Here is a 115,343-nt window from a genome sequence, read left to right as displayed (position 1 = left end):
TCTTCACCGCGTACGGTCCTCCGGACGTCCTCCAGCTCGCGGAGGTGGACAAGCCCGCTCCCGGGAACCGTGACGTGCTCGTCCGCATCCACGCGACCACGGTGAGCGCCGAGGATCCGAAGATGAGGGGGTTCAAGCATCCGCCCCTGCTCTGGCTCCCGATCGGGTTGCTCTTCGGGTTTCGACGACCGAGAAAGACGATCCTGGGCATGGAGTTCGCGGGAGAGGTCGAGGCGGTGGGCAGGGACGTCACCCGCTATCGCAAGGGGGATCCTGTCTTTGGCTACACCGGAACGAGCCTCGGGGCCCACGCCGAGTACAAATGCGTCCCGGAGCATGCGGTCATGGCCGCCAAGCCGAGAAATATGAGCCACGAACAGGCGGCCTCCATCCCCAATGGGGCGCTGACCGCCCTTGTGTACCTGAGGAACATGGCGAAGCTCCAGCCCCGAGAGAGCGTCCTCATCTATGGCGCTTCCGGGGCGGTAGGTACGGCGGCGGTACAGCTCGCCAAGGCCCTCGGCGCTCGGGTCACGGGGGTCTGCAGCGGACGCAACCTGGCCCTCGTCGCGTCCCTTGGCGCCGACGAGGTCATCGACTACACGAAGCAAGACTTCACCAGGAGCGGCCAGGCCTACGACATCCTCTTCGATACGATCGGCAAGACGTCGATGGCCCAGATCGAGGGCTCCCTTCGTCCCAAGGGCCGCTATCTTGTGACCGTGTTCGGCGTCCGGGAGCTCCTGCAGATGCTCTGGACATCCCTCGTGGGAGGGAAGCGCATCATCGGCGGAGCCTCCAACTTCCACTGGACGCCCGACGACCTCGTCTACCTCCGAGAGCTGATCGAGGCCGGAAAGCTCACCGCGGTGATCGACCGCTCCTATCCATTGGCCGACGCCGCCGAAGCGCATCGGTATGTCGAGAGCGGGCGCAAGCGGGGAAGCGTCGTGCTGACCGTGGACGGGCCGACACGAGAGGAGGCTGCTGTCGAGGCGCCCCGAGCATGAGGTCCATCGGGCGCCGACGCGGTGGGTGGCCGACGCGGTGTCGAGCCTCCGCGCGGCCGGTCAGGCCGCTCGAGACCTCGGGCGGGCCGGGGGAGAACACCCGGCATGCCCGGCTCGACGCCTCACGTCGCGTCGTACCTGTCGTGGTGGCGGACCCACGACATCGTGAAAGGGAGCCCGGCCTCGTCCCGGCCCAGCGGCGTGAGATCGAGGTAGTTGTAGGTGCCGATCAGGACATCGAGCCCGCGCGCATAGGTCGAGTAGGTGTGGAACACCTCGTCGCCTTCGCGGGCGAACACGCTCACCCCCGGAGCCTCGGGCTGGGGGAAGCTCGACTTCTGGAAGTTGTAGTCGATGTCGCCTCGAGCGCGCTCCTCCTCCCGGAACGACACGCGATAGTCGAAGTTGAAATCCGTCTCGTTCGAGGAGACCCACGGGAACGTCCAGCCCATGCGCGCCTTGAACGCCTCGATCTTAGCGAGCGGCGCGCGGGAGACGACGCAGTACGCCGTGTCGCGGGCCGCGAGGTGGACATGGCCACCCTGGATGTTGTCCACCACGTACGAGCAGCTCTTGCAGCCCTCGTCCCAGCTCGGGTGGAACATGAAATGGTAGACGATGAGCTGCCGGCGCGCGCCGAAGAGCTCGCGCAGCGTCGCCTTGCCCGAAGGGCCGTCGAACACATACGCCTTCTCGACCTTCACCCACGGCAGCTCGCGGCGCGCGGCGCTCAGCGCGTCACGCCGCCGGTCGTGCTCCTTCTCTCTCTCCAGCAGCGCGAGGCGCGCCGCCAGCCACTCCTCCCTCGAAACCACCCTGGCGCGGCTCATCGGCTCGCTCCCTTCGAGGCGGGCGCGCCGGTGACCTTCATGCTCCGGAGCTTCTTGACGACGATCGCGGTCACGGCGCCGGCCGATGCCGCCTTGGCGAGGACCAACCCGAGAGACGCGAGGCACGCAGGACACATGGGACTCTTCTCCTCCTGCCGGCGGTGCGCGCGGCGCTCCGCCGCCGACGCTTCGAAATGACCACATCGCCCGCGGGCGCGACAGCAACATCGATGTCGCGATCGGTTGGCGCGCGCCGCTTCACGTGAGATGCTGCGGCGATGGACGCGGTCGTCGAAGCTCCCGTCGAGCTCCGCGCGCGGGCGGCCCGAGCGCTCGCGGCAGGGGACGCGCTCGACGCGCTGAAGCTGGTCGGCCCGTTCGGAGGTCCCCACGCGCTCGCGCTCCGCGGGATCGCGCTCGCGCAGATCGGGGCCTATCCGGAGGCCAGGGTCGCCCTCGAGCGCGCCGCGCGGGCGTTCGCGGCGGCGGGCGCGGAGCGCGAGCGGGCGCGGGCGAGCGCGGCCCTCGGGGAGATCGCGCTCGCGCAGCGGGAGCTCGGCGAGGCAGCGCGAGAGCTCGTCGAGGCCGGCGACGCCCTCGAGCGCGTCGGTGATCTCACGAACGCGGCCTGGGCCCGCCTGGGCGCCGCGCGGGCCGCGCTCCTCGATGGCCGCGTCGCCGAGGCGGAGCGGGCGCTCGCGGCCGCCGAGGCCACGGTCACGGGCGACGCGCCGGTGCTCACCCGGGCCGCGCTGGCGCTGGCGCGCGCCGAGCTGTACGCGCGGCTCGTGCGCGCGTCCTCGGCGCGGCGCGCCGCAGCTCAGGCGGCGGCGTGGGCGCGGACGAGCGGGCACCCGCAGCTCATCGCCGAGACGGAGCGCTTCCTCCGCGCGCACGACGAGCCCGTGGCGCGCATCCTCCGCGACGGCCGCGAGGAGCTCGCGCGCCTCGCCGACGTCGAGGCCCTGGTCGCCGCGGCCGCGGGGCGCGTCGTCGTGGACTCGCTCCGCCGCCGCGTCCTCGACGGCGGCGCCGCGCGCGCCGACCTCTCGCGCCGGCCGGTCCTGTTCGCCATGATCGAGGCGCTCGCGCGCGCCCACCCGGCCGCGGTGGCGAGCGCCGATCTCGCGCGCGCGGCGTTCGGCGTGCGCACGCCCAACGAATCTCACCGGCGGCGGCTGCGCGTCGAGGTGGGGCGCCTGCGCGCCGCGCTCGGCGACGTCGGGGTCGTGAAGGCGCTCGGCAACGCGTACCGGTGGGAGCTCGGCAGAGGGGTCGAGCTGCTCCTGCTCGCGCCGCTCGATCCGGGCAACGCTTCCGTGATCTGCGCGCTCCTCTCCGACGGCGCCGCGTGGAGCGCCGCGGCGATCGGCGCCGCCCTCCGCAAGAGCACGCGCACGGTGCAGCGCGCGCTCTCGGATCTGGCGCTCGCGCGCGCGGTCGAGGTCACCGGCAGCGGCCCCTCGCGGCGCTACGCGAGGCCCCGAGCGGCGCTGTCGATCGCGTCACAGATGTTGCTGCTCGGGCTCGCGCTCCCCGGATAAGAGCGCGCGGCGAAGGAGGTTCTGGACCATGGCGGCACGGCAGGCCGAGATCATCGCGGAGCGCACGTTCGACGGGGTAGACTCGATTCATGGGGTCACGTTCGACGGACAGGACGTGTGGTTCGCGCATGGAGATCGCGGAGATCTCATGTCCGCGGAGCCGGAGACGGGACGGGTGACGTGTCGTCTGAAGGCCCCCGCCGATGCCGGGGTGGCGTTCGACGGGCGGCATCTGTGGGTCGTCGGGGGCGGCAAGATCCGCAAGATCGATCCCGGGACGGGGGCCGCGGTGGGGGAGGTCCCGGGCTTCGACGCAAGGCCCGTGACCGGGCTCGCGTGGGCCGACGGCGCGCTCTACGCGGGCATTTACCGGCAGAAGCAGATCCTCAAGATCGATCCCGAGCGCGGGACCGTCCTCCGCACGCTCGTCTCCGACAGGTTCGTCACCGGGGTCACGTGGACGGACGGCGATCTCTGGCACGGCGTGATGCGCGACGAGGACGGCGCCCCATCGGAGCTCCGCCGCGTCGACGCCCAGCGCGGCGAGGTGCTGGACCGGCTCGCGCTGCCGGAGGGCGTGCGCCTCTCCGGCGTCGGGGCGGACGCGAGCGGCCGCCTCTGGTGCGGCGATCCGGCGACCGGCAAGCTCCGCGCGGTGCGGAAGCCGAGGAAGGCCGTCTGATTCACGTTGCTCGGCGACCTCGATCGGCAACGTCGAGGTAACCTGGAGCAGGGTCCAGCCGGAGCGGCTCTCCGAACAGAGCGTGCGCGCCCGTGCGTGCGTGCACGTGCGCTCGGTGCGTTCGCACCCCCTGTATTCCCCACCGAACGCCGCAATTTTCGCCGCCAGATACGGTGGCCCACCCCGTGCTTGGGGCAATGCAGACCCACAGCGTGGCGCCCCCCGCTGCCCACGCCCCCTGCTGACCGAGGCGTATCGCCCGGCGCAGTCCCGCAGGGGACTGACGCCGCGCTCGCCCCGCGCCCGCCAAGGAGAGCACCGCGATGCCCACCGACGACGATCGCAGCATTCCGAGCAGCATGTCTCCGATGACCCTCCGGCAATTCGAACAGGTGTCCCGCACCCTGATCGACAGCTCGCCCCCGCAGCCTGGAGAGATCGAGGTCGCGCCCCGGGGCGCCGGCGAGAGCGGCGCCCGGATCCGGCAGCTCGTCATGGGCGCCGCAGGCTGGCTCAGCACGAGCCGCGCCGCCTTCTGCATCCCCGCCGTGACCTTTGTCGTGCTGTTCACCGTCCTTGTCTTCCGGCCAGGGCAGCTCGCAAAGACCGTCGCTGTCGATCTCCACCTCCCTTCGGAAGGAGCCATTCCCAAGGAGCTGCCAGCGCCCGGCGTGGAGATCGACCCCCAGGACATCGTGTGGCGCTTCCGGTACGGCGCCACGGGCACCGAGTTCGGCGGCGGCGTCCCCTACTGGATTTACCGCGTCATGCCGAGGATCTTCGACGACGAGTTCAAGGGGCGCGGCTACGATCGCTTCGGCTTCGGCGCCGACGACACCACCTATTACACGTCGCGCCCGGTGGGCCGCGGGCTCTTCCTCGCCGACTCCACCCTCAACATCCCGCTGCTGCGCGCCCGCTTCGCGCTGAAGCGCGTCGCCATCAACTGCTCGGGGTGCCACCGCGGCGAGTACCTGAACATGAACGGCGAGCCTGTCTATGTCGACGGGATGCCGAACCACACCGCCGACCTGCAGGGATTCAAGCGCTTCTTCGCGCGCGCCTTCCAGGACGAGCGCGTGACCGGCGATCGGCTCATCCAGGAGATCGACGCCGCGCTCGAGGAGGAAGGGGCCGCCCCGCTCACCGCCCGCGAGCAGGCGCTCTACCGGATCCTCCTCGTCGAGCTGAAGAACCGGGGCAGCTCAGGGACGACCGACTGGATGGACGGCCGGGCCGACAACGGCCCGGGGCGCATCGACCCCTTCAACGCGGTCAAGTTCGAGGTCCTCAAGGCGCCCGACGACAAGACAGCAGCCCAGATCGACTTCCCCTCGCTGTGGAACCAGCGCGCCGAGGTCCGCGAATGGCACCACGTCGACGGCAACACGGCGAGCTCCAAGGCCCGCAATCGCGGGTCGGCCATCGGCGTCGGCGCCGTCGCGATGTCGCTCAACAAGGACACCATCGACGCGATCGGGCGCTGGCTCGATCGCGATCTCCCGGTGCCGGGCTACCCCTTCACCGCGCCCGCGCCCGAGCGGGCCGCGCGCGGCCTCGCGGTCTTCGCCGAGCACTGCGCCTCGTGCCACGGGATGTACGACCCGGTGAAGCGGACGGTCCACGAGGTCGAGGGCAGCCATTACATGGATCGCATCAATACGGGGACCGACGCGGAGCGCTCCAGGGCGTTCATGAAGCCGGCCGCCGACGCGCTCAACGCGTACGGCGAGCGGCGCCAGCTCTGGGAAAAGGACGCGTTCCGCCCGGTCAGGAGGGCGGGCGAGTACCTCGCCGGTCCGCTCGACGGCATCTGGGCGCGCGCCCCCTACCTCCACAACGGCTCCGTGCCCACGCTGGCCGACCTGCTCAAGCCGCCCGCGCCGCCCGGCAAGCTCGCCCCGGAGAAGGCGCGAGCGTTCCGGCCGAAGCAGTTCTACCGCGGCAGCCGCCGCTTCGACGAGCGGAACGTCGGCTGGGTGTCGACCGAGCCCATGGAGGGAGATCGCGCGCTCTTCCTCTACCGCACCGTCGACGACAGCGGCGCGCCGATCCCGGGCAACGGCAACGAGGGGCACACGCACGGCGCCCACCTCCCGCCGGAAGACCGCGAGGCCCTCCTCGATCACCTCAAGACCCTTTGACCGAACCGGAACAGAAGGAGCAGCGCGATGATCCCCCTCCTGGAAACCGCACTGGCATTCGCCATGATCATGCTCACCGCGAGCCTGTTCGTGAGCGCGGTCGTGCAGGTGATTGTCAATGTCGGACGTTACCGCTCCTGGGTCCTCACTCACATGCTGCGGTCGCTCATGCACGGGTTCCGCGCGTTCCACAAGGATCCTGACGTCGTCGACCCGGCGACCGGGCGCCCGGCGCGCGACGCGCTCGCCAGGAACGAGGCCTGCGAGATGCGCTTCGTGCACGAGGTGCTCGCCGATCCGGTCCTGCACGCGCGCAGCGCGGAGCTCGCGTACGGCTCGGACCCCGAGCAGCTCACGCTCCTCGTCGAGTACATCGACGCCGACGACGTGATCACGATCGCCGCCGGCGCCTCGGTGCCGGCCGAAGGGGACGGCCGCGAGCTCCTGCTGCCCAGCCGCTGGGTGAGCTGCGGCCAGGGCGGCTCCAGCGCGACGAAGCGCTACGCGACGCTCGATCATTTCTCCGCGTACGTGCGCCGCTGGTTCCCCACCCTCGAGGGCACGGCGTCTCAGACGTTCAAGCAGCGCGTCCGGCGGCTGACCCTCCTCGTCGCGATGATGCTGGTCGTCCTCTTCAACTTCGACGGCTTCCAGGTGCTCGCCCGGCTCCACCAGAACGGCGCCGCGCGCGCGCAGGTGGCCGCCCAGACGGACACCGTGATGACCACCGCGACGCGCCTGGGCGAGCGCCCGTCCACGCAGCGCGCGCCGGACGAGCTCCCCGACACAACGCTCGGAGAGCTCGGGCTCGAGATGCAGAAGACGGCGACCCTCCTCGACGAGGCGAACCTCGGCATCGGCTGGCAGGAGAGCTGGATCGTCAAGCGGTTCTGCGCGTACCGCGGCGATCTCCTCGCGCCCGCGCCGACCTCGCTCCAGCTCCTCCGCGACACGCTGTTCTGGCTGGCCGGGCTCGCCTTCTCGTGCGGGATGCTCTCCCTGGGCGCCCCCTTCTGGGTCACCACGTTCTCTCGGCTCATCCAGATGCGCAACGAGGTGCAGCACCGGAAGCGCCAGGAGGTCGCGCCCGGCGTGAGAGCCGCGAGCAGCGCCCTGCCGCTCCCCGCGCGTGAGCGCGCGGTCGCCAAGCCTTCCTGAAACACCCAACGACGTCGAGGATCCTGGTCATGAACACGACACTCGAGCTCCACGAGGAATACCCGCCGCCCGGCGAGGAAGACAGCATCCGACAGATCATCGAGATCATGAGGCGCAGTTACGAGCGCGCGTACCCCGCGGGCGTCTCGCCGGCGCTCCGCGGCGTGCACCCGAAGTCGCACGGCTGCGTGAAGGCCCACTTCATCGTCGACGACGGCTTGCCCGGCGAGCTCCGGCACGGCGTCTTCCGGGAGCCGCGCGTCTACCCGGCGTGGGTCCGCTTCTCGTCGACCTCCTCGCGCGTCCAGTCGGACATGAAGCGGGACTCCCGCTGCATGGCGATCAAGCTGCTCGGCGTCGAGGGGGAGAAGCTCCTCGACGGCGAGAAGGACGCGACGACGCAGGATTTCCTGATGGGGAACACGGACGTGTTCTTCTCGCGCAACGTCGCCGACTACGTCGAGCTCATGTCCGCCACGAGCGCGGGAAAGCCCCTCTCGTACTTCTGCTCGCTCAGCCCGCCCCGCCTCCGCCTGCGCGAGCTCATGAACTTCCTCTCCGTCCTGCTCAAGCCGGTGAAGAACCCCCTGGACACCCGCTACTTCAGCCAGACGCCGTTCCGGCTCGGCGAGCGGGCGATGAAGTTCTCCGTGGCCCCCCGGCCCTGCGGCTCACCCCGGGTCGAGGTCGAGCCGGGCGACGACGCGCTCAAGCAGGCCGTGGCGCGGCAGCTCGATCGGGGGGACTGGATGTTCGACTTCCTCGTGCAGCTCCAGGCCCACCCGAAGAGGACGCCCATCGAGGACCCGACGATCCGCTGGAGCGAGGAGCTGTCGCCGTTCTACAAGGTCGCGACGATGATCATCCCGGCGCAGCGCCTCGATCCGCCGGGACAGGCCGAGCTCGAGGAGAACCTCTCGTTCACGCCCTGGCATGCGCTGCCGGCGCACCGTCCGCTCGGCGGGCTGAACCGCGCCCGGCGGGCGGTCTACGAGACGATATCGACGCTCCGCCACGAGAGGAACGGAGCCCGCCGCGAGGAGCCGGCGGTCCCCCGCGCCGGGCGCGCGCGCGCGCCGTCGAGAGCAGAGCCGGCGCGGCTCAGGTGCGGGTGAGGCCCTCCAGGGCAAGCGCGATCCGTAGCCGCTGCCCGCGAGCCCCGGCGCGGCCCCGGAAGGTTACCGATGTCGGTGTCCGCACGCCGTGTTAAAATGACGTTCCGGAATCTGCTCCGTGACGTCCTCCACGACATTGACCGATCGAAGCCTCCTGTGGGGCCGGAACGACCTGGAGCCGCCCCCGGAGTTCTTCCACCTGGTCATCGCCTGGTCGCGCGAGGAGCCGACCCGCGTGGGGGAGGCGGCGCTCGTCGACGAGCGCTGCGTGCTCGGCCGCGGCGGGCCGCAGTCGCAGGACGGCGCGCCGCGCCTCGCCTTCCACCGGCAGCGCCCGATGGGCTGGGCCATGATGCCGCCGCTGGAGGGGCCGCGGATCTCGCGCCTCCAGCTCGAGCTCACGCCCACCGAGGAAGGGCAGCTCGCGGTCCGATCGATCGGGCGCTGCCCCCTCCTCATCAACGGCATGCCCGCGGCTCAGGGCCTCGTGAAGGCCGGCGACACGCTCACGCTGCACAACGCCCTGGTGCTGTTCGTTGTGCGGCGGCGGTGGAGCCTCGAGGTGATCCAGTCGCTCAGGGAAGCGCCGCGGTTCTCGTTCGGCGACGCCGACGCCCACGGGATCGTCGGGGAGAGCCCGCCCGTGTGGGCGCTGCGCGGCGCCCTCGCGTTCGCGGCGCAGTCCGGGAACCACGTGCTCGTGCGCGGCGAGAGCGGCGCGGGAAAAGAGCTCGCCGCGCGCGCCATTCACGCGCTCTCCCGCCGCCGCGCGGGCGTGTTCGTCGCGCGCAACGCGGCGACGTTCCCCGAGGGGCTCGTCGACGCCGAGCTGTTCGGGACGGCCAGGGGTTACCCCAACGTCGGCAGCCCGGAGCGCTCCGGGCTCATCGGCGAGGCGGACGGCGGCACCCTCTTCCTCGACGAGATCGGCGAGCTCCCGCCGCACCTGCAGGCCCACCTGCTGCGGGTGCTCGACCGCGACGGCGAGTACCAGCGGCTCGGCGAGCCGCGCGTGCGCCGCTCGGATCTGCGCGTCATCGCGGCGACGAACCGCCCCGTCGAGTCGCTGAAGCACGACTTCGTGGCGCGCTTCCTGATCAGCGTGAGCGTCCCCGGGCTCCCGGAGCGCCGCGAGGATATCCCGCTGCTCCTGCGGCACCTGCTCGCCTCCGCCGCGCGGGAGAGCCCGGACCTGACCGAGCGCTTCTTCGAGCGCCGCGACGACAGGCTCGCCGAGCCGCGGATCGCGCCGGCGCTCATCGAGGCGCTCCTCCGCCACCCCTACACGCACCACCTCCGCGAGCTGGAGCGGCACATGTGGATCGCCCTCGGGTCGAGCCCCGACAACTTCCTCACCCTCACGCCCGATCTCTGCGCCGTGCTCCGCCCGGAGCCGGGCGACGCCAGGACGGAGCCCCGGACCGGCCCCAAGACGGATCCAGGCAGGTCGAACTCGCCCAATCCGTCCGACTCCGGCTCGCTCGGGCGCCCCGAGATCGAGGCCGCGCTCGTGGAGGCGCAGGGCAGCGTGACGACCGCGGCGCGCATCCTGGGGCTGAAGAACCGCTTCGCTCTCTACCGGCTCATGAAGCGCCACGGCATCGCCGGGCCCGACGAGGAGGCGAGCGAGAGCTGAGCCGCGCGAGCCGCGGCGCTCGCCCCGCGCACGCACGCCTTCAGGCGCGTGCGCGCACGCCTTCACCAGCACACCTGTACTTGAGTCTGCCCACCCATGCGCCGATCGCCGCGGTGCAACGCGGTTTCAGCCGGCAAAGCAAAGACCGAACCGCCCAGCGGTCCAGTTGGGTATCCTCGCCTGCGCACCGGGCGGTCACGCTGCGCGCCCGGCGCGGCCGTCGTGGTGGAGGGCTCGATCCGTGTCGTTCCTCGAAGGTTCTCTGGTTGCGGGTCGGTTCCTGATCGAGACGCTGGCCAGAAGGGGCGGCATGGGCGAGGTATTTCGCGCCCGGGACGTGACCACCGGCGCGCCGGTGGCGCTCAAGGTCCTGCACGCGGACGCCGCGCACGCGGATGAAACCGAGCGTTTCCTGCGGGAGGCGCGGTTCCTGTCCGATCTCGAGCACCCCGCCATCGTCGCGTACCTGGCGCACGGAAGAGCCCAGGACGGCCGGCCCTTTCTCGCGATGGAGTGGCTGTCGGGGAAGGACCTCGGCGAGCGCCTCGATCGCGGGCCGCTGCGCATCTCGGAGTGCGTGACGCTGCTGACGCGGGTCGCCGACGCGCTCGCCGTCGCCCACGGCCGGGGCGTGGTGCACCGCGACATCAAGCCGAGCAACCTGTTCTTGCGCGATGAGCGCGTCGACGGCGTCACCGTGCTCGATTTCGGCATCGCGCGCTGGGCGGTGGCCGGCATGACGCTCACACGGACCGGGCGCTTCGTCGGTACGCCCGGCTACATGGCGCCGGAGCAGGCGCGGGGCGAGCGCGACATCGGGCCGAGCACCGACATCTTCGCCCTGGGGTGCGTCCTGTTCGAGTGCCTGACCGGGAAGCACCTGTTCGCCGGCCGGGATCTGGTGGGCGTGCTCGCGAAGATCCTGTTCGATGACGTCCCCACGGTCGCCTCGGTCCGCCCCGACACGCCGCCCGCGCTGGCGGATCTGCTGGCGCGGATGCTGGACAAGGACCCGCACCGGCGCCCCCAGGACGCCGCGGCGCTCCGCGAGCAGCTCGCCGCCCTGGCGCTGCCGGACGGGGACGACGAGGCGCCGGCGCCGTCGCTCGTGGCGGTGCCCACGCCCCGGGTGCTCACCGGCGAGGCGATGCAGCTGCTCAGCGTCGTCCTCGCCATGCGGGCCGCCGGCGGCCCCAGCGAGACGCTGCCGCCCACCACGGTGCAGACCTGGTCCCGTCCGACGCGCGACGCCCTGCAGTTCCGGCTCGCGCGCCTCGGGGGCCGCGCCGAGTGGCTGGCGGACGGCTCGCTGGTCGTGATCGTGTCGCCGTCCAACAGCGCGCTGGATCAGGTCTCGACGGCCGCCCGCTGCGCCCTCGAGGTGCAGCAGCACTGGCCCGATGCCCGCATCGCGCTGACCACCGGCCGCGGGCTGCTCCAGGGCGGGGTCCCCGCCGGAGAGGCCATCGACCGGGCGGTGGCGTTGCTGCGCGTCGGGGCGGAGCCGACGGTGGCGGTCGACCCCGACCCCCAGAGCGCGGCGCTCGAGCCGGGGATCTGGCTGGACGAGCTGAGCTCGAGGCTGATCGAGTCGCGCTTCCTTGTCACGACGCTGGGCGGGCAGCTGATGCTGACCGGCGAGCGCGCGAGCGTCGACGAGTCGCGCCCGCTGCTCGGCCGCCCGACGCCCTGCGTCGGCCGCGAGCAGGAGCTCTCGATGCTGCTCGGCGCGATCGAGGGGTGCATCGAGGAGGCGACGCCGTCCGGCGCGCTCGTGATCGCGGCGCCCGGCATGGGCAAATCGCGCCTGCGGCACGAGCTGCTCCGGCGCCTCCGCGCCCGATCGTCCGGCGTCGAGGTGCTGTTCGCGAGCGGCGCGCCGATGAGCGCCGGCTCGCCTTACGGCCTGCTCGGCGAGGCGCTCCGCCGCCTCTGCGACGTGCAGGTCGGGGATCCTCCCGCGGAGCAGGAGGCCAAGCTCCGGAAGCGCGTCGGCCAGCACGTTCCGCCGGCCGACGCCGAGCGGGTGAGCGAGTTCATCGCGGCCCTGTGCGGCATCGCCGTCGAGCGGCCGAGCGTCTCGCTGAGCGCCGCGCGCAGCGACCCGAAGATCATGAGCGAGCAGATCCGCCGCGCCTTCCTGGATCTGCTGCGCGCCGAGGCCGCGGCGCGGCCTTGCCTCCTGGTGCTGGAGGATCTGCACTGGGGCGACGCGGCCACGGTCAAGCTCGTGGACGCCGCCCTGCTCGATCTGCGAGAGCGGGCGTTCTTCGTGCTGGCCTTCGCGCGCCGCGAGGTGCACGACGTCTTTCCGAAGCTGTGGCAGGGGCGGGTCGTGCACCGGGTCCCTCTCGCCGGTCTGACCAGGAAGGCGGCCGAGCGGCTCGTGACCACGGTGCTCGGCGTCGAGGTCTCGGCCGGCCTCATGGCGCGCATCGTCGAGCAGGCCGCGGGCAATGCGCTGTTCCTGGAGGAGCTGATCCGCGCGGTGGTCGAGGGCAAGACCGAGGGGCAGCCCGCCACGGTGCTGGCGATGCTCCAGGCCAGGCTATCGTGCCTCGAGCCGCAGGCGCGCAAGGTGCTTTGCAGCGCGAGCGTGTTCGGACAGACGTTCTGGCGCGGCGGCGTGCTCGCCATGCTCGGGCAGGAGCGCGCGTCGGACGGCGGCGACGGGGCGGACCGCTGGCTGGAGAGCCTTGTCCGCTCCGAGATGGTGGAGGTGCAGTGGAGCAGCCGGTTCCCCGGAGATACGGAGTACCGGTTTCGCCACGTCCTTGTGCGCGACGCCGCGTACGGCCTCCTGGCGGCGCAGGACCGGATCCTCGGCCACCGGCTCGCCGGGGCGCACCTGGAGCAGGCGGGGGAGGCGGACCCCATCGTGCTGGCCGAGCACGCGCACCTCGGCGGGGATCTCGAGCGCGCCGCCCTGAATTACCTGCGTGCGGCCGAGCAATCGTACCGGAGCAACGATTACGACGGGATGCTCTCGCGCGTCGAGCGCGGCATGGCCTGCAGGCCGCGCGGCGACATCCTGGGCCGGCTCCTCGGGATGAAGCTCGACGTGTGCTTCCTGCGCGAGGACTGGCAGGTGGGTCTGGAGATCGGAAAAGAGGCCCTGTCGGTGCTGCCGCGGGGCAGCGTCGCGTGGAACAGGGCGGTGGGCCGGCTGGTCGTGATGACAGGCCACCTCGGCCTGGCGGACGACATGGAGGCGCTCGTGAACGCGATCATGAGCAGCGAGCCCGAGCCCGAGCCCGGGGCCGAGGCGGCGTGCTGCATGCCTGTCGCGACGGCGATCACGGCCCTCAGCCACTGGGGCATGCGCGATCTCTCGCTGCGCCTCCTGGCGCGCCTGGAGCAGCTCGCGACGCGCGTCCCCGAGCGCGAGCAGCTCGCGCACGCGCAGCTGCGCTACAGCCGTTCCACGTTCCTGCGGCTCCTCGGGGACGACCCCTGGCAGGCGTACGAGGACGCGCGGCGCGCGGAGGAGGCGTTCGCCCAGGCGAGCCCGTGGCGCTGGCGCGAGTTCGCGGCGAGCTTGACCGCGCTCTCGATGGCGGAGCTCGGGGAGCGCGCCGAGGCCGAGCGCAAGCTGCGCGAATGTCTGGCGCGCACGCTGCGCATCAACGATGCTTTCACGCTCTCCAGCGTCCGTGTCTGGCTGATGATCCTCCTCTCGGAGTGCTGCGCGCCGGAGCACCTGGAGGAGATCACGGAGCTCGCGAACCAGCTTATCAAGATCGGCGCCATGGAGGCGACCGTGGGGCCGGCCCATGGCGCGCTGGCGCGGGTCCTGCTGGCGCGGGGCCGCCTCCCGGAGGCGCGCGAGGAGGCCGAGAAGGCGCTCGCGGTCCTGCAGCGAGACCGGTTTTACCGGCCGCTGGTCCACCGGACGATCCTCCAGGTGCTGCTCCGGGAAGGGCGCGTGGAGGCCGCCCGGCAGGCCTCGGAGGAGGGGCTGCGCTGCCTCGAATCGCTCGGCGGCTCGCTGGGGTACAGCGAGATCCCGCTGCGCCTCGCGATCGCCGAGGCGCACCTCGCCGGCGGGGACGAGGCGCTCGCGCGGGCCGCGATCGAGCAGGCGCGGCGCGCGGTCGAGGAGCGCGCCCGGAAGATCCCCGACGCGGCGGCGCGGCTCCGCTACATCGAGCAGGTGCCGGCGAACGCGCGGGTGGCCGAGCTCGCGCGCGCGTGGCTCGGGCGCGACGTCGAGCCGCGCCTCCTGAACGAGCCAGCGCCCTCGGGCTAGGGCGCCTCGGAGCGTCTGCCGGACTCACGTACATCGACAACCCAACCGCCAGCTCACGGCGCTGTCGCCTGGTAGGGCAGGTGCGCTGTGTCCGCCCGGCGCACCGCGTCGATGAAGCGCGCGCACTTGGCCATGTTCTTCACGAGTGGGCCGTTCGGGATCCGGTCGCTCACGCCGGTCTCGACGTCGACCCCGAAGGGCCGGACACGCCGGATCGCCTCTGCCACATTGGCCATGGTGAGTCCCCCTGCGAGGAACAAGGGCAGCGGCGTCGCTCGCACGACCGCGGCGCATCGATCCCAGTCCGCCGTCTTGCCAGTGCCCCCCACCCGGTAGCTATCGAGCAAGAACCCCTCGACCACGGCTCCGTACATACGCACGAGCTCGCCATGATCGGGGATGACGTTCTCCTCCGGCTGAGCCGACAGGACCTTGAGGATGCGCAGCCCGGGGCGCACCCGCGCCCGAAGCGCGACGATCTGCGCCGGCGACCAGTCCGGGTACAGCTGCACGGTGTCGACCGGCAACGACCCCAGGATCCCGACCAAGAGCTCGGCGTCGAGATCCGTCAGCAGGACCTTGTCCACACCCGCGGGTAGGTACCTGAAGATCTGGCGGAACCTCGCGACCTTCTCGTCTACGTCCTGGTGACGGAACAGGTGGAAGCCGAGCGCGTCGGCCCCCAGATGGCTGGCCTCAACCGCGGGGTCCAGGGCCTCGAACTCGCACAGCTTGATTCTCGTGTAGGGAACGGCAGCGTCCCACATCGGTGACATGATCGACATTTCTCCTGTGATGGTCCCCCGCGCGCTGCGAGGAGACAGATCGGAGCTCCCCCGGGCAGCAGGGGAACGACGACGAGACTCGCGGAACGAACGCCTCCGTGGACGGATCACGCTGGCCTCCTGTCCTCCGGGCCCGCGCCGTCCTCCGTCACCTCCAGATCCGAGCATTCTGGACCGCCCAGGCGACGCCCCGAGGGCAGAGCGAACGTCGCGCCGTGCAAAGGGCACGTGATCGCCTTCCCGTCGCGGCGAACGACGCCCTTGCTCAGGTCGCCCCCGCGGTGCGGACAAGCCTTGACGACGCAGTATCTCTTTCCCCGCGCCTCGATCCGGAACACGTCCTTCGCGCCCATCGCCCTGCGGACGATGCGCTCGAACGCCTCGTCTCCGACGCAGCGCGCCAGCTCGGCGCCGAGCCAGGCGGCGTGGAAGTCCACCCCATGCGCGCGATGCCGGCGAGACAGGGCGAGCAACGCGTCCCGAGCGTGGTAGGCGTCAATGTGGACATGCTCGGAGAAGTACGCGTGATTCTGGATTCCCAGGCGCTCGCAGGCAGCCACGAAGCACCGGAAGCTCCAGGGAATCGCGCCCTCGGTGTAGGCGAGGGCGCCCAGGTACGCGTCCACCGTGGGCGCGCGCTTGGTCAGCCAGTGGTAGAGATTGACGAGCGAGAAGGCCGCCTCGACCCGGTCTTCCTGGAGGTAGCCCTCGAGCGCCGTGGGCAGCTCGAGCTCCGCAAGGAGATTCCGGTACAGGGTGGAGTGAACCCGGGCAGGATTGCCGCAACCAAACTCGTCGATGAGGATCCGCATCACGGGCGGCAGGCTCTCGGGATCGAGGCGCGGCATCACCGCGAACATCGCCTGCGCCTCGGTCAGGCCATCGAGGGCGTACTCGCGGACGATGGCCCGAAACTGCTCGCGCGAGGCGTCCTCGGCGACGAACCGCGCCCCCTCGGACGGGGTGGCGCGCGCCTCCGAAAGCCGGCGGTCGAGGGCCGCCCGGAACCCTTCGAGCGTCCCAGCACGCACGTCGCCTTGCTCCTGCTCGATGCCCGCGATGCACCGTGCCATCCAGGCCTCCTCGAAGCGCAGGGCAGCTGCCGCGCGGTGCGGGGCCGCGTCGCCCGGCGTCAGCGGGTGATTGAATCGGTAGAGCCGCTCCTGTTCGGTCATCGCCAGAGGGCTCCTTCGATCCCGTCGAGATACGCTGAGGCCGCCGCCGGCCCACACCGCGCCGCCTCGAGGAACGCGGTCCCGATGATGACGGCGTCGAGCCCCTCCACCCGGGCGAGCTCGCGGACATCGGCGGCGGTGCGGACGCCGAAGCCCGCGGCTACTTTGATGTCCGCCCGGAGCCGCCTCGCGATCGCGATGGTCTCCTCCAGCTCCTCGCGGCGGAAGAGCGGCGCGCCCGTCTTCGGCGCGGACATCAGGTACAGCAGGGCGCTCCGCGAGCAGAAGCCGAGGAGGTGCTCGAGCTCGGCGGCGGGCATCCATGGCCCGATGCACTGGACGAGCTCGACCCCGGCGCGCGTCGCGGCCTCGTGGTAGCGCTCGATCTCGGGCTCATTCCACTCGAGCAGCACGCCATCGATCCTGCCGCTCATGTCGCGCGCGACGCGCTCGAACGTGTGCTCGTGCCCCGTCCTCTGGTAGAGAACGCAAAGCGAGGGCTTCTCGATCGGGAACATCGAGAGGATGCCCCGGTAATCGGACTCGTGGCGGGACGCGATCCGGTGCGCGTCGCGGATGGTCTCGTTCGCATGGTCGGAGAACGAGTCGTCCACCGCGAATGTCGTCTCCACGATGGAGACGGCGGGCCGGCGGCACAGGTCGTCGAGAATCGCGCGCGATGAGCCCGGGTCGGGGAAGTTGGGGATGGTATAGAGGACCAAGCCCATTCGCCTGGCTCGGTTGGCTTCGTCGATCGCTCGTGAAAGTCGCATCATCATTCCTCGTCTTTGCGCTCCCGCGGGCTCAGAGATCGAATCCGCAGAACATGTTCATGGGTTTAATGGGCCCGAAGCGCCAGCCCCGTAAGAAGCTGTCGGCCGCTTCCCAGCGAGGGACCGCCCGGTCGACGAGCCAGTGCCCCCTGCCCTGACTCGCCTTCCGGAGCTCGTTCTGGCATCCACTGAAGGTGGGTGGGTCCGTGGGAGCGAGCGAGTACCAGTGGAACGCCCACATGAACGCCATCGAGCAGATGAACGAGATCGCGTCCGCGCGCTCGAAGCGGGCGCTCTCCGTCGCCCGGAAGGGCTTGAGCAGCGACTCGATCGTGTCCACGAGCCGTATGACATCCTTGAGGTCTACAGGGCTCCCGTCCAGCATCGCCGCGCTCTGGGCCATGTTGAACCAGCCCGCCACGAAGGGGTTCCTGCTGCCGAAGAACATGACGGAGACGTCGGTCGTACAGCGGCCGGACTGGAGCATCTCATGGATCAGCGAGCCGTAGAGGCCGGAGTCGATGAGCAGCCCTCGGTCGATCCGGGCCACATACTCCTCAACGAGGCCGCCGCACGGCCGCTGGCTGACCAGCAGGGGCTCGCGGCCATGGCGCGCGTCGCTCCTGGAGTAGAAGAGGAGCTTGAGCTGCCCCGCAGGAAGGGCGTCGTGGGCGCGAAGGCAGGGCCATAGCGCGAGGCTGTCGCGCATGAAGAGGTAGATCGGCACGTGCGCGCTCCGCCCGTCGACCAGCGTGGGGAGGGAGCAACAGAACGCGCGGAGGATCGGGAAGAGATACTCCGTGGCGCTGATGTAGCTCCGCGCGAGCTCGAGCGGCGCACCGAACACGGAGCTGCCGAGCACGTGGAGCGGGATGTGCTGCGACTCCTCCTCTCGAGACAGGCCGCGCAGCGCGTCTTCGATGCAGACCGCGGGGTCGTCGCCGTCCTCCTCGATGTAGCTCACTGCGCGCGCAACGACCTGCTCCAGGCTCTGGCTCGCCATGCATTGGAGGGCGCATTCGACGAGCGAGCCCACCGTGGTACCACGCCTGGATACCGCGCACTCCGCGTGGTTCGGCGAGGTGACCTCATTCATCGACATATCCACTCCTCCGGCGCTCGACCGTGAGCACGGCGACGAGGCCCCAAACGACGTGATTGCGATTGACTACAGCTGATTGCAATCCGCATACCGCGAGCGCAGAGGCGTCACGGAGCGCCAGGGGTCGGCTGCCGGCCGGCTTCGAGCTCGCGCAGATTGCCGCCTCCGCGCCCCTCGCCGCGCGGTCTGGCGGGCGCGGCGCGAGGGGCGAGCGCGTGGAGAGCAGAGGCCGACAGGCAAGGGGTTGCGTGGTCGGATTACGCGTTCACGCAATCGCGCGGACACGGCGCTGTAGCTTCTCGCCGGCCACCTGGCCGCCTGCCACGCAACATGACCAGAGCGGAGGCATCGTCACGAGAAATTCAGGAGAATCAACAGGAGAAAAGAGGCTCGCCGCAGGGCGCGCCGGCGCACCACAGCGGCATGGCGCATGCAGGACGTGAGTGGTGCCGAGGGAGCAAAGCGCCCTCCGCCCCGATCGCTCGCCCCCTGACCTCTCCCTCTCTGCGATCGGTACGTCGAAAGGTGAAAAATCATGAGTCTCACAGCCACGGGCATTCTGCTGATCCTTGTCTACAACCTGCTATCGGCGACCAAGGGGGTATACCTCGCCTCGCTGCTCCAGGCTTACCACCCGGTGCTGATCCTCGTGGCGTGCTTCTCCCTCGTGGCCCTGTTTTTCGTCGCACTCCAGGCGATGTCCCTCCGGAGGCTCGTCGGCCGCGTCCGGAGCGCTGTCCCGGATGTCATCGCGGTCAATCTCACGACCGCGGGGAGCTGGTTCTCGTTTTACTATGCCCTCAAGTTCCTCGAGCCGGCCGTAGTTACGTCGATCTCGGCCTCCGTCGGCCCTCTCTCGACCATCCTGCTCGCGAAGCGCCTGCGGCCCGGAAAACCTGCGACTCGGGCCGAGATCGTCTCCTCGGTGGGTATCCTCGGCGCGATGTTCGTCCTGATCTCCGGTACCTGGCTCGGCTACTCGGCGGTCGGCGCCATCGACGCCCCCCGCGCCGCCGTCGGGATCGCAGCGACGCTGCTCTGCGGGATCTGCGTCGTTGGAAACACGATCTTTTCCAAGCGACTCAATGACAGGGCGATGGACTCCCGCGCGGTCATGGCCGTGCGGTTCTTCATCCTGATCGCGCTGGGGACGCTCTTGCTCCCGACGGGCAGCGTCGCGGCGCTCACCTCGCCCGGGACGCTGCCCCCGATCTTCCTCATCGCGATCTTTGGCGTGATCATCCCGCTCTACGCGCTGCAGGTCGGGATCGCGCGATGCGAGCCGATCGTCGTCGCGCTGACGCTCGCCACGGCGCCGCTCTTCGTCTATGCTGTGCAGTTCTTCGACGCGAGGCTGCACGCGTCCCCCATCACGCTCGTGGGCGTCGCGCTGCTCACGATGTTCACGGCGGTCGGCGCCATCGGGGGCCTGCGGCGCAGCCGGGGCGCCGCCGTGTCCGCGCAAGGAGCGACGTTGCCCTGTGCCGGGCGGGCGGGCGCTCGCCGCATCTGAGCGAGGACAGACGACGATCGACGCCGGGGGCCAGCGCGGCGCGCCGCCCAGCGCCCCCACCGCGTGGTCATGTTGCACAGGAGTTGAATACAGGAGATAGATATGGATACCAGGCCCGTTGTCATTGTTGATCCCTACACCTCGGGGGCGTACCTCGCGCCCGAGTTCGCGTCGCAGGGAGTGCGCTCCGTGATGCTGCAGGCGAGCGCCGAGGTCCCGGACGTCTATGCCCCTTCGCTGCGGCGGGAGCACTTCGACCTCGCGCTCGTCCATCGCGGCGATATCGAGGAGACGGTGGCGCAGGTCCGGGCGATCGCGCCGCGTGCCGTCATCGCCGGGTGCGAGACCGGGGTCGAGCTCGCGGATCAGCTGAGCGAAGCGCTAGGCCTGCGCACGAACGGATCGAGGCTCTCCGCGGCGAGGCGAAACAAGTACCTCATGATCGAGGCTATCCGGGCGAACGGCCTGAAGGCCGCGCGGCAGATCGCCACGGACGATCTCGACGCCGCCCTCTCGTGGACGCGGGAAATCTGCCCCTTGCCGGTGATCGTCAAGCCTCTCAGCAGCGCGGGCACGGACAGCGTGTCCCTGTGCCGTGTCGAAGAGGATGTCCGCGCGGCCTTCGGCGGCATCATCGGAACGAAGAACAAGCTCGATCTCATCAATGCGCAGGTGCTCGTCCAGGAGTACCTCGTGGGGGACGAGTATGTCGTCGATACGGTGAGCCGCGACGGCCAGCATCATGTGACGGACATCTGGCGGTACGAGAAGCACTCGGGCAATGGAGCGAGCTTCGTCTACCACTCGGTCGAGCTTCTGCCCTCCGACGCGGCGCCCGCGGCCGCGCTCGTCGCCTATACGCGCAGGGCCCTCGACGCGCTCGGCATCCAGAACGGCCCGGGACACAGCGAGGTCATCCTGACCGAGGAGGGCCCGGCGCTCGTCGAGATGGGCGCGAGGATCCATGGTGGCAATACCGCGCTCATTTGCCGCGACTGCATCGGCCATGGCCAGATCGATCTGACGGCGGACGTCTACCTCGAGGGCGGCGCATTCTCCGCCGTCGCCGGCGCGACCTACCCGCTCCACAAGCACGCCAAGGCGGTCTTCTTCATCGCGCAGCGCGAGGGCCGCCTCGTCGATGTGCCGGGGCTCGCGGCGATCGAGGCGTTGCCGTCGTATCACGGCGCCACCCTCAAGGTGCGGCCGGGCGGGAGGGTGCAAAGGACGGTGGACCTCTTCTCCGCGCCGGGGTGGGTGACGCTCCTTCACCGAGACAAGGCGGTGATAGACGCCGACGAGCGGCGCATCCGTGAGATCGAGCGCGAGGAGCTGTTCCGGCTCGAGTGAAGGCCTCGCGCTCGGTGAGGTGGGCCCTCGTGGGTCCGCCACTCCGAATCAAGAGGTTGACTGGTCTTGTGGGCTGTCCTCTGGCCTCTACTACAGGTTGACCTTGTAGTTCAGCTTGACCTCGTCGCCGTGCATGCCGCGGAACCCCCAGTCGTGGGGCGGCGACTCCGAGATGCAGATCTCGATGTCCTGGTGATCGATGCCGACCTCGTCCCGGATCCTGTCGAACAGGAGCCGCACGAGCTTCTTCTTCGTCTCCACGCTGCGCCCGGTCATCATCGAGATCTCGATGATCGTGTAGGCGTCGGTGCGCCCGCCCGGCGCCAGCATGTCCTCGCGCTCCATCGGGAAAAAGCGGTGCGCCCGCTTGTCCTGCGGGAGCTGAAGCGCCTCCATGACGCAGGCGTGGATCACCCGCGAGAGGGTCTCCTTCACCGGGTTGAGCCTGTCCTTGATACCGTAGACCTTCACCTGAGACATCCGGGTTCTCCTGGAGCAGCGCTGGAGCCGTCGCCCGCTACGGCTCGTTCTGCGTCGATGCCCCGAACAGGACGACGGCGATCGACAGGTTCGCGTGCTGGTTCTTGCCGCGGACGAAGCACCCCTGTTCCCCGAACGTGAACGTGCCGAGGAACGGCGTCGTCCCCAGCGCGGCGGTCATCCCCTGGACCACGCGGCCGAGGTCGTCGCGCACCGCGAGCATGCACCCGGCGCAGAAGATCACCAGCGCGCCCTGCGGCTGGAACGAGGGCCGCGCGGACGCAAGCGCGGCGCCCGCCACGGACTGGATTCGATCGAGCAGGCCCCCTCTCGACCCCTTCATGAGCACGAGCTCATCCCCCTCGCTGATGTGCACGCCGAAGGTCAGCGCGTTGTCCTTGTCCACCGCGTTCGGATGGATGAGCAGGAACTGGGGGACCTTGCCGGCCCAGCCGGAAGGCCGGCCGAGCGGGCAGAGGGCGCTCTCCGCACCGATCGATCCGCCGCCGAGCTGCGCGGCGAACATGCCGCCTGTCCAGCGGTTGTAGACCTCCGCCGCCGGCTGCCCGTCGATCTCGGGCACCCGCCGCCCCTCCGAGCGCGTGACCCAGCCCCGGTGCTCGGTCGGCGCGTAGCCGGAGCCGAACGCATGGGCGACCTCGCCGGAAGGGTACAACGCCGACAGCAGCACCGCGTCGCGGTGCGCCTGCCCGCGCCCGAGCTGCGACAGCGCCCCGTCGAGCGAGTCCGCCGCGGACGTGCCGCCGAACACCGGCACATCGGCCCCGACCGCGTCCTCGATCCCGCAGAGGACCTGCTCCTCCACCCCGAGCGGCGCGGTCAGCCAGAACAGCGTCGGCGGCTTGCCCGCCCGGCCGGCGTCCTCCATCGCGCGGCGCGCCGCGCGGGTGGCGGCGGCGCGCGGCGACTCGCCGATCGGCTCGGCCGCGGCGCCGTAGGCCCCTTGCGCGTCCGCGATGCCGAACAGCGCCAGGCCGGGGCCCGGCGCGCCGTGGACCCCGGCAGCGGTCATCACCGAGAGACAGGAGCTCGATCCGTGGACCCGCACCGAGGACGGAAGCGCCGCCGTGGCGCGCGCGAGCTCGCCGAGATCGTGGCCCTCGGTGTAGCTCAGGAAAAGGTGGTCGGGCTCGCTGCCGAGGCTCGCGCGAAGCGCGGACAGGGTCTCGGCGAACGCGACCTCCGTCGAGCTCGCCGTGGAGGACGCGGTGGCCATCTTCATGCGCCCCGCCGCCCCTTCAGCGCCCGCGCGGCCCACCCGCGGAGCCTCGTTCGCGCCGGCCTCGTTCGCGCCGGCCTCGTTCGCGCCGGCCTCGTTCGCGCCGGCCTCGTTCGCGCCGAGAAGAGCGCTGGTCCCACTGTCCACGTCGCTGTTGCTCATCGGCATCTTGACCTCCTGCCGTGCCCCCGGTCGGGTCGATCACGCCGGATCTCTATACACCACCCCCGCGCCGGCTCTGTCCGGTTTCGACCACAGGAATGGTGCACTCCGCGAGCTCATCCATGGGGCCTCCAGCGCTCGGCCCGGAGAGGCACGCGGGGTCGCGGTCGCGTGGTCCAGAGCCCCACGCGCCCTGCCGGCGCGCGCGTTCGTCAGTCGTCCGGCGCCTCGTCCTTCGGCCCGGACTGACCTGCTGCGCCCTCGTCGCGCTCCTCGCCGTCCTCCTCACCGGGGCCGGCGTCCGCGGCGCCCGCGCTCGCCGACTCCGCCGCGAGCGCCATCCGCTCGGCGAGGGGCCGCTCGGGGAGCGTGAGCAGCGGGCCGCCGCCGAGCTCGCCGATCATGTTGAGGTAGGCGTTCATCGCGTGGCACACCGAGTCGGTGCGCACGTAGCGATCTCTGACGCTCCAGAACACCCCGCCTGCGGCCGCCTGCGGGTTCTTCACCATGAAGGAGTTCTCGGGGCCGTAGGTGTATTGCAAGATCTGCCGGATCGCCGCGACCACCGCGTCCTTGAACCGGTCGCAGCCCGCCATGCCCTTCTGCCGGCAGTGGTGATAGACCTCCGACATCACCTCGGCGAGCCACCCGCTCCCGCTGCTCGACAGCGACCTCTGCCAGCGGCCGTAGCGGTAGGCGTCCTCGGGCCTGCGCCACTGCCGCTTCACGAGGTCGTCGGCGCAGCGGAGGACGGTCTGCTCGATGCGCTGGTCGCCGCTCGCCCTGACGAAGTCGAGCAAAGACATGACCGCCCACGAGCTCGAGATCGGGTTCGGCTTCCTGTAATCGTCGCCGAGGAAGCAGCCCTGCTTGGCGATCCTGGCGAGCAGGAGGTCCGCTGTCTGGGCCGCGGCGTCGAGGTATTTCTTGTTGTTCGTGGCCCGGTAGGTGCGCGACAGCGCCGAGAGGACCTGTCCCGTGTAGAGCGTCGACTCCTTGCCCTGGACCGTCCATGTGCCGCCCTCTTGCCCGGCCAGGGCCGAGCGCACGCTGCCGTCGGGCCGCTGCATCGAGATCAGCCAGTCGGCCGCGATCACGGCGGACTCGAGGTACTTCTTGTCCTTCGTGACGCCGTGGAGCTCGAGCAGCGTGAAGATCGACTTCGACGCCGTGCCGACGACCAGCCGGCGCTCGGGCCGCTTGCGCTCCAGATCGAACGCGTAGAAGAAGGCGCCGGCCGTCCGATCGCGCACCTCGCGGCTCTGCATACCCATCATGAAGCCGGCGGCCTCGGTCGCCTGGCGGAGCAGGCGCTCGTCGGGCTTGTACGCGTGCAGCTTCAGCAAGGTCAGCGCCGTGGAGGCGGTGTAGATCGTGTGGAGCTCGTTCTCGAACCGGTCCTGAGGGGCGTGGTAGTACTTGTGAACCCCCTTGTGCAGCGGATCGATGACGCGTAGCAGATAGCCTTTGCCGTCCTCGATGCGCTTCGCGAGGAGGGCCTTGTCGAGGGCGCGGACCGGCACGATCCCCTGGGTGAGCTCGACGCCCTTCCCCTTCCGCTCGACGCCCTCGACCATCGATTCATGATGATCCGGCAGCTCCACGACGAGCCGCGCGCCGGCGAGCGCCTCGCGCGCGCCGCCCGCCGCGGCCACGGCCCGGCGCGTCGCCTCCTTCAGCGCGACGCAGAGCCCCGCGTCCGACGCCTCCGCGCGGGCGATCTGCTTCCCTTCCTGGAACCCCATCACGACGGCGCGGAAGGGGCGTTTGGACGACAGGGACAGATCGCACGTCGCCTTGTCGCCGCCCGCGGCCACCTGGCGGACAAAGGCGATGGTGCGATCGCGGAAGGTGGCATTGTCGAGCTCGGCGCCCGCGCCGCCGCCCTCCGGGACCTGGATGGCCGGGTCGGGCACCCGGGCCAGATTCGCCGCGATCTGGGCCGCGAAGCGATCGTCGCTCGCGGGCGCGGCGGCCTTGTGGACCTCCGGGGTACCGGTCGCCGCGGCCGGCGCGGCGGCGTCGGGCTTGCCGGCCGGGGCCTCATCGGCGGGCTTGCGGCTGTCGCAACCGAGCGTGAGCGCGGAGGACACGGCGGCCACGGCCGCCAGGGTAGCGAGGGTGAGAGCGCGTGCAGACGGCATGGCCGAGTACCCCGGAAGCAGCGATATCGACGCGTATCAGCAACCCCGGGGCCCTGCAAGGCCGAACGCTGAGCCTCTTACCTACGAGACCACGATCAGCGTGTTCAATCTCTCGGATGCTTTGCCCCCGCAGACGGCGGGGCAGCGCGTCACGACGGACCTGCCCCCCGCGCTGAACGGCCCCCTGCTGCGGGCGCCGCGCCGCGCGCTATCTTGCCGGCATGGGACCCGCGCAGATCAAGGGCAAGAACGTGGACATCAAGCTGTGGACCCGGCCGGAGGAGGTCGAGCGGGTCGCGCTCGACCAGCTGCGCAACATCAGCGCCCTGCCCTGGGTGTTCCACCACGTCGCCGCGATGCCCGACGTCCATTTCGGCAAGGGCGCGACCGTCGGCTCGGTCATCGCGATGCGGGACGCGGTCGCGCCGGCCGCCGTCGGCGTCGACATCGGCTGCGGGATGGGCGCGCTCCGCACGAACCTCACCGCGGTCGACCTGCCGGACGACCTCAAGCGCATCCGGAGCGATCTCGAGCGGGCGATCCCCGTGGGCTTCGCCGCCCACGACGCGCCGCTCGCGGGGTTCGCGGGCCTGCCGCTCTGGGAGGAGTTCGCGAGCCTGACCCCGAAGGTCCAGGGGCTGTTCACGAGGGCGCGCTGTCAGCTCGGCACCCTCGGCGGCGGCAACCACTTCATCGAGCTCTGCCTCGACACGGACGGCGGCGTGTGGCTGATGCTCCACTCCGGCTCTCGCAACATCGGCAAGGAGCTCGCCGAGATCCACATCGCCAGGGCGAAGAAGCTCGCCCACAACCGCGACCTGCCCGATCGCGAGCTCGCTGTGTTCCTCGCCGGCACCCCGGAGATGAAGGCTTACCGGCACGACCTCTTCTGGGCGCAGCGGTACGCCCGCGCGAACCGCGAGGCCATGTTCCACCTCGCCGAGGGCGTCCTCCGGCGGCACTTTCCGCAGCTCGAGCTCCAGCAAGCCATCTACTGCCATCACAACTACGTGGCCGAGGAGGTCCATTTCGGCGAGGAGGTGCTTGTGACGCGCAAGGGCGCGATCCGCGCCGGCAAGGGCGAGCTCGGCATCATCCCCGGCTCGATGGGCACGCGCTCGTACATCGTCCGGGGCCTCGGCAACCCCGAGGCGTTCGAGAGCGCGTCGCACGGCGCGGGCCGCAAGATGAGCCGCGGCGAGGCGAAGCGGCGCTTCACCACGAAGGACCTGGCCGCGCAGACAGCCGGCGTCGAGTGCCGCAAGGACGGCGGCGTCCTCGACGAGATCCCCGCCGCCTACAAGCCGATCGAGCGCGTCATGGAGGACCAGCGCGATCTCGTGGAGATCGTCGCGGAGCTCCGGCAGGTCCTGTGCGTGAAGGGGTGATCGAGCGGCGCGGGTCGGGCGGGGCCTTTTCCGCGCGCGCCCGGGATTCGCGGTCCCTCCCCGCCCTGCTCTCGGCTACCCTGGGCGTCGCTGGCGCGACGCACGCAGTGATCGGATGTGCCGTGCGCCGCCGCGCGGGAAAGCCATGAAGTCGGACTGGATCGATCTGGGCCCTCTCTCCGAGTTTCCGGCGGACGAGCCGGTGCTGCGCAAGGACGACGCCGGGCGGCGCTTCGCCTGCGTCCTCCGGGGCGGCGAGGTCCACGCGCTCGACGATCGGTGCCCCCACCAGGGTTATCCGCTCTCGGAGGGCGCGCTGCGCGGCGGCGTGCTGACGTGCGCGTGGCACAACTGGAAGTTCGACATCGCCTCGGGCGCCTGCGCGTTCGGCGGCGAGCCGGTGCGGCGCTACGCGACGCGCATCGACGGCGATCGCGTGCTGCTCAACCGGGCCGTCGACACCGCGGCCGAGGTGCGGCGCCTCGTCGCCGGCCTGCGCGAGGCGGTCCTGCGCGACGATCCGGCGCGCGCCCTGCGCGAGGGCCTCCGGCTGGGCGCGCTCGGGCTCCACCGGATGGAGACCGGCCTCGGCAGCCTGCACCTCGCGTTCGAGGTGCTCGCCAAGGACGGGGCCGAGCGCGCCGAGCACGGCTTCGATCACGGCCTCGCGCTGCTCTCGGATCTCTGCGCCTGGGTCGAGCGCGGCTGGGTCCCCGCCGAGGAGGCGTTCGTGGTCGCCGCCCACGCGATCGGCGAGGCGTCGGCCCGGCTCGGCCCGCGCGGCAAGGGCGCCGGCAAGGCGACGGGCCGCTCGCCGCTCGTGCGCATCGCCGACTTCGAGCTCGACGAGCCGGCGAAGGTGAGCGAGGCGCTCGCGGCGGAGCGGCGCGACGAGGCCGAGGCGCGGATGCGCGAGCTCGTCGAGGTCCGCGGCACCGCCGGCGCGCGCCGGGCGCTCCTGCCCTTTGTCGCGCAGCACCTCTACGACTACGGGCACGGCGCGATCTTCCTCGCGAAGGCGATCGAGCTGGCCGAGCGGTTCTCGTCCGCGGCCGACGAGCTCCTCGCCGCCTCGACGGTGCAGCTCGCCTGGGCCACCGCCGACACGAGCCTGCCCCCCTTCACCGCCACGCGCGCCGCGCTCGCGCGCCTCGCCGAGCTGCCCCTGCCCGGCTCCGAGGCCTGCGCCGGGTCCGCAGGCGCGGGCGCCGCAGGCTCGGGCGCCGCGGGCGCCGCAGGCGCGGTGCCGCTCGACCCCGCGGAGCGCGCCGCCTTCGAGGCGGAGGTGCTCGCCGGGGAGCGGCCGGCCGTGGAGGCGACCGTGCGCTGGCTCGCGCGCGGCGCCGGCCCGCTCGCGCTGCTCGGCGCGATCGGCCACGCCGCGGCCGTCCGCCTCGCGCGCTTCGATTCGGCCTGGGAACAGCGCCTCGACGCCGAGGTCGGGGTGCTCGACGTCACCCACGCCGTCACCTTCGCGGAGGCGGCGGCCGCGCTCGGCCGCGAGGCCCTCCCGCGCGAGGCCGCGCAGCTCGCCGTGCTCGCCGCCGGCTTCGTCGGCAAGCTCCGCCACGGCGACGCCGCCGCACCGCCCGCGGCGCGAGCGTCCGGCGGCACGCTGCGCCAGGCGGTGGAGGCGCGCGACGTCGGCGGGGCGCTCGCGATCGCGCGGGAGCTCGACGCCGGCGGCCGCCGGCGCGCCTTCGCCGAGCTCGCCCCGTTCGCCGCGTTCGACGCCGCGGTGAGGCCGATCTTCACGGCGCACGCCGTCAAGACGCTCGAGGCGCTGCAGCGGCTCGAGGCGTCCGATCCGCAGCCCGACGGCGCCTATCTCGAGGCGCTGCTCACCTACCTCGTGCCCGTCCGGCGGGAGCTCGGCGTCCGGCGGATCGCGGCCGTCGCGAAGAAGTTCATGTCCGATGGTCGGCCCCCCGAGGGGCTGTACTGAGCCGCACGACAGGTGGCCAGGCAAGGACCCATCATGCATACTGACGTCGATGCGGCTTGAGCCTGGGTCCCACGTCGCGCCGCACCTTACGCTCGTCAGCCTCCTCAGGATGGGGGGTGTCGGCAGTATCTGGGCGGCGCATCACCTCGGGCTCGGCAAGGACGTCGCCGTCAAGTTCATCTCAGCGTCGCTCGCGACCAACTCGACCGCGGTTGCCCGGTTCCACCGCGAGGGCGCGCTCATGGCGAGGATCAAGAGCCCTCACGTGGCCGCGGTCTACGAGCACGGCGTCTCCGGGGACGGCCTCCAGTACATCGTGATGGAGCTGCTGTGTGGTGAGAAGCTCTCCGACCGGCTCGCGCGCGCCGCGCGCCTCTCCCTGCAGGAGACGGTCTCCATCGTCTCGCAGCTCTGCGAGGGGCTCACCGCGGCGCACAGGCTCGGGATCATTCACCGCGACATCACGCCGGAGCACGTCTTCCTCGCCGACGCCGGCGGGAGCACCTGCGTCAAGCTGCTCGATTTCGGGGTGGCCAGGGGAGATGTCGACCCCGACGGGACGACGCTGACGGCCACGGGCGCGGTCGTCGGCAACCTCGTTTACATGAGCCCGGAGCAGTTCTTCGACCCGAAGCGGGTCGATGGCCGCTCGGACCTCTGGTCGGTGGCCGTCATGGCGTACCAGGCGCTCACCGGCGCTCCGCCGTTCGAGCAGAGGGGGCTCGAGGCCCTGCTGGACGCCATCCGTATCGGCATCTTCCCGCTCCCGAGCGAGCGCTCTGCCGACATCACGCCTGCCCTCGACGCGTGGTTCGTCAAGGCGCTCTCCCGCGAGCCGGCCGGCCGCTTCGGCGCGGCCGAGGAGATGGCGGACGCGCTGCACCAGGCGGCCGGCGCCGGACCGCCGAGCCCTGTAGGCGCGCCTTCCAAGGCGGGCTAGCCTGGCCGTCATGGCGCGCGCCCGCACCCCGAGCCGTTCCAACCACGAGCTCGTGTTTCGCAGCGCCCGCAAGGGCGAGGAGGGCACGCTCGCCACGGCCGCCTACCGCGCGTTCCAGGCGGGCGATCCGGAGGCGTGGCTGCGGTATTTCACCGAGCACGCGCACCTCGCCCTCGACAACGTGATCGTCGCGGAGACCGACGGCCAGCTCGTCGGGCACGTCTCCTCGCTCGACCTGACGATGAGCTTCGCGGGCGCGGACGTGCCGTTCCAGGGCCTCGCGTCCGTCGCGGTGCTCCCGGAGTTCCGCCGCCGGGGCATCGCGGATCGGCTCGTCCGCGAGAGCCTCCGCCGCATGCGCCGCCGGGGCGAGGCCCTCGCGCTGCTCCACCCCTTCCGCCTCTCGTTCTACCGCAGGTTCGGCTTCGGCGTCTGCGAGCTCCGGGACGTCGTGCGCACCTCGCCCGACCGGCTCCCGGACTCGGTGCTGCGCCGCCACGTGCGGGCCTTCTCCCGCCCGCGGGACGAGCCGCTCATCAAGCAGGCCTACGATCTCGCGCGGACCGAGACGACGGGCCAGCTGAAGCGGAGCGAGTACTGGTGGGACGTGCGCGTGTTCAAGCGCTCCCAGAGCGGCGCGGTCTACGTCGATCCGGGCTCCAAGGCGATCGCCGGCTACCTGCTCTTCGACGTCCCGGAGGGCGGCGCCTACGGCGTCCAGCAGCTGCTCGTCCGCGAGCTCCGCGCGCCGACGCCGGGCGCTTACCGCGGGCTCATCGGCTTCCTCGGCGCGCTCGGCGACCAGTATGAGGTCGTGGAGCTGGTGCTCCCGCGCGGCTACGGCGCGCCGCTGCTCGACGAGCCGGGCATCCGCGACGAGCCGATCGCGTACGAGACGGCGGCCCGGCACCCCGGCCTGTGCCCGCCCGTGCACGTCGCGCACCGCCGCAACGTCCTCGGCCTGACGGCGGCCGGCGCGATGGGGCGCATCATCGACGTCGCCGCCGCGCTCGCGCTGCACCCGTCGCCGAGGAAGCACGGCGTCCGCGGCGCCATCGGCCTCGACGTCGAGGACCCCGTGTTCACGGACGCGCCGCGCGCCTTCGACGTCACCTTCGCGGCGCGCGGCGTCCAGACGGCGCCCGGCAGCACGGCGGGCGATCGCCTCTCGCTATCGATCGAGCGGCTCACGCAGATCTATTTCGGCGCCACGTCGGCGCGCGATCTCCTGAGCCAGGGCTTCGTGGTGGGCAGCGCCAAGGCGGCCGCGCTCCTCGACGCGGCGTTCGCCGGGCCCCCCCTGTTCCTCGGCGCCTTCAACGGCTTCTGAGGCAACGGCTTCTGAGGCGCGCCGCGCGCGGCCGCTCAGGCGCCGCGCCGGCTCCGCTGGAAGAGCTTGAGGGAGCGCGAGAGCATCGCCGTCTCTTCCCCGCCCTTCCGCGCCTCGGTCGCGGCGTCGTCCTGGGTGTCCACGACGAGCTGCCACGGCCTGGGATCATCGGCGAAGGGGAGGAGGAAGGGCAGATCGCAGGCGGACGCGTTGAGCAGCAGGAAGAAGTCGTCGTCGACAAGCCGATCGCCGGACTCGTCCACATCGTCCAGGCCCTCTCCGGACAGGAACACCCCCAGGGATTGCGTGCAGGGGTTCGACCAGTCCTCGTCGGTCATCAGCTCCCCGTCCGGGCGATACCACTGGATATCGTAGGTCTTGCCGCCGCGGATCGGGCGCCCCTTGAAGAAGGTCGAGCGCCTGAGCGCCGGGTGCTCGTGCCGGATGCGGATGCACTTGCGGGTGAACTCCAGGAGCGCGCGCGACGGCTCGTCCCAGGTCCACGGCTGCCACGTGAGCGGGCTGTCCTGGCAGTACCCGTTGTTGTTCCCCGCCTGCGTGCGCCCCCGCTCGTCGCCGTGGAGGAGCATCGGCGTGCCCTGCGAGAAGAGGAGCGACGCCATGATGTTCCGCATCTGGCGCGCTCGCAGCCGGAGGATCTCGGGGTCCTCGGTCGGCCCCTCGGCGCCGCAGTTCCACGAGCGGTTGTCGTCCGCGCCGTCGCAGTTGCCCTCCCCGTTCGCCTCGTTGTGCTTGCCTTCGTACGAGACGAGGTCGGCCAGGGTGAAGCCGTCGTGGGCCGTGACGAAGTTGATGCTCGTGTACGGCCTGCGCCCGCTGTTCTCGTAGAGGTCGCTGCTCCCCGTGATCCGGAACCCGAGATCGGAGGCGACGCCGCCGGAGCCGCGCCAGAAGTCGCGCAGCGTGTCCCGGTACCGGCCGTTCCACTCCGCCCAGCGCACCGGGAAATTGCCCACCTGGTAGCCGCCGGGCCCCACGTCCCAGGGCTCGGCGATGAGCTTCACCTGGCTGAGCACCGGGTCCTGGTGGATGATCGTGAAGAAGCTCGAGAGCTGGTCGACGTCGTGGAGGCCGCGCGCCAGCGCCGCCGCCAGGTCGAACCGGAACCCGTCCACGTGCATGTCGAGGACCCAGTACCGCAGCGAGTCCATGATCAGCTGGAGCGTCTGCGGGTGACGCACGTTGAGGGTGTTGCCGGTGCCGGTGTAATCGAAGTAGTAGCGCTCGTTGCCGGGGACGAGCCGGTAGTAGGTCGGGTTGTCGATGCCGCGCAGGCTCAGCGTCGGTCCGAGGTGGTTGCCCTCGGCCGTGTGGTTGTAGACGACGTCGAGGATGACCTCGATCCCGGCGGCGTGGAGCGCCTTCACCATCTCCTTGAACTGCCGGACCTCGGACGCCACCTCGGCGCCCGCGCGGTAGCCCACGTCCGGCGCGAAGAAGCCTATCGAGTGATAGCCCCAGTAGTTCCGTAGCCCCTTGTCGAGCAGGAACTTCTCGTGCACGAAGGCGTGCACGGGCAGCACCTCGATGGCCGTGATGCCGAGATACTGCAGGTACCCGAGGATGGCCGGGTGGGCGATGCCCAGGTAGGTCCCGCGGAGCTCTTCCGGGACCTCCGGGTGCAGCATCGTCAGGCCGCGGACATGCGCCTCGTAGATGACGCTGCGGTGGAACGGGATGCACGGGCGCTGCTCTCCGGTCCAGTCGAAGGAGGGGTCGATGACGACGCCGAGCGGGGGGCCGAGCGCCTCGTCCTCGGCCATCACGAGGTCTCCGTCGGGCTCGCCGCTGCGGTGGGCGAACCCGTTGGCCTCCCATCGGACCCGCGACGCGAGCGCCTTCGCGTAGGGATCGAGCAGGCGCGCCCGCGGGTTGAAGCGCAAGCCGCGCTCCGGCGCCCAGGGGCCGTGCACGCGATAACCGTACTTCTGACCGGGTCCGACGTCCGGCACGTAGACGTGCCAGACCATCGAGGTGCGATGACGCACCGGCAGGCGTTGCTCGTTCCCCTCGTCGTCGACGAGGCACAGCTCGACCGCTTCAGCGTTCTCCGAGAACAGCGCGAACTGCGTTCCAGCGCCGTCCCACGTTGCGCCGAGCGGGTACGGATCCCCGGGTCGCAATCGCTTGCGCTTCTGATTCATGCAGGTCTCCAGGCCGGGAGTGGGCCCCCCCGTCTTCGGCCTTGTCGAGATGGTCTGTGTGAGCGATGGGCTAGGCCACGTGCGTGCGGCGGCTGCGCATGACGTCGCTCACGGCGTCCGCCACGCTGCGCGCCATGCCCTCGGCGATGCGGAGGGTCTGGGCCTGGTCCCCTTCCGGGGTGCAGAACCTGAGGCTTTCGATCATGTCGGCGAGCCGCCGGGCTAGCTCGCACGCCTCAGCCATGGAAGCTGATGATTCGAGGGAGGCCCTCCGCTGGGGGAGGGAAACCAGATCTTCGGTCGGCGTCATCGGGGTTGAAATCATGCCTGGCTCCTTCGATATCAGTGATGCCTACAATCGGCTACCACGAAAAGCAGACATCATGCCAGCGCGATTCCGGTAGGGGCGCTCACCGCGGACACAACAGCCACGGGTCACGCGGTGAAGCTGGATCGAACAAAATCGCCACAGGTGGGGCAAATTGTCGCCCACAAGAGCTGTCGAGCGGCACATTGGGCAGCCAGATAGCAAAATTGCAAGTACATTGCGCATCGCCAGGGCGAGCGTGCGCCAGTGGCTGCCCTGGACGGCCTTGTCACCTCTGCTGGGACACGCTTGGGCTTCAGACCGCCTGCGCACACCTCGGCGTGAGGCCGCGTCGAACGGGCGAGCGGGCGTGTTGTAAGCGCTCGTTACCAGCTCCTGGCCGAGCTCCTGGCGACACGCCGGCCGGGCGCAGCCATCCTTGGGGGACGGCGGGGCGCTCGGACCCGGCGCGCGCCCTCCGGCCGGGCCCCGCGACGAGCATGGCGACCACGACGACCGCCGCCGGCGCCGGCGGTGCGCCGGCATCGCCGTCGAGGGGCCGCTGCGCGCCTCGTCCAGATCCCTTCCGGGCACCTCGGTCGCCGTTTCAGTGCTCTTTAGTCTTGACTCGGGCGCCCGGAGCGCCTCGCGCGGCCCTCTGCGCCGCTCGCGCCCTGCAGACCGGGGCGGGCAGCCGCTCGCGCACCTCTGTGGAGGGCTGGCCGCGTGAAGCCGCGTGCAACCGGAGAGGCCGTCTCGATCGCGGCGTCGACCCCGAAGCCGCTATAGCAGTGCCCGGGGGGCCCGGGTTAGTATCCGGTCCGCCGCGGCGGTCGCCGGTCCAACGCGCCGCGGTCGAGAAAGCTCATGATCGGAACACTCCAGGCGAAGCTCCAGTATCTCAGGAACAAGAACCTCCACAACTGGCTCGGCGGCTACGCCCGACAGAGGATCGAGAACGCCCGCAGTCCGCGTCCGAGCGGCCCGCGGCACCTCCTCTTTGCGGTCTGCGATCACTGGGAGCCAGGGTGGGAGAACGCCACACCGGAGGTCGGCGACGCGCGGGTGAGGGCCTGGTCAGAGCGATATCCCGAGATGGCCGGCGCCTACCGCGACGCGGACGGCCGGCACCCGCGCCACAGCTTCTTCTTCCCGGGGGAGCAGTACACGCCCGGGTGGCTCGACGCGCTGGCGGATCTCACGCGCGGCGGCTTCGGCGAGGTGGAGCTGCACCTGCACCACCACAACGACACGGAGGAGAACCTGCGCGCGGACATCCTCAGATACCTGGAGATCCTCGGGAAGCACGGGCACTTCTCGCGCGACGCGGACGGGCGCATGCGATACGGGTTCATCCACGGCAACTGGTGTCTGGCGAACTCCGGGCGGGACTCGCGGAACTGCGGAGTCGACGCGGAGCTCCCGCTCCTCTTCGAGACGGGCTGCTATGCCGACTACACGTTCCCGTCGGCCCCTGACGAGTCGCAGCACGGCATCGTGAACCAGATCTACTGGCCGACCGGCAACCTGGCGCGCCGGAAGGCCCACACCGTGGGCGCCCGGGCCAAGGTCGGCGAGATGCTGGAGGACCGGCTCCTCATGATCGAGGGTCCGCTCGCGCTCGCGCTGACGCGCCGGGGGAGCCGGGTGCGGGTGAGGATGGAGTACGGCGCGCTCCAGGCGATCGATCCGCCGACGCCCGACCGGGTGAAGACATGGGTGGATCAGAACATTCACATCGAGGGGAGGCCCGAGTGGGTGTTCGTCAAGGTCTACACGCACGGCGCGCCCGAGGATCAGGCGGAGTCGCTGCTCGGCGCGGGGAGCCACACGCTGCACCGGGAGCTCACCACCCGGTACAACGATGGTAAGGAGTGGGCGCTCCACTACGTGACCGCGCGCGAGATGTACAACATCGCGATCGCGGCGCTCGATGGCAAGACGGGCAATCCCGGAGACTACCGAGATTACCGGCTGAAGCCGCCCCCCTGCGCGAGCTGACGCGCCGGGCTCTCCGCCAGACAGCGCCGCAAGCCCAGGGGCCGGGCAGCCTGGCAGCGGCTCAACCTGCCCCGCGCCGCTCGCCGAGGACCTCGCCCAGGAGCGCGTGATAGCGATCCCCCACGACGTCCCACGAGAGCGCCCCCACGCTCCCCCGCAGCGCCTCCGGATCCCACGCCGTGTCCAGCGCCCGGATCAGCGCGCTCCCGAGCGCTCCGGGGTCGCCGGCAGGGACGAGGAGGCCGTTCCCGCCTTGCCCCTCGCGCACGAGCTCCGGCACGCCGCCCACCCGGGTCGCGACGACCGGGCGGCCCGAGGCGAGCGCCTCCAGGACGACGTTCGGGCAGCCCTCGCGGCGGCTCGGCAGACAGAACACGTCGCACGCCGCCATGTACTCCGGGATCTCCGCGGGCAGCGCCCAGCCGAACAGCCGCGCGCGATCCCCGAGGCCGAGCGCGCGCACCCGAGCGCGCAGCGGCTCGAGCAGCTCGCCGCCGCCCACCATCATCAGGTGAACGTCGCGGCGGCCCGCCGCGGCGAGGCGCCCCATCGCCTCCACGAGGACGTCCACGCCCTTCTCGGGCACATGGTAGCCGGCGTAGAGCACCACCTTCGCGTCGGCCGGCAGGCCGAGGCGCTGCCGCGGGGCGGCCCGGTCCCGGATCGAGAACCGCGCGCCGTCGACCGCGTTGAGCTGCACCACGACGCGCTCGCGCGGCACCCCGAGCTCCACCACGCGCTCGCCGAGCGCCCCGCTCACCGCCACCACCCGGGCGCAGCGCTGGAGCGCCGGCGCGATCTGCGCCCGCAGCACGGCGTTCCTCGGCTGCTCGTTGATGTCGCTGCCGAGCACCGTGGTGACGAGCGGCACCCCCGCCTCGCGCGCGAACGCCGCCGCGGCGACCGTGTCGGGGTAGGCCCACGCGGCCAGGATCACGTCATAGGGGAACTCGCGCCGCAGCCCGGCCATCGTGCCCCGGAGCGACGCGTGGATCGCCCGCGCGTGCAGGCGCGGCAGCCCCGGGATCGACCAGTAGGTGGGAAACAGCGCGTCGATGCCGGTGTGCGACTCGCGCGCGCCGCCGAGGAGCTCCCGGGACGCCCCGCGCGCGCGTGTCCACCAGGGCGTCGGGCCCACGAGCCTGAGCTCGCAGCGGCGCGAGAGCGCCCGGTACGTGTGATAGCTGTACGGCGCCATCGTCGGCAGCCGCATGGAAGGGTAATGGTGGGTGAAGACGAGGACCTTCATCGCGCGCTCGCCTGTCACCTGAGGCCGAGATAGAGCTGCTCGTATTTGCGCGTCATCTTCTCGAAGGAGAAGTCGTCGCGGACCCGCGCGTGCCCTGCCTCGCCGAGCCGCCGCGCGAGCGCCGGATCCCGCGCGAGCCGCTCGATCGCGCCCGCGAGCGCGCCCTGGTCGTCCACCGGAACGAGCAGGCCGTGCTCCTCGTTCCGCACCACCTCCGGGACGCCGCCGACCGGCGTCACCACGACAGGCAGGCTGCGCGCCATGGCCTCGAGCACCGCGAGCGGCAGCCCCTCATCGCGCGAGGGCAGCACGAAGAAGTCGGCGGCGAGGAGCAGATCGGGCACGTCCTTTCGGAACCCGAGGAAGCGCGCCTCCTTGCCGTGGATCCCGAGCTCCCTCGCGAGCCCGTGGATGCGGTCGCGCTCGTCCCCGTCGCCCACGATGAGCACCGTGACCGCGACGCCGCGATCCCGCAGCCGCGAAAGCGCCCGGAGCAGCACGTCGTGGGCCTTCACCGGATGGAACGCGGCCGGCATGATCCCGAGGAACGCGCCGCCGGACAGGCTCGCAGGCTCGGACTGGGCCGCTGGCCCGGCGCCGAAGCCGAGCTCGGCGCGCACCTCCTCGCGTGTGCGCCGCGCCGGGGTGATGTCGATCCCGTTGTGAATGACAGAGATGTTGCCGGCCACGCCCACGGCGCCGCTCTTGTCGGCGGTGTCCTGCGAGCAGCCGACGACGGCGTCCGTCGCGCGCCACTCGAAGCGCGAAGGAACGCGGATGATCCCGCGCGTCTGGGCGTGATCGGTGAAGACGAGCCGCGCCCGCGTGAGGACCTTGCCGACGGTGGCGTAGTGGAGCGCAGTGGGGTTATGCGCATGGATGACCTGCGGCCGCGAGCGCGCGAAGGCCAGCGCCGCGTGCGCTACCCGCGCGGGCAGGCGCCCGCCCAGCACGGTGACCGGCAGCGCCCGCTGGCGCGCCAGCTCCGCGAGCGGCCCGCCGCGCAGCGCGAGGATGGAAGCCTCGTGGCCGTGGCGCCGCTGCGCCTCGGCGAGGCGCAGCACGAAATGCTCCATGCCTCCGCCGTTGAGGCTGCTCACGACATGGACGATCCGCAGCGTCGAAGTCCCCATGGAGGGTTGCTACCCGAATCGGGTCTCCTGTTGAAGCGCAAACCGCGCCGTGTACCGTCACCTACGCTGACAACACGCCTCACCTGAACGCCGGCGATCGTGACGTTTGGCGCTCCGTCGCGCCGACTCGTGCTCGTGGCATCTCGTTGCTGCTCGTGCTGCTCGTTGCGGCTCGTCGTTGCTCGTCGCTGATTGATGGAGCCGCAGGTCGCTCGATACATCCTACCACCTCGCCTCGCCGTCACCGCGCCTTTTGATTTGGCGAGCGGAAGCGGCTACTAGACGGGCATGAACCCTGAACTTCGGCGCGCCCTGGACCAGGGCCTGCGCCGCGTGCCAGGCATGAGCACCGCGACGAGGTTGCTCGCCGTGCGGATCGAGACCGTCAAGGCGCTCCTCGCGCGCCGGCTCGACGAGAACCCGCTCCCCGTGTCCGACGCCGTGACCCCGAGCGACATCCCGTCGGTCGCCGAGCTCGGCCCGGGGGACAGGGTGCTCGCCGAGCTCGATCAGGACGGCTTCGCCTTCGCGATCCACCCGGCCGACGTGCCCTTCTTCAACCGGCGGAGCGAGAAGATGCCGCGCCTGCGCTACCGGCTGCACGTCGTCTTGCGCCGCGGGTACGTGTGCGTGCGCAAGCGCTTTATCGGCCAGCCGCGGAACGCGCCCGTCGGCGCGCACCTCTCCGCCCTGCTCGGGCTCTTCTTCTACAACGAAGCGGCCGCGCTCCTCCGCCTGCGCGACCTCCCCAGCGTCCCGAGGATTCGCGATCTCCACCTCACCACGCGCACCCTGTTCGTCGACTACGTGCGCGGCCAGACGCTGCAGCATCAGGTCGCCGAGCGCGGGCAGAAGGTCCTCGACATCGACCTCGCGCCGCTCGGGCAGCTCTTCGATCCGGAGCGCGATCGGCGCGAGATCGAGGCGTTCACGAGCGGCGGCGGCGAGGCACACCGCGGCCGTATCGAGGAGATCGTCCGGGCGATGAACGCGCGCGGCGTCGCGCCGCTCGACGTCAAGCTCGGCAACGTGCTCATCGGCGAGAAGACGGGCGCCCTGTACTGGATCGATTTCGAGCGGGCCGCGCTCGACGGCACCCCCCGCTACCGAGAGCAGCTCGCCGAGCACCATGATCTCGTGAATCGGTGGTTCGGGCTCTCGCTCCCGGGCGACAGCGGGGCGTGAGGCGCGGCGGGCGCGTTCGAGGGTGCGATCGATGACACGAGACAAAGGCGGGGCGCCGCGGAGCGCCATCGAGCGGATCGGGGAGAAGGCGGGGCGGTCATGGCCGAGCATCGAGGCGGCCGCGCGGCTCTCGGCGGAGACCCGGGCGCGGCTCGCGGCGCTGCTCCGCGAGCAGATCCCGTGCGACACGAGCGCGGTCGTCTTCGGCTCGCTGGCGCGGGGCGAGTACACGACCGGCAGCGACCTCGACTGGACGCTGCTCATCGACGGTCAGGCCGACGAGGGGCACTTCAGCCAGGTCCAGGCCATCACGAAGATCCTGAGGGGGGCGAAGTTCCATGAGCCGGGCCCGACGGGCGTGTTCGGCAACGTGGCCTTCAGCCACCCGATCCTCCACCAGATCGGCGGGCAGGAGGACACGAACAAGAACACGACCCAGCGCATCCTGCTGCTCCTGGAGTCGCTCGCGATCGGCGCGCCGGACGCCCACGAGCGCGTGCTCAGGCTCGTGCTCTCGCGCTACGTGGAGGACGACCGCGGGCTGCTCTACGGCAGCAAGCGCGAGATCATCCCGATGTTCCTCCTGAACGACATCGTCCGGTACTGGCGCACCGTCGCCGTCGATTTCGTCTACAAGCAGCGGGAGCGCAGCTCGGGCTGGGCGCTCCGCAACGCGAAGCTCAGGATGTCGCGCAAGCTCATCTTCGTGAGCGGGCTCATCACCTGCTTCAGCTTCGAGCTGTTCGGCAAGGACCGGGCGACGTGGACCGACGACGGCGAGCGGATCTCGACGCCGGAGTTCGTGCGCTTCCTGAGGGAGCGCATCCGGGTGACCCCGCTGGAGAGCCTGGCCGAGGTGCTGCTCCGGCCCTCGATCTCCGCGGAGACGGCGCGCATGCTGTTCGACAGCTACGATGCGTTCCTCGCGCTCCTGTCGAACGAGGAGGAGCGGGACCGGCTGAAGCAGCTGCCGCTCGACGAGCTCGGCAGCGACCCGACGTTCAGGCGGGTGCGCGACATCGGGCGCGAGTTCCAGGGCGGGCTCAACCGGCTCTTCTTCGAGGAGGACCCGGAGCTCCGCAAGCTCATCCAGACGTACGGGGTGTTCTGATGCGATCCATCGGCTACTCGACAGGGGCGCTCGCGCTCAGCGACGTCGAGCGAGCGCTCTCGATGCTGGAGGGGAGCTCCGCGACCGCGGTGGAGCTCTCCGCGCTGCGCATCTCGGAGCTCAAGCCGCTGCTCCGGCGCCTCGGATCCCTGGACCTGTCGCGGTATCGCTACGTCTCGTTCCACGCCCCGAGCCGCTTCGACGCGGCGGAGGAGCGCGCCGTCGCCGACGCCATGGCGGAGGTGGCCGCGCTGGGCTGGCGGGTCGTCCTCCATCCGGACACCATCCATGATCTCGGCGCCTTCCGGCAGCTCGGCGGCCTGCTCGCGCTCGAGAACATGGACAAGCGAAAGCGGACGGGCCGCACGGTGGAGGAGCTCGGGCCGTTCTTCGACGCGCTGCCGGACGCGTCGTTCTGCTTCGATATCGGCCACGCGCACCAGGTCGATCGCACGATGACGGAGGCCCATTTCCTGGTGAAGGCGCACCGGACACGGCTGAAGCAGCTCCACGTGAGCGAGGTGAACGCGGGCAGCCGCCACGACGCCCTGAGCCAGAGCGCGGCGCACGCGTTTCAGCGGGTCGCCGCCCACGTCCCGGGCGACGCGGCGCTGATCCTGGAGACGCCGGCGTCGCCCGAGGAGCTGGAGCGCCAGATGGCCATCGCCAGAGCGGCGCTGTCGATCCCGAAGGGCATGGAGAAGACGCCCGGCTGATCCTGGAGACACCGCGGCGACGGCGCGCAGGCGCGCCGCTCTCGCCGGGTGCCGGCATCGACCTGGCGCGGCCGCCTCGCCGGAGCGCGCTCCGAATTTCAGAGTACCTGCTGGACGGTCCGTGGCCCCTCGAGGCGCTACGCTCGGCGCGTTCTCGGCACGCTCAGGGCCGGAATCGGGGAACAACGATGAAGCTGAAGACGCTCGCGGCCGCGAGCACCGCATGGCTCGCCGCCCTCGCGCTGCTGACGGCGAGCGGCCTCACGCTCAGCACCGCGTACCTCGACCGCGAGGTCGCGTGCCTCTTCAACCTGGTTCGAGAGGTGCGGTCCATCATGGAGCTGGAGGTCGACCTCCTCTCTTACGAGCGCGAGAGCGCCCGCGTCGCGCTGACCCAGCTCCCCGAGCACGCCCGCGCGCGCGACGCCGCCGGGCGCGAGGTGGAGCGGTGGCTCGATGACCTCCGCATGAACCCTGTCACCGCGGACAACGTCGACGCATTCAAGGCGACCGAGCGCGAGATCAAGCACTACCTCGCCGCGCGCGCGCAGGCGGACGGGACGGCGCTCCCGGTCGCCGGGCCGGAGGCTGGGCTCCCCGAGCAGGTGCACGATCGCGCCTTCACCGCGCTCGATCAACTGCTCGCCGCGAAGCTCCGCGAGGCGCGGATCGCCCGGGAGCGCGTCGACGAGATGAACAGGCTCTCGGAGGCCGTGAGCCTCGGGGCCGTCGCGATGCTGCTCGCCGGCGTCCTGCTCGCGCTCTGGCAGCTGAGCAGGCGTGCCTATCGCCCTCTCCTCGCGATCCGCGCCGCGATCGATCGCTACGGGGCCGGCGCGGTCGACGCCCGCGCGCCGCAGGGCGGGCTCGACGAGCTGCGCGAGATCGCCGTCGCGTTCAACGAGATGGCCGCCGCGCTGGCCGAGCAGCGCCGGAAGCAGCTCGGCATCCTCGCGAGCGTCGCGCACGACCTGCGCAACCCGCTCGCCGCGCTGAAGCTCACCGTCGACCGCCTCCGGCCGGATCGGCCCCTGCCGCCCGAGGAGCGGCTCAGGCCGATGCTCGCCCGCATCGGGAAGGAGGCCGCGCGCTGCGATCGCATGCTCACGGACCTCATGGATGCCGCGCGGCTCGAGGGCGGCGAGATCGAGCTGCACCACGAGACCCGCGACGCATGCGAGCTCGCCCGCGAGGTCGTGGAGCTCTACCGGCCGACGGCGATCGCGCACGAGCTCCAGCTCTCGCTGCCCGAGGAGCCCGTCCCGCTCCGCTGCGACCCGACCAGGATCGAGCAGGTGCTCAACAACCTTGTCGCGAACGCCATCAAGTACTCGCCGGAGGGCGGCGCCGTGCAGGTCGCCGTCGCGCGCGAGGGCGCCGAGGTCGCGATCGCGGTCGCCGACCAGGGCGTCGGCATCGCGGCCGAGGACCAGCGGCGGCTGTTCGAGCGCTACTGGCGCGCGCCGTCGTCGAGCCGCGTGGCCCCGGGCGTCGGCCTCGGCCTGTGGGCCGCGCGCCGCATCGCCGAGGCGCACGGCGGGCGCATCGAGGTGACGAGCGCCGCCGGCGAGGGCTCGACGTTCACCCTGCGCCTGCCGTCCTAGAGCTCGTCCGGGTCGAGCTCCCAGCCGAGGACGCCAGGCGTGCGCGCGCGGTGCCTGCCGAGCACCTCGCCGGGCAGCCAGGGGCCGTCGGCGGCCCAGCGGGCGGTGAAGGCGTCGCGCAGCACGAGCTCCGCCAGCTTGCCCCTCGGCGAGAAGCCCCACTCGGCCTCCTGCGAGACGTCGTCCGGGTCGGCGTAGAGGCGCCAGACGAAGAAGCCGGCGCAGGTGCGCGCGTCAAGGAACGGCGCCATCACCGCGGCATAGGCCTCGGCCTGCGAGCGCTGATCGACGACCACGTCCTTCATGCGGTCGGGCCACTCCCAGGGGCGCACGGCGGGATCGCGCCGCGTTGTGTAGCCGATCTCGGTGAGCAGGACCGGCTTGCCCCACGCGCGCGCCACCGCGTCCACCCCGGCCGCCACCTTGCGCCCGCCGCGCAGGAGCTCCTCGAACGACGCGCCCTCGCGCTCGGCCAGCGGGTAGAAGGCGTTGATGCCGATGAGGTCCAGCGCGTCGAAGATCAGCGTGTGCTCGACGTCGTCCCAGTTCGCCGAGTAGGTGAGCAGCCCCGGGTACACCCGGCGCACCGCCTCGATGATCGGCAGGAAGCTCGCCGCCCGCGGCGTCGTCACCCAGCTCCGGAGCTCGACGCCCACGCTGAGCATCTCGGCGCCGCCCTCGCGCGCGACCGCGGCCCACGTGAGCAGGAACCGGCGGTACGACTCGGCCCAGCGCGCCCAGCCGGCGTCGTCCCCCGGATCGATCAGCGCCCGCCACTCGCCGCTCTCGACCCAGAGGTGCGGGACGAGCAGCACCTTGAGCCCGCGCGCGTGCGCCTGCGCGATCGCCGCGAGCACGTTGCGCCGGTTCTCCTCGAACGGCGCCTCGAAGACGAGATCGACGCCGGTGCCCTTGCCGTCCCACACGCGGCCGAACGGCGTCAGGCTGACCCAGGTCGCGCCCATCGCCGCCGCCTCGTCCATCGCCCGCCCGCTCGCCGCAGTGCCGTAGCCGCGGCCCGGGTGCCGGAGGTTCTCGATCGGCCCGATCGTCACGCCGCGCACGCCGCCCCAGCCCGACTCGGCCCACCCCGTCGCGCCATGTGGCAGGCGCTCCGGCGAGATCCGCGGCGGCTCCGTTGCGATCCGCGGCGCCCACGGCGCCTCCACCGCGATCCGGGGTGCCTCCGGCGCGACCCGCGATGCGGCGCTCGCGGGCCGCGAAGGACAGCAGACAGCCGCCGCCGACACGGCGAGCGCGGCGCCCGCGGCGCCGGCGAGCGCGCATACTTCTCGACTCATCGCTGGCACGGGACGCCTTATACCAGGCAGGCGGCTCGCGGTATTGCGGACGTCACCCGCCGTCGGTGCCCTGGAGCCGCTGCGCGCCATCGCCCTGCTCGGGCGGCTGCGGCGCGCGCGCCCCCTCCTCCGCCGGCTGCGGCGCGCGCCCGATCGCGTCGCGCTGCTGCCGCGCGCGCTCGGTCCCCTCGCGCCACCGCCGCTCGCGCTCGCTCTTCTCGAGCCGCTGCCGCTCGCGCTCGACCTCGTCGTAGATCACCTCGGGGCGCTGCGGCTGGTACCGGAGCCCCCCCGGCGGCGCGACCCGCGGCGCTTCGCTGGCCGGGCCCGCAGCGCTCGCGGCGTCCGGCTCGGCCGGCGGGGGCTCGGGCGCGAGATCGGGCGCGGCAGGCACGACAACATCCGGTCGCCTCGCCACGGCGGAGGAGCGCGCCGCCTGGACCGCGCGCTTCGCCACCCCCTTCGATGCAGGCAGGGCGCTCCCGCCGGCGTCGAGCGTGCCCGTCTGCACAAGCCACACGCCGCCGAGCCCCGCGAGCATCCCGAACACCGCGAGCCCGATCGCGAGCCGGCGCGGCCACGGCGATGGCCCGCGGCGCACCAGCGTGAGCCGCTCCGTCTCGGCCGGCGCGCGCGCCTCCGCCGGTGTGACGCGCGGCGCCGGATCGGTGCTGACGCGATGCGCGAAATGGCGGCCCAGCGGAATGGGCGTCTCACCTGCCGAGCGATGCCCTGTCGCGTCCGCCTGCGGGTCCGAGGGGCGCGCCGGCGGGCTCACCATCACGACCCGCGGGGGCGGCGTGCGGCTCGCCCGCAGCTGCTCGCCGCCGTCCCACGACGCGCCCGCGTGCGACACAAGCGTGACGTCGGACTGACGGCCGCCGCCGGGCGCGTCCCACTTGGCCGTCGTCTCGAGGTCGCCCAGGAGGTCGTCGGGCGACATCCTCGGCAGATCGGCCAGCGTGTCGGGCTCCCATTCGTCCTCGACGGGCGCGGGGGCCGGCGTCGCCATGCGGAGCGTCTCGTCCGCCCGGAGCGCCTCCCACACGCGCTCGGCCGCGTCCTCCGCGCCCTCGCCACCGAAGCGCGCGAGCGCGAACGCGAGCTTCGCGACGTCCGGGGGGCGCGCCTCCGGGTCCTTGTCGAGGCAGCGCAGCAGCAGCTCCTTGAGCTCGACGGGCTCGAACTGCGGCGGGAAGGGCGCGGGCGGCTCGTGCAGGACCTTGTTGCAGATCTCGATCTCGGTCCGCCCCTCGAACGGGCTCGCCCCGCAGAGGAGCGCGTAGGCCACAGCGCCGATCGACCAGAGGTCGGCGCGCTCGTCGATGCCGCCCGCCGACCGCATCTGCTCCGGCGCCATGTAGAGCAGCGACGTCCGCATGGCGCCCGAGACGGCGTTCGGGCCCTCGCTCTCGACGCCACACGCCACGGCCGACACGCCGAAGTCGAGCACCTTCACGCTGGGCGCGCCGTCGCCGAAGCTGAGGAACAGGTTCTCGGGCTTGAGGTCGCGGTGGAGGATCCCGATGCCGTGCGCCTCGGCGACGGCCTCGCAGATCTGCAGGAGGTACTTCACCGCCTCCCTGACCCGCAACGGCCCGCGGCGCTGCAGGTAGCTCGAGAAGTCGGACCCCTCCAGGTACTCGCTGGCGACGAACGGCACGCCGTCCTCGACACCGACGTCGAGGATCCGCGCGACGTACCTGCCCGAGAGCGAGCGCGCGGCGCGCGCGCCCCGGAGCAGCCGCTCGACGGCATGCCTGTTCTCGGCGAGCGCCGGATCGACGCGCTTGAGCGCGACGCGCCGGCCTGACGCGCGATCGGTCGCGAGCTGGACGATGCCCACCCCGCCGGCGCCGATCCGCGTCTCCACCGCGTACCTGCCGGCGACGACCTCCTGCTGCCCCGGACCCGCCTCGGCCGTCCGCGACACACGCTCGGCGTCGGTCCGCTCCTGTGCGGCCGCGCGATCCTCTCCTCTGGGCTTCAGCGACGTCAACGCACTGCCTCGGTGGGGTCCGCGAGCTCCGCGAACAGCGTCAGAACCTGCCCTCTGAATAGCAGATCCAGAGTGCAGCAAGGCGTCCATGACGTGTCGTCTACCGACCACGACGACAGAGGGATGTCCGTTCTGTGCGTCGTCGGCTGGCCGGCCAGCTGGCCGGCCGGCCGGCCCGCATCCATCCATCGCTGCAGCCGATGCAGCCGCTCCACCGTGCTTCGCCATCCAGACATTCCCAGCCATGCAGCCCAGCGATGCGCCGTCCATGCCACGCGCGTCCTGCCCGCCGCGCCGCCCCTCAGCCGTCCACGCGGCTCACGGCGGGAGCCCCAGCGCGAGCGCAACCAGGGTGTCGACGCCGCTCAGGACCAGGACGAGCGCCGCGGCGCACGCCGCGCCGAGCCCGAGCGCCTTCAGCGCGCGCCAGCGCCGCGGCCCGCGGGCGTCCAGCCGCCCGTGCTGGACGCCGCGCGTGACCCAGCACCACCCGAGCATGGACAGCGGGCCGAACGCGTAGAGCGCCGCGCCCCAGGTCGCTCCGTTCCAGCAAGCAGCGCGCTGCTCGGGCGTGAGCCGCCGTCGATCCCACCGCTGCAGCGCGAGCGGCAGCGCGATGCCGAGCACCATCTGGATTGCGAGGCGGAGAGTGCTCATGTCGCGCTCCGGGAGCCCGGGCGCGCCTTCCGCTCAGGCAGCGCCGGACAAGCGCTGTTCGATCGAGCACGCCGCGGCGCGTCGCGGCAGAGCTCGGGTGAGCGACTCGGTGCCCGTCTTCGCTGTCCTCCTGCGTCGAGGAAAGCACCGCAAAAATCGCGTGCCGGCCTTCTCGATCCCGATGGGGGTTGATACGAACGAGGAATGACAACGACTGAGGCAGGGGACATCAGGAACGTTGCAATCATCGGACACAAGGGGGCTGGGAAGACATCGCTCGCCGAGGCCATGCTGTACGTCGCCAAGGCGACGGCCAAGCTCGGCAAGGTGGACGACAAGTCGAGTGTCCTCGACGACACCGCCGAGGAAAAAGAGCACGTTTGCTCGTTCGAGGCGAGCGTCGCGCACCTCTCCTGGGGCGGGAAGAAGATCAACCTCGTCGACACGCCGGGAGAGGGGAGCTTCCTCGCCGAGACGCGGCTCGCCCTCGCGGCGGTCGACGCGGCCATCGTCGTCGTGAGCGGCAAGGACGGCGTGCAGCCGATCACCGAGCGCGTCTTCGGCTGGGTGAAGGAGGCGAAGCTGCCGTGCATGATCGTCGTCACGAAGGTCGACGCCGAGAACGCGCGGCCTGACGAGGTGCTCGCCGAGGTCCGCGCGCGCCTCAAGGCGCCGCTCGCGGTGATGGAGGAGCGCATCGGCGAAGGGGTCCAGTACCGGGGGGTCGTCGCGACCCGGACGAAGAAGGCCTGGCTCGACAAGCCCGAGGCGCCCGCCGCTGCCGCGGGCTCTCCCGTGCCGGCCGACGCCGCGGGGGCCGTCGAGAAGGCCCGGGCCAAGCTCGTCGACGACGTCGCCGGCAGCGACGACGAGCTCACCGAGCGGTACCTGACCGAGGGCGACCTCACGCAGCAGGAGCTCGATCAGGGGCTCCGCGCCGCGGTTCGCCGGGGGGCGCTGGTCCCTGTCTACTTCGCCTCCGGGGTCCGCCCGAGCGGCGCCGCCGCGCTGCTCGACGGCATCGTCGAGCTCGTGCCCCCGCCGGCCGAGCACCCGGCGTGGACCGGCGTCGTCCCGAGCGGCAAGCCGGGCGCCGCGCCGCAGGCCGTCGAGCGGCCGCCGTCGGCGGACGCGCCGGCGGCGGCGTTCGTCTTCAAGACGTCGATCGATCCGCACGCCGGCCGCACCTCGTTCGCGCGCGTGCTCTCCGGCGTGCTCCGGCCCGACGCCGCGCTGCTCAACGCGAACACGGGCAGCGCGGAGCGCCTCGGCAAGATCCACAGCGTCGTCGGCAAGGATCACAAGCAGATGGAGGAGGCGCGCGCCGGCGACATCGTCGCGCTGCACAAGCTGAAGACCACGCTGAGCGGGCACACGCTCTGCGACGAGAGGCACGCGTTCCTGTTCAGCGCGCCGGAGCTGCCGCCGGCCCTCTTCTCGCGCGGCGTGAGGTTCGACGCGAAGGGCGGCGAGGACAAGGTCGGCAACGCGCTCCACCGGCTGACCGAGGAGGACCCGGGGCTCAGCGTGCACCAGGACGCGTCGACCCGCGAGCTCGTCGTCTCGGGCCTGGGCGCACTGCACCTGGAGATCACGGTGGAGCGCATCCGGCGGCGCGTCGGGATCGACTGCCGGCTCGGCCCGCCTCACATCGCCTACAAGGAGACGATCTCGAGGAGGGTCACGAACGTCGAGGGCAAACACAAGAAGCAGACCGGCGGCCATGGCCAGTTCGGCGTCTGTTACATCGACATGGAGCCTCTGCCTCGCGGCGGCGGCTTCGTCTTCGAGGACGCGGTCGTGGGAGGCGCCGTGCCGCGGCAGTTCATCCCCTCGGTCGAGAAGGGCATCGTCAAGTCGATGTCGAAGGGCGTCCTGGCCGGCTACCCGATGGTCGACGTCAAGGTGCGGCTCTTCGACGGCAAGTACCACGACGTCGACTCCTCGGACGCGGCCTTCCAGATGGCGGGCAGCAAGGCGTTCAAGGCCGCCGCCGCGCAGTGCGCGCCGGTGCTGCTCGAGCCCATCGTGCGGCTCTCGGTGACGGTGCCGAGCGCGGCGATGGGCGACATCATCGGCGACATCAACAGCCGCCGCGGGAGGATCATCGGCACGGACGCGTTCGAGGATCAGACGATCGTGAACGCGTTCGTCCCGCTCGCCGAGGTGCTCGAGTACGAGTCGAAGTTGAAGAGCATGACCCAGGGCAAGGGCACCTTCACGATGAGCGTCGAGCACCTGGAGGTCTGCCCGCCCGCGGTGCAAGAGAAGGTGATCAAGGAGAGCGGCTTCAAGGTCGAGGCCGACGAGGACTGACCGCGCACCTCGCGCGTCCCCACCCGGTAGCTCAACCGCAGGCCCTCAGGACCTACGGATGGATATGGACGAGGGTCCCCTCCCCCGTGGCCCGCCCCGCGCTGGCCCCGTGCCACCCGTCGGGCACCGGCGGATCGGTCCAGAGGAACACCCGGCGCGCGTCGACCGGCGACAGGTTGATGCACCCGTGGCTGCGCGGATTGCCGTAGTCGTCGTGCCACGGCGCCGCGTGGATCGCGTAGCCGGCCTCGAAGTACTGCACCCACGGCACGTCGCGGAGCTCGAACTTGTTGTCGACCTCGTGCGCGTCCATCGTCGTCGTGACGTGCTTGTCGCGGATCCGGAACGTCCCGCGCACGGTCGAGAAGGTCTTCCTGGGGTCGCCGAGCCCGTCGCGGCCCGTCGCCGCCGCGGTCGCATAGACGGGCCTCTTGCCCTCGTAAAGGATGAGCGTCTGGCTGAGGATCGAGATGTCGATCCACTTCACGTCCCCCTGCGCGAACGACGGCAGCTCCGAGGGCTTCACCGCGATGGCGACGTCGGAGTCGCGCACCCACGTCCCGTCCTTCGCCTCGACGAGGCGCGCGCCGCCGACCTTCCTCGAGCGCCCCGTGAGCTGCACGGCGGTGTGCCAGGGGAGCTCGCCCGTCTTTTCCATCTGGCCGCCCGAGATGTCGTAGCGCTTCGCCTTCTGCCGGTGCACGAACGCGAGGGGCAGCTCCCATCCCTTGGTCATGTCCACGCCGTGAAACGTGGAGCCGCGGGCAGGCTTGAGCTTCGACGTGGGCACGAGCCGCGCGTCGGTGGTCAGCGCGAAGCGCCGCCCGCCGTCGCCCATGAAGGTGTCGATGAGGGCGAGCCCCCCCTTGCGCGCGATCCGGTTGGTGATGATCGCGTAGCCCGGGACCTTGAACGACGAGATGTTCGGGAGCTGCCGCCCGCCCTTGAAGAACCAGGGGATCTCGTCGCTGCCGTTGCCGCCGAAGAGCTCGCTGTCGCCGAGCTCGGGCGCCTCGGCGGGCGGGTCGCCGGTCGCGTTGCCCTGCGCGTCGAGCGGCACGTCGTTGGCGCCGATCTTGACCTCGTCCCACTTCTTCTTGAGCTTCTTGTAGCTGCGGAGGTGCCGCTCGAGGCTCATCTCGTACTTGAGCTGCTCCTTCATCGCCGGCATCCGGTAGTAGTTCGGCGCGATGGCCCTGACGAAGGCGTACGGGTACGGCATCGGCTTGGACAGGTCGGGCCGCCGCGTGAGCGCCCGGAGGATCGGGTGCTGCATGTCGATCGTGGCGTCGCTGTCGGCGCACATGTACCCGGCGGGCAGCACGCGGTAGTAGCCGCCCTGGCAGTCGTCGAACGAGACGGGCTTTTCCCCGCGGGGCGCCGTCCCGCCCGCGCGGAGGTAACCGAGCTTGGCGGAGCGGCGGTCCGCCTTCTCGTAGATGGGCGCGACCATCTGCACGGCCCCGATGCGGGGCCCGTCGGCGCGCGGGAGGGTGGCGGGGTCGTTCTCGGCGGACGTCTGGGCGGCGCCCGCGGAGAGGCTGATGATGCCCTCGGGCGTGACGTTCTCCCCGCTGCTGCAGGCCGGCAGGACCGGCAAGGCGAGGGCGGCGACCGCCAGGGCGGGCGGGAAGAAACCGCGCGCGGGGGCCGGGATCGCGGAGCTTCGCTTTCGGGCGTCCATGCTCCGGGAATGCCGGACAGACGGGCCGGTGGCCAAATTTTGGCCGACGCCGACGCCCTCGCGCAGCGGCCGGGAGCGCCGTCGCGCAGCGTCGGTGCACGACATTGCTGGAAGTGGTTGCGCGGAAGCCCGGCCCCGGGTAGGTTCGGGGCCCTCGCGAACCCCGCGAGAGTGCGCCACTAGCTCAGCTGGATAGAGCGTCGGCCTCCGGAGCCGAAGGCCGCAGGTTCGAATCCTGCGTGGCGCGCTGGGTGTTCGACGATCCCGTAACCTCGGAGGTCGTCTGGGTCACCGCTTCCCGGAGAGCGGACCCCTGTCCAAGATCCTCGCCCCCGGGCGGTGGCGTTCTCGGCGGGGGCGGCGGATCGCGTTCGACGGCAAGAAGCGCCCCTTCCTGCGGCTCGGGTTCGCAGCGCTGGACGAGCGAGAGATCCGCGAGGTGGTGGAGAGGAGGGTCGAGGCGCTGTGAGCGGCCAGACGGGCGACCCGACAGAGCGCCGCCACGGCCCAGCGCGTGGAAGCAGCGAACGCGGCAGAGGGACAGGAGATCCCGCCTGTCTGTCCGCGGTCGGGAGGGCAGCTCTCACCCCTCGGGCGATGGCGGCACGTCGACAAAACCTCTGTCTCTCCCTTCTCGCGAGCTTACCGTATGCAGCGGGGGCGAACCGAAGGGACACGAACCACCAGATGAATCCAGACGTAGTGACCGCCCTCGGGCTCGTCGCGGCGACCCTCACCACGATCTCCTTTCTTCCGCAGGTGCTGCGCACGCTGCGCACGCGCGACACGAGCTCGATCTCGGTCGGGATGTACGCGGCCTTCGTCACCGGCGTCGGCCTGTGGCTCGTTTACGGCCTGCTCACCGACGACATGCCGATCATCGTCGCGAACGCGATCACGTTCGTCCTCTCGGGCACCGTGTTCGTCCTCAAGCTCCGATACGGCTGAACCGCCCTTTTCCCGCCAACCCGGCGACCGCGCGAGAACCCGTATGTCCCCGGCTCCCCGCCGAGAGGCGCGCTGCGCCCGCGGTGGATGGATGATGGATCCGACACGGCACCAGGCCCTGATGGCTTGACCGCACCCGCACCCCCTCTCACCATTCAACATAAGGGGGAACACAATGAATAGCGCGGTGCTCTACGACCTCGCGATGCGGCTGCCGCTCGCTGTCCTGATGCTCTATAATGCCCTGTTCGTCGGGCGGGATATCTACGTTCACCTGTTTCTCTGGCGCGAGCCTGCGGGGCTCACGTACGGGACGACGCTGGCCGCGCTCCTCGTCACGGAAGCGTACCTGCTGCTCGTCGCGGCGCTCACGCTGGTTCGCCTCCGCCCGGTACGCAAGCTGAGCGGCATCGTGCCTCGCATCACCGCGCTCGCCGCCGGCCTGCTGCCGGCGAGCCTGGCGTGGCTGCCCAGGGTCCCGCCGACGCCCGGCCGTCAGGTCGTGGGTACGCTCCTCATGGTCGCGGGTCTGGCGCTCGCCGTGGCCAGCATCGGATGGCTGGGCAAGTCGTTCAGCCTCATGCCCGAGGCGCGCCGCCTCGTCACGGGCGGCCCGTACCGCCTGGTACGCCATCCGGTCTACCTCGCGACGGTGATCCAGGGCGCCGGGCTGATCTTGCTCTATCCGTCCACCGCCGCACTCCTGATCTACGCGGTCGAGGTGGTCTTGCAGATCATCCGCATGGGGTACGAGGAGCGCGTGCTGCGCGACACCTTCCCCGAATACGACGACTACGCGCGCCGGACCTCTGCGCGGCTCATCCCCCGCGTCTACTGACGAGGCGCTCGCGCGACCCTTCACCCCCGGCGGCGCCGCGCGACAAAATGCCACGCTGTCACAAGGGCGCCTCATCGAGGCCCTCGAGGCGATTCAACCGGACGGGTTGACCACGCGGCCGACGAACAGGATCGCGCCGCTCGCGTGGTCCCGGATGAGGAAGAGGAACGGACGGTCGAAATGGAGGGTGGCGGGCTCGGGCGCCGACGTCTCGCCGATGACCACCGCCGTCGCCGCCGCCGCCTCGGTGCCCGCCTCGTTCACGGTGACGAACGCCTTGTGGAGCACGTCGCTGATGGTGAGCCCGCCTTGCCCGTTGATCCCCGAGAAATCCGCGAGGTCGGAGAAGGCGATGGGCATCCCCAGCTCGGTGAGCGGCGGGACGAGATCGAGGGTCGACTCGATCTCGAACCTCGGCAGCGTCATCGTGACGCTCCGCGACCCGAGCGAGGCAAGGACGCCATCGAGCCGCTCCCGGTCGAGCCCAGCCTCGAAGCCCCCGAGCTCCGACGGGAGCACGAGCACCATCGACAGCTCGCCGCCGTCATAGGGCATCTCCAGCGCCTCGTAGCCGTCGCCCTCGCCATAACGGACCTGCGCGTTGCCGGTCATCATCGGCACGGAGACCGTGGAGCCGTCGGCCAGCGTGAAATCGCCGGGGGCCGTCTCCTCCTCCTCGAACGGAAACTGCCATGCTGCGTTGAAATAGATGGCGTTCGTCAGCACGAGCCGGGTCCCGGGCTGGATGGCGCCTTCGGGCAGGATGTCCTTGATCCGGTCCTCGGTGCGCTCGGCCACCCAGCCGTTGATGATCCTCCGCGCCTCCCCGGGCGCCTGGACGAAGTCGACGACGTGCAGCCCGGCCCCGTAGCTCTCCGCGAGCACGTCGAGGAACGACGGCGCGAACGAGGAGCCGACCTGCCCCCAGATCGCATTGGCCACGTTGAGCCGGAACCCCTCGCCGTCCTGCCCCTCGGCGCCGTCGCCGCGGCTCGCGAGCGCCAGATCGAGCGCGTTGAACGCCGGATGAAGCCGCTCCTGCGGCAGGGTGAAGCGCAGCGCGCGCGCCATCTGCTCCGCGGTCTCTCCGCGGGCGCCGGCGTACGTCATCGCCAGCGCGCTCGACACGCTGTACGGCGAATAGAAGAGGTTGCCCGGCCCGGCGCCGACCTGACGGTAGAGCTCGAGCGCAAAATCCGTGTTGCCGGAGGCGAGCTCCTTGGCATCGGCCTCCGGCACGTCGGGCTCGCGGATCCGCTGCTTGTCCGAGGCGACGACGCAGCCCGCGGTGTCCGGATCGCTGCAACCGGACGGCGAGGGCTGCGGCGCCGGCCCGGTGGCGTCAGAGACGCAACCGGCGAAGATCAGGGAGAAGGGCAACAGGACCACAGAGATCGGAGGCCTACGCATGCGCCCGGCTCAGCAGGCGGCGTGCCGGCCCACCGGGGCGCGAGCGCCGGCAGGCGATGCCACGGGACGGAGCCGCGCATGATAGGATGCGACCCCGTCATGCGGAGAGCCCGAGAGACAGCCCTCGGAGGGGCGCGGCGCCCGTGATCGCGATCGTGATGGGCGTGAGCGGCGCCGGAAAGACGACGGTCGGGGCGCGCCTCGCGCGCGAGCTCGGATGGGAGTTCATCGACGCCGACGACCTCCACCCCGCCGCCAATGTCGAGAAGATGCGCTCCGGCAAGCCGCTCGACGACCGCGATCGCGCGCCGTGGCTCGCCGCGCTCTCGGCGTGCATCCGCCGGCTCCTCGACGAAGGGCGCGACGCCGTGCTCGCCTGCTCGGCGCTCAAGGCGGCCTACCGCGCGCAGCTGCTCGTCGACCCCGCGCGGATGCGCCTCGTGCACCTGACCGGCGATCCCGCGCTGATCGCCGCGCGCCTCGCGACGCGGACGGAGCACTTCATGCCGCCCGGCCTCCTGACGACGCAGCTCGCCGCGCTGGAGCCGCCGGAGGACGCGATCCGCGTCGACATCGGCGGCACCCCCGAGGAGATCGCCGCCGACATCCGCCGCGCGCTCGGCCTGTGAGCCTCGCCCGCCGCGCAGCGCCCGCGCGGGACCGCAGCGCCTGCGCGCGGGTCAGCGTGATTCGGACAGGCGCGACAGGAAGAGCGCGCCCTGCTCGCTGGAGAGCTCGTCGCCCCCCAGCGCGATCGTGCCCCGGAACCACCCGGCCAGCACCGGCCGCTCCCACGGGTCCATCTCCAGCCCGGAGACACGGACGTCCGCGCCGATGCGCTGGGTCCACTCCTCCTCCCCGCTCGCGCTGAGCCCGGCCGCCCACGCGCTGCACGACGCCGGATCCTCGGCCGCCTCGCACAGCGCATCGCCGGCCAGCACCACGCCCTCCTCGCTCGCCGTGACCTGGCGGGGGCTCTGCGCGTCGAAGCGCTTCACCCAGAGCACGTCGCCGTTATCGTCGAGCTTGGCCACGAACGGCCGCGGCCCGCCCGGCAGCTCGGGATCGCCGAAGACGCCGCTGCCGGAGAGCAACGCGGCGCCGTCCGGAGCCACCGCGAGGTCGAACGCCATCTCGAGCTGATCCGACGAGCCGCGGAACCGCTGGTGCCACTCGAGATCCCCGCCGTCGTCGAGCTTCGTCACGAACGTCGCCGAGCCGCGCCCGTCCTGGCTCGCGAGGTACACGTTGCGGTGCTCGTCGACCTCGATGCCGATCTCCTCGCTGTCCGATCCGCTCGGCGGCAGGCTGACCCACGCGACGTGGCCGGAGGCGTCGAGCCGGACGACGAAGGCGCCGATCGCTCGCCGCTCGATCCGCACGCCGGCGACCTTCGCCGCCCCCTCGAGCCTGCCGAGCACGAGCGCGCCGCCATCGCCGTCGGCCGCGAGCGCCGTGCCGCTCAGGATAGCGTCCTCGTCCGCGGTGATCTGCGCCGCCCAGCGGGTCGCGCCGCTCGGGCCGAGCTTCGCGACGAACAGATCGGCGCCCGAGGGCGACGCCGCCGTGAGCCGGCGCGTTCCGAGATCGAGGGTGCCGGAGAACTCGCCGAGCACGAGCGCGTGGCCCCCCTTGCCCGCGGCGACGTCGACGGCCCCCTGCGCCACGGCGTCGCCGAACCGCTTGCCCCAGAGTGGATTGCCGCACGCATCGAGCTTCGCCACGAAGGCGTCCGCCGCGCCCGCGCTCTCCAGCCGGGTGTCGCCGAAGCGGAGCTCGCCCTCGAAGGAGCCGGCCAGCAACGCACCCCCCGTCGGGTCCATGGCGAAGCCGCGCAAGGTCGCGCTCGTGACAGGAAACTGCCGACTGAACGGGCGCCGCCGGCAACCCGGCTCGGCCCGCGCGCCCGCGCCCGGCTCCTCCGCGCCGGACACGCTGCGGCCGCGTTCGACCGCGGCGTCCTGACACACGCCGTCGCGATCAGCTGCCCCCGTCCCGCACATTCCGGGGGGCGATCTGTGCTCCACGTTCGCCCCCACCGGCGCGACGCCGTCGCGCCCCGGCTCGCCCTCCGCCACGCCGCCCGCAGCCCCCGAGACACAACCAGCTCCGCAGCAGATGACGCCACAGAGCGCGCCCAGCGCCCCCAAGACAGACCGCATACCGCATTCTCCTCTCCCGCCTCGACGCGGGCAGACTGGAAACACTGCAGGTTGTGGACCATGACCCTTCCATTTCAGACTTCTTGGAAGTACGAAAACCTCAGTCTTTCTCGTTGCATGCGAGCTCATCTGAGACGGCGAGGCGCGATCGGTCAGGACCGCTTCGTGCCGTGGCGAAAACGCTTCCGCCGGAGCGGTTAGCCAGACTACGAGCGGGGCTCTCGCCGGACCGTCAGGCCGGGCTCCTCCGGGCGTGGCGCGCGCAGCCCAGGAAGGCCGGTACACTGCCACAGTAGCGTACCCCTGCCCACTTGGGGTAGAATGCAACGCACGGCTCCGGTGGACATCGCGCCGCTGGAGGAGCCCGTTGATGCGGGCGACGGCCCCTCCATGATCCCTTATCCATCTACGATCACGACGGAGCTCCCAGCGAACGAAGGGGCCACCGCGCGGACACCCGCGCCGGCGCCGACCTCGCTGCCAGCGCCCCCCGCGATCGCCTCGGAGATGGCGATGAAGCTCCTACGCAAATCGGCTGACGAGCGCTCCGCGCAGCACCTGAGCCTCGGCGCGCCCCTGACCGTCGAGCCGCGCCAGCGCGCGGAGCTCGCCTCGATGAACCTCACGGCGGGCCGCAGGGCGAAGGAGCGGGGCGCGCCCCCCGCGGCGGCCGACCTCTTCGAGGCCGGGATCTCGGCGCTGCCGGACGGGAGCTTCAAGCAGGACCACGAGCTCGCGTTCTCGCTGCACGCGGAGGCGGCCGAGTGCGCGTACCACGGCGGCCAGATCGAGCGCGCGGAGTCGCTGCTCGACGTGCTCGCCGCGGAGGCGCGCTCGGATCTCGAGCGCGCCCGGGCGTACGAGCTGCGCATCGCGCTGTACACAACGCAGGGCCGGCTCGACGAGGCGCTGGCGCTCGGGAAGACGGCGCTCGCGATGCTCGGCGTCCCCCTCCCCGAAGAGGGGCCGGCGCGGAAGGCGGCCGCGGAAGCCGAGCTCGCGGCGGCGCGCGCCGCGCTCGGCACGCGCCGGCTCAGGGACCTGCTCGACGAGCCCGAGACGTCGGACCCGAGGACCTGCGCGGCGCTCCGGCTCCTCATGACGCTGACGATGCCCGCCGCGCTGATCTGCCCGCCGCTCTGCACCTTCATCGCGGCCAGGCAGGTCAACCTGTCGCTGGAGCGCGGGCACAGCGGCGCTTCCCCGTACGGCTACATGGCCCACGCGTGGATGGCCGCGCGGGTGCTCCGCCGCTACGACGAGGCCTACGAGCTCGGCGAGCTCGCGCTCGAGCTGAACGAGAGGTCCGGACAGGACGAGCTCTCGTGCCGGCTGCGCCTCGTGCTCGGCGCGCACATCAGCGTCTTCACCAAGCACCTGCTCTCGAGCCTCGACCTCTTCAAGGAAGCCCACGAGGCCGGGCTCAGGGCCGGCGATCTCACGTACGTGGCGCAGACGTGCGTCCATACCGCCCTCGTTCGCTTCGGGCTCGGCGACGAGTGCGAGGCGGTGCGAGCCGAGGTCGACGGGTTCCTCGCGCTCGTGCAGCGCGGCCGGGAGGAGCTCGCCGTCGCGGCGCTGACCGGGGTGCGCCGCGCGCTCGACGACCTGATGAGCGCGGCGCCTGTCGGCGCGTCGCGCGCGCCGGAGCCCGTGGTCAACGAGGCGGCCGCGGCGTACGAGGAGAAGCTCTCGGCGCCGGCCTATGGCGCCGTCGCGTTCATCCACTGCGCGCTGCGACAGCAGGTCTGCTTTCTTGTCGAGGACTACGAGGGAGCTTTGCGAATGGGGTCGCTCGCCGAGGCGAAGATGCCGGGCGGCGTCGACGATCACCTCGCGACCGAGGTCGTCTTCTACACATGCCTCACGCTGCTCTCGCCCGCGCTGTCGCGGGGCCGACAGCTGACCCCCATCTCCGTGCCGAGCTACAGGGACCGGCTCGCGGCGTGGGCGGAGCGGTGCCCGGACAACTACCGTCACAAGCACCTCCTCGTCCGCGCGGAGTCCGCGCGCGCCGCCGGCGAGGAGCTCGCTGCGATGAAGCTCTACGATCAGGCGATCGAGGCGGCGAAGGTGAACGGGTTCGTGCGCGACGAGGCGCTCGCCAGCGAGCTCTGCGCGAAGTTCCACCTGGCGAGCGGGAGGGAGCGGATCGCTCACGTCTACATGACCGACGCCCACGAGGGCTATCTGCGGTGGGGCGCGACGGCCAAAGTGCGACAGCTGTCTCGGAAGTACCCACACCTCGTGGCGCGCACCACGTTCTTCGGGCAGGCGAGCCGGCCGCCGGAGGCCGCGCCCCCGGCGAGCGCGCAGCGCCCTGGCTCGATCGATGCGCTCGCCGTCCTCCGCGCCTCGCGCGCTCTCCACGGGGAGCTCGCCCTCGAGCGGCTCTTCGAGCGGCTCCTCCGGGTGCTGCGCGAGAGCACCGGGGCGCGGCGCGCCGTGCTGCTCCTCGCCCGCGACGGCGCGCTGACCGTCGAGGCCGAGCTCGCCGGCGAGGCCGAGGGGGTCCGTTTCGGGGCGGGGACGCCGCTCGAACGCATCGCCGATCTCGCCGCGAGCGTCGTTCAGCACGTCGCGCAGACGCAACAGCCGGTCGTGCTCGCGAGCGCAGCGGCGGACGAGCGGTTCGCGCAGGACCCCTACCTGATCGAGGCCGGCCCGCGCTCGATCCTGTGCCTCGCCATGACGCACCAGGGCCGCCTCACGGGCGTGCTCTACGCGGAGAACGACGCGGGCACCGGGGCTTTCCGCGCGGCGCAGCTCGAGCTCTGCGGCCTGCTCGCGTCGCAGGCGGCGGTCGCCGTGAGCAACGCGGTGCGCTACGGCGAGGCGCAGCGCGCCGTGAGCGATCTCCGGCGCTGCAACGAGGCGCTCACGTCAGAGGTCGCTCGTCTCACCGAGGAGCTCCGCGCCAGCAATCGCGAGGCGGAGAGCCCCTGGAGCGAGCTGAGGCGCTGCAGCGACGCACGGTAGAACCGTGGTGCACGGTCAGCCCTTGGTCGTGCCGAGCTCCCGACCCGAGGAGACGCTGCTCGTCGCGCGGTGAACTGGATTCCTCCGGCCTGGGATCTCCATGGAACCTGGGACGCGCTGGACAACGCACCGCCGGTTCCACGCAGCGGAGATCTCATCACGGAGGCATGACGCGGGAATCAGGGCGGCCGCAAATGATGCGTAGTCCGGGAGCTGCGCGCCGGAGCTCCGTCCGAGACGCGTCGAAGCGTGAAGCGGGCGCCGCAAAGCGAAAGAGACGCGCAGCAGCGCGAAAGAGGCGTGCTGCTGCGCGAAAAGCGCGTGGCAGCACCGCGCGGCAACAGCGCAGATGGCGCCTGGCGCAGCGCCCCCCAGACCGGATAAACCGGTGCCGGAAGGTACATGATCTGGGATGAAAATGCTCCGGATCTCACGGGAAGGAGGGAAGACGCAAAGCATCTTCCGTCTCCCAACCTTTCCGTGATCCCCTTCGAGCTAAAGCGGGACCGCTCCCCCGCCCCCCGCATTGCGGCTCGGGCGAGGGAAGCGCATCAACGAGGCGTTCGCCTCAGGCGCCGCCCTCGCCGCCCGCACCAGCGCCGCCAGCGCCGCCAGCGCCGCCAGCGCCGCCGGCGCCGCCGGCGCCGCCGTCACCAGCGCCGCCCTCGCCGCCCTCGCCGCCCTCGCCAGCGCCGCCCTCGCCGCCCTCGCCGCCCTCACCAGCGCCGCCCTCGCCGCCCTCGCCGCCCTCGCCGCCCGTGCCGCTCGACGACGACGAGCTGCTCGTCGTCCCGGAGGTGGTGCCCTCATCATCGCCGCATCCGGCGCCAATCATCATGGTTGCGCCAAGCAGCAGCGCGCTTGCAAAGATGCTCATCGAAGCTTTCATGTATCGTTCTCTCCGTTGGGTTGTTCCCCCCCAAAGAATTGCCCGGCACAGACCCGCACCGTTTACCGCTCCACATCGCCGCGGCGACTCAATTCACGCCGAAATCGCGCAAATTGTGCGCTCGCGAGCTACACGAGCGCTCCGCCATGCGATGGTTCGGTGTCGGTTCGTTGGTGATTCCGTTATTGTGGATGATAGGCCACCATACTGGATTACGCAAGCTTTTTGTCTCACTGCATCATCGTTGCATGTGGGTGGCCCACCGCGAGCACCTGCCGGTCAAGCACATTCGCCGACGTGCGCCCAGGCGCACATGAGGCATGAAAAGCAACTTTGCTTGACGCGGCATCCGTTATAACGGATGAACCTCCAGAGGTGAAGCCCCTTGAGCCAATGCGTGCTCGCGTGATCGACGTGGAGGAGCACCGCCGGGGCCGCGCAGCACGCAACCACGGCCCGGCCGCGGCGCGGGCGCGCTTCGTCCGGCTCCCCGTGTGGGGTTGGCTCCCCGTCTGGCCCATGAGGACATGTTGTGCGGGAGGCACTGCAAGTCTCAGGCCTACCGCCCGTCGCGCCTCGGGCGCTCCGCACCAGGGTCGCTGTCCCATGGATGAGCCCGCGGCGGCCCAGGAGATCAGGCGCCCGACCCGGCAGGGGTCGTGACGCTCTCCCCGCCCCCTCGAGGACCGCAAGCATGAGGCCGCTCGGGTCGAGGGGCCGGCACGTCGCGGGGAGGAGATTGCAGGGTTGACCCAGGAGAGCCCTTGTCCTGCTCAGGGGCGCGGGCGCGCCCGGACAAGACTCGATATCCCGCTCGGGCTCGCTCGGGCGCAGCGTTCGAGATCAGATGGGGTGTGCGAGCGAGAGGGGCGCTCCAGGCAAACGGCGCTCGCTCACCGGACACCCGTCGCTCGCTGGCCGGCCGACGGGGGAAGAGCGCCCGAGCGCCCTCCGCTCCCTCGACCCTCACGGGTTGATCTCGTCGCCGGGGTCTCGCTCCCGGGCGCAGGTGAGCTCGCCGGCGCGGGCCCTGGCCGCGAGGCTCGCCACGGCGGCCACAAGGGCGGCGGGCTCGATCGGCTTCGTTGCGTGCATGTGGAAGCCGGCGTCGAGCGCGCGCTTCTGATCCTCCTTGCGAGCATAGGCCGTCAGCGCCAGCGCGGGCAGATCGCCGCCGGCGTGCGCCGGGCGCTGCCGGATGGTGCGGATGAGCTCGTAGCCGTCCTCGCCCGGCATGGCGATGTCGCTCACGAGCACGTGCGGGCGTGCCGCGCAGAACGCGGCGAGCGCCTCGCTGGCCGAGGCCACGGCCGTCACCTCGGCGTGGTGCTGCGAGAGCACCTCCTGGAGGAGCTCCCGGGCGTCCGCGTCGTCCTCGACGAGCAGGACGTGGAGCCCGCCGAGATCGAACGCGGCCTCCGACGACGCGAGCGAGCGCGAGCGCACCTCCTTCATCGACGCCGCCAGCGAGCTGCGCTCGACCCCGCAGAGCGGGAGCCGGACCACGAACATCGACCCCTTCTGCAGCCCGGGGCTCTCGGCCACGACCGAGCCGCTGTGGGCCTCGACGATGTGACGCACGAGCGACAGCCCGATGCCGAGCCCCGCGTGCGTCCTGCGGCTCGTGCTGTCGGCCTGGCGGAAACGCTCGAAGACGAAGGGCAGGAAATCCGGCGCGATCCCCTCGCCCGAGTCGCGCACCGTGAGCTCCGCGTAGGCGCCGGCCCGCCGGAGCGAGACGAGGATGTGGTCCCCAGGACGCGTGAATTTGAGCGCGTTGGCCGTGAGGTTCGAGACGACCTGCTGGAGCCGATCCACGTCGCCGTTCACCTCGAGGACAGGGTCGAGCGAGACGTCGATCGTGAGCCCCTTCGCCTCGGCGGCTGGACGGATCGCGTCGATGGCGATCTCCACGACGGGCGCGAGCGCCATCGGCGCCGCGCTGATGCGCAGCTTGCCCGTCGCGACCCGGGAGACGTCGAGGAGATCCTCGATGAGCTTCGTCTGCGCGGCCACGTTGCGCTCGATCACCTCGAGGCCATGCGACACCCGCTGCTCGTCGAACGGCTCGCCGCGCAGGAGCTGCGTCCAGCCGAGGATCGCGTTGAGCGGGCTGCGCAGCTCGTGGGAGAGGGTGGCGAGGAACTCGTCCTTCAGGCGGTTCGCCTCGCGCGCCTCGGCGTGCACGCAGTTCTGGATGGCGATGGAAGCGAGCTGCGCGAGCTGCACGAGGACCGTCTCGTCGTCGTCCGAGAACTCGCCGTCGTGCCGGTCCGAGAGCTGGATGGTCCCGATGTTCTGACCGTCGGCCGCGGTGAGCGGCACGGCGAGGTACCCCCGCGGCGGCGGCCTCTGCCCGGCGTCGTCCAGCCACTCCGGGTGCTGCGAGAGCTCGCGCTGCGTCATCCGGAGGGGCCTGTTCCTGCCGCACACGTACGCGCACAGCCTGCCGGCGATGGGGGGCGGCGCCTCCTGCTGGAACGTGGCGTACCGCTCCGAGAGCGACACCGCGGTCCGCGCCCGCTCTCCGGGCTTCTCCAGCTTCACGAGCGTCATGGCGTGATGGGCGCAACCGACGTCGCGCGCCGCCTCGGTGATCGCCGCGACCATGGCGTCGAGCGACATGGCCGAGTTGATCGTGAGCGCGGCGCGGTTGAGCCGCTGGAGCTGCTCCGCGTGCGCGCGCAGCGACTCCGCCTGGAGCCTGATCTTCTGTGTCTTCTTGGAGAGGTCGACGAAGACAGACACCTTGGTGCGGAGGACCTCGGGGGCGAACGGGGTCATGATGTAGTCGACCGCCCCGAGCGAATAGCTGCGTTCGACATAGGCGCGATCGTTGTGCGCCGTCAGGAAGATGATCGGCGTGTGCAGCGTGCTCCTTCGCTTGCGGATGAGCGTCGCCGTCTCGAACCCATCTATCTCCGGCATGTTGATGTCGAGGAGGATGACCGCGAACTCCTCCTGCAGAAGGCTGCGGAGCGCCTCCCTGCCGGACGCCGCCTTGACGATGTTCTCGCCGAGCGGAGCGAGAACAGCCTCCAGGGAGAGGAGCTGCTCAGGCCTGTCGTCAACGACCAGGATGTTGACCCTGCCTACTTCTGCCCTCATCCCGCGTCTCCTTGCCCTCCTGCCCGGCGTCAGCGCCGCGGCCGACCTCGCAGCATCCTCAGGAACTCTTCTGTGTCCACCGCTTTCGGGCGGCGAATGCCGCGCCTGCTTCAGGGTTCGGCCCGAAGAGGTTCATGGCGACAATGTCGCCTGATGGGCGCAGCGCCGTCTCGCGGCGAGAGACGGGCCCGCGCCGCGTCCCGACCGAGCGGCGACCGGCGCCCGCGCGCTGGGAGGCACCCCCGAGGGCGGTCGAGCGCGCGCGGACCCCGCTCCTGCCGCCGGCCCCAGAACGCTCGGCCTCCTCGGCATGGCCGCCCCGTTGATCCATTCCAGCCCTCCCTGAACTGCACTGACGAGCCCGTATCGTAATCTAGGCGCCGTCCTACCCGCGACCCCGGGGTCGCCTGCAGTGCCAATAAGGGAGCTCCCGATGCTGCTCCATGATCCCCGAAAGGCCGACCGTACACCGAAGCGCGCCGGCGTGGAAAGGGATTTCGCGGCGCCATGGGGCGAGCGCCACCTCATGGAGAGGCCGTGAGGGAGATCGCGAATCGAGAGAGAGGCACGGAGGAAATCGACGCGAAACGCGATGCGAACCACGAAACGCGATACAACAACCGATGCAAAAGCGGACGCGAGAACCGACGCGACAGGCGCGTAAAGCAGCGCGGTTGTTGTTGACGCTCTCCGTGTCCGTCGCGTTTCCGTGGTGAGGAGTTTCTCCCGCGCTCCGCGCGCCGTCGCCACGCTAGGTGGAGGAGCGCCGCTCCTGCAGGGAGCGCGAGTGCCGGAGGATCACCTCGAAGACCTCGGCGATCCCGTCGGCGTCGAGGCCGAGCTCGCCTGCGCGACGGCGGCGCGACTCCATGAGCCGCGCCTCGCGCACGGGATCCCGGACCGCAGCGCCGATCGTGGCCTTGGCGCGCGCGGCGCGCTGGACGAGTTCGGACCGGCGCGCGAGCAGGTCGACGAGCTCCAGATCCAGCTCGTCGATGAGCTCCCGCGTCTCGCGGAGCTCGGGGGAGAGCGAGCCGAGATCGGGGATCGAGAGCGCGGCGAGGTCCTCGGGCGCGGCGTCCTTGGTCGGGACATCGAGGCTGCGATCGACGGCGACGAGCGCGCTGATGAGGCGGCGGCGCGCCTCGCCCGCGAAGGGGTTCTCGCGGTGCAGCGCAGCGAACAGGTGCCCCGCGTCGACGCGCACCGTCTCGATCGTGTGCGCGATGCCCTGGAACGAGGGCGGCGCGTACGGCGCGCCGGCGGGCACGCCCGCGTCCAGCATGCCCTTCGCGATGAAGAACGCGAGCGCGTGCGTGAAGGCCATCACCCGGTCGTGCTCGTCCGGGGCCTGCTCCAGCACCTGACACCCGATCCGCTCGAACAGCGCGACGACGCGGCGCACCGCGTCCGGATGGACCGGGTTCGGGCAGACGACGGCGCGCAGCGGGCGCTCGCCGCGGGCGAGGCTCGCCGGACCGAAGAGGGGGTGCGTCGCCACCCAGGGCCGGTCGGCGCCGAGCACCTCGGCCATGGCGCGCGCCGGCACGGTCTTCACGCTGCCCACGTCGGCCACCACCTGCCACGGCGCGAGGTGCGGCCGCAGCGAGACGAGGGCCTCGCGCATCGCCGGCACCGGGACGGCAACGAGGACGAGGTCCGCGCCGTCCACGAGCTCCGCAAGCGAGGCGGCCCGCACGGCGCCGTGGATCTCGGCGCCAGGGTCGAACGCGCGCACCGCGATCCCCGCGTCGCCCAGCAGCGACCCGAGCGCCGCGCCAAAGCGGCCATATCCGAGGAATGCGACCTTGCCTATGCGCGCGGACGGAGCGGAACCGCCCCAGGGATGTGGGAGAGAATGCGGCATGCGGCGGATACTACGACAGCCGGTCTACGCCGATGTCACGTTTTCTCGGCGCCGGCGCGAGGACCTGCGCGCGTGAAGGCGCCTGCGCCCGTGGGCGATCGGGATGGCCTTCCGGCTTCTCCATGCCTGCCCTGCTCCGAGGCGGCTGCGCCCCCTCGGCGACGACCGGAGGCGCCCTCGCCGGAGGCGGGGCGCGATCGGCGCCGGCTCACTTGAGCTGCGCCGCGGCCACGCCGAGGATCGCGAGCAGCGACGCGAGGGCCGCGATGAGCGCGAGGCGCACCTTGTGGCTCCCCTTGAGTGGCGCGTCGTGCTGGAAGGCCCGCGAGAGCGCCGGCGCGCCCGGCTCGGTGGCCTGCTGCAAGCGCGGCGCGGCGCGCGGCTTCGCGTTGAGCCCGAGCCCGATCGTCGGGAGCGAGGCGCGGGGGCGCGGCGGCAGCGTCGCGCCGAGGACCCGCGCGGCGCGCTGCGCGTACTCCTGGCTGCCCACCGGCGCGTGCGGGGCGAGCGCGATCGCCAGCTCGGCCACGTTCGCGGGCCGCCGCGCCGGGTCCTTCTCGAGGCAGCCGAGGAGCACGCGCTCGACGGTGGGGGGAATGTCGGGCCGGAGCGCGCTCGGGAGCGCCGGCTCGGCGCTCGCGACGCGCAGGGCGAGATCGGCGGGCGAGCTCGCCTCGAAGGGAGGCTGCCCCGTCAGGAGCCGGTAGAGGATCGCGCCGAGCGACCAGATGTCGGCGCGCGCATCGAAGGCGCTCGACGGCCGCAGCTGCTCCGGCGCCATGTAGAAGGGACAGTCGAGCCCCTCCTGCGCCGGCGCGCCGCCGTCGCCCTCGCTCGCGAAGGACGGGTCCCTCGAGATGCCGACGTCGAGCACCTTGAGGAGCGTCGCGCCGCCGGGGGTCGTCGTGAGGAACAGGTTCGCCGGCTTGAGATTGCCGTGCACGATCCCCGCGGCGTGCGCCTCGGCCATCCCCACGCAGGCCTGCAGCACGCAATCGACAGCCTCCGAGATCTCGAGCTGGCCGCGGTCGCGGAGCAGCTCGGCGAGATCGCGGCCGTCGAGGTGCTCCATGACCAGGTACGGGACGCCCGAGTCGAGCTGGCCGACGTCGAGCCCCCGCACGACGTGCTCGCCCTTGAGCCGCACCGCCGCGCGCGCCTCACGGAGGAACCGCTCCACGAGCGCAGGGCTGGAGTCGCCGACCAGGAGCTTGATCGCGACCCGCTCGGGGTGGACGAGGTGGCTGGCGCCGAGCACCATCCCCCTCCCGCCCCTGGCCAGGACCCGGTCGACCCGGTACTTCTCGGCGATCACGTCCCCTGCAACGACAGGTGCGTTCATCGAAGCTCCCCGGTGTGCGCGCCGGCGCCGGGCAGCCGCCCACCCGCCGGACATGCGCAGCGTCATCCTAGCACCTTCGCTCGCTGGATTGATCGAGGAGCAGCGCGAGCAGGAGCGGGCCACGAGGACCGGACGGGAGGCTCGAGCGCCCGCTCCACGACGTTCGCTTCGACGGCGCCGGGTCGACTCCTGAGGCCGAGAATTCCCGGCTCGCGTGCACACGCACCTTGCTTTATATTCCCATGAATTGCGCGAGGGGGAACGCGTATGACTCGGGCGGAAGCGACCCAGGTCCACCGCTGCGGCCGCTTTCTGCTCCGCAGGTTCACGGTCGACGGCAGGACGGTCGTGCAGAAGACCGTCCGCGGGAGCCCTCCGGCCCCGGGGGCGGCGGCTCTCCTGCTGCGCGAGCACGCCTTCCTGCGCCGGCTCGACGTGCCGGGGGTCGCACGGCCGCTCGCGCTGGAGGGCCCCGCGAGCGCGCCCGCGCTCCTCCTCGAGGACGCGGGCCCCGAGGACCTCGAGCGGCGGCTCGCCCGAGGGCCGCTCGCGCTCGACGCGTTCTTCGACATCGCCGTCGCGCTCGCCGACGCCTGCGCGCGCATCCACGCGGGCGGCGTCGTCCACCGCGCGATCGCCCCCAGCCGCGTGGTCCTCGGCGCGGAGGGGCAGGTCACCCTCGTCCACTTCGTGGACGCGGCCGAGCTCACGAGCGCGCCCGGCGCCGTGGAGATCGAGAAGCTGAAGGCGCTCCCCTTCCTGTCCCCCGAGCAGCTCGGGCGCACAGGCCGGTTCATCGACGCGCGCTCGGACCTGTACGCGCTGGGCGCGACCTTCTACGCCATGCTCATCGGCGCGCCGCCGTTCCAGGACCTCGATCCGCTCGCGCTCGTGCACGCCCAGCTGGCGAGGAGCCCCGTGCCCGCGCACGAGGTGAGCGCCTACGTCCCGGCGACGCTGTCCGAGCTCATGCAGCGGCTCCTCGCGAAGATGCCGGAGCTGCGGTACCAGAGCGCCGAGAGCCTCGCCCAGGACCTGCGCGAGGCGCGGAGGCGGTGGCTCTCCACCGGCGACATCGAGCCGTTCGAGCTCGGCCGCCTCGACCTCGCGCGGTGGCTCCCGCTGCCCGAGCGCCTGTTCGGGCGCGAGCGCGAGCTCGCCACGCTGCACGGCGCGCTCGCCCGCGCGTCGGCGGGCCGGACAGAGCTCGTGCTGGTGACCGGAGAGGCGGGCATCGGAAAGACCGCCCTCGTCGAGGCGCTGCAAAGCGCGGTCGCCAAGCGGGGCGGGCGGTTCATCGAGGGGAAATTCGATCTGCGCGCCGCCAACGTGCCCTACGCCTCATTGACGGAGGCGCTCCGCACCCTCGCGGCCATCCTTCACGCCGAGCCGGAGGACAGCCTCGCGCAGCTCAGGGACGCTGCGAGCGCGCCCTGCCGCGTGCTCGCAGCGCTCTGCCCGGAGCTCGCCGACCTCTTCGCGGGGACGCCCGATCTGCCCGCCGTGGATCCGATGCGCGCGGAGAGCCGCTTCCTGCTCGCGATCCAGGACTTCGTGCGCGCCGTGGCCGGCCAGCGGCCGCCGCTCGCGATCTTCCTCGACGATCTCCAGTGGACAGACACCGCGTCGCTCCGCGTCCTGCACACCCTGGCCGCGGATCCAGGCAGCCGGCACGTGCTGCTGATCGCGGCGTACCGGCCGAGGGAAGTCGGCCTCACGCACCGGCTCCAGGGGACCTTCGAGGAGCTCCGGCGAGCCCAGATCCCGATCACCCGTCTGCCGCTCGGCCCGCTCGACGCGCAGGCGATGGTCGCGCTGCTCGCCGACGCGCTCCGCTGCGAGCCGGAGCGGGCGCGACCGCTCGCGGAGCTCCTCCTCGCCAAGACCGCCGGCAATCCCTTCTTCGTCCGCCAGCTCCTCCGATCGCTCCAGGGGAAACAGCTGCTCCTCTTCGACGCGAGCCGCTCGACGTGGACGTGGGACCTCGGCCGGATCGAGCGGGTCGGGGCCACCGACAACGTGGTCCAGCTGATGGCGGAGTCCGCCCGCAAGCTGCCCGAGGAGGCGCAGGAGCTCCTGCAGATCGCCGCGTGCATCGGGAGGCGCTCGGAGCTCGGGATCGTCGCGGCCGTGTCGGGCCGGTCCATCGACGAGACGATCGCGTCGCTCGGCCAGCCGCTCCGGGAGGGCCTCATCCTGCCGGACAGCGCGCGCCAGCCCGGCCGGGAGCTCGCGGTCCGGTTCGCCCACGATCGCGTCCAGCAGGCCGCCTACGAGCTCGCGCCAGAGGAGCGGCGGAGGCAGCTGCACCTGGAGATCGGCCGCTTCCTCGAGGCCTCCTGCGGCGCCTCCTGCGGCGACAGGGCGGAGAGCGCGCTGTTCCACGCCGTGGACCAGCTGAACCTCGGCCCGACGCCGCTCGACGCGGAGCAGCGGGGCCACCTCGCGCGGCTGAACCACCGCGCCGGACTCAAGGCGCGCCGCGCCGCGGCCTACGGCCCGGCGCTCGCATACTTCCGCAGCGGCCTCCGCCTGCTGCCGGAGGGCGCCCCCCGCTCATGCTACGAGCTCTGGTTCTCCCTCCATCGCGACGCGGCGGAGTGCGCCGCGCTGACCGATCAGCACGCCATGGCCCGCGCGCTCGTGGAGGAGGGGCTCCGCCACGCGACGTCGATCCCCGAGAAGGTCGATCTGGAAGCGCTCCGGATCATGAGCGCGACGATCACCGGCGAGCACGATCTGGCGCTCGGCTGGGGACGCGACGCGCTGCGCGCGGACTTCGGGGTCGAGCTGCCCGCGACGGATCTCGACGGGGCGATCGCGGCGCAGCGGTGGGCCATCGCCGAGCACGTCGCGGCGCGCTCGCCCGAGTCGCTCGTCGACCTCCCCCGCGTGACCAGGCCAGAAGCCCGGGCCCACATGAAGCTCCTCGGCGAGCTGGTGGCCCCCGCGTGGTTCGCGGACCGGAAGCAGCTGCTGCTCCTCACCTCCCTCGGCGTCCGCTTCGCGCTGGAGCACGGCAACTCGAGCGAGGCGATCCTCTCCTACGCAGGGCACGCGCTGCTCCTGGCGGCCGAGGGCGAGCTCCAGAGCGCCCGGGGCTTCGGCCGGCTCGCCGTGGAGCTCGCGCGGAGGTTCGAGGATCGCGCCCAGGAGACGATCGCCCGGTACATGTACAACGAGTTCGTTCACCCGTGGATCGCGCCGCTCGCCTCGAGCGCGGGGCCGTTCCGCGAGATCATCGCCCTGGGCCTGTCGTCCGGCGAGCTCCGCTTCGCCGCGTACGCGCACACGGGGCTCGTGGAGCACTCGTTCGCCGCAGGGGTGGAGCTCGATCGCGTGCTGGTCGATCTGAACGACGCGCTCGCGTTCAGCCGGCAGACTGGCAACAAGTCGACGCTCCTCCACCAGCTCGCCTACCGGCAGACCATCCGGTGCCTCAAGGGGCTGACGAGGAGCCGGGGCCTGGCCGATGATGCCGAGTTCGACGAGCGGGCCTTCCTCGAGGCGGCGCAGAGGGAACCGTCGACGATGTGCGTGTATCACATCGTGCGTCTCCAGGCCTCTTACACGTACCGGGACCTGGCCCAGGCCGCCGCGCACGCCGACGCGGCGGTCCCGTACATGCACTTCCTCGGCGGATACATCCCCGAGTGCCAGCACGCGCTGTATACCGCGCTCACGCTGCTGTGGCGGTGCGACGAGGCCGACGCGCGAGAGCGGGCCGCGCTGCTCGCGCGCGTGGCCGACCTGCAGCGCGTCCTGCAAAGGTGGGAGTCGGGCTGCGCGGAGAACTTCCTCCCGCGGCGCCTCCTCGTCGACGCAGAGATCGCCCGCGTCGAGCGCAATTTCGAGCTCGCCGGCGCGCGATACGACGAGGCCGTCGCCGCGGCGACGCGCGGGGGATCCCTCAATCTCTCGGCGCTCGGCAACGAGCTGGCCGGGCGCTTCTACCATGGGCTCGGGCGGGCGCGGATCGCGGCCCTCTACCTGCGCGCCGCGCGGCAGGGGTTCGCCCGCTGGGGGGCTTCGGAGAAGGCCCGCGCGCTCACGGACGAGTTCAGGCTCCACGAGCCCTGCGAGGAGCCCGAGCTCGTCGAGGAGCGGCTGCCGGCGGTCGCCCTCGACGCGCTCAGCCTGCTCAAGGCCGCCGAGACCCTCTCCGGAGAGATCGTGCTCGATCGGCTGCTCGAGAAGCTCCTCGGCGTCTGCCTGGAGGCCGCCGGCGCGCAGCGCGGGGCGCTCGTGCTCGAGGAAGAGGGGGAGCTCTTCGTGCGGGCCCTGGGGTCGGTCGCGGCCCCGGTCTCCATCGAGCGCACGCCGCTCTCCCGGTCGCGCGAGGTCCCGCGGCGGGTCGTCGAGCACGCGCACGGAGCGCGGGAGCTCCTCGTGCTCGACGACGCGGCCTGCGAGCCGGAGCAGGGCCGCGATCCTCACTTCGCCGAGGGTGGGTCGAGGTCGGTCCTGGTCCTGCCCATCCAGCGGAAGGAGGCGCAGCTCGGGGTGGTCTACCTCGAGAACAACCTCACCACGCGCGCCTTCACGCGCGACCGCGTCCGCGTGCTGGAGCTCCTCTCGGACCAGATCGCGATCGCCCTCGAGAACGCCCGCCTCTACCGCGAGGCGCAGCACGCGGTCTGCGCCCGCGACGACTTCCTCAGCGTCGCGTCGCACGAGCTCCGGACGCCCGTCACCTCCCTGCGCCTCGGCCTCCAGGCGCTGCTCCGCCGGAGCGGCCACGCGCCCGAGGATCGCCTCGGGCGCGCCCTGCACCGGATGGATCGGCAGGTGCAGCGGCTCACCCGGCTGATCGACGATCTCCTGGACGTCTCGCAGCTCCACACCGGCCGGCTGGAGCTGCACGTCGAGCCGGTCGACCTCGCGGAGGTCGTGGACGAGGTCGTGGAGCGGCTCGGCGAGCGCGTCGCGCAATCGGGCTCGCTCGTGAGCGTGCGCGCCGAGCCGTCCGTCGTGGGGTCGTGGGACCGGAGCCGGCTCGAGCAGGTGGTGTCGAACCTGCTCGACAACGCCCTCAAGTTCGGGGCGGGCAAGCCGATCGAGATCACGGTGGCGCGGAAGGACGGCACGGCGGAGCTCGTGGTGCAGGATCAGGGCATCGGGATCCCGGCCGGGCGACTGCCCTACGTGTTCGAGCGGTTCGAGCGCGCTGTGTCGAGCCGTCACTTCGGGGGGCTCGGGCTCGGGCTCCACGTCGTGAAGAGCATCGTGGAGGCGCTCGGCGGCGCGGCGCGCGTGGACAGCCGCCAGGGCGAGGGGGCGCGGTTCACGGTCGAGCTGCCCTGCGAGCCGCCGGCCGCGAGCCGGACGGCGCCGGCGTCGCTCGACGGCCTGCGCCCCTGACGCGCGCCGGCCCGAGGGCCGCTACGGCCTGCGCCCCGGCTGCTGGGGGACCATGAGGATGTACGGCGTCTCCGGCTCCTGCCCCGGCGGCACCGCCGTCGGCGCGCGGGCGCCCTTCGCGCCGAGGCTCCGGATGAAGCGGTACATCGCCACGAGGTCGCGCTCGTGCAGGGTGGCGTAGTTGAGCCAGGGCATCGGCGGGCGGCCCGCGGCTGCGCGGAACATCCTCACCCAGGCGTCCTCGCTGAGGTCCTGGACGGAGAGCCGGAGGTTCGACGCGTAGCTCGTCCCCCACGGACCGCGGTAGCCGATGTCGTTGCCCGTCAGCCACTCCGAGGCGGGGAGCCTGCCGCTCGATCTGTCCCAGCCCGGCGTGTGGCAGTCGTTGCACCCGCCCACGAGGATCAGGTACCGGCCCGCGTCCTCCGGGCTCACCGCCGTCACGTACGGCGAGGCAGGCGGCTGGGCACAGGCCGCACAGCCGATCACCGCCGCCACCGCCGCGCCCGGCAGCCCGCGCACAGCCCAGCGCGCCGCGTGCGCCGCGCGCGCCCGCGCGGCGCCGGAGGACCTCGATCCAGCGCGCCTCTCGCTCTCCATCCCGGCCATTCCATCCGTCGTGCAGCGCGCATACCGGGCCGCGGCGCAGCGCCGGGCGGAACGCGTCCGCCGCCGTCGTACCCGCGCGCCGCGCCGGCTCACCGCCGCTCGCCGCCGGCGCGGGCCTTCCTGCGCGGCGCCGCCATGAGCGGACGGAGACCGTTCACGCAGGCGAGGACCGCGGAGCCGTTGTTCATGAGCGTCGCCGCGACCGGGTTGAGGAACCCGGGGATCGACAGCGCGTACGCGACCGCGTTCACGGCGAGGATCATCGAGAAATTCTGGTGGATGATGCGCATGGCGGCGCGCGAGATGTCGATCGCCTCGACGAGCTTCGACAGGTCGTCCTCCACGAGCACCACGCCCGCCGTCTCCCGGGCGATCTCCGCGCCCGCGGACACGCTGATGCCGATGTCGGCGTACGAGAGCGCCGGAGAGTCGTTGATGCCGTCCCCCACGACCGCAACCGTGCGGCCCTCCTGCGTCAGCCGGCGCGTGATCTCCGCCTTGTCCTCGGGCAGCATCTCCGCGAAGCACCGCGTGATGCCGAGCTCGAGCGCGACCTGCCGCGCCACCTCGCGGCTGTCGCCCGTCAGCATGACGATGTCGTCGATCCCGCGCTCGCGCAGGCTCCGGATGGTCGCGCGGCTCTCGGCCCGGATCGCGTCGCGGCAGGCGAGCGTGGCGACGTGCTGCCCGTCGACGGCGAGGAAGAGGAGCGACTTCGCCGCCGCCTCGAGCGCCCGCTTCGCGCCGGGCTCGGCGCGGCAGGGGATGCCGAGCTCCTCGATGAAGCGCGGGCTGCCGAGCTGCACGATCTTGCCGGAGACCCTGGCCTGCACGCCCCGGCCGACGAGGTAGCGGGACTCTTCCCGGTCCGGGATCGACAGCCGCCACGCCTCGGCGAGGCGGAGCACGGCCTGCGAGACGGGGTGGGTCTGCCGCGCGGACACCGCGGCGGCGAGCGTCGCCGCCTCGCGCTCGGACAGGGCGTCGTGGACGAGGAAGTCGGTCACCTCGGGGACGCCGGAGGTCAGCGTGCCGGTCTTGTCGAACACCACCGTCGACACCTTCGCGAGCTTCTCGATGTAGGCGCCCCCCTTGATGAGGATCCCGCGCCGCGCCGCGGCGTTCATCGAGGCGAGCACCGTCGTCGGGGCCGAGACGCGCGGGCCGGTGCCGAAGTCGATCGTCAGGATGGCGGACACGCGGCCGAGATCCCTCGTCGCCGCGAGCACGACCGCCGAGCACGCGAGCGCCGGCGGGACGAGCCGGTTCGCCACGACCTCCGCGTAGTTCTGCGCGCGCGTCTCCAGCGCGGGCGCGTTCTCGATGAGCCGCGCGGTGCTCGCGGCGGTCGTGTCGCCGCCGACCCGCTCGGCGCGGACGTACAGCTTGCCGTCCTTGATCACCGTCGCCGCGAAGCAGCGGTCTCCCGGGCCCTTGAGCACCGGCATCGACTCGCCGGTCAGCGTCTGCTGATCGACGAGCCCCTCGCCGTCCGTGACCGTCCCGTCGACCGGGATCACCGAGCCGGTGTAGACGACGAGGACGTCCCCGACGGCGAGCTCGGCCACCGGGATCTGCACCTTCGCGTCGCCGCGGACCACCCACGCAAAGTCCTGCTGGTACCCGAGCAGGCCGCGGATCGCGCGCCGGGCGCGCGCCTGGGTGAGATCGCGGATGTGGTCGCCGAGCGTGACCAGCCAGATGATCCCGGCCGCGTTGATGGCGTCGCCGGTCGCCACGGCCGAGGCGATGGCCAGGCTGTCGAGCAGGTCGACGTTGAGCTTGCGCTGCCGCACCACCGAGTCCCACGCCCGCCGGAGGATGGGCGCGGACGTCGCGGCGATGAACGGGTACGCGAGCAGCGGCGAGGCGAAGCCGCCGAGCGAGAGGAGCATGCCGGCGCTCGAGAGATAGAGCGGGCGCTTCGCGACGGCGGACGCGCGGCGCGCCTTCCTGGCGTCGCGCGCGGCGCGCAGCGCCCCCCGCGGGGCCGGCGCGGCCGAGACCGCGGCGGCGGCGCGCGCGATGGCGCCGACGTCGACCTGCCGCGGGTCGTGCTCGACGACGGCGCTCGACGCGCCCTCGGCGATGCGCACGGACAGGACCCCCGGCACGGCGGTGAGCCCCGCCTCGAGCAGCGGGCCGAAGGCCGCGTCCTGCCCGAGCCGCGGGAGCCGCAGGCGGACCCTGCCGGAGATCGCGTGGACTACCGAGACCGGCTCGGTCCCGCTCGGCGGAAGCGCTGCCATGGTCACCCCGTCTCGCCGGTCGGCGCGCCCGCGCCTGCGCCCGCGCCCGCGAAGAAGCCCTGGATGCGGGCGTGATTCAGGACCACGAAGGCGTCGACTCCATACTTGATGAGCGTGATCCAGTGGGGCATGCCCGCGGAGCGCCGCGTCATTATCTGGAGCACCCCCGAACCGACGAGGAGCGCCGGCACGAGGAGCTTGAGGTCGACCTGCGACGGCGGGACGACCTGCGACGCCGAGTTCAACCGGTCCGCGGCCTTGACCACGAGGCGCGCCGTCCGGCCGGGGCTCGGCGGCTCGGCGGGCGCGGCGCAGTGCGACGGCGGGGGCGTGAGGGAATCGAGCGGATGACAGCCGCAGTCCGAGAGCTCCGGGATGAGCGCGAGCTCGGAGAGGACGGCCTCCAGCGCGACATCGGGCTCGTGCTCGACCGTGAGGCTGCCGGCCCACGCGCTCCCCCGCGCGTCGACGACGCTCGGGCAGGCGCGCGCCATCTCCGCGATCTCCGCCGCCCTTGGCGGGTCCCTGCGCAGCGCGGGGACGCCGAGGCGCACGCGCCCTGGAACCCTGTGAATGATGAAGACCCCTCGATCGCTCGGCATGGCTCACCTCCCCGGTCCCGGCCGGCGAGGCCGGATCACCGGACCCCCTCTCGTCAGCTCGCGGGCGGATCCATCCCGTCGCGCGCGGACGCCTGCGCGCCGCCCGTGCCGGCGCGCTGCTCTTGCCGGGCCATCTCCTCCCTCACCTCGGCGAGGAGGTCGGCGAGCCGCTCACTGCCCTCGCCGAGCGCCCCCCGGATCGCGCCGGCGGCGACGAAGCCCGCCCTCAGGGCCCTCTTGACCATCGGACGGGTGATCCTTGTCAAGCTGGCGAGTCCCACGCCGATGATGATGCCGAGTCCGAGGCGTTCCATCCCCCCTCCTTTCCTCGAAATCCACGAACGGCGGCGCGCACCGGCGCGCCGATGGAAGACAGAGAATTCGAACCACAGAGGCACAGAGGACAGAGAGAGAGGGACAGGAGATGCGCTCTGTCCCTCGTGCCCCTGTGGCTGATTTCCCTGGGTTTTTGGCTGCTTGGAGCGCTAGCGACGCGCGGTGTCGGCGCTGCGCGGCCACGACCGGGACGGGCGCCGTCGCGAAGGCGGCGGCCCCGGATCCGGGATTGTGGGAGGGCGCCTTCGCGCGAAAACCCCTGCTTCCGCGACTTCCGTGAGAGCACCCACATGTGATTTGTAACACTGTAGTCGCTCGCTCGCCATGTACATTTCATGTCCACTCGACTCTTCATTTGGGTGCTTGCGTGCTTGCGTGCTGACGGAGCGCTCTGCACCGTTCCGCGCGGGCGTCCGAGGGGCGCCGCTCCGTCACGTCGTCACGTCGATGCCCGATCGGGGCGCGGGCGGGAGGGCGGGGCGTGCCCGGGACCGCGCCGCAGGCGGGCGCCGGCTGTCCATCGCTTCCAGCCGGCGGGCGACCGTGGTAATTTGCGGACATGCAAGCGGGGCAGCACGAAGGGCCGGCGAAGGAGAGCAGCGGCTCTCTCCTCGCGGAGCTCCTGGCGGAGACAAGGATCTCCCCGGCCAACGAGGCGTACCGGGACATGAAGCGCGGCGTGAAGGCCGCGCTGGACAAGGCGGCCGGCCGGCCCGACGCCGGCGCGGCGCTCGACAATGCGCTGATCGACCTGTGGATCGCGGAGATCGACCAGCGGCTGTCGCGCCAGATCGACGAGATCCTGCACCACCCGGTGTTCCAGCGGCTGGAGGCCGCGTGGCGCGGCCTCAAGTTCGCGGTCGATCACATCGACTTTCGCGAGAACATCCGGGTCGAGGTCCTCAACTGCTCGAAGGACGACCTGCTCGCGGATTTCGAGGACTCGTCCGAGCTCGTGAGGAGCGGCCTTTACAAGATCGTCTATTCGTCCGAGTTCGGCTCCTTCGGCGGCAAGCCGTTCGCCGCCGTCGTCTCGAACTACGAGTTCGGCCCCGGGCCCCAGGACATCGCGCTCCTCCAGAAGTGCGCGGCGGTGGCGACGATGGCGCACGCGCCCTTCCTGGCCGTCGCGGGCCCGCAGTTCTTCGGGCTGACGGACTACCGGAAGGTGCCGCACCTCGGCGACATCAAGGCGCTCTTCGAGGGGCCGCAGTACGCGAAGTACACAGCATTCCGCGAGTCCGAGGACGCCCGCTACGTGGGCCTGCTCCTCCCCCGCTTCCTCCTGCGCCTGCCGTACGGGGCGAGCACCGTCCCGGTCAGGGCGTTCTCCTACGAGGAGGACGTCGTCGGCGACCACGCGGCGTACTCCTGGGGCGCCCCCACCTACGCCATGGCGACACGGCTCGCCGAGAGCTTCGCGCGCCACCGCTGGTGTCTGCACATCATAGGTCCGCAGTCAGGCGGCACGGTCGAGGGGTTCACGCTCCACGAGTACGAGGCGCTGGGCGCGATCCAGACGAAGATCCCGACCGAGATCATGCTGACCGAGCGCCGCGAGTTCGAGCTCAGCGAGGAGGGCTTCATCGGGCTCACGTTCCGCAAGGACACGGACAACGCCTGCTTCTTCTCCGCGAACTCGGTGCAGAAGCCCAAGTACTTCGGGCAGAGCGACGAGGGGCGCGCCGCGGAGATCAACTACCGGCTCGGCACGCAGCTGCCTTACGTGTTCCTCGTCAGCCGGCTCGCCCACTACCTCAAGGTGATGCAGCGGGAGCAGATCGGCACGTGGAAGGAGCGCGGCGACCTCGAGCGCGAGCTGAACGCCTGGCTCAGCGGGTATGTCGCGGACATGGATGTCGTGTCGCCCGCCGTGCGCTCGCGCAGGCCGCTCCGCAAGGCGCGGACCCTTGTGAGCGAGGTGGAGGGGAGCGCGGGCTGGTACCGGGTGCACCTCGAGGTGCGCCCGCACCTCAAGTACATGGGGGCCTACTTCACCCTGAGCCTGATGGGGAAGCTCGACCGGGAGTGAGGCCGGGCGCGTTCCGGGCGAACGCGAAGGCGGCAAAGGCGGCGAAGGTGAAGGCCGGTCGACATCGCTGGATCCGCGCGGCCGGCGGTCCATGTCCGCGCAGCCGGCGGTCCATGGTAGAGCGCCGCATGCGCACGCAACGACCGCTCGCAGCTCCCCTCGCGATCACCCTGGCCCTCTCTGCGCTGCCGGCCTGCGGCCCGGCCGCGGGCCCGCCGCCGGCGCCCCCCTCCGCCGCGGCCAGGACGGCGGCGCCGCCTGCGCCGCAGGGCCTCCCCGTGGTCGAGACGAAGCTCGCGAACGTCGGGCTCGACGAGGCCGCGCTCGACCGCTCGGCGAGCCCCTGCGAGGACTTCTACCAGTTCGCCTGCGGCGGATGGCTCGCCAAGGCGGAGATCCCGGGCGACGAAGCCTCCTGGATGCGGAGCTTCAACGAGATCGATCGGCGCAACGAGGCGGAGCTCCGGCGCATCCTCGAGGAGGCCGCGCAGGCCGGCGACCGGGATCCGGTGAGCAAGAAGATCGGGGCCTACTACGGCTCGTGCATGGACGAGGCCGCGGTCGAGGCCGCCGGCGCGAAGCCCATCGCAGATCTCCTCGCGAAGGCGCGGCGGGTGCGCGACCCGAAGGGCGTCGGGGCGCTCGTCACCGAGCTCCACAGCCGCCGTATCTGGGCGCTCTTCGACATCGCCTCTGCGCAGGACATGAAGGACGCGACGCGCGTCATCGCCCAGCTCGACCAGAGCGGGCTCGGCCTGCCGGACCGCGACTACTACGTCAACGAGGACGACAAATCGAAGTCCATCCGCAAGACCTACGAGGAGCACGTCGCGCGCATGATGCGCCTCGCCGGGGCGCAGGAGGCCGCGGCGAAGGCGGCGGCGCTCGACGTGATGCAGATCGAGACCGAGCTCGCGAAGGCGTCGAAGACGCGGGTCGAGCGGCGGGACCCGAAGGGCCTCTACAACAAGCTGGACCGGGCGGCGCTCGCGAAGGCAGCGCCGGAGTTCCCCTGGGACGCGTACTTCCAGGGGCTCGGCCGCCCGGACGTCAAGGAGGTGAACGTGACCTCGGTCCGGTTCTTCGAGGGGCTCTCGCGGCTGCTCAGATCGGCGAAGCCCGCCGCGTGGCAGAATTACCTGGCGTGGCACGTGGTGCGCTCCAGCGCGCCCGCGCTGCCCAAGGCGTTCGTCGACGAGAGCTTCGCGCTGCAATCGGCGCTGACCGGGCAAAAGGAGGTCCGGCCGCGCTGGAAGCGCTGCGTGGACGCGACCGACAACGCGCTCGGCGAGCTGCTCGCGCAGCCGTTCGTCAAGACGAGCTTCCCCGGCGAGAGCAAGCCCGCGGCCGAGGCGATGGTGCGCGAGGTCAGCGACGCATTCGCGCGCGAGGTGCGGGCGCTCGACTGGATGGATGAGGGCACGCGGCAGCGCGCCCTCGCCAAGCTCGGCGCGATGGCGTACCTCATCGGGTATCCCGACAAGTGGCGGACGTACGATTTCGAGGTCGATCCGAGATCGTACGCGAAGAACGCGCTCGCGGCGCGCGCCTTCCACACGCGGTGGGATCTCGGGAAGATCGACAAGCCGGTCGATCGCGACGAGTGGCAGATGAGCCCGCCCTCCGTGAACGCTTATTACGATCCGCAGCGCAACCACATGGTCTTCCCCGCCGGCATCCTGCAGCCGCCGTTCTACAGCGTGACGTCGGGCGTGGCGGTGAACCTCGGCGGCATCGGCATGGTGGTCGGGCACGAGCTCACGCATGGGTTCGACGACGAGGGCTCGCAGTTCGACCAGAAGGGCAACCTGGAGGACTGGTGGTCGAAGGAGGTCGCCGCGGCGTTCAAGGCGAAGACCGGCTGCGTCGAGGCGCAGTACTCGGCCTACGAGGCGCTGCCGGGGCTGAAGCTGAACGGCAAGCTGACGCTGGGCGAGAACATCGCGGATCTCGGGGGGCTGAAGCTCGCGTTCATGGCGTACCGCACGATGCGCAAGGGCGCCGCGGAGCAGACGGTCGCGGGCGGCTTCACGGAAGATCAGCAGTTCTTCCTGGCGCACGGGCAGGCCTGGTGCGGCAAGATGCGCGACGAGGCGCTCCGGCTCATGGTGCAGGTGAACCCGCACTCCCCGCCGCGCTTCCGCGTGAACGGGCCGCTCGCGAACCTCCCGGAGTTCGGCGAGGCCTTCAAGTGCGCGTCCGGCACGCCGATGCGACCGGCCAAGACGTGCACGGTCTGGTAGCCGCGCGCGGCGTTCTTGGTTAGAGGAGGAGCCATGATCCTGATTGGCCAGTACGACTCGCCGTTCGTGCGCCGCGTCGCCGTGGCGCTCCAGCATTACGGGCTCGCGTACGAGCACCGCCCGTGGTCGGTGTGGGCCGACGCGGAGTCCATCGCGAAGCACAACCCGCTCCGGCGCGTCCCGGTGCTCGTGACGGATGGCGGGGAGTCGCTCGTGGAGAGCGCGGCGATCCTCGACGCCCTCGACGACATGGTGGGGCCCGAGCGCGCGCTCCTGCCGCCCTCGGGCGAGGCGCGCCGCGCCGGGCTGCGGGTGTGTGCGCTCGCCACGGGCCTCGCGGACAAGGCGGTGAGCCTGCTCTACGAGCACGTGCTGCGCGCCGGCGACCGCCGCAGCCCGGTCTGGGTCGAGCGCTGCGCCGCGCAGATCTCCGAGACGCTCGATCTGCTGGAGCGCGAGCGCGCCGCCCGGAGCGGCGACTTCTGGCTCGGCGCCTTCAGCCACGCCGACATCGCGGTCGCCTGCGCGCTGCGCTTCCTCGGCGAGGCGCACCCGGCCATCGCCGACGCCGCGAGGCGGCCGGCGCTGGCCGCGCACGCGGCCCGCTGCGAGGCGCTCCCGGTGTTCGCCGCGGTGGTCCAGCCCCTCCACGTCGCCGTGTAGCCACGGCCGCCTCCACGTCGCCGTGGAGCCACGGCCGCCTCCACGTCGCCGTGTAGCCACGGCCGCCTCCACGTCGCCGTGGAGCCCCGGCCTCGGTGGTGGGGTCATTGAGCGAGCCGCTGCGCTGTCACGCAGGCCCTTGCCACGAGGCAGCCATCGAGGTACTGTATGCGCAGGTCATGAGCGCCAGCGCGTAGCCCCGGCTCGCTGGCCGACAACCCTCCGAACCGCGGTGGGGTGTCCCGGGTGACGACCTGGCCGGCCGCATGAGCGGCTGGCAAGCGCGGACTCTGGTCGCCCGGAGTCTCCTGGACTCGTGAGGTGATATGTCGATCGCTCCCGTCGTGGATTGGCGTCCTGCTGCGGCCGTGCCGGCGCCGCCCGCAATCGGCGCTCTTCCTTTACCCGTCGTCGGTGGGGACCTCACCGTGCCGCTCGTCACCGGCGAGCAGGTGGGTTATGTGAACCTCGATTACGCGGCGAGCGCCCCGTGCCTCCGCGCGGTGCTCGATGCGGTCACGGCGCTGTTGCCCTGGTACAGCAGCGTGCATCGCGGCGCGGGGTTCGCGTCCACGGTCACGACCGAGCTCTATGCCGCCGCTCGCCGGGAGGTGGGCGATTTCATCGGAGCCCGCGCCGGAGATACGGTGGTGTTCACGAGGAACACGACCGATTCGCTCAACCTGCTCGCCGCGGCGCTGCCCGAGGACACGACGGTGGTGACCTTCGCCTCGGAGCACCACGCGAATCAGCTGCCGTGGCGGCGTGGCCGGTCCATTGTCCTGCCGGTGCCCGCGAGCGCGGACGAGGCGATCGCGCGGGCCGACGACGCCCTGCGCGGCGTCTCCTCGCGCCACGGGCTGCTCGCCGTGACGGGGGCCAGCAATGTCACGGGCGAGCTGTGGCCGCTTTCGGAGCTCGCCGCTGTGGCCCATCGCCGCGGGGCGCGGGTGGCCGTGGATGCGGCCCAGCTCGCGCCCCACCGCGCGATCGATCTCGAGGCGATCGGGGCCGACTACCTCGCGCTGTCCGGTCACAAGCTCTATGCCCCCTTCGGCGGCGGCGTGCTGGTCGGTCGCGAGGACTGGCTCGACGCCGGGCGCCCTTACCTCGCCGGCGGGGGCGCCGTCCGGCGCGTCACGCTCGATGGTGTCGAATGGGCGAGCGGCGCGCCGCGCCACGAGGCCGGCACCCCCAACGTCGTTGGCGCGGTGTCGCTGGCCGCGGCTTGCCGTGCGCTCGGCGAGGTCGGCATGTCCGCCGTGGCGGCGCACGAGGCGAGGCTGCTCGACCGGGTCACGCGCGGCCTCCGCGCCGTGCCGGGCGTCGAGCAGCTCGCGATGTGGGGCCCGGCGAGCCCGCGAATCGGCGTCGTGACGTTCAATGTGCAGGGCTTCCATCCCGGCGTGGTCGCCGCGGCGCTGAGCGCCGAGCACGGCATCGGCGTCCGCGACGGCTCGTTCTGCGCGCACCCGCTCATGAGCGCGCTCGCCGGGGCGCATGCGCCGGAGGTGTCCGGAGGCGCGGCGGTGCCCGGCGCGGTGCGCGTGAGCTTCGGCGTCGGCACCAGCATGGCGGACGTCGATCGATTCCTCGGCGCGATCACCGATCTCGTCGCCCGGGGTCCCCGCTGGCGCTATCGCGTCGACGGAGGACGGCACGTTCCCGAGCCGGATCCGCGCCCCCGCCCTGCGCTGGCCGGCCTGCTCGCCGGGGGCACGACCGGCGCAGTGCATGGGCTCCTGGCGAGCGATCTCGCGCCGTGCCAGGCGCTGGCCTGAGGCGGGTGGCCTGCGCAGCAGCAGACTGCGCAGCAGCAGACTGCGCAGCTCGACGCCAGCTGCTCAGCCCACCTCGACGTCGTGGGCGACGCGCGGGTGGCGTGCTCAGCCGTCGCGCTCCGCCGAGAGCGCGCGCTGCGCGAGTGTGCGCAGGTCGGAGAGGCTGGCCCCCTCGAGCGGCAACGTCCCGGCATCCGGGGACGCAGGGGCCGCGCCCCTGCCGAGATCCTCCAGGAGCCAGCGCGCCGCGAGGACATCGCCGCCGAGCCATGCGCGCGCCGGCGCCTCGCCGAGCGCCGCGGCCTCGATCCAGCCGATCGGCACACGCGCGAGCACCGGGGCGCCGGCGCCCGGCGGCACCGGGTCGTCGGGCGCGGAGATGGGCTGGAAGCGCTCGGCGGCGAGCTCCGGCGCCTCGCCCCCGTCGATCAGCGGGAGCGCCGCGCGGAGGGCGACCGCCTCGACGACGGCGCGCGCGAGCGCCTCGAGCGAGACGCGCGCCGGGAGGACCTCGGAGAGCGCCGCCGGCGCCTTGCCCAGCCAGCGATCGACGGCGCGCTCGTCCGGGGCTGCGAGCTCCGCGGGGATCGCGAGCGGCGCGTCGTGGCCCGCGAAGACCTCGATGAGGACCGCGCCGTCCCGCGTGGCGTCGACGCCGAGCCATGCGGCGGGGCGGTGCTGGAGCGAGATCCACTCGCGCCCGCCGTAGTGCGCCGGCGCGCCGGCGCGGGCGAAGCCCTTGAGGAAGCCGCGCACGTTGCGGTTCAAGAGCGTCCGGGCGGTGGCGTCGGGCGCGAGCGCGGCCACGTGCGGCAACGCCAGGGTCCAGAGGACGCCGCGCCCGCCGAGGAAGGCCGCGGTGCCGGTCGTGGAGCGCCGCAGGACCGGCGCGCCGCGCGCAGCGCAGGCCGCGAGGTCGACCACGCGCGCGGCGCGCTGGACCGCCCCGAGCACCACGGCGGGGCCCTCGACGAGGCTTGCGGCGATCCACGGCGCCGCCTCTGCCGATCGGGCGCGCGCGAGCAGCGCAGGGCCCAGCGCGAGCGCGTCCGCGAGAGAACGATGAGCCGGCGGGAGCGAGCGCAGGGGTGATACCATCGCCCCATGGTGACCGAAGAGGAGCTGGCAGAGCAGCGCGTCGGCAGGCGGATCGGCCCATGGGCGGTGGAGAGCGTCCTCGGGGTCGGCGGCATGGCGAGCGTCTTCTTCTGCCGCCGCGCCGACGGGTGCGTGGCGGCGGTCAAGGTCCTGCACGCCGAGCTCGCCGGCATCGACGAGGTGCGCAAGCGGTTCCTGCGCGAGGGGCCGATCGGGAACGCGCTGGCCGCCGTCGCGCCGCTCTGCGATGGCTTCCCCCAGGTGCTGGAGTCCGGCGCCACCGACGACGGCGCGGTCTACATGGCCATGGAGGTGCTCGAGGGAGAGACGGTGTTCGACCGCATGGTCCGGAACGGGACGCTCCCTGTCGGCCAGGTGATCGCGCTCGCCGAGCGGGTCCTCGACGTGCTGACCGTGGCGCACGACCACGGCATCGTTCACCGCGATCTCAAGCCCGAGAACCTGCACATCGGCAACGACGGGCGCGTGCGGGTGCTCGATTTCGGCCTCGCGCGCGTGCTCGACCCGCTGCTCGATGACGTCGCCGGCGTGCCGGAGATGACGAAGACCAGCACGGGCGTGTCGATCGGCACCGACGACTACATGGCCCCCGAGCAGGCCCTGGGCCTCATCCGCGAGATCGACGGCCGGACCGACCTGTTCGGCCTCGGCGCGACGATGTTCCGCCTGCTCGCGGGCCGCACCATCCACGGCAACCTGAGCGACGCGCACCTGCTCATCGCCGTCTCCACCGAGAAGGCGCCGCCCCTCGCGCAGCACGCCCCCTCGGCGCCGCCGGGGCTGTGCGCCGTCGTGGACCGCGCCCTCGCCTTCCTCAAGCAGGAGCGGTATCCCGACGCGAGGATGATGCGCGCCGACCTCGCCGCGGTGCGCGCGGGGCGCGAGCCGCCTTATGCGACGGCCGCCGCGAGGGCGCGGGGCCAGTAGCGCTTCGTCCGCAGAAGCTCGCCGCGTACCTGCTCGCTCACGGCTCCCGCGCGCACCGGACACCGATGCCGATCGCGCGGGTCGCCGGGGGGCGGTGGTCGCGGGTGGAGAGGAGCAGCGCCTCCGCGGCGCTGCGCCAGCCGCCGCCTCGCATCACCCGTTCCGTGCCGCCCGTCGTGACGGCGCAGTCCACGCAGTCGGGCGGGTAATCTCCATACCAATCCAGCGTCCACTCCCACACGCCCCCCGCCAGATCCGCTTGCTTGAACAGCCCGTCTCCCTGCGGTGACTTCGATCCGACCGGCAGGACGTCCTCGATCACGCACCCCGCCACATCGCTGCCATTGCAGGCATACACCGCGTGGTCCCGATCGAGGGTCTCTTCGTCCGCCGAGGCGGACCACGGATACGGACGCTGCTCGGCGCCGCCGGCCGCCGCGTAACCCAGCTCCGCCTCCGTCGGCAGTCGACCGCCGTCCCACGCGCAGAACGCGAACGCCATGTACCAGCTCACGCAGTTCATCGCGAAGCGCTCGTTCGCGCCGGGCTCATCCGTCCACACCCACGCCGTCTCCTCCGAATCGCAGAAGAGCCCTTTCAGGAGCTCCTCCCGGTCCGGCGGCAGCCGCTCTTCCCACTCCGCATCCCACCCGCTGCCCGGGATCCGCGGGTGCGCGCCGGCCCCCGCGGCTGGCCGGCTCCCGGGATATGCGTCCACGAACGCCCGGAACCGCCCCAGCGTGACCTCGAACCGATCCAGCCAGAAGTCGCTCACCGTGGCCGGGAAAGCCGGGTCGTTGCTCCGGTTGGACGTACCCCCCGTCACCAGCTCGCTCGCGCAGCAGCTCTCGTCTGCCGTCGGCCCGCACGTCACAGGCAGCCCGACGCAGCGACTGCCGCTCTCCACACCACCACCGCTGCCGCCGCCACCACCGCTGCCCTGTTCCTCTATCGGATGATAGGGATTGTCCAGCCCGACGATCGTCGTGCACCCGACGCCCGGCAGGCACAGCGCCGCCCACAACCATCGCGCAGATCTCTTCCTCATGCTCCTGCCTGTCTTACCGAGGCGACAGAGAGGAATCAACAGAATGAAGCGACCATGCCCCTTGGCCAGGACCTCAGCCGAGGTGCTTTCTCATGCTCAGGCTCGTGACCCGGTAGCCGAGCGACTCGTAGAGCCGACGCGCCCGCGTGTTCTGCGCGAAGACGTGGAGCTCGATATCCCGCGCGCCCAGGCCGCGGGCGGCCTCCTCGGCGAGGGCCATGACCCGGCGCCCGACGCCCCGGCCGCGGGCGTCTTCACGCAGGTGGATATCGTAGATGAACGCGCTTCGAAACCCGTCCACGTGGGTCACCCCGATCCAGAGATGCCCGACCGCAGCGTTCCCCTCCAGGATTGAATAGAGGTGGTGGTCGGGGGTGGCGAGCCCCTGCGGCAAGAGCGCCTCCACCTGGGAGCGCGCGTTGCGCCGCGCGTCCTCCGTCCGTGCGTCCATGGCGCTCGCGCGCTCGTCCGCATACGAGCAGACCACGAGCTCGACGAACGCATCGAGCTCGGTGACATCGATCGACCGCAAGGCGACGGGCAGCTCAGGCATGCCGCCAGCTTACCACCGGAAGACACCTCGGTCCCACCGCCCCCGGCCGGAGCAGCCCATCCGCTCCGGCGCCCTCACCGCACGACGTTCAGCATCCCCATCATGCCGGCATCGGCGTGGTCGAGGATATGGCAATGGAACATCCACATTCCCGGCCGGTTGTCGTAACGGACCACGAAGCGCGCCCCGCCGTCGACAGGCACGTTCACCGTGTCCTTCCACTCCAGCGGCCTCACCGGCTCCCCGCCTTCGCCGAGCACCTGGAAGAAGAAGCCGTGCAGGTGGAACGGGTGATCGAAAGCCATCGTGTTCTCGACGGTCCACACCGACGTCTCGCCCACCGCCGCCACGAGCGGCTCCGCCTCCCACGAGGCCACGCCGTTGATGCCCATCACCAGGTCGCCCGGCCCCTCCCGCAGCGTCAGCTTCAGATCGACGCGCGTCGCCCCCGCCGTGTCGAGCGCCCCGATGGCCCGCGCGACCTCGGGGAGCGGCTCGTCCTCGGCCGCGGGCTCGTCCGCGAGGCGGAGGCGGAAGGCCTCGACCTCGGGCCTCCCGAAGGTGGCGCCATAGCCGCGATCGTAGGGCACCCAGCGCACCGAGAGCGTCGAGCCCGGCGCGCCGCGCGGCGCCACAAGCACGTCGGCGCGCTCGCCGGGGGTGAGCAGGATCATCTCCGTCTCGACGGGGTGCTCCAGGAGCCCGCCGTCACCGCCGATGCGCGTGAAGCGGTGATCCGTGATCGCGAGCTGGTAGTAGCGGGACCTGGCCGCGTTGACGATGCGCCACCGCTGCCTGAGCCCGGCGCGCGCCTCGATCACCGGGTTCACCCGCCCATTCACGAGCAACAGGTCGCCCTCGCGCCCGAACAGCGTGCCCAGATTGCCGCCCACGTCCGGGTCCTCGAGCGCGCCGTCGTCGCGCACGGTGATGTCGCTGAGCACGAGGACGAGCTCGTCGCCGAGCGCCGCAGGCTCGCCCGGATCCTCGACAAGCAGCGGGCCGTAAAGGCCGTTACCCGACTGCACGGCGGAGTCGACGTGCGGGTGATACCAGGTGAGCCCCGCGTCGAGGACGACGAAGTCGTAGGTGAAGCTGCCGCCCGGCGGCGTCTCGGCCTGGCTGTGCCCGGGCGCGCCGTCCATCTCCGCCAGCAAGCGCACGCCGTGCCAGTGAACCGTGGTGGGCGCCGAGAGCTCGTTGCGGAAATTCACGATCACGCGATCTCCCACCCTGGCGCGGATCAGCGGGCCCGGCAGACCGCCGTCATACGTCCAGGCGGGCGTCCTCTTGCCGGGCACGATCTCCAGCTCCTCGACGCGCGCGGTCAGATCGACCTCGACAACGTCCGGCCTTCCGTCGAGATCGACCGCCGGCCGCAGCGCCACCGCGCTGTCCCACCCCTCGGGCTGAGCTGGAGGATCTGTCGCACAGCCGATCGTCACGACAGCAAGCAATGGGCTCAGGAAAAGAACAAGAGGACGCTCGTACAGCATGGCGTGGGGACGGATCTTACCACCGCCACGGCTTCCATGGGAGATTTCAACGGGTTATCGACAGGATCTCTCGCTCCTCCTCACTTCAGCGCGACCCGTCAGACATAGCGCCCCACCGCATCGAGCAGCGCGACGAGATCGACAGGCTTCTTCAGGATGTCGACGGGTCCGAGCTCGGCCGCGCGCGGCGCCGCCCCCGCCGTGAGCACGACCACCGGGATATCGGCGATCGCGGGGGTGCGCAGCTGCTCCGCGCGGAACGCATAGCCGTCCATCACCGGCATCATCAGATCGAGCACGATGAGCGCCGGCGCCGGCACATCGCGGAGCCTGGCCAGCGCCTCGGCGCCGTTCGCGGCCGTCATCACCGCGTAGCCCTCCTCCGACAGCACACCCGCGAGCGCTTCGCTGACGCCCTGGTCGTCCTCGATGACGCAGATCGTCCGCGGCCGCGCGGGGCCGCCCGCCACGACGCCTCGCCCGGACGCGCGCGGCAGAAGCGGCGGCGCGACGGACGGATCGCCCGGCTCCACGTCGCCCTCCCGCTCGGGACCGCGCGGGGCACCCTCGCTGTCGTCCGAGCGCGGTCCGTTCGTGTCCACCGAGGACCCATAAAACCTTCCGCCACAGCGCGCAATTTGAATTGCGCCGCAGCGCGCGGCGCGTGCGGGCGGATCGCTCGCGACAAACCCGCAGGAGGGTACGCGCAGCGAGCTCGTCAGAAGCGGCGAGGTGCGCTCCGGGCGCGAGGACGGCGGTATGGGCGCTGCATACCCCTCGACCGTGAACGTGGCCGTGATCTTCTATTCCCTCTACGGCGACACGGCCGCGCTCGCCGCCGCGGTCGCGGAGGGCGCCGAGCAGAGCGGGGCGACCGTCCGGCTCCGGCAGCTCGCCGACCTCGCGGCGCCGCAGGACCGCTGGAGGACGGGTGAGCGGATCCGTGCGACCCGCGAGCACCTCGCCTCCGTCCCGCTGGCGCGCCGCGACGACCTCCTCTGGGCCGACAGCATCGCCTTCGGCTCGCCTGCGCGCTACGGCACGATGAGCGCGGAGCTCCGGCGCTTCCTCGACGGAGCGAGGCAGCTCTCGGGCGATCTCGCCGGCAAGGTGGCGTCGGTGTTCTGCTCGCCCTCTCCGGTCGAGGGGGCGCAGCGCGCGGCGCTCCAGGCGATGATCGTCTCCCTCCTCAACCATGGAGTCCTGATCCAGCCCCCCGCCCGCGCCGAGATGGATCCGGCGAGCAGGACAGCGCGGCGCGACGGCCCGACTCGAGCGAGCCCGGACGAGCTCGATCTCACGCCGGCGCGCGCGCTCGGCCGCCGCCTCGCGCTGGTCAAACAACGGACGCGCGGGTAGGCGCGGAGAGCCGGCCGCGCCGCCGGTCTGTGCCGTGACCGCGTCGCCGCGATGAGCCCTGGAGTCCCGGACAACCGCGCAGCAAATCAGCAGGAGCTCACCTGCTCCCCGGCACAATGCGGCGAGCGCAGCCGCGATGCGCTGTTACACCTGCGCTGATACCTCGCTACTGGTCGGAACCGATGGACCTTCAGGCAGGGCCCGATCCCGGGCCGCCGGCGGCCACGTCAACCGTGGACAGGAAGAGAGCGCAGCGAACCATGAGCGCACAGGCTCCGCGCAAGAACTACCACCCTCCGCCGCGGCGCGAAGGCAGGAACAGGTCATCGAGGCGTTCTCCGGCGATGGCCGCGGAGCGGAGCCGCGCCCCGAGCCGCTCGGCCGGCGCGGCGCGGCTCCAGTTCTTCCTCCGCGTAGGCGCCTATTTCAAGGGCGAGTGGGCGCGCCTCGGGGCGCTCTCCTTGCTGGTCTGCGTCTCCATCGCGGTGAGCCTCCTCCAGGTGTGGCCCGTCGCCGTGATCGTCGATCTCATCTCGAGCGGGCCGCGCAACGAGGGCTTCATCCATCGCCTCCTGCTCGCGCCGCTCCCGGACAGCCTGCTCGGCCGCGTGCTCGGGCTCGCGGCGATGACGCTCGTCCTCCGCGTGGCGCAGGAGTGCGTGGGCATGGCCCGCACCCTGCTCAACTTCCGCATCGGCTACGGCGGGCTCACGCGCGTGCGCTGCGACGTGTACCGCAAGCTCCAGGCGCTCCACATCGGCTATCACCGGGCGCAGCCGCAGGGGGACGCCCTCTACCGGCTCAACCAGGACGCCGCCGGGTTCCACGGCATCCTCAACGTGGCCGTCGCGGTGCTGGGGAGCGCGCTGACCCTCGCGGTGATGATCTGCATCATGGCCTCGCGCAGCCTGACGCTCACGCTGATCGCGCTCGCCGTCGTGCCGCCGCTCCTGCTCACAAACGCGCGGTTCGGGCGCGCGCTGCGCACGAAGTGCACCGAGGCGAAGGAGGTCGAGAGCCAGCTCACGACGTCCGTGCAGCGCTCGATGGCGTCGATCGGCCTCGTGCAGGCGTTCGGCCGCGAGGCGGACGAGGAGGCGCGCTTCGACGCGACGCTGCGCAACAGCGTGAAGGCGTGGCTCAGGCTCCACCAGGACGAGCTCCGCCACACGCTCGCCGTGGGGTCGATCCTCGGGCTCGGCATCGCGCTTGTGCTCGGCTACGGCGGCTCGCTCGTCGTCGAGGCCCGGACGGGCGCGGGCGACTCCAGCATGACGCTGGGCGCGCTCACGGCGTTCCTCGGCTACCTGGGCATGCTCTACGACCCGCTCTGCAAGCTGACGGGCGCCGGCGCCGCGGTGCAGGGCGGCGTCGCGGGCGCGCAGCGCGTCTTCGAGGTGCTCGACCGCGATCAGGCGGTGATCGACCACCACGACGCGGCCGCGCTCCCGCCCGAGCCGCGCGTGCTCTCGCTCGACGCGGTCGGGTTCGAGTACCGCCCGGGCCACCCGGTGCTGCGCGGGATCGACGCGACGATCCGGCCCGGCGAGATGGTCGCGTTCGTGGGCTCGGTCGGCGCCGGCAAGACGACGCTGCTCAGCCTGCTGCCGCGCTTCCACAACCCGACGCACGGCGCGCTGCGGCTCGACGGGATCGACACGCGCGCGGTCCGCGTGGCCGATCTGCGCCGTCACATCGCGCTCGTCCTCCAGGACAGCATCCTCCTGCCGACGACGATCGCGGAGAACATCGCCTACGGCCGCCCCTCCGCGTCCGACGCGGAGATCCGCGAGGCGGCCGAGATGGCGGGGGCAACGGGCCTCATCGAGGCGCTGCCGGACGGCTACGGCACCCAGATCGCGGACGGCGGGCTGAACCTGTCGGCCGGCCAGCGGCAGCGCATCGCGATCGCGCGCGCGCTGCTGACGGACGCGCCCATCCTGGTGATCGACGAGCCGACCGACGGGCTCGACGCCGAGCACGAGCGGACCATCGGCGAGTCGCTGCGCGCGCTGAAGGGCCAGCGGACGATCCTCCTCATGAGCCACCGCCTGAGCACGATCGTCGACTGCGATCAGATCTTCGTGATGGAGCGCGGCCGCATCGTCGAGCACGGCGCGCACGAGGAGCTCCTGCGGCGGGGCGGCGTCTACACGAAGATGGCGCGGCGGCAGCACCTGCACACCGGCCACGCCGGCGCGCCGCCGAGGAGCAGCCCGCGCCGCGCCCACCCGATGCCGTCGCCCGACGCGCTGCGGGACGACGACGGCCTGTGGGCCGAGGGCCTGATGGGCTGAGCCGGACGGCGCGGCGGAGACGTGATAGAGCTCCGGCTGCGCGCCCACCGCGCCTCACGCCGGATCGCCATCGATGCTGCGGGCCACGAACATCGACAGCTTGAGCCGCGAGACATTCGACGTCCTCGTCCTCGGCGCCGGGATCAACGGCGCCGTCGCCGCCTCGGCCCTCGCCGCGAAGGGCGCCAGGGTCGCGCTGATCGACCGCGGCGACTTCGCCGGATTCACCAGCCAGGAGTCGTCGAACCTCGCCTGGGGCGGCATCAAGTACATGGAGAGCTTCGAGTTTCCGCTCGTGCGGAAGCTCTGCAAATCGAGGAACCTCCTCCTCAGGAGCTATCCGTCGGCGGTGCAGGAGATCCGGTTCTATACCGCGCACGAGCGGGGCTTCCGCCACGGCCTCTTCAAGCTCTTCCTCGGCGCCTGGCTCTACTGGATCATCGGCAGCTTCTTCACGAAGATCCCCCGCCTGCTCTCCCGCCGGGCGATGGCGCGGGAGGAGCCCATCCTCCACCTGGACGGCTGCGACGGAGGATTCGAGTACTCCGACGCGTACCTCGTCGACAACGACGCGCGGTTCGTCTGGGGCTTCGTCCGCGCCGCGCTCGACCACGGCGCGCGGGCGGCCAACTACGTCGAGTCGCTCGGCGCGCGGCGCGACGGGGACGCGTGGCTCACGCGCGCCCGCGACGTCGTGTCGGGCGAGGAGCTCACGATCCGCTCTCGCGTGCTCGTGAACGCCTGCGGGCCGTTCGTGGACGCGCACAACGGGCTCACGGGCCAGCGGACGAGCCACAGGCACATCTTCTCGAAGGGCATCCACCTGATCGTGGATCGGCTGACCCCGAGCCGGCGGGTGCTGACGTTCTTCGCGGACGACGGCCGGCTGTTCTTCGTGATCCCGATGGGCCGGCGGACGTGCATCGGCACGACCGACACCCGCGTCGAGAGCCCGCGCGCCGCGGTGACGCCCGAGGATCGGCGCTTCGTGCTCTCGAACATCAACAAGCGGCTCGACCTGCCGCGGCCGCTCCGCGAGGCGGACATCATCGCCGAGCGCTGCGGGGTGCGCCCCCTCGCGGTCGAGGACGGCGGCGGCGGCGAGGACTGGCTGCAGCTCTCGCGCAAGCACGCCATCGAGGTGAACCGCGCAGAGGCCCACGTGAGCATCTTCGGCGGCAAGCTCACCGACTGCATCAACGTGGGCGACGAGATCTGCGCCGCCGTGCAGGAGCTCGGCGTCGCGCTGCCCCGCCCGGCGCAGCGCTGGTACGGCGAGCCGGGCGAGGAGGTTCGTCAGGAGTTCTTCCGAAGAGCGCGCCTCCTCGACCTCGACGCGCTGACGCCGCAGAGCTCCTCCGAGGAGCTCAGCGCGCGCCTGTGGCGCCGGTATGGCGCGCAGGCGCTCGAGCTGCTCGAGGAGATCCGGAGCGACCGGAGGATGGCCGAAGCGCTCGTCGAGGGGGCGGAGGACGTGCGGTGCGAGATCGCGTACGCCGCGCGGCGCGAGATGATCGTGAAGCTCGAGGACCTCCTGCGGCGGCGCACGAAGATCGCGCTCCTCGTCCGCCGCGACGAGCTCGCGAGGTCGCCCGGCCTCCGGGAGGCGAGCCGGATCCTGTTCGGGGACGACGCCGACCGGCGTCTCGAGGAGTACTTCCAGGACCACGGCGCCCGCCAGCCCGCGGTGGGCGCACGCACGGATTCCACTGCCGGTGCGTGACCAGGTGAAGTGTTCGGGCATCACGTGCCCCATCACTCCACATGTAGGTTGAAGAGGCCGAATGGTTCGCGGCAATCGGGGTTGCCAGCGCTTGATTCCGCCGGGCAGGGCGCCGCCACACGCGGGCGCACAACAGGTGAGAGGGCGGCGCGTCCGAGGCGCGACATCGAGCGCAGAGACACGGGCACGTGTCAAGCACGCATCCGAGCACCTTTCGTAAGCGGCCACGCGGGCGCGGGCCGCGCCGGCGCGCTCTGGCCGGCGCAGCGGCCGCCCGGGTGTTGTTCCCCTCTCCAAGATCCACGTTTGGCCACGCTCGTTCGGATCACAGGGTCGCCTCCTAGGGCGCTTGACAGGGAGGGTTAGCCGTCGGCTACGCTGTCTACTACGATGACCAGGAGGGCATGAGGCGGGTGGAAAGAACACGCAGCCGCGCCACGCGGGGAGGTCGGTCGGCGATCGAGCGGGCCTTGAAGCACCTCGCAACTCCAGCGCGGATCGCGCACCGTTGGATGTCGCCTCGTGCGCGGACCAAGAGCCCCCTGGCAGCTCCTGCTCGGCCCGGGGCATTTCGCCACATCCTCGAGGTCCTCGCCGCCTGGGCTCGGCTCGTGAGGGCCCGATGCCTGCCGCGCCGGGCCATCCAGCCCCGGCGCGCGCCGGCGGTCCTGCTCACGGCGGCGCTGCTCCTCGGGAGCTGCCTCCTGCTGCTCAGTCCACCGACCACGGCCGGCCCTGATGCCACGCTCTATGTCTATGCCGTGACGCCGCTCCGCGCCCGGGCGCTCGAGCAGAAGATCGAGGACTCGATGCCCGGCGTCGACGTCACGGTGTTTGGCAAGCTGAGCGATTTCAAGACGGCGCTCGAGGCGAGCCCGCCGAGCGCGGCGCTCTCGCCGAGGCCGGTCCTGGCCTCGCTCAATCGGAACGCCGACCTCCAGGGCCTGAAGGCGGGGAGCGACGCGGAACAATACCTCCTGGTCTCGACGAAATCGCTGACCAGGGACATGCTTTTATCCCTCAGGTACGGGATGATCGACCTGGTCGAACGAAAAGCGCTCCCGAAGTTCGTCGCCGGGCTGCTCGGCGTGAGCGACGCGCCGGAGGTCCGGCGCGTCACGAAGATCGAAGATCTGCTGCAGCTGCTCCAGTTTCAAACGGCGGACGCGGTGCTCCTTCCGGAGCGATTCCGCGCCGATTTCGAGTCCAAGAGCAAGATGCACTTCACGATGCTGAGCCTCTCGACGGCCAAGGTCGGGCTCGTGGCCGTCACGTTCCTGAGCGATCGCCAATTTATCGAGGGCGCGATCCGGAAGCTCCCAAGACACGTGCTGGCGGATCTGGGGGTGGACGAATGGAAATGAAGTCAACGCGTCCCCGCTGCCCGCGCTGGCTCCGGCGCACATCCGCCCTCCTGGGCCTCTCGCTGGTCCTGAGCTGCTCGTCCGGCCCGGCCCCCCAGGTCGCCAGCGATCCGGCGCCGCTGTCCGAGGCGCCGCCTCCGAACGGGAAGCCCGTCATCTCCATCATCGCTCCCTCGGACTCGCAGCTCGACGACATGCTGAAGTCGCTCCGCGTCGAGCTCTCCGATGAATACCGCGTCACCATCTCCCCGCTGCGCGTCGAGGAGTCGAGCCCCGAGATCGTGGGGCGGATCGTCGCGCGAGATCGCCCGCGGGCGGTGGTGCTGGTCAACAACTCGACCGTGCTCCTGTATCGCAACTGGGCACGCAGCACCCCGACGCCGCCGGTCGCGCTGATCCTGATGGCGTCCTTCGCGGAGGAGCTCCAGCGCACCGTCCCCAACTCGGTGGCGATCTCGTACGAGGTGCCGGCGGTCACGGCCATGGTGGGCCTGCGCACGCTGGGGCTCGACGTCCGCCGGGTAGGCGTCGTGTACCGTCAGGGGTTCGCCAGCCACATCGCCCGGCAAGAGACCCTCATGCAGGTGGAGAAGCTGACCTTCGTGAGGCAAGAGCTCTCGAACAAGCCACGTGTCCAGGACCTCCGCGCCGCGCTTGTACGCCTCCAGCGCGCCGAGGTTGACGCGATCTGGCTGCCAAACGACAATGGCCTGCTGAGCCCGACGTTCTTGACCCACGTCTGGCTCCCGTACGTGGATCGGCTCGGCGCGCCGGTGGTCGTGGCCGTGCGCTCGCTCGTGAACGAGCACGCGGAGTTCGGGACGTTCGCGGCCATCCCCGACACGCAAGCGCTCACGGTGCAGGCGGCCGATTTCCTCTACGAGCTCGCGGACGCGGACTGGAAGCTCCGGGCGTCGGATGTCCGGCTGCCCATCTCCGTGAAGCGCCTGGTCGACGTGCGGCTCGCGCGGCGCTTCGGCCTCGATTCAGGCCAGTTCGGACAGGTCGATTTTCTCATCGGGCGGTGAACGGGTGTCGGGGAGGACTGGAGACGCCATGCAGTTGCCTTTTCAACCGGAACCAGGGCCCCGAAGCGGCGGGGCGGCTCGCGCGCTGGAGCGCCCGGGCCCGGGCTCGCCCCCCTCGTTACGAGGGGAGCATCGCGCACGTGGCCGGCGGTCCTGGAGGGCGCTCCCATGATCCGGGTGCTCGTGATTGACGACGACGAGATCGCCCGCGAGGCGATGTGCGCCGTCCTGGTCAGGGCTGGCTTCTGCGTCTTCGAGCTGGCCACGCCCATCGGCGCGACGTCGGTGATCAAGCGAGACGGCATCACCGTGGTCGCGCTCGACATCAACATGCCGACCATCAACGGCGACAAGCTGGCCAAGCTGCTCCGGGAGAACGCGCAGCTCGCGAACCTCGGGATCGTCCTTGTCTCCGGCTGCGAGGTCGAGCAGCTGAGCGCGCTCGGCCAGAAGGTCGGCGCCGACGGCATCGTCTCGAAGGCCAGGCTGCACGCCGACCTGGCGCCGGCGGTCGAGCGCGCGGCGGCCGCGCGCTCCGCGAAGACCGGCCCGCCTTCGTCCGCGGCGTCTTCGTCCGCGACGCCTGTCCCCTCGAGCCCCCCGTCCTCGTCATGGCGCTCGCGTTGAACGATGCCTAGCCCGAACGCCCACGGCTCGCTCCGTATCAAGCTGCTGCGCCTGATCCTGGGCGCGCTGCTGCTCCTCGGCGGCACAACGCTCCTCTCGAGCGGCGCCCTCATCTATTCGACGGATCGCGAGGTCCAGGCCAAGCGCGAGCAGGAGCTCCTGGGCGGCCTCGAAGAGAAGGCGCGCCTGCTCGGCTTCAACCAGGCGCTGGCGCTGCGCAGCCTGGTGGCGGACAACCTCTTCGGGGACGTCAAGGCGCTCATTTTTCAGACCGTCTCGGAGAACAACGACATCGCCTATGGCCTGTTCCTCGACTCCGAGAACCGGGTCTGGGCGGCGAGCGGGCTGACCCTGGCGAACCAGGCGAAGGACGCGCCGGGCCTCACCGCGAAGGACCTGCAGGCCCTCGGCATCAGCACGGAGCACCAGCCCCGGGCGGCGCTGACGCGGCGGGCGCATCCCCTGGGCGGCGGCGACGTCCTGGAGGTCACGGCGCCGGTCGTCTCGGAGGGGACCCACGCCGGGACGGTGATCTACGGCATCAGCACGCGGCACGTCGCCGAGCGGCTGGCTCAGGCCCGCGACCTCGCCGCGAGCCGGCTCGCGACCACGCTCGGGCTGATCGGGGCGCTGATCCTCGGCAGCATCGCGGCCAGCTATTTCCTCGTCAAGCGGGTGGCGGTCCACATCACCGAGCCGCTGTTCGCGCTGCGCTCCGCCGCGGGGGCCATCGCCACCGGGCTCCGCTCGAACGGGCCGCTCGCCGAGTCGACCGGCGTGGCGCGGAAGAAGTGGGAGCGCGTGCAGATCGCGAGCGGCGATGAGCTCGAGCTGCTCGGCGCGGCGTTCAACAGCATGGTCGAGGCGAACGAGCAGGCGTTCGAGGAGCTGCGCGTCAAGACCGAGCAGGCCCTCGAGGCGTCCCGGCTGAAGAGCGAGTTCCTCGCCAACATGAGCCATGAGATCCGGACGCCCATGAACGGGATCCTCGGCGTCATCCGGCTCATGCAGAACCAGGCGCTCGAAGGCAAGATGCGGCGGTACGTGGAGACCGTCGACGCGTCCGCGAACACGCTGATGGCGATCATCAACGACGTCCTCGACTTCTCGAAGCTCGAGGCCGGCAAGTACGTGGCGCAACACGTGTCCTACGATCTGCGCCTCGTCGTCCAGGAGGTCGCGGAGCTGATGGCGAGCCAGGCGCACGAGAAGGGGCTCGAGCTCGTGTACCGCGTCGAGCGCCGCGTCCCGACCGGCGTCGTGGGCGACCCGGACCGGTTTCGCCAGGTGCTCACCAACCTGGTCGGCAACGCGATCAAGTTCACCGAGCGCGGAGAGGTGCTGATCGACGCCTCCACGCCTCCCACGCCTCCGCAGGACAAGACCTCGGCGCTGGTCAAGCTCGCCGTCGTGGACACCGGCCCCGGCATCGCCCTCGACGACCAGAAGAAGCTCTTCTCCGCCTTCACGCAGGTGGACGGCTCGCTGGTCCGCAAGCACGGCGGCACCGGCCTGGGGCTGGCGATCAGCAAGCACCTGGCGGAGGCCATGGGCGGCGAGGTCGGCCTCGAGAGCACGCCGGGACAGGGCAGCCGGTTCTGGTTCACGCTCAAGGTCGGGGTCACGTCCGGGGGCGAGCAGATCCGGTCTGCCGAGTGGGCGAGCGGACGCCGCGCGCTCGTGGTGGAGATGAGCAAGAGCTGGCGCGACGTCGTCGTGGAGCACCTCGTGGCCTGGGGCTTCGACGCCCAGTCCACGACCTCCGGGAGAGACGCCATCAACCTGCTGGAGCTCGGGATGCTCGAGAAGCGGCCGTTCAGCGCCGCCGTGGTCGGCGTTCAGATGCAGGATCTCGGCCTCGAGGAGTTCGTCCGGACCATCCAGTCGGTGCCGGCGTTGCGCAGCTTGCCCGTCGTGGCGCTCTACCACATGGGGTCGAGCGTGGCGCTGAGCGGGCTCGACTCGAGCCTGGTCACGCAGCTCCCCAAGCCGCTCCGCGTGTCCGAGCTTTACAACACGCTGCAGAGCGCGCTCACCGGCGCCGCGGCCGCGCCCGTCAGCAAGCCCGGCGTGGAGCCGGGCCGGATCGCGAGCAAGCTGCCCGTGCTTGTCGTCGATGACAACGAGATCAACCGTTACGTGGCGATGGAGCAGGTGGAGCAGCTGGGCCTGCGCGTGGAGACCGCCAGCAACGGCCTGGAGGCGCTCGAGTGCGTCAAGCGAAAGCAGTATGTCGCCGTCCTGATGGACTGCCAGATGCCGGTCATGGACGGATACACCGCCACCCAGATGATCCGTGAGTGGGAGAGCGGGACGGGTCGCCACACGGTGATCATCGCGCTGACCGCGCACGCCCTGGTCGGCGAGCGGGACCGGGTGCTCGCTGCCGGGATGGACGACTACCTGGCCAAGCCGGTGCGGCCCCAGTCGCTGCAGAAGACCTTGTGGCGGCACGTGATCCTGAGCCGGGACGAGCCGGAGCTGACCACCACGCTCCCCGGCGCCGACAAGGCTCCATCGGTCCTGCCCGTGCTCGACCCCGAGGTCCCGCGCTCGCGGAAGCTGATCCAGCTCGTCCTGAAGAACGTGCCGGGGCAGCTCGACGGCCTGGAGGCGGCCTTCGTGGAGGCCATGACGAAAGAGGTGATGGCGAGCGCGCACAAGCTGAAAGGCAGCATGCTGTCGATCGGCGCGTCGCGCGTCGCCGCGCTGGCGGAGAAGATGCAGCTCGCCGCCAGCCAGGGCAATCTGCCACGGAAGGGCGACCTGGCGCGGTTACGGCAGGAGTTCGATTCCGTCAGCGCCGCCCTGACGGAGGAGCTCGCCGCGACCGCCGAGGCGACCTGACGATTGCGCCGTTCTCCCCATGGCCGAAGGCTCAGAACGAACCGTACCCGCATGACCCTTGCCTCGCTCGATACAAAGTGGATTGTCGCCCTCGCGATCGCCGCGATGCCAGGCGTCGCGTGGGCTCAGCCGGCGGCCGCGCCAGCGCCGGGAGCGCCGAAGGCCACTGGGAAAGAGCAACGGAATGACGCGCTCGAGGACGTCGACCTGCTGCGGTTGCTCGCCGTCGAGGTCTCCACGGCCACCAAGACGCGGGAGACCCTGGACGACGCGCCTGCCATCGTGACGGCGATCACCGCGGAGGAGATCCGGCGCTGGGGCTACAAGAGCGTCGGCGAGGCGCTCCAGCACGTCGTCGGGTTCTACCTGGTGGACGACCACATCCTGCCGAACGCCGGCGTGCAGGGGATGACGGGCGGGCTCGGGGCGGAGAGCGGCGGAATCAAGGTGATGATCGACGGCCGCTCGGTCGCGTTCCGCACCACCAGCGGCAACTGGCTGGGAACGGAGCTGATCCCGCTGTCGGCCATCAAGCAGATCGAGGTCGTGCGCGGCCCGGCGTCGGCGCTCTACGGTGCGGACGCGTTCCTCGGCGTCGTCAACATCATCACCCTGTCGCCGGAGGACATCCCCTTCGCCGACGGCACGGTGCAGGCCGGCGTGACGAAGGACCACCCGAGCGGCCGCCTCGACGTGGTCGGAGGATGGAGCGATGGCCGCTTCGACATGATGTTGATGGCCGCGGGGGAGCTCGACGATCGAAGTGGTCTGGAGATGCCCCGCCAGTCTCCGGCCCCCCGCGTCCCGGCGTACAATACGGGGCGCGTGGACGCCCAGAACCTCGAGCGGCTGTCGGGGGTCATCGGCTCGCGCATCGCGTTCCGCGATCCAGACCGCGGCCACCACCTCGTACTCAGCGGCACCTGGTCCGGCTTCCGGCGCGGCGGCGATTTCGCGCAATGGGCGCAGCTCACCGGCGGAACGGACGCCTTCGGGCGGCCTGCCGGCACCGTGATCAGCCTGCATCAACGTCGCCTGGCGGTCGATGGGCTGCTCCAGCTGAACCGAGAGCTCGCGCTCGCCGTGCAGGGCACGTACTTCCAGGGCGGCGTCCTCCCGGGGGACCGCGTGGATGTCGCCGGCGGCTGGTACTACATCGAACGGCGCATGGCCTATCGCGGCGTGGACGCGAACGTCGAGCTCCGGTGGGTCCCGTGGGACCGGTTCAACGTGATCTTGAACCTGGAGTCCGTCTATGACGACGAGGACCTGCCGTCCTTCCGCCGGGTCAGCAAGATCACGGGCGAGGCGTTTGGCTCGCCGGAGCGGGAGCAGCTCTCGGTCGAGCTTGTCGACGTCGGGGCGCTGCTCAGCGCCAACCTCAAGGTGCTGGATCCCTGGCTGAAGCTGACGGGGGGCTTCCGCTACGATCACCACAGCAAGTACGGCAATCAGCTGACCGGTCGCTTCGGGGCGACCTCGCACCTGGGCAAGACGGTCGTGGCCAAGCTGCTGTACGGCAGCGCCTTCAAGGCGCCGTCCCCGTATCTGCTCTATGCCGAGCCCCTCGTCCCGGGCGACGTGATCGGGAACGTGGACATCAGGCCTCAATTCATCCACACCGTGGACGCCGAGGTGACGTGGAGGCCGGTCGCCTGGGCCTCGGCGAGCACCGGGGTGTCCTACAGCCGGTTGAACGACAAGGCAGAGTTCGTCCCGCGGGGCATCAATCAGACGGCCGAGAACGTCGCCAGCCAGACGTCCCTGATCTGGGCGACGCGCGCCGAGCTGCGGCACGGCGACGCGCTCGGCGGTTACGGGTCGTTCGAGACCGTCCACTCGACCCGGGACTCCGGCCAGGTGGGCTACCAGGCGGAGCTCGTCGGTCCGGCGATGGTCGCTTACCCGAGCTGGATCGCCCGGGTCGGGGCCTACGTGAAGCTGCCGTCGCCGAGCTCCGTTCCGCTGGAGCTCTCGACGCAAGGGATCGTCGTCGGGCCCCGGCGCGCCGCGGACGCGAGCATCCTGGAAAACGGCGGCAGCTTCGACCTGCCGCCGTATCTCGGGTGGAACGCCAGCCTTGTGGCGCGCAACCTGTGGGTCGTCCCGGGTCACGAGACGACCGTGGCGTTGCGCGCCAAGAACCTCCTTGGCGCCACCGGGCCGGACCCCGGGTTCTCGGGCTTCGAGTACCCGCTCTCGCCGCGCGAGCTCTTCCTCGAGCTACGGCACCGCTACTGATTCGCGCCGATCGAGTCGAGGAAGGTGTTGTAGTCGTCGACCTTGTTCCCCGGGACGACGTCGAGACCAAGGTCGAACCGGCCGCCCTCGAGCAGCTGCGGCGCGAGGATCGCCTGGGTCGCTTCGAGGCCGATGGTCTTGATGCCGTAGAGGATGTAGGGCACGAGGTACCCCTCGTAGTACTGCCGCTGGACGTGCGTGGCCCGGATGCGCCCCTGGCGCATGAATTCGACGGTCTTCGGATCGAAGTCGAAGGCGACGACGGGGAGGTCCAGCCTGTCCGCGGCCTCGGCGGCCAGCGCGCACCAGTACGAGACGGAGAACAGGCCCATCAATCCCACGACGGGCGGCTCCGCTGTCTCGATCTGGGTCTTCATCCATTCGACGTCATCGGCCTCGCCCTCGTATACCCAGGTGACTTGACGCACCAGGACCGTGTAACCAGCTTTCTCGAGCACACCCTGGGCACCCTGCGTCCGCTGCAGCCCGTCGACCCACGTCGGGTCGAGGCTGCCGTGGAGGACCACCGTCCCCGGCCCCGGGGGCAGCAGCGCGAGCAGGGTATTCCCTGCGGTGATTCCGGCGGGCTTGCCGTTGGTTCCGACATAGATCGAACGCGCCGAGGTCGCCAGGTCTGTGTCGAGCGTCACCACGGGGATCCCCTCGGCGACGGCCTCGTCGATGGCGGCCGCGTTGCCGTCGCCGAAGGGCGAGATGCCGAGCCCTTCGGCGCCCTCCATGACCGTCTGTTCGATCTGCCGGCTCTGGAGCTCCATCTTCTTCTGCTGATCGTCCGTATCAGCAAAGGACCCGACCACGTTGCCCGTGACCCCGAGCTCGCCCATGGCTCGGTTCGCCCCCGTGGCGATCGGCGCAAAGAACCCGCCGAGGGTCTTCAACACCACCGTCATCTGCATCGGCTCGATCGAACCCTTGTTGATCTCGGCGACGAGGTTGTCGATCGTCTCCTCGAGCTCCACCGGGGTGAACTCGTTCTGGGGAGTCGGCGCTCGCTTGATGGGCGCGGCCTCCTCGCCCTGGCCGGTGGTGTCGTCCGCTCCGCATGCCGCCGTCATCAGCGTGAGCCCGAAGGCCGCCATCCAGCGTCTTCGAATCATCTTCATGAGACCCCCTTCAAGTCAGTGGTTCGTTCGGCCGTGCGCGGGTTGATCACGTGAAGCTCGACTTCACGGCGAGATCATGGCCCGACGAGGCACCTGACGGCGATGGGGGCGAGATCGACGAAGGCGTCGCCGTCCACGGTCCATCGTTGCATGAATGAATGCCTGTTCGCCCCGTATTCATCGAAGTCGTACTCGGCGGCGGCGCCGACGTAACGGAGAGGGACCCCCGCGCGGAGCTTGGTCATCGCCGCGCCCAGATCCCGCCACGAGGCAGCTTCGTTGTCGGGGCTGTTGAGCTCACGAATGATCTTCTGCAGCTCGTGTCCGGAGGAAGGGATCTTCCCGCTCTTCGCGTGGGCGTACGTGAGCCCCATCGCGGTGAGGACGACGCCGTCGTAATAGAAGTGCGCTGCGGGCAGCGGAGCCTCGCCGCCCCACCGGCTGGAGAAGTGTCCGATGAAGGCGGCGGCGTTCCCGGTCGCGCAGTCGACCGACTCCTCGGCTCCGTCCGTCATGCGGCACTCGCTCCGCAGGCTCAGCGAGGGCGAGACGCCGAAGTATCCGTCGAGAGAGCCCGCAGGGATGTTGGCGAGGAGCACCTCGGTGCGCAGCGCCGGGCCGAGGAGCCAGGTGCCCGGGCGGCCGGAGACGGTCCACTCGGTCACGATGGTCGAGCCGGTGGCGGGATAGGCGGCCAGGAGCGTGCGGCCGGCGCGCGCGCCGAAGGCGGTCTCGATCTTCGCCGTGTACGACGGCCGTCCCGACGTGAACGTCACCGAGGGGAGGATCCTCCCGCCGGACGAGGCGAAGCTGGTCGTGAACTCGCTGCTGACGCTGGCGTTGTAGTCGTCCGTCGCGGCCAGGCTGTTCACCGTGTCGATCCCCTCGCGAACGGCGAGGATCGCCAGCGCGCAGCCGACGTCGAACGCGGAAGGGGCGAGCCGCATCCAGCCCCCCTTCGCCTCGCTGCGCGCGACCGTGGGCGCGGCGTACCCCGGCAGCATGTGAAACGCGTCGAGCCACTTCACGTCCTGCGTGATGTCACGGGCGATCTCGTTCTCTTCGGGCCCGACGAAGTAGGCGACTCGATCCGTATAGAGCAGCTCCTGCAGCTGAACGAGCCCGCGCTCCGAGTTCGAGTGGCTGTCTCGGCTCCGCAGGTCGAACGGCCTCCCGTCGATCCCCCCCGCGGCGTTCAGGTCGTCGATCGCGAGCAGCATCGCTTGCTCGAGGTTGCGGCCGATGGCCGACTCGCTGCCGGAGAAGGGCAGGAGCGCCCCGATGAGGACCGCATTCTCGGGGTGCTCTGGCTCCGTCGGCGCACAGGAGGCCGAGAGCAGGAACGCGAGTCCCACGAGCAGCCCGGTCTCCCCACAGCGCGACCGTCGCCGGCGAGCCGCGGGGCACATGCCGGTTCGAGGGAAGCGATTCGACGCGGCAGGTATCCGAAGGGACATGCTTGAAGGTTCAGACAGGCCATCACATCGATGATCGTTCTGTCAAGGGCGTGTGAGCTCAAGCAACGAGTCCTGGAGCGAAGACTCAGGCCATCGTGCAATACAGAACACACCGGCGGACACCGATTCTCAGGGGCCGCGATTTTTGTCCGTGGATCGCGGTCTTCAGGCCGAGAGGTGAGACATGCGCGAGGACCGAGGGGCCCCCTGGGGCACGGGCGGGAACCACGGCGCCCGGCGGGCGGGGTGAGCGGCAGGAGGGGATGCCGTCATCCCCCGGACGCCGGCTGGGGCCAGCTCGCCGGCGCGGCGGCCGCGCCGCCCGGCTCACCGCCCCGGCGCGCCGCAGATGCGGTGGACCAGCTCGAGCAGGGGCTCGATCTGGAGCGGCTTCTTCAGGAGCCCCGCGACGCGGAGCCGCGACGCCTCCTGCTCGGCCCGCACGTCGGCGGACACGATCACCACCGGGACCGACGAGAGCGTCGGGTCGCGCTGGAGCTCGGCGCGCAGCTGCCACCCATCCATGATCGGCATCATCAGATCGAGCAGGATCAGCGCGGGCAGCGGGTCCTTGCGCAGCATCGCGAGCGCCTCGGCGCCGTCCGACGCCTCGTCGACGTCGTAGCCCTCGAACACGAGGAGCTGCGACAGGATGCTCCTGATGTCCAGATCGTCCTCGACGACGAGGATGCGGCCCGTTTTCTCGGTCATGCTCGAACCTCACCACCGGACCGCGCCGCGCGCTTCCCCTTTGCTGCTCCACCGAGCAGCTCAGCTGCGGCCCTGCCCGATCGAGCGTTCATGGGGCCCATGAGGCACCTTGAGCGCGCGCAACCGCCGCCGCAAGCGGCCGGCCCCACGGCGTGGCGCGCAGATCGCAGAAGGCGCAGAGGCGCGCCCGGCGCGCGGCCCGCCCTCATCTCTCTTCGTCGAGCTCGTCGAGCTCGTCGAGCCCTTTCCGTCGAGGACGGCGCGCCGCGCCTACTGGGCGGCCTCCTCGGGCACGTCGGTGTCGGCCTCGCCCGGGGCGCCGCCGCGCTCGTCATCGTCGGCCTCGCCCGGGGCGCCGCCGCGCTCCTCGCCCGCGTGCGCGCGCCATGCGGGCAGGAGCACGCGGAAGCACGCGCCCTGGCCGACCTCGCTCTCCACCCCGATCTCGCCCCGGAAGCTCGTCACGATGCCGTGGCAGATCGCCAGCCCGAGCCCCGTCCCCTCCCCGATCGGCTTCGTCGTGAAGAACGGGTCGAAGATGCGGCTCCGGAGCTCGGGCGCGATCCCGGGCCCGGTGTCGCGCACCTCGATGCGCACGCGGCCGGGCGGCGCGGGGGCGGTCGTGATCCGGATCTCGTTCTCCGCCTCCTTCCCGTCCGGCAGCGCCTGGGCGGCGTTCACGAGCAGGTTCAGGATGACCTGGCCGAGCTGCGCCTCGTTCGCGTGGACGGGCGGCACCGTGCCGAGCTCCAGGACGAGCCGCGCCTTGCTCCGGATCTGCTGCTGCGCCATCCGCAGCACGAGCTGGATCACGCGGTCGACCTCGACCGGGCCGAGCTCGCCGTCGTCGGCGCGCGAGAACGTCTTCAGGCCGCCCACGATGTGCCGGACGCGCGAGCCGCCCTCCGCGGCCTCGTCGAGCGCCGAGAGGAGCGCGTCGAGGCGCGCGGCGGCGCCCTTGGCGCGGAGCTCCTTGCGCGCGAAATCGACGTTCGCGACCATGTACGCGAGGGGGTTGTTGATCTCGTGCGCCACCCCGGCCGCGAGCGTGCCGAGCGAGGCCATGCGATCGGCGAGCAGGAGCCGCGTCTCGATCTGCCGGCGCTCGGTGACGTCGGATACGGCCCCGAGCATCCGGTACGCCTTGCCGCACGCGTCGCGCAGGACGGTGCCCCGGTCGTGGACGTCGGCGTAGCTGCCGTCCGCGAGCAGGCACCGGTACCAGAGCTCGAACGTGCTCTCGCCCCCTTCCATCGCGCGCCGCAGCCCGTTCATCACCCGGTCGCGATCGTCGGGGTGGACCCGCTCGAACCACCACGCCGCGTCCTCCTCGATGTCGGCGCCGCCCGTGCCGTAGAAGCTCCGCATGCGCTCGCTCCCGGTGACGCGCCCCGACGAGAGGTCCCAGTCCCAGAAGGCGTCGCTCGTCGCGCGCACGACGAGCCGCATGCGCTCCTCGCTCGTGCGGAGCGCGTCCTCGGCGGCCCTGCGCACCGTCATGTCGACGACGACGCCGACGCCGCGATCGCGGGCCCCCTCGACGAGGGCGGGGGCGATGAGCACGGGCAGCCGCCGCCCGTCGCGGGCGAGGAACTCCTTCTCGAACGGCGGGCAGATGCCGTGCTTCAGGACCTCCGAGAGCGCGCGCTGGTCCGCGGCGCGGAGCTCGGGCGGCGTGAGCGCCACCCAGTTCAGGCGGCCCGCCTCGACGTCCTCGCGCGCGTGGCCGATCATGCCCAGGAACGCGTCGTTCGCGTCGAGGATGCCCCCCGCCGCGTCCCACACGAAGAGGCCGATCACCTCCGTGGACACGTCGCGGAAGGAGCGCGCGGCGCGCTCGAGCAGCGCGCGCTCCGCCGGCGCCCGGTCGGCCGCGGGCGCGGACGACCGCCGCGCCCAGTACACCGCCGCGTCGAGCTGGATCGAGATCGACGGCTCGGTCGCCGCCGCCACGACCGTCGCGCCCGCCTCGAGCAGGGCCGCGGCCGCGCCGGCGCTCCCGGTGACGGCGACCACGGCCACCCGATCGCCGCCCGGCGCCGCGCGCAGCCGGCGGCAGAGCGCGAGCGCCTCGTCGAGCGGCCCCTCGGACCCGAGCACGGCCACGTCGAACGGCTGGGTCGCCAGGAGATCCAGGCCCGCCTCGATGTCCCGGGCCCGGACCGCGACGTGGCCGCGCGCCGCCGCGAGCGCCTGCGCCGCGCCCGCGGAGCCGCCTGGGAAGATCAGGATCCTGGGCTGCTGTGCTCCCGCCACCGGCGCAACATCCCGCGCGCGGCGCGCAGACGCAATACCGGCGCAGCGCGCTCCTGCTCCCCCCTCCTCCCTCGCCTCCTCCCAACCTCCCTCGCCTCCCCCCGAGCCTCCTCGCCTCCACTCACCTCTCTTTCCTCCCCCGCCTCACTCTCCTCCGTGCGTCACCCGACCCCGGTCCTCCGGTCGTCGAACCATTGACATGCGTTGGCAAACCCCGCGCGCTGCGACGACTTCTTGTAACAGAGGAAATAGAGCCTTCCGCCCTGAACACCGCACTCGGTGCGGTCTTTCCAGCAGGCGAGGAGCTCCGGATCCACGGCCGGGTTGCTCGCGATCGTCATTCCCTCCTCGAGATCCGGCATGTCGCCGGGGCAGCCCACCGGGCCGGAGGTCATCGGGACACCCACCGTGTTCGACTCGATGCCCGTGTTGAAGATCGCCTCGGCCACCCGGCGCGCGGCGGCGGCGCGGTCCGGACCGCAGAGAGAGAGGATATCGAGGCTCGCGCGCTCGACCTGAACGAGGACGAAATTGCGCCCCTCGGTGACGGTGAGCCCGAGCCCGCCCGCGGTGTACTCGTGACGGAGCAGGTCGGGCGTGTCGTCCGTGGCCGCGTGGAGCGCGTGGCGCGCCCCCACCGCCTCGCTGTGCGGGTTGAGCTCGCTCCGGAAGATGGAGTCGCACCAGTACAGCGAATCGGCGCGCGCCTGGGCCGGCACCTCGTCGAACCGCCCGACCGGCGTGAAGCCGTCCGGGGCCACGCGCGCCACGGCCGAGAGCCACGCCGCGACCCTGGCGCCGACCTCCTGCGTGAGACATTCCTGCGCGTTCATCGGCCACCTCCAGAACGTCCGTATCTCGCCACGATCTTCTCGACGCGGTAACCGTCGTTCGGCGCCGAGCTGAACCAGATGAGCCCCCAGAAGACGCCCAGGATCGGCTCCACGCTGTCGAACACCCCGGCGCCCCCCGCGTAGTACCGCGTCACGCCGCCGTGCGCGAACTCGAGGCACGCCTCGTACCGGTTGAGCCCCGGGCTGAACGACCCGTCGGGGAGGCGCGTATGGGAGGCGGGATACGTCCTCCCCTCCTCGACCGGGCCGTCGATGAGCGCCGCGCGCCACACGCGGCCGCCCTCGACCTTCGCCACATCGAGCCCCGCCCACGGCCGCTCCTCCAGATCGGCCGACAGCGTCCTGCGCCCGCCGTCCACGTTGGGATCGCCCCAGACCACGAGCATCCGCGTCCGCCCGGGGATCCCGACCTGGCGCAGCATGCCGCGGAGGAGGCGGACGATCGCCTGGCACTCGCCCGTCTCCTCCACGTGATCGGTCATCGCCCAGGCCCCGCCCTGGTCGTTCAGGTACGTCGGGTGGTGGTACTCCCGGGGCACCCTGGGGCTCGGCTGGAGCGTGTAGGTCGGGAACCTGGCCATGACCCCGTAGACGATCTCGTGGGGGTCGAGGGTGTTGAGCGGCGAGATCCAGGAGACCGCCCTGTCCATCCGCTTCAAGGTCACCCCATCTTCCTGCCAGACGTCCTGTCGGTCGGTCTGCGGCCTGCCCATCGTGACATAAACGACGTTCGAGGTCCGGCCGGGCGACAGCGCGGCTCCACCGCCCGCCGACCAGCTCAGGTTGAGGTCGAATTTCTGGATCCTCCTCCCGATCTTCCGCGCGGACGAGAGCTCGAGCGGCGCGGCGCTGGAGGCGGCGGCGGCGCCCGGGCTCTCGAAGGTGAGCCCCGCCGGCCCGACGCCGCGGATCTCGACCGGCGCCGCGCCGGGCGCGCCGCCGCTCGACGACAGCCCGAGCCGGATGACGACGCTCCGGCCCATCGAGATCGACAGAGGGACGGCGCGCTCCGGCGTCCACTCGGGCCGGGGGCACGGGTCGCCGGCGTTCCTCCAGCGGCTCTCCCCCGTGCAGCCTTTCAGGAGACCGTGATCGGACACGAACTCGATGGATTTCAGCGCGATGGACTGCGCAGCATCGGGCTGCGGGGTCTCCGTGGTCGGATCCGCCATATCGACCTTCCTCGCTCGCGGCGTTCATGGACTCGACACCTGCCGGGCCACCCGCCGATTCACGGGGATCGTAATGTCGGAGCCGGCCGAGCCAAGTCGGGAGTCGACGCAGGGGGCGAAGGCGCTCTGCCGACGGCGCGCCCTCGGCGAGCCCGCGCGCCGCGCGCCGGTAGACGCAGAGGCCCGCGCGCCCCCGCGTCACGAGCCGGGTTCCTGCGGCAGCGCACCCGAGCTAGATTGCGCCCATGCCCAACAGCCTGTTCATCGTGCACGTCCATGTGCACGTCAAACCCGAGCTCACCGGCGCCTTCCGCCAGGCGACGCTCGAGAACGCGCGCGCGAGCGTCAAGGAGCCGGGGATCGCCCGGTTCGACGTCGTCCAGGACAGCGAGGATCCCGCGCGCTTCGTGCTCATCGAGGTCTACAGGACCCAGGAGGCGCCCGCCGCGCACAAGGAAACGGAGCATTACAAGCGGTGGCGGGACACCGTCGCGGGGATGATGGCCGAGCCGCGGACCAGCCGGAAATACGTCAATGTCTTCCCTGACGACGGGGGGGTTTGACATGGCGTCTCCGGCCAACCCGCTCGCCTTCGAGTTCGCCACCGCGACGCGCATCGTCTTCGGCGCGGGCAAGCTCGCCGAGGTGCCCGCGGCCGTGCGGGGCCTCGGCGGGACGCGGGCGCTCGTCGTCACCGGGCAGCGCCCCGGCCGCGCCGCGCCGCTCCTCGCCGCGCTCGCCGAGGCGAAGATCGGCGCCGTGACCTTCGCCGTCGCGGGCGAGCCCACCGTGGAGATCGCCCGCGAGGGCACGTCGAGGGCCGCGGCCGAGCGGTGCGACGTCGTCGTGGCCCTGGGCGGCGGCAGCGCGCTCGACGCCGGCAAGGCGATCGCCGCGCTCCTCGCGAACGGCGGCGACCCGCTCGACTACCTCGAGGTCATCGGCCAGGGGAAAGCGCTTTCCAAGCCGGCGGTGCCGTTCGTGGCGATCCCCACGACGGCGGGCACCGGCTCGGAGGTGACGCGCAACGCGGTGCTCGCGTCCCGGGAGGCCGGCGTGAAGGCGAGCCTGCGCAGCCCGCACATGCTGCCGCGGCTCGCGGTGATCGACCCCGATCTGCTGGCGGGCGCGCCGCCCGAGGTGCTCGCGTCGAGCGGGCTCGACGCGCTCTCGCAGCTCATCGAGCCGTTCCTGTCGAGCCGCAGCAACCCGCTCACGGACGGGCTCGCGCGCGAGGGCATCCGCCGCTCGGCGCGCTCGCTGCGCCGCGCGGTCCTGGAGGGCCCCGACGCGCCGGCCCGGGACGACCTCGCCGTGGCCAGCCTGCTCGGCGGCCTGTGCCTGGCGAACGCCGGCCTCGGGGCGGTCCACGGCTTCGCCGCGCCGGTGGGCGGCACGTTCGACGCGCCCCACGGCGCCGTGTGCGCCGCGCTCCTGCCGGCCGTCCTCGAGGTGAACCTGCGGGCGCTGCGCGCGCGTGCCCCGGATCACCCCGCGCTGCCGCGCCTGGATGAGCTCGCGGCGCTCGTCACGGGGCGCGCCGGGGCCGGCGCCGAGGACGGGATCGCCTGGGTGCGCGAGCTCTGCCGCGACCTCGCGATCCCGGGGCTCCGGCGCTACGGCGTGAGCGAGGCGGACCTCCCGGCGCTCGTCGTCAAGGCCAGGGCGGCGAGCAGCATGAAGGCGAACCCGCTGCCGCTCACCGACGAGGAGCTGACCGACATCGCCGCGGCGTCCTTGTGACGGCGGCGCCGGTGGTATCATCCCGAGGTGGCAAGCCCCTACCGCACGAGGCCGTCCCCCTCGCCTGCCCGGCCGACCGATGAGAGGCGGCTCGGCGTGGCGACCGTGGCCTTCGGCCTCGCCTGCGGCGTGATGGGGCTGTCGCTCGCCGACGAGGGTCGGGCAGAGTGCGCGCTGCTCACGGGCTTCGGCGGCTTCGCCCTGCTCCTCCAGCGCGAGGGCGCTCGCTAGCCTCCCCTCTCCATCCCTGACGAATCCCCGACGACCGGAGCTCGATGAAGAACGATCCCGCCCCGACGAATGCCACCCTCGACGCCATGCTCGCCGCCCAGCGCATCGCGTTTGCGCCCGTCATGTTCCAGGTGGCGCGGGTCATGCGAAACCGCGGCGTCCTCAGGGCGCTCCAGCGCGCCGGCAAGGGCGGCCGGACGGCGGCGGAGGTGGCTCAGGACACCGGCCTCACCGCCTACGCGGCCAAGACCTTGCTGGAGGCGAGCCTGAGCTTCGGCCTCGTGGAGCCCGCCGAGGGCCGCGGAGAGCGTGGAGAGCGCTACGCGATCACGCGGGTCGGGCTCATCGTCGAGAACGACCGGATGACCCGTATCAACATGGATTTCATCCATGACGTTTGTTACGAGGGCATGCGTTTTCTCGACGAGGCCATCGAGGGTGGCAAGCCGGCGGGCCTGAAGGTCTTCGGCGAGTGGCCGACGGTCTACGAGGCGCTCCCGGCGCTCCCGCCGAAGGTGAGGGAGAGCTGGTTCGCCTTCGATCACCTCTACTCCGACTCGGCGTTCCCGCAGGCGCTGCCCGCCGTGTTCGAGCGTCGGCCGAGGACGCTGCTCGACATCGGCGGCAACACCGGTCGATGGGCGATCCAGTGCTGCGCGCACGACCCCGACGTGCGGGTCACCATCCTGGATCTGCCGGGCCAGCTCGAGGACGCGCGCGTCAACGTGGAGCAGCACGGCCTGCTCGGCCGGGTCATGGGCACGCCCATCGACTTCCTGGATCACGGCCAGGCGTTCCCGACAGGCTTCGACGCCATGTGGATGAGCCAGTTCCTCGTGTGCTTCTCCGAGGCGGACATCCTGCAGATCCTCCGCCGGGCGCGCGCCGCCATGGGGGAGAAGACGGAGCTCTGGATCCTCGACACGTTCTGGGATCGGCAGGAAAACGAGGTGGCGGTCCACTGCCTGCACGGCTCTTCCCTGTATTTCACGTGCCTCGCGAACGGGAACAGCCGCATGTACAGCGCCGCCGACATCAAGCGCTGCATCGATGAGGCGGGGCTCACCGTCGACGCGGAGATCGACCATCTCGGCCTCGCCCACACGCTGCTCCGGTGCCGCCGGCGCGACGTGCCCGCAGAGAAGCGCGGGTGAGGCGCTCGACGGGGGAGAGCGCGACGGCGGAGAGCGCGTAGCAACCTGGACGATCCGGCCCCCGGGCGAGCGGTGATACGACGGATGAGGCGGCCCGCGGCGCGCCGGGCGCGTTCGAACGGCTTTCGCCTGCGGTCCTCGCGGTGCATAGTGGGGGGCCCCGACGGCGCGCCGCGCCATGGACCTACAAGGAGAAACCGTCGTGTCCCATCCTCCGCTCACCCAGCTCTCCGACGAGGAGCGCCTCTTCCGCGACTCGGTGCTTGATTTCGCCAGGAAGCGCATCGCGCCGCGCGCGGCGGCGATGGACGAGCAGGGCGCGCTCGACCGCGATCTGCTCCCTCCGCTGTTCGATCTCGGCCTCATGGGCATCGAGATCCCGGAGTCTTACGGGGGCTCCGGCGCGAGCTTCTTCAACGCGATCCTCGCGGTCGAGGCGCTCGCCGTGGTCGACCCGAGCCTCAGCGTGCTCATCGACGTGCAGAACACGCTGGTGGCCAATGCGTTCCTTCGCTGGGGCAGCGAGGCGCAGAAGGAGAAGTACCTCCCGCGGCTGAGCCGCGACTGGGTGGGCTCGTATGCGCTGAGCGAGGCGGGCTCCGGCTCGGACGCGTTCGCGCTCTCGGCCCGGGCCGAGCGCAAGGGCGACCGCTGGGTCCTGAACGGCCGCAAGCTGTGGATCACGAACGCGAACGAGAGCTCGCTGTTCCTTGTGTTCGCCAGCGTCGACCCGTCGAAGGGGTACAAGGGCATCACGGCCTTCGTTGTCGAGCGCTCTTTCCCTGGGTTCTCGGTGGGCAAGAAGGAGAACAAGCTCGGGATCCGCGCCTCCAGCACGTGCGAGCTCGTCCTCGAGGACTGCGAGGTGCCGGAGGGCAACGTGCTCGGCGAGGTCGGCAAGGGCTACAAGATCGCGATCGAGACCTTGAACGAGGGTCGGATCGGCATCGGCGCGCAGATGCTCGGCCTGGCCGCGGGCGCGTTCGAGCACGCGATGCGCTACATGGGCGAGCGGAAGCAGTTCGGGCAGTCGATCGCGAGCTTCCAGGGCGTGCAGTTCCAGTATGCGCGGGTGGCCATGGAGATCGAGGCCGCGCGCCTCCTTGTCTACAACGCCGCTCGGCTCAAGGACGCGGGCCAGCCGTTCGTGAAGGAGGCTGCGATGGCCAAGCTGTTCGCGTCCGAGGTGGCCGAGCGGACGGCGTCGCTCAGCATCGAGTTCATGGGCGGCGTCGGGTTCACCAGGGACTATCCGGTCGAGAAGCTCTACCGCGACGCGAAGATCGGGAAGATCTACGAGGGCACGTCGAACATGCAGCTGTCCACGATCGCGAAGCTGCTCCAGACCGAGTACGACGTGAAGGGCTGAGCGGGCGCCTCTCAGCGTCTCCGCTTCCATGACTCGGGTCTTCGGCGCGTGTGAAAGCACGCGACGAAGACGACGACGTCATCCATCAGACGGAAAAACAGGCCATAGGGAAAGCGGCGGACGAGCGCCCGGCGGGTTTGGCGGTGCAGCGCTGCGTACGCGGTGGGTGCTTCGACAACCGCTTGCATCGCGGCGCGGACCTCGGTCAGGAACTCCTCTCCGAGGCCGTCGCGCTCTCGCTCGTACCAGGCGTAGGCTCGCGCGATATCCGCCGCAGCAGCGGGCCGGACGAGGTACGGCCTCACCGTGACCGAGCGCGCGCCTGGGCGACGACCTCATCCCAGGTGAGCCCGACCGGTCCCTCGGCCTCGAGCTCATCGAGGCGCCGATCGAGCTCGACGCGCTGCGCGTCGCTGAGAGGGAACTCGCCAGGATCTCGCCCGAGGCTCGACCAGAGCTCGTCGAGGAGGTCGAGCTGCTCGTCGCGGCTCAGTCGGGCGATGTCCAGCGCGGCCTTGGCCATACCTTCGGAAGTATCGCACAACGCACCCGCCGGAACAATCCGCAGGGCCCTGGCCGCGTCACGGCAGCTGTCGCTTGAGATCGGCGAGCGAGCGCAGCGTCGACAGCTGCTGTGGCAGGATCACGTCGCGGACCAGGACGTGCGACTCGGAGTCGAGCTCCTCGATGTCGTTCCGGTAGTCCTTCAGGCCGTAATCCTCGCCCTCCGCGAGCACCGAGAGCGCCGTCCTGTCGCCGAGCGCCAGCGCGGTCCGCTCGACGACCTTGGCGAACGCGCCCCATGGCCCGGAGCTCGACGGCGGGTCGCCTCCGAGCTCCTCGATCCGCCGGCGCAGCATCTGCACCCGCGCCTGGTGCGACGCCAGGTTGCGCCGTAGCTGCTCGATCACCCCGTCCTCGCGCGCCGCGGCGATCGCCTGACGGTAGGTCTCCACCGCGGACATCTCGCCGCGGCAGAACGATTTGAGCTGCTCGATCGCGTCGTCATCGATCAGGCCGTCCAGGCCCACGCTCTCCTCTGCGGTTGCGAGCTGTTCCATGGGTACTCTCCTGAGGTTGCTGATGAACGCCGATTCGTCTCCTCCCTACCTCCCGAGCAGCAGCCACCGCGTCATACGTCCGCGCGAGAACCGTGAGCGAGACCGCCAGAATCGACCTCGCCGCGGAGAGCGTACGACCTCTTGCCTCAGGGGTACATCTTCGCCTCACACCGGGTCGCCCTCGGTTGAACTCTTTGAATTCTATTCAAACTCCGTTCCACCCGCACGAATTCCCGCTCGCGCTGTGGCGAGCCCATCCCGCAGGGCGACGTGATCCGATGGAGGTGAAGCGAGGAGGAATGAGACCGCCAGGGCGCCGGCGCGCCCGAGCGCGGCGTCAGAGGGTCGCGAAGACGCGGGCGCCCTTGCTGGTGCCGCTGGCCCCTGCGGCGCCGACGCCGCGCAGGATCGCGTGCAGCACCGCGGCGTCAGCGTCGTCGCGCGCGAGCACGCCGAGGAGCATCGCCCCTTCCTTGAGGCGCCTCTCGACCTCCGGCGCGCGCTGCTCCGGGATCCCGGCGTCGACGAGCACGCTGCTCAGACTGGCCGTCTCGGCGGCCGAGCTCGCGTCCGCGAGCGTCACCGCGATGGGGCCGGCCACCGCGAGCCGCAGCCCGGGGACCACGAGCCCCGCGCCCGCCGCGGCGAGGATGGCGCCGAGCGCATGGCCCTGGACGGCCGCGCCGTACAGGCGTGAACGCGAGAAGCGCTGGCGGCGGGCGGCCTCGCTCACGATGACGCAGATGTCTCTCCGCGAGCGCCCGTGGTCCAGGATACGCCGGATGGCGTCCTCAGCCTCGACACGTGTCTGCACCATCTCGGTGATCAACCTCTGGCTCGCCATGCAGATCTCCCAGGCTGAGGGTCTCGTCGTTCGCTCTCCCTTCGCAGAACACGAAACGTACCGGGCGCGACCATCGCGGGAGGTCTGCGGAGCTGCTCACAGATCGGCGGCAGAAGGCCTCGCGCCCGGGGCACAATGCCACGGCGAGACCGTCACGCTGTGACGGATGGACACGGCGATCTCGTCGGCGCCCCCGCGGCACGGCGCGGGGCGCGGAGAGCACGGCGTGGGTCGGGGTTGCACCAGGGACGGGTCAGGCCGCGGCGCGCCGGACCTTGCCCTGTCGATGGGCGCGCTTCGGGCTCTCGGCAGCTCGCCGCGCCCTGTCGGCGCGACTCGCCTTCACGGCGCACACGCTCTCGCGGAGCTGGGTGGCGAGCGGCGCGGCGTCGCGCTCGCTGAAGCCGCGGACGATCCGGAGCATCCTGGCCTCCTCGGGCCGGAGCGCCGCGGTCGCCTCGTCCGTGACGGCCTCTTCCGCCTCGATCAGGGTCTGCAAGGCGCCCTCGGTGTAGGCGCGGATCACGGCGGGGTGGACATAACAACGCTGGCAGACCGCGCGCGTGTTGCCGAGGCGGGCGGACACCCTGTCGATCACCTGCGCCACGCACTTCTTCATCTGGCGAGCCGTGGTGGCGACCTCCATCTCGCAGAAGAAGAACGCGCACAGCACCGTGCCGGTCCAGGTGCGGAAGTCCTTGGCCGTGAACTCCTGCCCGGCGATCGAGCGCAGGTATTCGTTCACGTCATCGGAGTGGATGCGTTGCCGCTCCCCGCCCTCGTCGATGTACTGGAACAGCTCGTGGCCGGGCACGTCCTGGCAGCGCTTCACGATGCGCGCGAGCCGCCGGTCCCGCACTGTCAGCTCGTGTTCCTTGCCGCTCTTGCCCTTGAAGCGAAAACTTATGAGATCGCCCTTGATCTCGACGTGCTCGTCGTGGAGCGTGGTCAGACCGTACGAATCGTTGTCGCGCGCATACTCGTCGTTCCCGATGCGGATCGAGGTCTCGTCGAGCAGGCGCACCACGGTCGCCATCACCTTCTCGCGCGGGAGCCCGGGCAGCGCGAGATCGCGCTCGGCCGCCGCGCGGATCGCCGGGAGCGCCGCGCCGAACGCGAGCATGCGGTCGTACTTCGTCTCGTCGCGGACCTCGCGCCAGCGCGGGTGATACCGGTACTGCTTCCTCCCGCGCGCG

General features: G+C 71.4%; 86 protein-coding genes, 1 tRNA gene and 1 riboswitch (2 of these 88 only partly in view). Of the genes, 44 read left to right on the top strand and 43 right to left on the bottom strand.

The window, feature by feature from the left end; genetic code table 11:
* Positions 1-1,010, top strand: partial view of an NAD(P)-dependent alcohol dehydrogenase gene (locus WME75_RS07240; protein WP_437487628.1) — the 3' portion only. 13 nt of this gene lie to the left of the window's left edge; 1,010 of the gene's 1,023 nt are visible here — the last part of the coding sequence; the start codon falls outside the window, past its left edge; it ends in the stop codon at positions 1,008-1,010.
* A 122-nt stretch (positions 1,011-1,132) separates the two neighbouring features.
* Here the strand turns inward: WME75_RS07240 and WME75_RS07235 are convergent, their stop codons facing one another.
* Positions 1,133-1,840 (bottom strand): DUF899 domain-containing protein, encoded by a 708-nt coding sequence (locus tag WME75_RS07235; protein ID WP_437487625.1) that lies wholly within the window; start codon positions 1,838-1,840, stop codon positions 1,133-1,135.
* Positions 1,837-1,977, bottom strand: coding sequence for a hypothetical protein (locus tag WME75_RS07230; RefSeq protein WP_437487622.1), 141 nt, complete (start codon positions 1,975-1,977; stop codon positions 1,837-1,839). The genes WME75_RS07235 and WME75_RS07230 overlap by 4 nt, the downstream gene beginning before the upstream one ends.
* Positions 1,978-2,118: 141 nt before the next feature.
* Here WME75_RS07230 and WME75_RS07225 point away from each other — a divergent pair, with 141 nt between their 5' ends.
* From WME75_RS07225 to WME75_RS07195, 7 genes are all read left to right on the top strand, one after another.
* A complete protein-coding gene (locus WME75_RS07225) occupies positions 2,119-3,384 on the top strand; it encodes a helix-turn-helix domain-containing protein (protein WP_437487619.1) in 1,266 nt (421 codons plus the stop codon).
* A 28-nt stretch (positions 3,385-3,412) separates the two neighbouring features.
* On the top strand, positions 3,413-4,066 hold the full coding sequence (locus WME75_RS07220) for a Vgb family protein (protein ID WP_437487616.1): 654 nt from the start codon (positions 3,413-3,415) through the stop codon (positions 4,064-4,066).
* A 323-nt stretch (positions 4,067-4,389) separates the two neighbouring features.
* Positions 4,390-6,210: a hypothetical protein gene (locus WME75_RS07215; RefSeq protein WP_437487613.1), complete on the top strand. Its 1,821-nt coding sequence runs from the start codon at positions 4,390-4,392 to the stop codon at positions 6,208-6,210.
* Between the two features lie 63 nt (positions 6,211-6,273).
* The gene (locus WME75_RS07210; RefSeq protein WP_437487610.1) at positions 6,274-7,368 is read left to right on the top strand and encodes a hypothetical protein; all 1,095 of its coding nucleotides are present in this window, start codon (positions 6,274-6,276) and stop codon (positions 7,366-7,368) included.
* 29 nt (positions 7,369-7,397) lie between these two features.
* A complete protein-coding gene (locus WME75_RS07205; protein WP_437487608.1) occupies positions 7,398-8,483 on the top strand; it encodes a catalase family protein in 1,086 nt (361 codons plus the stop codon).
* Between the two features lie 136 nt (positions 8,484-8,619).
* The gene (locus tag WME75_RS07200; protein ID WP_437487605.1) at positions 8,620-10,119 is read left to right on the top strand and encodes a sigma 54-interacting transcriptional regulator; all 1,500 of its coding nucleotides are present in this window, start codon (positions 8,620-8,622) and stop codon (positions 10,117-10,119) included.
* A gap of 241 nt (positions 10,120-10,360) precedes the next feature.
* The gene (locus WME75_RS07195; protein WP_437487602.1) at positions 10,361-14,368 is read left to right on the top strand and encodes a serine/threonine-protein kinase; all 4,008 of its coding nucleotides are present in this window, start codon (positions 10,361-10,363) and stop codon (positions 14,366-14,368) included.
* Positions 14,369-14,421: 53 nt separating this feature from the next.
* Here WME75_RS07195 and WME75_RS07190 read toward each other — a convergent pair whose 3' ends face one another.
* The 4 genes from WME75_RS07190 to WME75_RS07175 all read right to left on the bottom strand — a co-directional run bounded on the left by WME75_RS07190 (position 14,422) and on the right by WME75_RS07175 (position 18,203).
* Positions 14,422-15,144 carry a phosphoribosylanthranilate isomerase gene (locus WME75_RS07190; RefSeq protein WP_437487599.1) on the bottom strand — a complete coding sequence of 241 codons (723 nt, stop codon included), beginning with the start codon at positions 15,142-15,144 and terminating at the stop codon, positions 14,422-14,424.
* Positions 15,145-15,260: 116 nt separating this feature from the next.
* On the bottom strand, positions 15,261-16,328 hold the full coding sequence (locus tag WME75_RS07185) for an iron-containing redox enzyme family protein (RefSeq protein WP_437487596.1): 1,068 nt from the start codon (positions 16,326-16,328) through the stop codon (positions 15,261-15,263).
* On the bottom strand, positions 16,325-17,101 hold the full coding sequence (locus WME75_RS07180) for a tryptophan synthase subunit alpha (RefSeq protein ID WP_437487593.1): 777 nt from the start codon (positions 17,099-17,101) through the stop codon (positions 16,325-16,327). The genes WME75_RS07185 and WME75_RS07180 overlap by 4 nt, the downstream gene beginning before the upstream one ends.
* A 31-nt stretch (positions 17,102-17,132) precedes the next feature.
* Positions 17,133-18,203, bottom strand: a complete 1,071-nt coding sequence (locus tag WME75_RS07175; protein ID WP_437487590.1) for a hypothetical protein — start codon at positions 18,201-18,203, stop codon at positions 17,133-17,135.
* A gap of 535 nt (positions 18,204-18,738) precedes the next feature.
* Between WME75_RS07175 and WME75_RS07170 the strand changes: the two genes are divergently transcribed.
* Both WME75_RS07170 and WME75_RS07165 read left to right on the top strand, forming a co-directional pair.
* Complete coding sequence (locus WME75_RS07170; RefSeq protein WP_437487588.1) at positions 18,739-19,716, top strand: hypothetical protein; 978 nt, start codon at positions 18,739-18,741, stop codon at positions 19,714-19,716.
* A 102-nt stretch (positions 19,717-19,818) separates the two neighbouring features.
* Positions 19,819-21,066 carry an ATP-grasp domain-containing protein gene (locus WME75_RS07165; RefSeq protein WP_437487585.1) on the top strand — a complete coding sequence of 416 codons (1,248 nt, stop codon included), beginning with the start codon at positions 19,819-19,821 and terminating at the stop codon, positions 21,064-21,066.
* A 90-nt stretch (positions 21,067-21,156) separates the two neighbouring features.
* Here the strand turns inward: WME75_RS07165 and WME75_RS07160 are convergent, their stop codons facing one another.
* The 3 genes from WME75_RS07160 to WME75_RS07150 form a co-directional block, all read right to left on the bottom strand.
* On the bottom strand, positions 21,157-21,546 hold the full coding sequence (locus WME75_RS07160) for a tautomerase family protein (protein WP_437487582.1): 390 nt from the start codon (positions 21,544-21,546) through the stop codon (positions 21,157-21,159).
* A gap of 37 nt (positions 21,547-21,583) precedes the next feature.
* On the bottom strand, positions 21,584-22,954 hold the full coding sequence (locus WME75_RS07155) for an FIST signal transduction protein (protein WP_437487579.1): 1,371 nt from the start codon (positions 22,952-22,954) through the stop codon (positions 21,584-21,586).
* Between the two features lie 206 nt (positions 22,955-23,160).
* Entirely contained in the window at positions 23,161-25,050 is a 1,890-nt protein-coding gene (locus tag WME75_RS07150) for a D-glucuronyl C5-epimerase family protein (protein WP_437487576.1), read from the bottom strand.
* 263 nt (positions 25,051-25,313) lie between these two features.
* Here WME75_RS07150 and WME75_RS07145 point away from each other — a divergent pair, with 263 nt between their 5' ends.
* The 4 genes from WME75_RS07145 (at position 25,314) to WME75_RS07130 (ending at position 30,695) form a co-directional block, all read left to right on the top strand.
* Positions 25,314-26,480 carry an RtcB family protein gene (locus WME75_RS07145; RefSeq protein WP_437487573.1) on the top strand — a complete coding sequence of 389 codons (1,167 nt, stop codon included), beginning with the start codon at positions 25,314-25,316 and terminating at the stop codon, positions 26,478-26,480.
* Between the two features lie 145 nt (positions 26,481-26,625).
* Complete coding sequence (locus WME75_RS07140; protein WP_437487570.1) at positions 26,626-28,425, top strand: Rieske 2Fe-2S domain-containing protein; 1,800 nt, start codon at positions 26,626-26,628, stop codon at positions 28,423-28,425.
* Positions 28,426-28,474: 49 nt separating this feature from the next.
* Positions 28,475-29,365 carry a serine/threonine-protein kinase gene (locus WME75_RS07135; protein WP_437487568.1) on the top strand — a complete coding sequence of 297 codons (891 nt, stop codon included), beginning with the start codon at positions 28,475-28,477 and terminating at the stop codon, positions 29,363-29,365.
* Between the two features lie 10 nt (positions 29,366-29,375).
* Positions 29,376-30,695 carry a GNAT family N-acetyltransferase gene (locus tag WME75_RS07130; RefSeq protein ID WP_437487565.1) on the top strand — a complete coding sequence of 440 codons (1,320 nt, stop codon included), beginning with the start codon at positions 29,376-29,378 and terminating at the stop codon, positions 30,693-30,695.
* A 35-nt stretch (positions 30,696-30,730) separates the two neighbouring features.
* Here WME75_RS07130 and glgX read toward each other — a convergent pair whose 3' ends face one another.
* Together glgX and WME75_RS07120 are read right to left on the bottom strand one after the other, a co-directional pair.
* Positions 30,731-32,860 carry a glycogen debranching protein GlgX gene (glgX, locus tag WME75_RS07125; RefSeq protein WP_437487562.1) on the bottom strand — a complete coding sequence of 710 codons (2,130 nt, stop codon included), beginning with the start codon at positions 32,858-32,860 and terminating at the stop codon, positions 30,731-30,733.
* A gap of 70 nt (positions 32,861-32,930) precedes the next feature.
* Positions 32,931-33,065 carry a hypothetical protein gene (locus WME75_RS07120; RefSeq protein WP_437487559.1) on the bottom strand — a complete coding sequence of 45 codons (135 nt, stop codon included), beginning with the start codon at positions 33,063-33,065 and terminating at the stop codon, positions 32,931-32,933.
* Between the two features lie 969 nt (positions 33,066-34,034).
* Between WME75_RS07120 and WME75_RS07115 the strand changes: the two genes are divergently transcribed.
* Positions 34,035-35,168 (top strand): hypothetical protein, encoded by a 1,134-nt coding sequence (locus tag WME75_RS07115; protein ID WP_437487557.1) that lies wholly within the window; start codon positions 34,035-34,037, stop codon positions 35,166-35,168.
* A gap of 61 nt (positions 35,169-35,229) precedes the next feature.
* On the opposite strand, the gene WME75_RS07110 is transcribed toward WME75_RS07115, so the two are convergent.
* Both WME75_RS07110 and WME75_RS07105 read right to left on the bottom strand, forming a co-directional pair.
* Entirely contained in the window at positions 35,230-36,417 is a 1,188-nt protein-coding gene (locus tag WME75_RS07110) for a glycosyltransferase family 4 protein (protein ID WP_437487554.1), read from the bottom strand.
* A 14-nt stretch (positions 36,418-36,431) separates the two neighbouring features.
* Complete coding sequence (locus WME75_RS07105; protein ID WP_437487551.1) at positions 36,432-37,550, bottom strand: glycosyltransferase family 4 protein; 1,119 nt, start codon at positions 37,548-37,550, stop codon at positions 36,432-36,434.
* 288 nt (positions 37,551-37,838) lie between these two features.
* Between WME75_RS07105 and WME75_RS07100 the strand changes: the two genes are divergently transcribed.
* From WME75_RS07100 to WME75_RS07085, 4 genes are all read left to right on the top strand, one after another.
* Positions 37,839-38,735, top strand: coding sequence for a hypothetical protein (locus tag WME75_RS07100; RefSeq protein ID WP_437487549.1), 897 nt, complete (start codon positions 37,839-37,841; stop codon positions 38,733-38,735).
* A gap of 31 nt (positions 38,736-38,766) precedes the next feature.
* Positions 38,767-39,846, top strand: coding sequence for a nucleotidyltransferase domain-containing protein (locus WME75_RS07095; protein ID WP_437487546.1), 1,080 nt, complete (start codon positions 38,767-38,769; stop codon positions 39,844-39,846).
* Positions 39,846-40,562, top strand: coding sequence for a TIM barrel protein (locus WME75_RS07090; RefSeq protein ID WP_437487543.1), 717 nt, complete (start codon positions 39,846-39,848; stop codon positions 40,560-40,562). The genes WME75_RS07095 and WME75_RS07090 overlap by 1 nt, the downstream gene beginning before the upstream one ends.
* 188 nt (positions 40,563-40,750) lie before the next feature.
* Positions 40,751-42,166: an ATP-binding protein gene (locus WME75_RS07085; protein WP_437487540.1), complete on the top strand. Its 1,416-nt coding sequence runs from the start codon at positions 40,751-40,753 to the stop codon at positions 42,164-42,166.
* Here the strand turns inward: WME75_RS07085 and WME75_RS07080 are convergent.
* From WME75_RS07080 to WME75_RS07070, 3 genes are all read right to left on the bottom strand, one after another.
* Positions 42,163-43,467, bottom strand: a complete 1,305-nt coding sequence (locus WME75_RS07080) for a glycoside hydrolase family 113 (protein ID WP_437487537.1) — start codon at positions 43,465-43,467, stop codon at positions 42,163-42,165. The genes WME75_RS07085 and WME75_RS07080 overlap by 4 nt on opposite strands.
* A 52-nt stretch (positions 43,468-43,519) precedes the next feature.
* The gene (locus WME75_RS07075) at positions 43,520-45,466 is read right to left on the bottom strand and encodes a protein kinase domain-containing protein (protein WP_437487534.1); all 1,947 of its coding nucleotides are present in this window, start codon (positions 45,464-45,466) and stop codon (positions 43,520-43,522) included.
* Positions 45,467-45,784: 318 nt separating this feature from the next.
* Entirely contained in the window at positions 45,785-46,123 is a 339-nt protein-coding gene (locus WME75_RS07070) for a transcriptional regulator (RefSeq protein WP_437487531.1), read from the bottom strand.
* A 204-nt stretch (positions 46,124-46,327) separates the two neighbouring features.
* Between WME75_RS07070 and fusA the strand changes: the two genes are divergently transcribed.
* Positions 46,328-48,439: an elongation factor G gene (fusA, locus tag WME75_RS07065; RefSeq protein WP_437487528.1), complete on the top strand. Its 2,112-nt coding sequence runs from the start codon at positions 46,328-46,330 to the stop codon at positions 48,437-48,439.
* Between the two features lie 52 nt (positions 48,440-48,491).
* On the opposite strand, the gene WME75_RS07060 is transcribed toward fusA, so the two are convergent.
* Positions 48,492-50,123 (bottom strand): L,D-transpeptidase, encoded by a 1,632-nt coding sequence (locus tag WME75_RS07060; RefSeq protein ID WP_437487527.1) that lies wholly within the window; start codon positions 50,121-50,123, stop codon positions 48,492-48,494.
* A gap of 173 nt (positions 50,124-50,296) precedes the next feature.
* Between WME75_RS07060 and WME75_RS07055 the strand changes: the two genes are divergently transcribed.
* From WME75_RS07055 to WME75_RS07045, 3 genes are all read left to right on the top strand, one after another.
* A tRNA-Arg gene (locus WME75_RS07055) sits at positions 50,297-50,370 on the top strand.
* A gap of 440 nt (positions 50,371-50,810) precedes the next feature.
* Positions 50,811-51,071: a SemiSWEET transporter gene (locus tag WME75_RS07050; RefSeq protein ID WP_437487524.1), complete on the top strand. Its 261-nt coding sequence runs from the start codon at positions 50,811-50,813 to the stop codon at positions 51,069-51,071.
* A 175-nt stretch (positions 51,072-51,246) separates the two neighbouring features.
* The gene (locus WME75_RS07045) at positions 51,247-51,909 is read left to right on the top strand and encodes a methyltransferase family protein (RefSeq protein WP_437487521.1); all 663 of its coding nucleotides are present in this window, start codon (positions 51,247-51,249) and stop codon (positions 51,907-51,909) included.
* A gap of 93 nt (positions 51,910-52,002) precedes the next feature.
* Here the strand turns inward: WME75_RS07045 and WME75_RS07040 are convergent, their stop codons facing one another.
* On the bottom strand, positions 52,003-53,298 hold the full coding sequence (locus WME75_RS07040; protein ID WP_437487518.1) for a serpin family protein: 1,296 nt from the start codon (positions 53,296-53,298) through the stop codon (positions 52,003-52,005).
* Positions 53,299-53,462: 164 nt separating this feature from the next.
* Here WME75_RS07040 and WME75_RS07035 point away from each other — a divergent pair, with 164 nt between their 5' ends.
* Positions 53,463-53,948 carry a gluconokinase gene (locus WME75_RS07035; protein WP_437487515.1) on the top strand — a complete coding sequence of 162 codons (486 nt, stop codon included), beginning with the start codon at positions 53,463-53,465 and terminating at the stop codon, positions 53,946-53,948.
* 51 nt (positions 53,949-53,999) lie between these two features.
* Here WME75_RS07035 and WME75_RS07030 read toward each other — a convergent pair whose 3' ends face one another.
* Positions 54,000-55,481 (bottom strand): hypothetical protein, encoded by a 1,482-nt coding sequence (locus WME75_RS07030; RefSeq protein WP_437487513.1) that lies wholly within the window; start codon positions 55,479-55,481, stop codon positions 54,000-54,002.
* A 513-nt stretch (positions 55,482-55,994) separates the two neighbouring features.
* Between WME75_RS07030 and WME75_RS07025 the strand changes: the two genes are divergently transcribed.
* Positions 55,995-58,460: a GAF domain-containing protein gene (locus WME75_RS07025; protein WP_437487510.1), complete on the top strand. Its 2,466-nt coding sequence runs from the start codon at positions 55,995-55,997 to the stop codon at positions 58,458-58,460.
* Positions 58,461-59,028: 568 nt separating this feature from the next.
* On the opposite strand, the gene WME75_RS07020 is transcribed toward WME75_RS07025, so the two are convergent.
* From WME75_RS07020 to WME75_RS07005, 4 genes are all read right to left on the bottom strand, one after another.
* The gene (locus tag WME75_RS07020) at positions 59,029-59,337 is read right to left on the bottom strand and encodes a hypothetical protein (protein WP_437487508.1); all 309 of its coding nucleotides are present in this window, start codon (positions 59,335-59,337) and stop codon (positions 59,029-59,031) included.
* Positions 59,338-60,315: 978 nt separating this feature from the next.
* Positions 60,316-62,457 carry a response regulator gene (locus WME75_RS07015; RefSeq protein WP_437487506.1) on the bottom strand — a complete coding sequence of 714 codons (2,142 nt, stop codon included), beginning with the start codon at positions 62,455-62,457 and terminating at the stop codon, positions 60,316-60,318.
* A 751-nt stretch (positions 62,458-63,208) separates the two neighbouring features.
* Complete coding sequence (locus WME75_RS07010) at positions 63,209-64,324, bottom strand: prephenate dehydrogenase/arogenate dehydrogenase family protein (protein ID WP_437487503.1); 1,116 nt, start codon at positions 64,322-64,324, stop codon at positions 63,209-63,211.
* Between the two features lie 208 nt (positions 64,325-64,532).
* Positions 64,533-65,666 (bottom strand): serine/threonine-protein kinase, encoded by a 1,134-nt coding sequence (locus WME75_RS07005; RefSeq protein WP_437487501.1) that lies wholly within the window; start codon positions 65,664-65,666, stop codon positions 64,533-64,535.
* A gap of 267 nt (positions 65,667-65,933) precedes the next feature.
* Between WME75_RS07005 and WME75_RS07000 the strand changes: the two genes are divergently transcribed.
* The gene (locus WME75_RS07000; RefSeq protein ID WP_437487499.1) at positions 65,934-71,027 is read left to right on the top strand and encodes an AAA family ATPase; all 5,094 of its coding nucleotides are present in this window, start codon (positions 65,934-65,936) and stop codon (positions 71,025-71,027) included.
* 21 nt (positions 71,028-71,048) lie between these two features.
* On the opposite strand, the gene WME75_RS06995 is transcribed toward WME75_RS07000, so the two are convergent.
* From WME75_RS06995 to WME75_RS06980, 4 genes are all read right to left on the bottom strand, one after another.
* Positions 71,049-71,627, bottom strand: a complete 579-nt coding sequence (locus WME75_RS06995; protein ID WP_437487496.1) for a cytochrome C — start codon at positions 71,625-71,627, stop codon at positions 71,049-71,051.
* A gap of 98 nt (positions 71,628-71,725) precedes the next feature.
* Positions 71,726-73,885 (bottom strand): heavy metal translocating P-type ATPase, encoded by a 2,160-nt coding sequence (locus WME75_RS06990; protein WP_437487494.1) that lies wholly within the window; start codon positions 73,883-73,885, stop codon positions 71,726-71,728.
* A gap of 2 nt (positions 73,886-73,887) precedes the next feature.
* A complete protein-coding gene (locus WME75_RS06985) occupies positions 73,888-74,487 on the bottom strand; it encodes a hypothetical protein (RefSeq protein WP_437487491.1) in 600 nt (199 codons plus the stop codon).
* Between the two features lie 53 nt (positions 74,488-74,540).
* Positions 74,541-74,801, bottom strand: a complete 261-nt coding sequence (locus tag WME75_RS06980; protein WP_437487489.1) for a hypothetical protein — start codon at positions 74,799-74,801, stop codon at positions 74,541-74,543.
* A 581-nt stretch (positions 74,802-75,382) separates the two neighbouring features.
* On the opposite strand from WME75_RS06980, the gene tssC reads away from it, so the two are divergent.
* The 4 genes from tssC to WME75_RS06960 all read left to right on the top strand — a co-directional run bounded on the left by tssC (position 75,383) and on the right by WME75_RS06960 (position 81,542).
* Entirely contained in the window at positions 75,383-76,855 is a 1,473-nt protein-coding gene (gene tssC, locus WME75_RS06975; protein WP_437487486.1) for a type VI secretion system contractile sheath large subunit, read from the top strand.
* A 128-nt stretch (positions 76,856-76,983) separates the two neighbouring features.
* Entirely contained in the window at positions 76,984-79,098 is a 2,115-nt protein-coding gene (locus tag WME75_RS06970; protein ID WP_437487483.1) for a M13 family metallopeptidase, read from the top strand.
* Between the two features lie 33 nt (positions 79,099-79,131).
* Complete coding sequence (locus tag WME75_RS06965) at positions 79,132-79,761, top strand: glutathione S-transferase family protein (protein ID WP_437487481.1); 630 nt, start codon at positions 79,132-79,134, stop codon at positions 79,759-79,761.
* A gap of 175 nt (positions 79,762-79,936) precedes the next feature.
* A riboswitch (SAM riboswitch) is annotated at positions 79,937-80,051 on the top strand.
* A gap of 36 nt (positions 80,052-80,087) precedes the next feature.
* Positions 80,088-81,542, top strand: a complete 1,455-nt coding sequence (locus WME75_RS06960; protein ID WP_437487478.1) for an aminotransferase class V-fold PLP-dependent enzyme — start codon at positions 80,088-80,090, stop codon at positions 81,540-81,542.
* Between the two features lie 105 nt (positions 81,543-81,647).
* On the opposite strand, the gene WME75_RS06955 is transcribed toward WME75_RS06960, so the two are convergent.
* Entirely contained in the window at positions 81,648-82,640 is a 993-nt protein-coding gene (locus WME75_RS06955) for a lipoyl protein ligase domain-containing protein (protein WP_437487475.1), read from the bottom strand.
* Positions 82,641-82,646: 6 nt separating this feature from the next.
* Here WME75_RS06955 and WME75_RS06950 point away from each other — a divergent pair, with 6 nt between their 5' ends.
* Entirely contained in the window at positions 82,647-83,588 is a 942-nt protein-coding gene (locus tag WME75_RS06950; RefSeq protein ID WP_437487472.1) for a serine/threonine-protein kinase, read from the top strand.
* Between the two features lie 37 nt (positions 83,589-83,625).
* Here WME75_RS06950 and WME75_RS06945 read toward each other — a convergent pair whose 3' ends face one another.
* The 4 genes from WME75_RS06945 to WME75_RS06930 form a co-directional block, all read right to left on the bottom strand.
* Complete coding sequence (locus WME75_RS06945; protein ID WP_437487469.1) at positions 83,626-84,636, bottom strand: formylglycine-generating enzyme family protein; 1,011 nt, start codon at positions 84,634-84,636, stop codon at positions 83,626-83,628.
* 73 nt (positions 84,637-84,709) lie between these two features.
* Positions 84,710-85,189: a GNAT family N-acetyltransferase gene (locus WME75_RS06940; protein ID WP_437487466.1), complete on the bottom strand. Its 480-nt coding sequence runs from the start codon at positions 85,187-85,189 to the stop codon at positions 84,710-84,712.
* Between the two features lie 74 nt (positions 85,190-85,263).
* Positions 85,264-86,634, bottom strand: a complete 1,371-nt coding sequence (locus WME75_RS06935) for a multicopper oxidase family protein (protein WP_437487463.1) — start codon at positions 86,632-86,634, stop codon at positions 85,264-85,266.
* A 149-nt stretch (positions 86,635-86,783) separates the two neighbouring features.
* Positions 86,784-87,287: a response regulator gene (locus WME75_RS06930; RefSeq protein ID WP_437487460.1), complete on the bottom strand. Its 504-nt coding sequence runs from the start codon at positions 87,285-87,287 to the stop codon at positions 86,784-86,786.
* Between the two features lie 157 nt (positions 87,288-87,444).
* On the opposite strand from WME75_RS06930, the gene WME75_RS06925 reads away from it, so the two are divergent.
* The 8 genes from WME75_RS06925 to WME75_RS06890 all read left to right on the top strand — a co-directional run bounded on the left by WME75_RS06925 (position 87,445) and on the right by WME75_RS06890 (position 100,171).
* Positions 87,445-88,044: an NAD(P)H-dependent oxidoreductase gene (locus tag WME75_RS06925; RefSeq protein ID WP_437487457.1), complete on the top strand. Its 600-nt coding sequence runs from the start codon at positions 87,445-87,447 to the stop codon at positions 88,042-88,044.
* Between the two features lie 260 nt (positions 88,045-88,304).
* Positions 88,305-90,341: an ABC transporter ATP-binding protein gene (locus tag WME75_RS06920; protein ID WP_437487454.1), complete on the top strand. Its 2,037-nt coding sequence runs from the start codon at positions 88,305-88,307 to the stop codon at positions 90,339-90,341.
* Between the two features lie 73 nt (positions 90,342-90,414).
* Positions 90,415-92,064: a glycerol-3-phosphate dehydrogenase/oxidase gene (locus WME75_RS06915; RefSeq protein ID WP_437487451.1), complete on the top strand. Its 1,650-nt coding sequence runs from the start codon at positions 90,415-90,417 to the stop codon at positions 92,062-92,064.
* A 611-nt stretch (positions 92,065-92,675) separates the two neighbouring features.
* Positions 92,676-93,428: a hypothetical protein gene (locus tag WME75_RS06910; RefSeq protein ID WP_437487449.1), complete on the top strand. Its 753-nt coding sequence runs from the start codon at positions 92,676-92,678 to the stop codon at positions 93,426-93,428.
* On the top strand, positions 93,425-94,456 hold the full coding sequence (locus tag WME75_RS06905; RefSeq protein ID WP_437487446.1) for a hypothetical protein: 1,032 nt from the start codon (positions 93,425-93,427) through the stop codon (positions 94,454-94,456). The genes WME75_RS06910 and WME75_RS06905 overlap by 4 nt, the downstream gene beginning before the upstream one ends.
* Positions 94,457-94,624: 168 nt before the next feature.
* On the top strand, positions 94,625-95,083 hold the full coding sequence (locus WME75_RS06900) for a response regulator (protein WP_437487444.1): 459 nt from the start codon (positions 94,625-94,627) through the stop codon (positions 95,081-95,083).
* Between the two features lie 3 nt (positions 95,084-95,086).
* On the top strand, positions 95,087-97,930 hold the full coding sequence (locus WME75_RS06895) for a response regulator (protein WP_437487441.1): 2,844 nt from the start codon (positions 95,087-95,089) through the stop codon (positions 97,928-97,930).
* Positions 97,931-97,981: 51 nt separating this feature from the next.
* The gene (locus tag WME75_RS06890) at positions 97,982-100,171 is read left to right on the top strand and encodes a TonB-dependent receptor plug domain-containing protein (RefSeq protein WP_437487438.1); all 2,190 of its coding nucleotides are present in this window, start codon (positions 97,982-97,984) and stop codon (positions 100,169-100,171) included.
* Here WME75_RS06890 and WME75_RS06885 read toward each other — a convergent pair.
* The 6 genes from WME75_RS06885 to WME75_RS06860 all read right to left on the bottom strand — a co-directional run bounded on the left by WME75_RS06885 (position 100,165) and on the right by WME75_RS06860 (position 107,745).
* The gene (locus WME75_RS06885) at positions 100,165-101,295 is read right to left on the bottom strand and encodes a substrate-binding domain-containing protein (protein ID WP_437487435.1); all 1,131 of its coding nucleotides are present in this window, start codon (positions 101,293-101,295) and stop codon (positions 100,165-100,167) included. The two genes, WME75_RS06890 and WME75_RS06885, sit on opposite strands and share 7 nt — an antisense overlap.
* Positions 101,296-101,369: 74 nt before the next feature.
* Positions 101,370-102,650, bottom strand: a complete 1,281-nt coding sequence (locus WME75_RS06880) for an ABC transporter substrate-binding protein (protein ID WP_437487433.1) — start codon at positions 102,648-102,650, stop codon at positions 101,370-101,372.
* 429 nt (positions 102,651-103,079) lie between these two features.
* Positions 103,080-103,463 (bottom strand): response regulator, encoded by a 384-nt coding sequence (locus WME75_RS06875; protein ID WP_437487430.1) that lies wholly within the window; start codon positions 103,461-103,463, stop codon positions 103,080-103,082.
* A 270-nt stretch (positions 103,464-103,733) separates the two neighbouring features.
* On the bottom strand, positions 103,734-105,719 hold the full coding sequence (locus WME75_RS06870; protein WP_437487427.1) for an ATP-binding protein: 1,986 nt from the start codon (positions 105,717-105,719) through the stop codon (positions 103,734-103,736).
* A 161-nt stretch (positions 105,720-105,880) separates the two neighbouring features.
* A complete protein-coding gene (locus tag WME75_RS06865) occupies positions 105,881-106,552 on the bottom strand; it encodes a hypothetical protein (RefSeq protein WP_437487424.1) in 672 nt (223 codons plus the stop codon).
* Complete coding sequence (locus WME75_RS06860; protein WP_437487422.1) at positions 106,549-107,745, bottom strand: hypothetical protein; 1,197 nt, start codon at positions 107,743-107,745, stop codon at positions 106,549-106,551. The genes WME75_RS06865 and WME75_RS06860 overlap by 4 nt, the downstream gene beginning before the upstream one ends.
* Before the next feature lie 245 nt (positions 107,746-107,990).
* On the opposite strand from WME75_RS06860, the gene WME75_RS06855 reads away from it, so the two are divergent.
* The 5 genes from WME75_RS06855 (at position 107,991) to WME75_RS06835 (ending at position 112,242) form a co-directional block, all read left to right on the top strand.
* The gene (locus WME75_RS06855) at positions 107,991-108,308 is read left to right on the top strand and encodes a putative quinol monooxygenase (RefSeq protein WP_437487419.1); all 318 of its coding nucleotides are present in this window, start codon (positions 107,991-107,993) and stop codon (positions 108,306-108,308) included.
* Between the two features lies 1 nt (position 108,309).
* On the top strand, positions 108,310-109,488 hold the full coding sequence (locus WME75_RS06850) for an iron-containing alcohol dehydrogenase (protein WP_437487416.1): 1,179 nt from the start codon (positions 108,310-108,312) through the stop codon (positions 109,486-109,488).
* A 27-nt stretch (positions 109,489-109,515) separates the two neighbouring features.
* On the top strand, positions 109,516-109,719 hold the full coding sequence (locus WME75_RS06845; RefSeq protein WP_437487413.1) for a hypothetical protein: 204 nt from the start codon (positions 109,516-109,518) through the stop codon (positions 109,717-109,719).
* A gap of 44 nt (positions 109,720-109,763) precedes the next feature.
* Positions 109,764-110,873 (top strand): class I SAM-dependent methyltransferase, encoded by a 1,110-nt coding sequence (locus tag WME75_RS06840; RefSeq protein ID WP_437487411.1) that lies wholly within the window; start codon positions 109,764-109,766, stop codon positions 110,871-110,873.
* 202 nt (positions 110,874-111,075) lie between these two features.
* Entirely contained in the window at positions 111,076-112,242 is a 1,167-nt protein-coding gene (locus WME75_RS06835) for an acyl-CoA dehydrogenase (RefSeq protein ID WP_437487408.1), read from the top strand.
* Positions 112,243-112,253: 11 nt separating this feature from the next.
* On the opposite strand, the gene WME75_RS06830 is transcribed toward WME75_RS06835, so the two are convergent.
* From WME75_RS06830 to WME75_RS06810, 5 genes are all read right to left on the bottom strand, one after another.
* Entirely contained in the window at positions 112,254-112,547 is a 294-nt protein-coding gene (locus WME75_RS06830; RefSeq protein WP_437487405.1) for a type II toxin-antitoxin system RelE/ParE family toxin, read from the bottom strand.
* Entirely contained in the window at positions 112,544-112,765 is a 222-nt protein-coding gene (locus WME75_RS06825; protein WP_437487402.1) for an addiction module protein, read from the bottom strand. Before WME75_RS06825 ends, WME75_RS06830 begins: the two co-directional genes overlap by 4 nt.
* A 58-nt stretch (positions 112,766-112,823) precedes the next feature.
* Positions 112,824-113,303, bottom strand: a complete 480-nt coding sequence (locus WME75_RS06820) for a DUF2383 domain-containing protein (RefSeq protein WP_437487399.1) — start codon at positions 113,301-113,303, stop codon at positions 112,824-112,826.
* Positions 113,304-113,640: 337 nt separating this feature from the next.
* Positions 113,641-114,120: a hypothetical protein gene (locus WME75_RS06815; protein ID WP_437487397.1), complete on the bottom strand. Its 480-nt coding sequence runs from the start codon at positions 114,118-114,120 to the stop codon at positions 113,641-113,643.
* Positions 114,121-114,400: 280 nt separating this feature from the next.
* Positions 114,401-115,343: the 3' portion of a DNA topoisomerase IB gene (locus WME75_RS06810; RefSeq protein ID WP_437487394.1), read on the bottom strand. 422 nt of this gene lie beyond the right edge of the window; the window shows 943 of its 1,365 coding nt (coding positions 423-1,365); the start codon falls outside the window, past its right edge; it ends in the stop codon at positions 114,401-114,403.

Origin of the sequence: Sorangium sp. So ce1014 (genome assembly GCF_051521505.1) — a bacterium.
GTDB lineage: Bacteria > Myxococcota_A > Polyangia > Polyangiales > Polyangiaceae > Sorangium.
This window is presented reverse-complemented; position numbering and strand designations above follow the sequence as displayed.

What these genes read in the sequence shown, in the direction of transcription:
- WME75_RS07235 (WP_437487625.1), bottom strand. Translation starts at nt 1,840, where the DNA reads ATGAGCCGCGCCAGGGTGGTTTCGAGGGAGGAGTGGCTGGCGGCGCGC.
- WME75_RS07230 (WP_437487622.1), bottom strand. Translation starts at nt 1,977, where the DNA reads ATGTGTCCTGCGTGCCTCGCGTCTCTCGGGTTGGTCCTCGCCAAGGCG.
- WME75_RS07225 (WP_437487619.1), top strand. Translation starts at nt 2,119, where the DNA reads ATGGACGCGGTCGTCGAAGCTCCCGTCGAGCTCCGCGCGCGGGCGGCC.
- WME75_RS07220 (WP_437487616.1), top strand. Translation starts at nt 3,413, where the DNA reads ATGGCGGCACGGCAGGCCGAGATCATCGCGGAGCGCACGTTCGACGGG.
- WME75_RS07215 (WP_437487613.1), top strand. Translation starts at nt 4,390, where the DNA reads ATGCCCACCGACGACGATCGCAGCATTCCGAGCAGCATGTCTCCGATG.
- WME75_RS07210 (WP_437487610.1), top strand. Translation starts at nt 6,274, where the DNA reads ATGATCATGCTCACCGCGAGCCTGTTCGTGAGCGCGGTCGTGCAGGTG.
- WME75_RS07205 (WP_437487608.1), top strand. Translation starts at nt 7,398, where the DNA reads ATGAACACGACACTCGAGCTCCACGAGGAATACCCGCCGCCCGGCGAG.
- WME75_RS07190 (WP_437487599.1), bottom strand. Translation starts at nt 15,144, where the DNA reads ATGTCACCGATGTGGGACGCTGCCGTTCCCTACACGAGAATCAAGCTG.
- WME75_RS07185 (WP_437487596.1), bottom strand. Translation starts at nt 16,328, where the DNA reads ATGACCGAACAGGAGCGGCTCTACCGATTCAATCACCCGCTGACGCCG.
- WME75_RS07180 (WP_437487593.1), bottom strand. Translation starts at nt 17,101, where the DNA reads ATGCGACTTTCACGAGCGATCGACGAAGCCAACCGAGCCAGGCGAATG.
- WME75_RS07175 (WP_437487590.1), bottom strand. Translation starts at nt 18,203, where the DNA reads ATGTCGATGAATGAGGTCACCTCGCCGAACCACGCGGAGTGCGCGGTA.
- WME75_RS07170 (WP_437487588.1), top strand. Translation starts at nt 18,739, where the DNA reads ATGAGTCTCACAGCCACGGGCATTCTGCTGATCCTTGTCTACAACCTG.
- WME75_RS07165 (WP_437487585.1), top strand. Translation starts at nt 19,819, where the DNA reads ATGGATACCAGGCCCGTTGTCATTGTTGATCCCTACACCTCGGGGGCG.
- WME75_RS07160 (WP_437487582.1), bottom strand. Translation starts at nt 21,546, where the DNA reads ATGTCTCAGGTGAAGGTCTACGGTATCAAGGACAGGCTCAACCCGGTG.
- WME75_RS07155 (WP_437487579.1), bottom strand. Translation starts at nt 22,954, where the DNA reads ATGCCGATGAGCAACAGCGACGTGGACAGTGGGACCAGCGCTCTTCTC.
- WME75_RS07145 (WP_437487573.1), top strand. Translation starts at nt 25,314, where the DNA reads ATGGGACCCGCGCAGATCAAGGGCAAGAACGTGGACATCAAGCTGTGG.
- WME75_RS07140 (WP_437487570.1), top strand. Translation starts at nt 26,626, where the DNA reads ATGAAGTCGGACTGGATCGATCTGGGCCCTCTCTCCGAGTTTCCGGCG.
- WME75_RS07135 (WP_437487568.1), top strand. Translation starts at nt 28,475, where the DNA reads ATGCGGCTTGAGCCTGGGTCCCACGTCGCGCCGCACCTTACGCTCGTC.
- WME75_RS07130 (WP_437487565.1), top strand. Translation starts at nt 29,376, where the DNA reads ATGGCGCGCGCCCGCACCCCGAGCCGTTCCAACCACGAGCTCGTGTTT.
- glgX (WP_437487562.1), bottom strand. Translation starts at nt 32,860, where the DNA reads ATGAATCAGAAGCGCAAGCGATTGCGACCCGGGGATCCGTACCCGCTC.
- WME75_RS07120 (WP_437487559.1), bottom strand. Translation starts at nt 33,065, where the DNA reads ATGATCGAAAGCCTCAGGTTCTGCACCCCGGAAGGGGACCAGGCCCAG.
- WME75_RS07115 (WP_437487557.1), top strand. Translation starts at nt 34,035, where the DNA reads ATGATCGGAACACTCCAGGCGAAGCTCCAGTATCTCAGGAACAAGAAC.
- WME75_RS07110 (WP_437487554.1), bottom strand. Translation starts at nt 36,417, where the DNA reads ATGAAGGTCCTCGTCTTCACCCACCATTACCCTTCCATGCGGCTGCCG.
- WME75_RS07105 (WP_437487551.1), bottom strand. Translation starts at nt 37,550, where the DNA reads ATGGGGACTTCGACGCTGCGGATCGTCCATGTCGTGAGCAGCCTCAAC.
- WME75_RS07100 (WP_437487549.1), top strand. Translation starts at nt 37,839, where the DNA reads ATGAACCCTGAACTTCGGCGCGCCCTGGACCAGGGCCTGCGCCGCGTG.
- WME75_RS07095 (WP_437487546.1), top strand. Translation starts at nt 38,767, where the DNA reads ATGACACGAGACAAAGGCGGGGCGCCGCGGAGCGCCATCGAGCGGATC.
- WME75_RS07090 (WP_437487543.1), top strand. Translation starts at nt 39,846, where the DNA reads ATGCGATCCATCGGCTACTCGACAGGGGCGCTCGCGCTCAGCGACGTC.
- WME75_RS07085 (WP_437487540.1), top strand. Translation starts at nt 40,751, where the DNA reads ATGAAGCTGAAGACGCTCGCGGCCGCGAGCACCGCATGGCTCGCCGCC.
- WME75_RS07080 (WP_437487537.1), bottom strand. Translation starts at nt 43,467, where the DNA reads ATGAGTCGAGAAGTATGCGCGCTCGCCGGCGCCGCGGGCGCCGCGCTC.
- WME75_RS07070 (WP_437487531.1), bottom strand. Translation starts at nt 46,123, where the DNA reads ATGAGCACTCTCCGCCTCGCAATCCAGATGGTGCTCGGCATCGCGCTG.
- fusA (WP_437487528.1), top strand. Translation starts at nt 46,328, where the DNA reads ATGACAACGACTGAGGCAGGGGACATCAGGAACGTTGCAATCATCGGA.
- WME75_RS07060 (WP_437487527.1), bottom strand. Translation starts at nt 50,123, where the DNA reads ATGGACGCCCGAAAGCGAAGCTCCGCGATCCCGGCCCCCGCGCGCGGT.
- WME75_RS07050 (WP_437487524.1), top strand. Translation starts at nt 50,811, where the DNA reads ATGAATCCAGACGTAGTGACCGCCCTCGGGCTCGTCGCGGCGACCCTC.
- WME75_RS07045 (WP_437487521.1), top strand. Translation starts at nt 51,247, where the DNA reads ATGAATAGCGCGGTGCTCTACGACCTCGCGATGCGGCTGCCGCTCGCT.
- WME75_RS07030 (WP_437487513.1), bottom strand. Translation starts at nt 55,481, where the DNA reads ATGCGGTCTGTCTTGGGGGCGCTGGGCGCGCTCTGTGGCGTCATCTGC.
- WME75_RS07025 (WP_437487510.1), top strand. Translation starts at nt 55,995, where the DNA reads ATGAAGCTCCTACGCAAATCGGCTGACGAGCGCTCCGCGCAGCACCTG.
- WME75_RS07020 (WP_437487508.1), bottom strand. Translation starts at nt 59,337, where the DNA reads ATGAGCATCTTTGCAAGCGCGCTGCTGCTTGGCGCAACCATGATGATT.
- WME75_RS07015 (WP_437487506.1), bottom strand. Translation starts at nt 62,457, where the DNA reads ATGAGGGCAGAAGTAGGCAGGGTCAACATCCTGGTCGTTGACGACAGG.
- WME75_RS07010 (WP_437487503.1), bottom strand. Translation starts at nt 64,324, where the DNA reads ATGCCGCATTCTCTCCCACATCCCTGGGGCGGTTCCGCTCCGTCCGCG.
- WME75_RS07005 (WP_437487501.1), bottom strand. Translation starts at nt 65,666, where the DNA reads ATGAACGCACCTGTCGTTGCAGGGGACGTGATCGCCGAGAAGTACCGG.
- WME75_RS07000 (WP_437487499.1), top strand. Translation starts at nt 65,934, where the DNA reads ATGACTCGGGCGGAAGCGACCCAGGTCCACCGCTGCGGCCGCTTTCTG.
- WME75_RS06995 (WP_437487496.1), bottom strand. Translation starts at nt 71,627, where the DNA reads ATGGAGAGCGAGAGGCGCGCTGGATCGAGGTCCTCCGGCGCCGCGCGG.
- WME75_RS06990 (WP_437487494.1), bottom strand. Translation starts at nt 73,885, where the DNA reads ATGGCAGCGCTTCCGCCGAGCGGGACCGAGCCGGTCTCGGTAGTCCAC.
- WME75_RS06985 (WP_437487491.1), bottom strand. Translation starts at nt 74,487, where the DNA reads ATGCCGAGCGATCGAGGGGTCTTCATCATTCACAGGGTTCCAGGGCGC.
- WME75_RS06980 (WP_437487489.1), bottom strand. Translation starts at nt 74,801, where the DNA reads ATGGAACGCCTCGGACTCGGCATCATCATCGGCGTGGGACTCGCCAGC.
- tssC (WP_437487486.1), top strand. Translation starts at nt 75,383, where the DNA reads ATGCAAGCGGGGCAGCACGAAGGGCCGGCGAAGGAGAGCAGCGGCTCT.
- WME75_RS06970 (WP_437487483.1), top strand. Translation starts at nt 76,984, where the DNA reads ATGCGCACGCAACGACCGCTCGCAGCTCCCCTCGCGATCACCCTGGCC.
- WME75_RS06965 (WP_437487481.1), top strand. Translation starts at nt 79,132, where the DNA reads ATGATCCTGATTGGCCAGTACGACTCGCCGTTCGTGCGCCGCGTCGCC.
- WME75_RS06960 (WP_437487478.1), top strand. Translation starts at nt 80,088, where the DNA reads ATGTCGATCGCTCCCGTCGTGGATTGGCGTCCTGCTGCGGCCGTGCCG.
- WME75_RS06955 (WP_437487475.1), bottom strand. Translation starts at nt 82,640, where the DNA reads ATGGTATCACCCCTGCGCTCGCTCCCGCCGGCTCATCGTTCTCTCGCG.
- WME75_RS06950 (WP_437487472.1), top strand. Translation starts at nt 82,647, where the DNA reads ATGGTGACCGAAGAGGAGCTGGCAGAGCAGCGCGTCGGCAGGCGGATC.
- WME75_RS06945 (WP_437487469.1), bottom strand. Translation starts at nt 84,636, where the DNA reads ATGAGGAAGAGATCTGCGCGATGGTTGTGGGCGGCGCTGTGCCTGCCG.
- WME75_RS06940 (WP_437487466.1), bottom strand. Translation starts at nt 85,189, where the DNA reads ATGCCTGAGCTGCCCGTCGCCTTGCGGTCGATCGATGTCACCGAGCTC.
- WME75_RS06925 (WP_437487457.1), top strand. Translation starts at nt 87,445, where the DNA reads ATGGGCGCTGCATACCCCTCGACCGTGAACGTGGCCGTGATCTTCTAT.
- WME75_RS06920 (WP_437487454.1), top strand. Translation starts at nt 88,305, where the DNA reads ATGAGCGCACAGGCTCCGCGCAAGAACTACCACCCTCCGCCGCGGCGC.
- WME75_RS06915 (WP_437487451.1), top strand. Translation starts at nt 90,415, where the DNA reads ATGCTGCGGGCCACGAACATCGACAGCTTGAGCCGCGAGACATTCGAC.
- WME75_RS06905 (WP_437487446.1), top strand. Translation starts at nt 93,425, where the DNA reads ATGAAGTCAACGCGTCCCCGCTGCCCGCGCTGGCTCCGGCGCACATCC.
- WME75_RS06900 (WP_437487444.1), top strand. Translation starts at nt 94,625, where the DNA reads ATGATCCGGGTGCTCGTGATTGACGACGACGAGATCGCCCGCGAGGCG.
- WME75_RS06895 (WP_437487441.1), top strand. Translation starts at nt 95,087, where the DNA reads ATGCCTAGCCCGAACGCCCACGGCTCGCTCCGTATCAAGCTGCTGCGC.
- WME75_RS06890 (WP_437487438.1), top strand. Translation starts at nt 97,982, where the DNA reads ATGACCCTTGCCTCGCTCGATACAAAGTGGATTGTCGCCCTCGCGATC.
- WME75_RS06885 (WP_437487435.1), bottom strand. Translation starts at nt 101,295, where the DNA reads ATGAAGATGATTCGAAGACGCTGGATGGCGGCCTTCGGGCTCACGCTG.
- WME75_RS06875 (WP_437487430.1), bottom strand. Translation starts at nt 103,463, where the DNA reads ATGACCGAGAAAACGGGCCGCATCCTCGTCGTCGAGGACGATCTGGAC.
- WME75_RS06865 (WP_437487424.1), bottom strand. Translation starts at nt 106,552, where the DNA reads ATGAACGCGCAGGAATGTCTCACGCAGGAGGTCGGCGCCAGGGTCGCG.
- WME75_RS06860 (WP_437487422.1), bottom strand. Translation starts at nt 107,745, where the DNA reads ATGGCGGATCCGACCACGGAGACCCCGCAGCCCGATGCTGCGCAGTCC.
- WME75_RS06855 (WP_437487419.1), top strand. Translation starts at nt 107,991, where the DNA reads ATGCCCAACAGCCTGTTCATCGTGCACGTCCATGTGCACGTCAAACCC.
- WME75_RS06850 (WP_437487416.1), top strand. Translation starts at nt 108,310, where the DNA reads ATGGCGTCTCCGGCCAACCCGCTCGCCTTCGAGTTCGCCACCGCGACG.
- WME75_RS06840 (WP_437487411.1), top strand. Translation starts at nt 109,764, where the DNA reads ATGAAGAACGATCCCGCCCCGACGAATGCCACCCTCGACGCCATGCTC.
- WME75_RS06825 (WP_437487402.1), bottom strand. Translation starts at nt 112,765, where the DNA reads ATGGCCAAGGCCGCGCTGGACATCGCCCGACTGAGCCGCGACGAGCAG.
- WME75_RS06820 (WP_437487399.1), bottom strand. Translation starts at nt 113,303, where the DNA reads ATGGAACAGCTCGCAACCGCAGAGGAGAGCGTGGGCCTGGACGGCCTG.
- WME75_RS06815 (WP_437487397.1), bottom strand. Translation starts at nt 114,120, where the DNA reads ATGGTGCAGACACGTGTCGAGGCTGAGGACGCCATCCGGCGTATCCTG.